This window comes from Cupriavidus sp. 01L43 (assembly GCF_056399925.1).
In genome coordinates this window covers 226,223-340,257 of record NZ_JBFTSH010000005.1, presented here as the reverse complement: position 1 = coordinate 340,257, position 114,035 = coordinate 226,223, and the positions used below count along the sequence as shown (strand labels likewise).

Sequence of the window (114,035 nt, the reverse complement as noted above, 5' to 3'; positions counted from 1 at the left end):
GGCGCCGTGACCTGGGTGAGTACCCACCAGCTCGATCCCTACCGCCCCCTCACCTTCATCGACGGCAAACGCGCCGTCACGCCTGACACCAAGCCGCTGGTCGTGGAAGTGGTGGCGATGGACTGGAAATGGCTGTTCCTCTACCCCGAGCAGGGCATCGCCACGGTCAACGAGATGGCCGCGCCGGTGGACCGGCCCATCGCGTTCAAGATCACGGCCACCTCGGTGATGAACACGTTCTTCGTGCCCTCGCTGGCGGGCATGGTCTATGCGATGCCCGGCATGGAAACCAAGCTGCACGCCGTCATCAACAAGGCCGGCGTCTATGATGGACTCTCGGGCAACTACAGCGGCGAAGGGTTCTCGCACATGCGCTTCAAGTTCCACGGGCTGTCAGACGGCGATTTCGACAAATGGGTGCAGCAGGTGAAGTCGGGCGGCACCGCGCTCTCCAAAGATGCCTACGTGAAGCTGGCCGAGCCGAGCGAGCGCGTGCCGGTGCAGCGCTATGCCAGCGTCGAGCCCGATTTGTACAAGCAGATTCTGAACCGCTGCGTGCTAGGGGGAACCTGCATGGCGGACACGATGGCGCTGGACCGCAGCCGCGGCAAGTTCGACCCGTCCACCTATGTCTGCACGGCCGGCAATACGGCTGGCGGCGCGGCGGGCGAGGCGTCCATGTTCGCCTCGGAACCCGCGCTGAACGACGGCAGGCGCTTGCTGCGGTAGACGAAGCGCCGCCGGACTCGTAATCTTTCGCCAATACTCAGCGGCCTGCTGGCCCAGGTGACACAACATGCCCGAGCGCTCTGATCTCGCTTCGCCGATCTTTGGCCGCCTCTCCTGGGAGGCCATTCCGCTCCATGAACCGATCCTGCTGGCGACGTTCGCCGTGGTGGCGCTCGGGGGCCTCGCCCTCGTCGGCGCGCTGACCTACTACCGGGTCTGGGGCTACCTGTGGCGCGAGTGGTTCACCAGCATCGACCACAAGAAGATCGGCATCATGTACGTGATCCTGGGCATCGTGATGCTGCTGCGCGGCTTTGCCGACGCGATCATGATGCGCATCCAGCAGGCCGTCGCGTTCGGCGACAACCTCGGCTACCTGCCCCCGCACCACTACGACCAGATCTTCACCGCGCACGGCGTGATCATGATCTTCTTCGTGGCGATGCCACTGGTCACCGGGCTGATGAACTTCGTCGTGCCGCTGCAGATCGGCGCGCGCGACGTGGCGTTCCCGTTCCTGAACAACTTCAGCTTCTGGATGACCGTGGGCGGCGCGATACTGGTGATGATGTCGCTGTTCGTGGGCGAGTTCGCGCGCACCGGCTGGCTGGCCTATCCACCGCTGTCCGGCATCCTGCACAGTCCGGACGTGGGCGTGGACTACTACATATGGTCCCTGGAGGTGGCCGGGGTCGGCACATTGTTATCGGGGATCAACCTGCTCGTCACCATCGTCAAGATGCGCGCGCCGGGCATGACGCTGATGCGCATGCCGATCTTCACCTGGACCTCGCTGTGCACCAACGTGCTGATCATCGCCGCGTTCCCCGTGCTGACCGCCGCCATCACCATGCTGGCGCTGGACCGCTACGTCGGCACGAACTTCTTCACGGCGGACCAGGGCGGCAGCGCCATGATGTACGTGAACCTGATCTGGATCTGGGGCCACCCCGAGGTCTACATCCTGGTCCTGCCCGTGTTCGGCGTGTATTCCGAGGTGGTAGCCACCTTCGCGCGCAAGCGGCTGTTCGGCTATGCGTCGATGGTGTACGCCACGGTGGTGATCACGGTGCTCTCCTACCTGGTGTGGCTGCACCACTTCTTCACGATGGGATCGGGCGCCAGCGTCAATTCGTTCTTCGGGATCACGACGATGATCATCTCGATCCCAACCGGCGCCAAGATCTTCAACTGGCTGTTCACGATGTACCACGGGCGCATCAAGTTCGAGGTGCCGATGCTGTGGACCGTCGGCTTCATGGTCACCTTCGTGATCGGCGGCATGACCGGCGTGCTGCTGGCGGTGCCGCCCGCTGACTTCCTGCTCCACAACAGCCTGTTCCTGATTGCCCACTTCCACAACGTGATCATCGGCGGCGTGCTGTTCGGGCTGATGGCCGGCATCACCTACTGGTTCCCGAAGGCCTTTGGCTACAAGCTCGACCCGTTCTGGGGCAAGTGCTCGTTCTGGTTCTGGCTGGTCGGGTTCTACGTGGCGTTCATGCCGCTGTACTGGCTGGGCTTCCTCGGCGTGACGCGCCGCATGAACCATTTCGACGATCCGTCGCTGCAGCCGTGGTTCCAGATCGCCGCGCTGGGTGCGCTGCTGATCGCGCTCGGCATCGGCTGCTTCATCATCCAGCTGGTGGTCAGCTTCATGCGCCGCGAGCAGCTGCGCGACACCACGGGCGACCCGTGGAACGGCCGCACGCTCGAATGGTCCACTTCGTCGCCGCCGCCGCAGTACAACTTCGCGTTCACGCCGATGGTCCACGACGCCGACGCCTGGTGGCAGATGAAGCAGCTGGGCTACCAGCGCCCCGACCAGGGCTTCATCCCCATTCACATGCCGAAGAACACCGCCGCCGGGATCGTGCTGGCGGGCCTGAGCACCCTGTGCGGCTTCGCCCTGATCTGGCACATCTGGTGGCTCGTGGTGGTGTCCTTCGCGGCGACGATCATCTCCGCCATCGTCCATACCTTCAACTACAAGCGCGATTACTACATTCCGGCCGATGACGTGGTCCGGACCGAAGCGACGCGCACCCAACTGCTCGCGACCCATGGTTGAATCGACGATGCCCCTCTCGCACGGTGGCCCGGGCACCCACCCGGCCGCGCCGCTCGACCACAACTACCAGTTCTACGTCAAGGAAGAGGTCCACGCGGAGAACGGCACGCTGCTCGGGTTCTGGCTCTACCTGATGAGCGACTGCCTGGTCTTCGCGTGCCTGTTCGCCTGCTACGGCGTGCTCGGGCGGGAATACGCGGGCGGCCCCACCGGGGCGGAGCTGTTCGAGCTGCCGCTGGTGGCCCTGAACACCACCTTCCTGCTGCTGTCGTCGATCACCTACGGCTTCGCCATGCTGCAGATGCAGGTGCGGCGCAAGGCCGGCACGCTGATCTGGCTGGCCATCACGGGCGTATTCGGCCTGGCCTTCCTGTTCGTGGAGCTGTACGAGTTCGCGCACCTGATCCATGAAGGCGCGGGGCCGCAGCGCAGCGCTTTCCTGACGTCGTTCTTCGCACTGGTCGGCACGCACGGGCTGCACGTGACGTTCGGCATCATCTGGCTGGTCGTGCTGATGTTCCAGGTCAGCCGGCACGGGCTGATCACCGCCAACAAGCGTCGGCTGATGTGCCTGTCGATGTTCTGGCACTTTCTGGACGTCGTGTGGATCGGCGTCTTTACCTTCGTCTACCTGATGGGAACGCTGCAATGAGCGTGCACGACAACACCCTCGGCGACCACGCGGACGCGCATGGTCATGGTCACGAAGAAGAGATCGGGCCGCACGCCACGCTGGGCGGCTACCTGACCGGCTTCGTGCTGTCGGTCTTCCTGACCGCGATTCCGTTCTGGCTGGTGATGGGCGATGTGTTCGACAAGACTTCGACCACGGCCGTGGTGATCCTGCTGCTCGGCGCAGTGCAGATCGTCGTCCACATGATTTTCTTCCTGCACATGAACGCGCACTCGGAAGGCGGCTGGAACATGCTGTCCCTGATCTTCACGCTGGTGCTCGTGGTCATCACGCTCACCGGCTCGCTCTGGGTGATGTTCCACCTGAACAGCAACATGATGCCGTCGATGCAGCATTCGGAGAAGCTGCCGGGCCCGGGCGGCATCACGCCGCCCAAGGCCCCTTGATACTTCTGATACCCCTGCTGCCGCTCAGGTGTCCACTTAGGCGGCCAGGCGGAAGGTAGACACGGCTTCCTTCAGGCGCTGGGCCTGCTCTTCGAGCGAGCCCGCCGCCGCAGCGGCCTGCTCCACCAGCGCCGCGTTCTGCTGCGTCACGGTGTCCATCTGCGTGACCGCCAGGTTCACCTGCTCGATACCGGCGCTCTGCTCGGCCGAGGCCGCGCTGATTTCCCCCATGATGTCCGTCACACGCTTCACGGCGCTGACGATCTGCTCCATGGTCTCGCCGGCGCGCGCCACCAGTTGCGAGCCGCGCTCCACACGATCCGCCGAATCCCCGATCAGCGACTTGATTTCCTTGGCCGCCGTGGCCGAACGCTGCGCCAGGCTGCGCACCTCGCCCGCCACCACCGCAAAGCCGCGGCCCTGCTCGCCGGCACGGGCCGCTTCCACGGCCGCGTTCAGCGCCAGGATGTTGGTCTGGAAGGCGATGCCCTCGATGACCGAGATGATGTCCACCACCTTGCGCGAGGACACGTTGATCTCGTCCATCGTGTGGACCACCTGCCCCACCACGTCGCCACCCTGCGTCGCCACTTCCGACGCATTCACGGCCAGCGCGCTGGCCTGCTTGGCGCTGTCGGCGTTCTGGCGGACGATGCTGGTCAGCTCCTCCATGCTGGAGGCCGTTTCCTGCAGCGACGACGCCTGCTCCTCGGTACGCTGCGAGAGGTCCGTGTTGCCGGCCGCGATCTGGCTCGTGCCCGTGGCAATCGCCTCGGTGCCGTAGCGCACTTCGGTGACGATGCCGAGGATGTTGTCGTTCATCTCGCGCAGCGCTTCGAGCAGCTGGCCGGTCTCGTCGTGGCTATCCACCTCGATCTGGCTGGTCAGGTCGCCCGCCGCCACGGTGCGCGCAAAGCCCACCGCACGGTGCAGCGGGCGCGTGATGCCGATGGTCAGCCACCACGCAAACGCCACGCCAATACCCAGCGCCACCACGCCCAGCGTGATCAGGCCGTTACGCGCGCTGCGGTAGATGCCGTTGATTTCCTCGGCCGTGCTGTCGATGGCCGCGCGCTGGATGTCCAGCAACTTCTGGATCTCGCCCAGGTAGGCATCGCCGGCCGGCACGAATTCGGTCTCGAGGACCTTGTTCGCCTCGTCGGTCTGCCCGTCCTTCTTGAGCTTGGTGATCTTGTCGCGCGAGTCGTTGTACGGGTTGCGCACAACAAGTATGCGCTGGAACGCCGCCTTCTCGGCCTCGGACGTCATGACCGGGTCGAGCTTCTCGCGCAGCTTGGCGATCGCCTCGACCGAATACTTGGTCTCGGCCGCGAAGAAGGTGCCGAGCGAGGGGTCGGCGCTACGCGCCACGGCGGTCGTGCGGCGCACGCTCGCGTACATCAGCCGGTACCAGTCACTGACCAGCCGTTCCTTGGCCAGCGGCTGCTGCATCATTTCGTGCGTGCGGCCGGCCACTTCCTGGAGGCGCAGCACGCCCACCACGGTCATGAGGGTGGATAGCATCAAGACCACGCCAAAGCCAATGCCAAGGCGAACACCAATACCAAGATTCTTCATTTCTTCTACCTGATTGCACACTGGTGGGTGACCGTGCGCGCCCGCATGGCGCCCGGCCGCTCTCTCTCCGGTGCCCCGTCGCGCGAATGAACGCACGACCGGACATTGGATGGCTTAACGGCATCGGGTAGCAGAAGCTTGAGAAATTTCTCAGGGAAAACGCGCATTGCGGACGTTGCCCGCCCGTGGACAGAGGACATCCCACATCGCGGAACGCAGCGCGGTCCTGTCGGGTTCTAGCGCGGCTGGGCCGCGACCGAGGTCCGGCTGAAGGCGTACGGCACCAGCGCCAGCGCTACCAGTACGGCCGCCGTGAGAAAAATCGCGCCGTAGGTATCGCCTTCCGCCCATTGGCGCGTGTGGCCGACATTGGCGATCAGCCCGAAGCCCCAAGAGGTCAGCGCGGAACCAAGGAAGACAAAGGTATTGAGCACGCCCAGCCCGCGCCCGCGCGACGGCGCCGGAATCAGCGCGCGGCCCTGGGCCATAACCAGCGGATGCAACATGCCGATGGTCGACACCAGCGCCATCAGGCCCACGCCGGACACGATCCCGCTGTCCGGCCAGGCCCACAGCAGCAGCCCGCCCACCATCGACAGGGCGCCCCAGCCGAAGATGGTCGCCTTCAGGGACGTGCCGCGCACCAGCACCGGCAGCAGGAAGGCGGTCAGGAAGCCCGCCAGGCTCAACAGCGTCAGCGCCACGCCGCGCGTGCCCGCGTTGAGATGGTAGACATCGGCCAGATACGGCCCGCTCCAGGCATTCCGGAACGCCGTGCCGGCGGCCATCGCCACGCACATCGGAATCAGCAGCCACAGCGAGCCCATGCCGAGCAGCCGCGCGCTATCGGTCAGCATCGCGCCCATCGGCACATTGCGTGCCTCGGCGTGGCCTTCGTCGCGCACCACGCGCCAGACGCCGTAGCAGACGGCCGCCATGCAAATGGCCGAGAGCCCCATCGCCGGCCGCCAGCCCACATGCTGCGAGGCCCAGCCCAGCGGGGCCGTGGCGCACAGCGCGCCAACCATCCCCAGCGCGTTGGATCGGCTGACCACGCGCATGTACTGTTTTTCCGAGAGTTGCTCGGACGCGTAGTGGAGCAACCCCATGAAGACCGGCGCGCAGGCCAGACCGAGGCCCATCTGGGCGAGCATGGCGACCGTGGCGTTGGGCGCCGCCGCGAACGCGACGCCGGACACCGCGCCCACGCCGAGCAGCCACGCCGTGGGGCGGCCCACGCCGAAACGGTCGAACGCCAGCCCGACCGGAATCTGCGCCACCGCGAAAGCCAGGAAAAAGCACGACGACAGGGCCCCGTAGCCCGCGGGCGACAGTTGGAAGTCGTGCTGGAGTTCAGGCGCGATCACCGCGAGGCAGCTGCGATAGAACTGGCTCAGGATGAAGGCGAACGTGAGAAACGTGATGCCGCGCCGGGTCGTGGCGTCGGGGGTCGTGCTGGGGCTTTCCTCGGGGAAAGTCGAAATATGAGGGCGATGCAACGCGATGACTCGTGGCTGTCGGGGGGCAGCCGGCCATTTTACGCGCGCGGTTCGCTCGGTATTCGCAGGAATGCAATAAATCGTGCGAACTACGGCACGCCATTCCGCCTGGCGAAACCTGGAGAGCAGCCTAAGGCTTCGGCGCCCTGGACATCAGCGGGCCGAGCGGCCGCCGTAGAACGTTCCCGTGCGCGGATTGGAGATGTGGTACGCCTGGCTGATCGCCCAGCGTTGCGCGGCCAGAAAGGCTTCCGGCTCACGTTGTGTCCAGGCGCTGACCATCAGCGGCGAGGCGTCTTCCTCGGTGTTAGGGTAGACGGCCGCCCGGTGCACCGCCGCCCTGTCGGGCGATCCGGGAATCGTCGTGGTTCGAATCGTGACTTGCATCAACGCAGTTCCTAGAGCCCAGATGCCGAAAATTATGCGCGGATCGGCGTGACATTGCCATGACCACGTGATGACAGCCACGCGCACATGTATGGTGCACGCCCCATTGATGGGGACTGCCGCGCCGGCGCTGGCTTTGCGGGTGGTGTGGCGCCGTGTTGACGTGGTGCGCGCGCCACGCCGACGCCATCCTGGTGTGGCCCGGGCGGCTACAATGCGCCTGCGCCGCATCCGGGCCCATTCGGCCCGCTCATCCCGCCTCCACCGCTTTATGCCGTTTTATGCCAATTCCTGACCGGGTTTTCCTGCTCGGCCCGCTGCTGAAGGGGGTGTCCCGCTCGTTCTACCTGACGCTGCGCATCCTGCCCGCCGGCATGCGCGACCCCGTGGGGCTCGCCTACCTGCTGGCCCGCGCGGCGGACACCATCGCCGATACCGCGCTGATTCCCCCGCCGCAGCGGCTGGACCTGCTGCTGGGGCTGCGCGCCCGCGTGAACGGTGCCGATGACGGGGGCGAACTGGTCCGCCGGCTGGCCGCCGAGGTCGCCAGCCAGCAAAGCCTGTCGGACGAAAAGGTGCTGCTGGAGTCGATCGGCCCGGCGCTGGACGTGCTCGACCAGTTGCCCGAGGCCGACCGCACCGCCGTGCGCGGCATCGTGACCACGCTGACCGAAGGCATGGAATTCGACCTGCGCACCTTCCCGGACGAAGGCTCCGGGCAGGTCGCGGCACTGGCCACCATGGCCGATCTCGACCGGTATACCTATCTGGTGGCCGGCTGCGTGGGCGAGTTCTGGACCACGATGACCTACCGGCATCAGCCGGGCACGCTGCAGGCGCCGGCCGAACTGATGCTGCGCCGGGGCGTGCGCTTCGGCAAGGCGCTGCAGATGGTCAACGTGCTGCGCGACTGCGGCAAGGACCTGCGCATCGGGCGCTGCTACCTGCCGACTGAGTTGCTGGGCCGGCACGGGCTGTCGCCGGCGGATCTGCTGGACCCGGCCAACAGCCGCCGTGCCCGGCCGATGCTGGCGGAGGGCGTGCGCGTGGCGCTCGACCATTTCCGCGAAGCCATCGCCTACACGCTGGCCATCCCGCGCACGGCCGTGCGGCTGCGGCTGGCCTGCATCTGGCCGATCCTGATCGGGCTGGAAACGCTGCTGTTGCTGGTGGACAACGACGCCTGGCTCGATCCGGCGCGCGTCTCCAAAGTCCCGCGCGGCAAGGTCTACCAGGTGCTGGCGGGCAGTCTTCCGTGCGTGATGATCGATACTGCGCTGCGGGGCTGGATGGAAGGGCTGGTCTCGCGCATCGAGGCTCGGCTGGCCTGAGGATCGACGTCCCGCCAAAAAACAAACGGCCCGCACTCGGCGGGCCGTTTTCATCTGACGTGCAAGCCGTTACTTCGCGGCTTCGGCCGGCGCCTTCTTGGGCGCCTTGGTGGACTTCTTCGTGGTGCTCTTGGTGTCGGTCAGCGCCGACCCCGTGCTCTTGGCACCCTGGGTGTACGGATCGAACTTGTCGCCAGCGCGCGCGGTATCAGGTACGTAGCCATCCTTGTTGGTGGCACGAGCCGGATCCGGCACATAGCCGTCCTTGTTCGTGGTCCGCATGTTGTAGTCGTAGCGATCGGCGGGATTCGCCGGACCTGCCGCGAGCACGACGCCCGGAACCAACGTTGCAATGGCCAATACCATGGTGATCGACTTCATCGATGCCTCCTGACGGAATGTGGAAGATCGCGCGTCCAGGACGCACGTGCCAAGGTTAAGCCTATCCCGATGGGCGCCAAAGCGCCATGGCATTCGCACGTGAATTGTTGTAAAGCACTGGCGCGGCGCAGCAAGGGCGCGAGCGCCCTCACGGCCACCGCCGCCCGCTTTTTGACCGCTTTTTGCCCCCTTATTGGGCAGTCCAGCCGCCGTCCGCCGCCCAGGCGGCGCCACGCACTTCGTCGCCCAGCGGCGAGCACAGCATCGTCACGATCCCGCCCAACTGGCGCGGCGTGACGAACTGCCCGGACGGCTGCTTGTCCGCCAGCAGCCGGGCCTGCGCCGCCTCGGCCGAGATGCCATCCCGCGCCGCGATATCCGCAATCTGCTGCGCCACCAGCGGCGTCAGCACGAAGCCCGGGCAGATCGCATTGCACGTGACGCCGGTACCGGCCGTCTCGAGCGCGGTGACCTTGGTCAGGCCCACCAGCCCGTGCTTGGCCGCCACGTAGGCCGACTTGCCCGCCGAGCCCACCAGCCCGTGCACGGACGCGATATTGACGATGCGACCCCAGTTCCGTGCACGCATGCCGGGCAGCGCGTGGCGAATCGTATGGAAGCTGGAAGTCAGGTTGATGGCGAGGATGTCGTCCCACTTCTCCGCCGGGAACGCCTCCACTGGTGCCACGTGCTGGATGCCAGCGTTGTTCACCAGCACATCCACGCCGCCAAAGCGCGCCTGCGCCGCGGCCACCATCGCCGCGATCTCGTCGGGCTTGCGCATGTCGGCCGGATGGTGGATGGCCTGCACGCCGGTCGCCGCGAGGCTGGCCAGCGCGGCGTCCACTTCGCCGAAACCGTTCAGGACGATATTGGCGCCAGCCTCGGCCAGCGCCTGTGCAATGCCCAGCCCGATGCCGCTCGTCGAGCCGGTCACCAGGGCGGTCTTGCCTTGCAAATGGGTCAGATTGTTCATGATCGCGCCTCGCTCAGACCAGGCCGGTCATGTAGTACACCGCGATGACGAAGAACACCGCCAGCGTCTTGATCACGGTGATGGCGAAGATATCGCGGTACGACTCGCGGTGCGTGAGGCCCGTAACCGCCAGTAGCGTGATCACGGCGCCGTTGTGCGGCAGCGTGTCCATGCCGCCGCTGGCCATCGACACCACGCGGTGCAGCACTTCCAGCGGAATCTGGGCGGCCTGCGCACCATGGATGAAGGCGTCGGACATTGCAGCCAGCGCGATGCTCATGCCGCCCGAGGCCGAGCCGGTGATACCGGCCAGTGTGCTGACCGAGATGGCCGCGTTGACCAGCGGGTTGGGAATGCTGCGCAGCGCATCGCTAACCACGAGGAAACCCGGCAGCGCGGCGATCACACCGCCGAAGCCGTACTCCGATGCCGTGTTCATCGATGCCAGCAGCGCGCCCCCGACGGCGCCCTTGGTGCCTTCGGCAAAACGCTCCCGCACGGCGCCGAACGCGGTGACGAGCACCACCACGATGCCCAGCAGCAGCGCGCCCTCGACCGCCCAGATGGCCGTGACGCTCGCCACCTTGGTCTCGATCGGCTTGGCCAGGCCCGGCAGCGACACGCTGTTGGCCGGCCCATACCAGAGCGGGATCATCCGCGTCAGCCAGAAATTCGACACACCCACCACGAGCAGCGGCAGGATGGCCAGCAGCGGCGGCGGCAGCTTGCCGCCTTCCACGCGCTGCGGCTCGTTGAGCAGGTTGGTGCCGTAGCCCTCCCCCCGCGCAGCAGCCGAACGGCGGCGCCACTCGAGGTAGCTCAGGCCCACCGCGATGATGAACAGCGAGCCGATCACGCCGAGGATCGGGGCGGCCCACGCCGTGGTGTTGAAGAAGTTCGACGGGATGATGTTCTGGATCTGCGGCGTGCCCGGCAGCGAATCCATCGTGAACGAGAACGCGCCCAGCGCGATCGCCCCCGGCATCAGCCGCTTGGGGATGTTGCTCTGGCGATAGAGTTCGGCCGCGAACGGGTAGACGGCGAAGACCACCACGAACAGCGACACGCCGCCATAGGTCAGCAACGCGCAGACCGCCACGATCACTGCATTGGCCCGCGAGCGCCCGATATAGCGGATGGCCGCGGCGACGATGGACTCGGAAAAGCCGGACAGTTCGATCACCTTGCCGAACACCGCGCCGAGCAGGAACACCGGGAAATAGAGCTTCACGAACCCGACCATCTTCTCCATGAAGATGCCCGTGAACACCGGCGCCACGGCGGACGGATCGGTCAACAGTACGGCGCCAAGCGCCGCCAGGGGTGCAAACAGGATGACGCTGTAGCCGCGATAGGCGGCAAACATCAGGAACGCCAGGGCGGCGATCACCACGACAAAAGACATGAGGTCTCCAGAATTTGTTCTTGAACCGACGCTGCTGAGCGGCCATGGAAGAGCCGTCGCGCGCGGATTGCCCCTGGCTTGTCAGGCATGGGGGGCGGCTTGAGTTCGCAGGATGTGTGCCATACGCCATACGAGGCGAATACATCACTTATTGGCGTTTTTGTCTCGATTCATGGATTCAAACCTGCTATCGACGCATGCAAATCTCGCTTGTGAGACACTCGCCGTCTCCCCATCGAGACAACGACATCGGCAGCATGCAGAAAATAGCGGAGCCGGGCGGTGCCCTGCTGCTGGACTACGACTACGTGGCGCGTCGCGCCATGGCCTCGCTGTTCCGCACGTTCGAGAATTTCAGCGAAGGCACGTTCGTCGTGGACGACCACGCGCGCGTGGTCTGGATCAACAAGCGCTACGCGGCGCGCTTCGGGTTTTCGAACCCGCAGGAGGCCATCGGCCGCGACTGCGAGCAGGTGATTCCCAACAGCCTGATGCGCGAGGTGGTGACCACCGGCAAGCCGATCCTGCTCGACATCCTGGAGACGGACAGCGACACGATGATCGTCACGCGCCTGCCGATCAAGGACGACGATGGGCGCACGATCGGCGCGGTGGGCTTCGCGCTGTTCGACGAACTGAAGTCGCTGACGCCGCTGTTCGCGCACTACTCGCGCGTACAGGCCGAGCTGGCCGCAGCGCGCCGCTCGCTCGACCAGGCCCGCCGCGCGAAGTACACCTTCGCCAGCTTCATCGGCACCAGCCCGGCGGCGCAGGAGGTCAAGCGCCAGGCCCGGCGCGCGGCGCGCGTGGAGTCGCCGGTGCTGCTGCTTGGCGAGACGGGCACTGGCAAGGAGTTGCTCGCGCATGGTATCCACGCCGGCTCTACGCGCGCCGAGCAGCCTCTTGTCACCGTGAACGTGGCGGCCATTCCCGAGACGCTGCTGGAGGTCGAGTTCTTCGGCGCGGCGCCGGGCGCCTACACGGGCGTGGACCGCAAGGGCCGCATCGGCAAGTTCGAACTGGCGGACGGCGGCACGCTGCTGCTCGACGAGGTGGGGGACATGCCGCTGATGCTCCAGAGCAAGCTGCTCCGGGCGTTGCAGGACAAGGAATTCGAGCCGCTCGGCTCCAACCGCATCGTGCGCGCCGATGTGCGGATCATCGCGGCCACGTCGGCCGACCTGCCGGCGCTGGTCGCGGCGGGCAAGTTCCGCGCCGATCTCTACTACCGGCTCAACGTCCTGACGATCGAACTGCCGCCACTGCGCGAGCGGCGGGCCGACCTGCTGCTGCTGGCCAACGCGATCATCGAGGAACTGTGCATCAAGGCCGATCGCAACCCGCCCGGGCTGCGCCAGGACGCGTTGCAACTGCTTGGGGAATATGACTGGCCCGGCAACGTGCGCGAGTTGCACAACGTGCTGGAGCGTGTCGTGATGCTGTGCGACGAGGATTCGATCGACGCGACCACTCTCGCCCCGCTGCTGGACCGCCGCTTGCCGGCGACCCTGCCGTCAAGCGTACCAGCGAGCCTGGAAGCCCCCGTCGCGCCGGCGAAGGTGACGACGGTTGTGCCGACGGCACCCGAACCCCCGCCGCAAACCTACGCGGCGGCGATGGCCGGCTTCGAGGCCGCCTTCCTGCAACAGGCGCTGGACGCCTGCGGCGGCCGGGTGGCCGACGCCGCCACGCGGATCGGCATCAGCCGCGCCGCGTTCTACAAAAAGCTCGCGGCGCTGAAACCGGCTTCGGTGACCTGATCAGGCGACCTGATCAGCCGCCGATGCCGAGCAGTTCCACTTCGAAGTTCAGCGTGGCGTTCGGCGGGATCGTACCCGGCACGCCGCGTGCGCCATAGGCGCTGGCCGACGGGCAGGTCAGCTTGGCCTTGCCGCCCACTTGCATCTTCTGCACGCCCTCGGTCCAGCACGGAATCACGCGATTCAGCGGGAACGAGATCGGCTGGCCGCGCTTGTACGAGCTGTCGAATTCCGTGCCATCGGTCAGCGTGCCACGGTAGTGGACCTTGACGGTATCGGAAGCCTTGGGCGAGGCGCCCGTGCCCTTGGTCACGTGCTGGATCACCACGCCGGACGGCAGCGTCTCGGAAGCTGGTGCGGCGGCCTGGGCAACGCCTGCGCCAGCGAGCGTGACGGCGGCAAGAATCAGGGAAAGAGTCTTCATGGGAATCTGTCGTGTCAGTGTGTTTGGAAATTGGCGCCGGCAGCGCGCGCGAGGCCAGCCGGCAGTGTACCCGAGGCATCATCCGACCACGAACAGCCCGACGATGAAGTGCGCGAGCGAGAGCGACAGCGCCAGCGCAACGAGCACCACGGCAATTCCTCGCCATGGCATCGTGCGGCGGCGCCGCTCCGGGTCGGCGACCGAAGCCGGCATCGTCTCCTCCGCCTCTGCCGGTACGAGCGCCGGCCGGACGCGCGGCGCGGTGTCTGGCAATGGCGCGCCGTGCTCGTCCCGCAGCCCCCGGGCGACCAGCGCCGCGATCACCGCCAGTGCGTGCGTGCCCATGTCCGGCGCTTCACGCAAGCGCAGGATCCACGTCCGGCATTGCTGCCCGGTATCGGCGCTGCCGTAGTACTCGCGCAGCAGGCTGTCCTGCAGCCATACGCCCCGGCAACTGCCCGATGCGCCCTGCACACGACTGCCCGCCTGATCCAGCGCGGTGCAGAAGCAGTAGTGCACCGCCTGCACAGCGTCGACCGGCAGGTCCACCGCGTTGCCCGCCCGCCGCAGGTGGACGAGCTGTTTGCGGGACTCGCGCTTGAGCCATTCCATCCGCGCCATCGACTTCAGCTCCGGCGACAGTTCATCGAGGATGCGAAACAGCGGCTGGGCGAGATGGAGCAGGAGATTGCCTCCCCAATAGTGGGTCATCCCCAGTCCTTCTCCGCGCCGGAGGCGATCATGGCGTGCCGCCGCGCGGTATCCGCCACGGTCCAGTAGTCGTCCGCCATGGCCGGCCCTTGCGCGTGCGGCGCTGGCGCCGGCTTCGCCGTGGGTGCCCGGTACGCATAGGGGTTGACGCCATCGCCGCCGCGACGGTCCGGGCTCAGGTAGCGGCCGATGTCGGGGTCATAGACACGCCGGCCGTGCCAATGCAGCCCGGTTTCGTCATCGGCGAACTGGCCCGCGAGCCGCAGCGGCTGCCCGCCGGCGACTGCCGGGCCATCTTGGGCCAGCAGCCGGCCCAGCGCCGTGTAGCGGCCAGACCAGACCTCCGCGCCCGCCTCGTCGGTCAACGCCACGGCGGTGCCGGCGACGTCGGTCTGGTAATGCAGGAACCGCATGGCCCCGGGCTGGCCGGCAGCATCGAGCGGCTGGTCGATGCAGGTCAAGGGCACGTCGCCGCCAGAGCCTTGCCCCGCCGGCACATAGAGATAGGTCCGTACGCGGTCTGCCTCGAGTATCTGCCGCAAGGTGTCGTCGTGCCAGACGAAGCGCGTGATGCGCGGCGGCGTGGCTGGCAACGCGCGGCCCGGCGCCTGCCGGACCGTCACAGTCCGCTCGATGCAACGGCCCAGCGCGTCGTACTGGTAGCGCACGAGCCGGTCGCGCACGCGCACGGCAATCAGGTGGCCTTCGGCGTCCCATTCCAGTGCCATTGCGTCGCGATTGCCTGACTTCGCTATGACCTGCCCCCACGCGTCGTACTCATACCGCCAGCCCGCAAATTCGGTCAGCCGGTGATTGTCACGCCGCACCGGACCCACCAGGCTCCGCGATGGGTCTAACTGCGTGCCCGCGCCGTCCCAGCTGAAGCGTTCAATGCCGAGATCGTCGGTCACGCGCCGCAGCAGGTTGCCGCTGCGGTCATAGTCGAGGTGGGTGGTGCCATATCGGTGATCGACGGTCTGTACTACCTTGCCGCCAGCGCCGTAACTGACCGCGCGCCAGAGCCGAAGATCTTCCGGCACGATCTCGCGCTCGGCGGTCTCGCTGTGCAGCACCGCGCGCCACCACAGCGGCGCGCCGATGGCGTCGTAGCCCGTATAGGTCAGCAGGTCGCCCTGCATGCGAACCACTTCGCGCTGCATGGGGTCGAAAGCAAACTCCGCGACGTGCTGGCCGTCGATCCCGATCAACGTCACCACCCCCGTGTCGTCGCGCGTGATCTGCACGGTCTGCTGTTGGGGCAGCAGCACCCCAATCAGGCGACCGGCGTCATCGTAGCCAAAGCGGAGCTTGCTGTGCGGGCCTTCCTCGGACAAGGGCTTGCCCATCTCGTCATGCGTGTAGCGGACGGCTGCCTCGACGATCCCCAGCGCCTCGCCCTCAGCGGTGGGCGTGCGCGACACGGCCTGGAGATGACCGTCGGCGGCATAGTCGAACCGATACCGACTGTGCGTGGTGTCGCGCCCCACGAGACGGCCAAGGGGATCGTACGAGTACACCTCGCGCCGCACCTGCCCGCCGGCACTCGCTGTCAGCGTGGCGAGCGCGCCGCTGTCCGTGTAGGTGAAGTCCTGCGTTACGCCGTTCTCGTCGGTCGACCGGCTCGGACGGCCCACGGCATCCCATTCGAACGTCTGGACCGCCCCATTGCCGCTCGTGGTGCGCACGCGCCGGCCGTGCGCGTCGTAGGCATGCGCGATTGCGTGCCCCTCTTCGTTGATCTCGCGCAGGACACGACCGCGCCCATCGCGCTCCCACGCCCGGCCCTGGCCGTCGGCGCCGACATACTGGGTGCGCTGACCGAGCGCATTCCAGTCATGACGCTCATCGCTGCCATCGGCGCGCGTCAGCTGGAGCGGCCAACCGTGGCCGTTGCATGCGAAGCGTGTGATGCCGCCCGCCGCGTCGCACAGCGCGGTGACTCGGTTGTCCGCGCCATAGGTCAGGTCGAAGGTACGGCCCTCCGCATCGGTCTGCCGGAGCACCCGACCGGCGGCGTCCCGCTCGAATTGAACCGTTGCACCGTCGGCGCCGGTGCGACGGACGATCCAGCCGTGCGCGTCGTACACCGTGGCCACTTTGCCTTCCGGCGTATTGTGCTGCGTCGGCTGGAGGCTGTCATCGCGAATCCACGACCAGTTCTGGCCGGCGGAATCTTTCACCATCAGCGGCTCGAGCGTGCTGAAGGTGTAGTGGGTCTGGCGCCATCGGCCGGCGGAATCGGTCTCCTTGACCACGCGCGAGAGGTTGTCCAGTGTGAGCACGATCCGACGCTCACCCGGCAGTTCCAGCGCGACTGGCCAGTGCGAGCGGCTGTACTGGAACGCATACTGCCGGCGATCGAAGTCACGGAAGCCGACCACGCAACCGCGCGCGTCGTAGCGCCAGCGCGCCGTGTGCCCGAACACATCGGTGACGTCGCAGGTGCGCGATGCAGTGTCGTATGTGAACTGTTCGCGTGCCCCGGCATCGGTGCTGCGCTCGACCACACGCGCGCGGTCTCCATCGGCCTCCCATACGTAGCGTGTCACGCCGCCGAGAGCGCCGACTTGCTCGACCATGCGCCCGCCGCGGTAGCCGTAACGCCGGGTCGTGGCACCCGTGCGGTCCTCGACCCGCGCGAGCCGTTCGTCATCATCGTAGTGATAGTGCACGAGCATGCCGGCAGGCCCTGTCCCTACACGCTCGATGGCGGACAGGCGCCGGCTGTCGCCGGCATAGTGCATCTGCAAGACGTCACCGCACGTGCTGCCAAGCCGGTCCAAGCGTCCCGAGGCATCCCGGATGCAGCCGATGCGTTCGCCGGCATAGTCCTCGATGTACTTCAGCCGCGCGATGCCTTGCGCGTCGAACTTCTCGAAGACGCGATAGCACGGCGTGAAATCGGCCACGACCATCGTGCCGTCCGACAGGCACGCCAGGTGCAGCCGTTCGGACAGCACTGTCACGCGCGTGCCAGGCTGCGGATCGGGCACGTCGATCGTGCGCCCGTGCTCATCGGCGTAGATCAGCCGATCGCCCTGCCGGTGCAGCGTCGCCTCCCAACGCACGCGCCAGCCGACGCCCAGCGCCCCTTCCGCGGCCAGTGCGCCGGAATAGAAGCGCGACCAGCGCAGCGGCAGGCGCGCCGGCAGCGTGAAATCCGTCTCGTGCGCCGGGAGGCAGATCTTGTCGCCAGACAGGACATCGATCTCGCCCCACAGCAGGCCGGACAGCGCGCGACGAACACCGTACCGCGCCGCCATCTCCGCTTCGTGACCATGGAATCGCCCGGCAAAAGGACGCGTTGCCACGGCATCGAGTTCCTTCGCCCGGAGCAGGTCGAGCAGGCTGCCCAGTTCACTGATGGCCGACATGTCCGCCCTCAACCCCCGACGAATACGTTAGGGGAGCCATTCGCGACTGGCGCGCCGCAGCCGGACACGCCGCCGACCATGGAGGCCGGCATGTTATTGATGAATACCGTGGACGAGCCTTTCGCCAATGATCCGCCTCCGTGCAGCGAGCACGAACAACTGCTCCCGCACGCGATAGCGGCGGGCACCCCGTTGATAAAGACATTGCCGGATCCCGACGTGATCGACCCTCCGTGGCCGATCGCGTCACCCAATCGCGCAGCTGGCGTTCCCATATGTGCTTCCTTTCAGAATCGAGTGATGGCCCGGTGACGGATGTCACCGGGGCGAGCAGGTTCTCGCCTTCCGCCGTTATGGCTCTGGCGTCGTTGGCGTCGGCGTCGGAATCGGCGGCGTCGGCGTCGGCGTCGGTGGGGGCGGGGTGGGCGTCGGCGACGGTGGCGTCGGTCCGGTTGGCCCAGTCGGCCCGGTTGGCCCTGTCGATCCGGTTGGTCCAGTCGCGCCAGTTGGCCCTGTCGACCCGGTTGGCCCTGTCGACCCCGTTAGCCCTGTCGACCCGGTTGGCCCTGTCGACCCGGTTGGCCCTGTCGACCCGGTTGGCCCTGTCGACCCCGTTGGCCCGGTTGGCCCGGTTGGCCCGGTTGGCCCGGTTGGCCCGGTTGGCCCTGTTGCCCCGGTTACGCCGGTTGCCCCAGTTACGCCAGTTCCCCCCGTTGCTCCAGTCGCCCCCGTTGCGCCACTCGGCCCCGGCGGTCCCGGTATCTGCTTGGCATTGGCGCGGGCGCCAACGCCAAGCATGGGCACGACGATCGGCATCGAAGGTGCGGCCAGCCCGATTGCGAAGAAGCCACCGCCATCGCCTCCGCCGCCGCTCTTCTTCTTGCCGTCGCCCGGGTTCAAGTCCAGTTGCGTGCCCTGGATGACAATCTTGTTGCCCACGAGCTTGATCGTTCCGTCGCTGGCCATCGACAGCGACGATTCCCCGCAGGTCAGCGACAAGGCCGAACCGGCACTGACGGCCATCGCCTTGCCGATGCTCACCAGATAGGCGCCGCCCACCGAATAGGTCGATGCCAAGGCCACGTTGACCGCCGATATGCCACCGATGCTCATGGAATAGGCAGCGCCGACGGTATGGACCGATCCGCCCGCCACGTTGGTGGCATACAGTGCGCCAACGCCAAGGTTGAAGTTGGCACCCACGCCCATCGCCAGGTCCATACCGACGGTTTTCGTCTCGTTCCGCTTCGTCAGGCTGACCATGTCGCGCTCGGCCTGCTGGTAGAACTCCTCCATGCCGGCCTTGTCCTCGAACCGGACGCCGTTGTAGTTGTCCGGCCCGCCACCTGGCGTCTGGCTTTTGAAGCCGCTCTTGGTGGCGCTGGCGGGCAGGTCCCAGGGCGGCTGCGTCGCATTGTTATAGAGACTGCCAGTGACCAGCGGCCGATCCGGGTCGCCATTCATGAAATTGATAATCACCTCATGGCCGACGCGCGGGATATAGATGCTGCCGAACTTGGCGCCGGCCCAGGCCTGCACCACGCGCACCCAGCATGAGTCCGACTCGTCGTTGCGCGCGTAGCGGTCCCAAAGGAAACGCACCTTGATGCGGCCGAATTCGTCAGTCCAGACCGTGGAGCCCGGCGGGCCGACCACGATGGCCGATTGCGGACCGTGGGTATTGGGTTTGGCCGTCGTGCGGGGCATGCGGAACACCTCGCTGGTGGGCTGCACCTCAAGCTCGTTCCGGCATTGGTACTGATAACCGGCGCCCGACTCGTCGGCAACCTCCGTCAGCATCATTGTCGATTCCACCACGAGATACTCGCGGTTCGCCCCACGGTGCGCATGACGGGCGAGCACGAAGGTCTCGCCGCAAGCCACGCCACGAACGTTCCCATGGCCGAACGCGCGCACACCTTCCGCGCGGGCCTCTTCCATGCGGACACGACTGATCATGTCGCCATGACGCGCGTCAGTAAAGTCACTCGGCCATTCGAACACGTCCCGGTCGGCCCATGTCGTGCGGCGAGGCTGCTGATTGGCTTGCAGCAGCCTCGCCCGCGAGCGTGTGAAGTCGTAGTCGTCCACTTCCACGCGGCCGGTACGCAGCGCCTCATGCACGGAGAACGCCGCGATGTGTTCGATGTCGATCTTGTCGTCGTTCGGGTGGTATTCGATCTGGTGATAGGACTCGCTGCGCACGCGGCGGTGCGCACCGATGTGGTCGCACAGCACAAGCCGGTGTTTGCCGTCCGAATGCTCGAAGAACCAGTAGATGCCCCATTCCTCCATCAGCCGCTGGATGAAGTTGAAGTCCGTCTCGCCATACTGGACCTGGAACTTGCGCGGGTCGTTGCGCTCGGATTCGCTCGTCAGCGCGTATTTGCCCACGTCGAGCCGCTTATCCACCGGGTAGGGATAGTCAGCCAGAACGTCGTCGATGATCTCGAGTACGGTCTTGTCCTGATATATCTTGAAGTCGTTGGTCAGCGTGGCCAGCCACAGCCAGGGCCGCAACACCACGCGATAAACGTTGTAGCGTCCCTCCTGGCGCAGGTAACCGGCCGAGACCACGAGCCCGCTGATCTCGCGCGTGCCGCGCCCCGCCTGCTCGCTGGGCGCCTTCCCGCTTCCGTCGATCTGGATCGAGAGCGTCATCTCCTTGCCGACCAATGCCTTCAGGTCAAGGTTCGCGCTCGCCGCCAGCGGCAGCTGGTAGTCGTCCGGCGTGCGCAACTGCACCTCGTACTCAAACAATCGGCCAAGCCGCTCCGTGCCATGGACCTGCAGGAACTCGAGGGCCGGCAAGCCGGCCACCTTGGGCATGGCGGCGCTGCGGATCGCCACGGTACGATTCTGCGAGGCAACGCCGTTCAAGAATTCAGTAGCCATTTCTTCCCTATTGCAATCACCAGTCTGTTTCCATCGTCGTCGGCACGGCCGGCGCTACGCGCCTTTCGGGCAGGCGAAACCCCTGAGAAGCTGGCCGGACAACGCATTCGCGTGCCCGCCCGTCACGAGTTCCAGTGCGGCATGGCGGTCGTCGAATGTAAAATCCACGACCATGCGGCTGGCCGAGGCCGTGCCAACTGGCCGCCCTCGGTCGATCAGCCGGAACAGCGCCCACGGACCCGATGTCACGATCGTCGACGTGTCGGGCCGGATCTTCGGGCTGGCCGACATGCCGGCCACCGCCCCGCCGCGTGGGCCCGGCCATCCGAGCTGGAATGTCACGACCGGGCCATGTGCATAGCGAATCTGCTGGCCGTCGATGTCGAGCGAGAGTTCCAGAATCTCGGGGTCGAGATTGGCCACCCGGGCGTCGACCTTCCACGCCATGCGCTTCCCGCCCGATTCGCGGAAGAACGTCTCGCGGATGGCCGCAGCCCGTTCGAACGGCTCCAGGCTCGGCCCGTGGACGGGCGGCATGCCCGGGCTGAGCGCCTTGTAGCGCCAGGGCCGCGAACTGGTATCCACGTTCGGCGCGAGCGTCCGGGTGAAGAAGGCATCCAGCAGGCCATCGGCCGCGAAGATGTGGTGGAAGTCTTCAATGTCCACATCCTGGCTCGCCCCTGCCACGAACGGATACTTGCCCGCAATCGCCCGGCGGCACGCCGCACCGACCGATGATTCGAGTTGGGATGCCAGCAGCGTGCCAACGCCCGCGTTGACCTTCTGCGTCACCTGGACCGATATGCCGGCCAGCACGGCGCGGAATGGCGCGGGGAGCTTCTCGGCTTCCAGTTGCAGCATCGTGCCGATGTCGACCGCCGGCGGCATACTGTTCGCCGCAAGCGCGGCGCCCGCCACGGAAAGCCGGGTGTACTGCTCACCCAGCAGCGCCATGATGCCGCCCAGCTGGAGCGCATTGCCACCGGAACCGGCCGCCGCCACTGGCGCGCTGGCGGGTGTCGTGCCGGCACCCGAATCGGCGTGCCCGGTCACCACTTCGCGCAGCGCTGCAAAACGGTTGTCGACCAGATCGCGCTCCACGCGGCGCAGCCGGTTCGTGCCGCCAAGCGCGGACGCAGCACTGGCAGCCCGTGTCACCGTATGGAGCCGCGCGGACATGCCAGAGGCCGTGACGACCTTCTGCGCGGTATTGACGCCATCATCCTCGTCATCCGCGACCGACAGCGATGTCTCGCGTATTGCCGTACGGGCCAGTCGTGCCAGCGGGGAATCCGCTGAAGACAGAATGCGCAGGATCTGAAGATCGAGCACCGTTGAACCACCCTGCTCCGCCGCGTCCGGCATCGCGGGCCGCACGCTTTCCAGGAAACGCTGCCAGTAGTTGGCGTAGTCAATCAGGTATTGACGGCGGATGTCCTCCGCCAGCGGCGAACTGGCCATCAGCGTGGCGACGTCCTGGCCGTAGCCAGCCTTCGCCTGCAACTCAGTACGCCCCATGATCCAGGCATCCGCAGGCTGAGCCTTGACAAGGAAGTGCGCCAGCCGCCGCGCGAATACCTTGTGGTAACCATCGTATGTGTAGAGGCCGGGCACGCCCTGCTCGAGCAGCGCGCTGTCCGCGAGCGTCAGCACCGAACCGGCCTGCAACCCCGCAGCGCGCGCCAGGGTGATCGGCTCGGGCGCCTCCTTGGCCATCTCCGCCATGGCTCGTTCATAGAGCCGTCGCGGCGCCGGGTTGCTGCTCAGGTAGCGACGCGCGCGGTCCACGAGCAACGCGTTTTGTGGCGTGCTCGGCGACAGGTCGTCGCCATCGAACAGCGCCTGAAGGTGCTGGCGCATCCGATGGGGCTCGCCGAACGCTGCGCTGCTGTCCGACTGCTCCCAGTCCTTGAGCACCCACGCCTTGAACACTGCGGCGTCGAAGTGTTTCCTGTCGTACAGCATCAGGTAGGCCGTCAGGGCGCTATAGACGCCATCGGGGTCACCAGCCTCCATTCGCGCATCGAGCGAATCCTCCAGACGCCGTACGACATGCGGCAGCAGCATCTGGCGCAACAGGATGGCGTAGGTGCTCCCCGAGGCATCCATGACGGGGGGTGCGGCGTAGAGCCCGTACCGATAGTCCAAGCCAGGATTGGCGAGATCGAGCTGCCCGAGGTGCGGCAAATCTGCCGACGCATTCAGCATGCCGGGCAAGGCCGTCGGCTCGCGCCGCTTGCGATAGCCCTTGACCCGTTCGTCAAGCGCGGTCACCTTCGCCTCGATGGCTGTCAGATAAGCGTGATTATTCTCAAAACTCGTGGTGAGCGCATAGACCAGCCAACCACACACCACGACTGACGCCAGATAGCTCGCTGCGCGCATCGCCCGGAAGCGGAGTTCCCAGCGCTGGTTCGGCCGAACCAGGTGTGCTTCCGGCACGATCACCTGCTGGAACAGGTTGTGCAGGAAGTAGCTGCGATAGCCGGAAATCTCGGCGCCCGCGGCACGCGAGGCCTCCGCCTCCGCTCCGGTTTCACTGGGCACCGAGCGGACCCCGCCGCCGCGCAGCCGCTGGAGCAGCGTGGTCTTGTCGGCGGCAATCGCTACGTCCGACTGCATTGCGCTCGAGAAGTACACGCCGCGCAGGGCACTGTCGATCTGCGTGCTGTCGTAGCGTGAGTCCATGAATACGAGCGACACCACATCGAGCACCACACCGGCCAGGCAGCCGAATTCCGCCGGCAGCGCGTAGAGACGCTTGCGACGTTCGGTCTCGTACTCCTCGATCAGTCGATTGTTGACGCCCGCCTCCAGGCGGTCGACAAGCACCCCGACTTCCTCGACGCACCGTTCGCGCAGATCATTGACACGACGTGCCGCACCGTCTTCCGGAGCGGAGACCGCGATGCCCCATACCTGGGCACGCCCTTCCGCCGTCAGTGACTGGAAGTACTCGCTGAAGCCTGGCAGCACATCGACCTTGGTCACGAGCACATACACCGGGAAGCGAATCCCGAGTTCCTTGCGTAGCTCGGTCAGCCGGGTGCGCAGCGTGGCCGCGAGAGCGATCCGCTCATCGGCCGACTTACCCAACAACTCCGAGGCGCTGAGTGCCAGCACCACGCCATTGACGGGCGCGCGCGGCCGGTGCTTGCGCAGCAGGCCCAGGAAGCCCATCCACTCCGTCTTGTTGCGCTCGGGGTCCTCCGTCTCACCGGCGCGATGATCGGCATACCGGCCGGCCGTATCAATCAGAACCGCCTCATTGGTAAACCACCAGTCGCAGTAGGTCGTCCCTTCCGGCGCCTTCAGCGAGACGGCATTCATCTGGTCCGCCTCCGGGAACTCGAGCCCGGAATTCAGGGCGGCAATGGTCTTGCCCGCCTCCGGGGTGCCCAGCATCATGAACCACGGCAGGTCGTAGAGCTGGCGGTCACTTTCGAAGTACCGCTTCAGGCCAAGCCCGTGCCCGTGAATACGCCGGATATGCTGGACAGCCTTGCCGACAATGGCGCCAAGCACGTGCAGTTCATCGCGCGGCCGCGCGGCCGCGTCATCGGACGAGCCGAAGATGCGCTTGACTAGGGCCTCGTTGTTGCGCAATGCGCCCCACAGACGCCAGGCGCCGTAAACCCCATAGGCAATGACGATCAGCACGATGCAGATTGTGCGCGTGCCGTAGGAGGCCAGTGGACGAACCTCGCCGAATGCGAGGAGCGGGCCGAGATGCCACAGCAGCACGCACAGGGCGGCCACGGCGAGCGGGCTATACGGCCAGCTACGCAGCCAGCATACGTACAGCGCGACCAGCATTACGATGGCCGTCACCCGTAATGACAGATCGCCAAGAGGATGATGGGCACCGAACGCGAGCCAGGGGCCGAGGAACCAGACGGCGAGCCCCAGCGCCACGATGGCGAGGAATGCCAGCATCGCCTTCGAGAACAGGGGAGAGAAGAAGGTCTTCAAGTTATGCATGCTGCTTCCGCGCTACTGCGTCACCATGACTTCCACGCGCCGGTTGCGGGAACGTCCTTCCGCCGTGCCATTGCTGGCCACGGGTTGCGCATCGCCACGGCCATGCACCGCGATACGATTCGCGGGCGTACCGCCCGACTCCAGAATCTTCGCGACAAAGGCCGCGCGCTTCTCGGACAACTGCTCGTTGCTCGCAAAGTCCCGCGAACGGATCGGCAGGCTGTCGGTATGGCCGGTGACGACGACCTGGCCGCCCACGCGGGCCACCTCTTTCGCCACCTTCTCGAGGGTCGGGTACATGTCTGCACGAACTTCGTTCTTGCCGGAGGCAAACATCGAATCGCCCTTGAAGATGACCAGGCTGCGTCGCTCGTCCTCATCCACGCTCACGAGGCCGCGCGTGACCTCGTCCTTGAGCAGGATCGAGAGGCGGAGCCGCGCCGGAGCCTGCACTGATCCACGCGGAATGCTATGGATGCGCGCATTTAGCGCGCTGCCGGCCGTGAGCAACTGATATTTGTACCAGGCGAACAAGCCGAACACGATCACCGCGGCCACTGCGGCCAGGCTCCATGGCGGAACGCCGCGCAATGCGCGCAGGCGCCCCGCCTCGGCGGGCTTCCAGCGTGGGGAGAGTTCGACCGGCACTGCGTCGCGGGCGCCGGCGACCAGCGCGGCAAGGCGATGCCGCACCTGCTCCAGATGACGCCGGCCATCCTCGATCACGCTGTACCGGCCCTCGAAACCCAGGCCAAGGATGCGGTACAGGATCTCCAGCACGTCGATGTAGGTTTGCGGATCAGCAGCCATCCGGCCGATCAGCAGGAATACCTTCTCACCACCGTCGTTCTCGCCTTCGAACGCAATCAGCAGGCTGTTACGCGCCCAGGCACCGCCGCCGCCCCATCGTGTACGGTTTGCGGCTTCGTCGAGCGCCGTGCACAGGCAGTAGCGCACCGCCGCCATATGCGTCCAGTGGAGGTTGGCACGCTCACAGAGGGTCTGGAAATGGTCCACTTCGCGCGCGAGCAGCAGGCGCAGCGCGCGGATCTCTTCCTGCGATGCCATCGTCGCTGGCATGTCGGCCAGCAACCGCAGTAACGGGCTCGCCGCTTCCATGAGCGGATTCCTGGCTAGCTGCACCGTCTCGAGCCGCCGTTCGGCGTCCACCGGCGGATCGAACGCGAACAGCACTTCGGCCTCCACCGGCGACGTACCATCGCGCGGCACCGCCACTTTTGCGCCCGATGCCGTCTGCACGTCAGTCACGCCACCCTCCGTGAGAAACGCGAAGTCGTCCGACGATTCAAGATTTCCGGCGCTCACTTATGACGCACTCCCCACAGTTCCAGCTTCAGCTCGGGGAAACTGCCGGCGATATGCATCGCCAGGGCACCCTGCTGAGCGATCTGGTCCCAGAACACGCCGGTTCGGGACAGCTCGAAGTAGACGTAATTCGCATTGAACGGAATCTGGCGCGGCGGCACGGGAAGCGCCAGCATCTGGAGCCCCGGCAGGTGCGAACGGATCAGTTCCGGCAGGCGCTGAGGCTGGCTGATCTTGGCCTGTGCGGCGAACTGTTGTTGCAGGACGTCTGGCGACATCTGCGCACCCACGGCAAGCACAAGCGTCTCGAAACTGGCCAACTCAGCGGGCAGCATTGTCGCAAGGCGAATGCCATGCGGCTGCTCCACGAGCGGAATCGGTTGCGCGCCACGTATCAGCACCTGGTTCAGCAGGTGATGGACCTCGGTTACTAGCGGATACAGGCTCTCAAAGAGTCGCGCATGGTCGTAGCCCGGCGCAAGCTCGGGCCGCCGCGTCTGCGGACGCACAAAGGTCGCGAGGTCGCCGGACAGCAAGAGCAGCGCGCGGTAGAGCTCGACGGGCGAGGTCTCGCCGATCTGCCCGATGTGTTCGAGCAACGGCTCATGGCGGTTGAGCACCTGCAACAGCAGATAGTCGGCGACTTCGGCTACGGCACCCGTGCGCCCATGGCTGCCTGACAGCCGGTTCGCCAACGCATCGGCGCGTAGCTTCGCCAGGCCATGCAGCTGCGTCACCCATTCTCGCAACAAGGCGTTGGCGCCAAAGTGCACAACGGGCGGGATATGGTCGCGCTCATGGAGGATGACCGAACCGTCGGGCTGCAAGCTCTGGATGCGCGCTACGGCGATGCCGATCCAGGACTGGCTCAGTTCCTTCTCAGGCAACAGCCGCAGCCGCAGGTTAGCCATCTGGACCGGCTTCGGACCTTGGCCGATCGCATTTGCATCGCGTAGCGCTTCGTCAAAGGCAAGATACCGCGCCAGCGACCCCGCCTGCTCCTCGAAGATCGTCTCCTCGGTGTTGGCAAGGCGTAGCGGCACGGCGAGGTAGATCAACTGGCCGAGATGCTCGGGAGTGATCGTCAGCGGCGGTGGCGGTGGCGCCTCCGTTGGCGTGTCGAACGGTGTGCCATCGGGAAAGATTCCCGATCCGCGTTTGATCGCCAGCTTGCCGAAGGACAATGCACTCTGATCGATCTCATACTGGCTGAATCCCCATGAGAACGGACTAAGCGTTGTCACACACCGCTGTGCGACATACTCGAGATAGCGCTCTTGCTGCTGAAACAGCTGAGGGCGCAGGAATAGTCCTTCACTCCAGACGATCTTATTGTGATAGCTCATGGCAATCAGTTGACCTCAGTAATCGAAACAGCTTGACCGCGTGCCTCGATCTTCAGGGCGACAGTCCTGTCGGGCACCACCGCGCGGTACCAGGCTGCATCGGGTGCCTCGGGCAGGCGCCACGTGGCGCGCCATACGGACTTGCCTAGTTCGCGGTAACCAACCAGCACGCCAATCGCTGTTGTGGCCGGATTGGATTTGCGTTCGATACGCTCGTCGGTGCCGGGCCGCATGATGAACTCGTCGACAGCAAGCAGGTCGGCGGCAAGCACCTTCTTGTCTTCGTTCTGAAGCGTAAAGAAGTCGGCGCTATCGAACGCCGCAGCGGACTTCAGTTCGTAGACGCGCACCATCACCGGCGCAGCGCGGCCTTGTTCATCGCTATTCAGGTTCCCGCTCGTCTCGATCAGGAGCTTCAACTGCAACGGCTCTTTCCGCGTCGGTGCAGTGCTGCATCCTTGCAAGACCAGGCACACCATCAGCAACAACCACCCGATCGCCATCCACCGAGTGGCGCGGGTGCCGGCCAATCCGGTGGGGGTCAGATCAAAGCGCATGGACATGTTCGATTCGGTTTGGCTGCACGCAGTGCAATCCGGCCGCCGAATCGCAACCGGATTGCACGACAACCAGGAGGGTCAGGCCGTGTTCTTCTTGACGTCGAACGTTGCGGTGATCACGCCGCCGCTGCCGCCCTGCGCGTTCTGCACCACGTATTCCTGCTTCAGGCGGGAGAACGACAGACGCACGATCTCGCGCGGACGAGCTTCGTCGGAGCTAAGGCCAGAAGGGCTCACCTGCGTCACCAGCAGGTCGTTCATCGTGAACTTGATGTACTCGAGCGGGCTGCCGCCGGCCTTGCGCACCACCAGACGAGCCTCGTCGATATGCTTGCCCAGCAGGCAGTACTGCACGAGATTCGGGCTGGCACGGTCGATATAGTGCTCGAACTGCAGGTCATCGACAGTGGCCTTGCCAGCGCCACCGCCAGAGCCGGCGTGCATGTTCGATTGCTGGCTGACGCTCCACGACCAGCTCAACACCTCGATCTCGCTCTTGTGGACGCTATCCTCGGACTCGCCATCGATGCCGTTGATCTTCAGGAAGATGTCTTGTGCCATAGTGAGAATTTCCTTGTTCAGTAGATATGACTTACCCATGGCGGGCTTGTTTGACGAGCCCCCGCCCTGACTCGGAGTAGCGTTCGCAGGCGCGACGTACGCCGCGCCACGATGCTCAGGCGGCAGCCTTCACCAGCGGCAGTTTCGCGACGAGTCGCAGCGATACCGTCAGGCCCTCGAGCTGGAAATGCGGACGCAGGAAGAACTTGGCCTGGTAGTAACCGGGATTGCCCTCGACATCCTCGACCACCACCTCCGCAGCGGCCAGCGGACGGCGCGCCTTGGTTTCCTGGCTCGAATTTGTCGGGTCGGCGTCAACGTAGTTCATGATCCATTCGTTGAGCCATTGCTCCATTTCCTCGCGCTCCTTGAACGAGCCGACCTTGTCGCGCACGATGCACTTGAGGTAATGGGCAAAGCGCGAGCAAGCGAACAGGTAGGGCAGGCGCGCCGACAGGTTGGCGTTGGCCGTGGCGTCCGGGTCGTAGTACTCGGCAGGCTTCTGCAGCGACTGCGCGCCGATGAACGCCGCGTAATCGGTATTCTTGCGGTGAATCAGCGGCATGAAGCCGTTCTTCGACAACTCGGCTTCACGGCGATCCGAAATAGCGATCTCGGTCGGGCACTTCATGTCCACGCCGCCATCGTCGGTCGGGAAGGTATGGCAGGGCAGGTTCTCGACCACGCCACCGCTTTCCACGCCGCGAATCAGGGTGCACCAACCGTAGCGCTTGAACGAGCGGTTGATATTCACTGCCATCGCGTAGGCGGCGTTCGACCACGCGTACTTCTGGTGATCGGAACCGTCGGTTTCTTCCTCGAAATTGAATTCATCTACCGGATTGGTGCGCACACCGTACGGCAGACGGGACAGGAAGCGCGGCATGGCCAGGCCGATGTAGCGCGAATCCTCCGAGGACCGCAGCGAATTCCACGGTGCATATTCGAGGTTTTGCGTGAAGATCTTGGTCAGGTCGCGCGGGTTGGCGAGCTCCTGCCACGAATCCATTTGGAGCACTGACGGCGAGGCACCGCTGATGAATGGCGCATGCGCGGCCGCAGCCACCTTTGCCATCGAGCCGAGCAGGTCGACGTCGGCTGGCGTGTGGTCGAAGTAGTAGTCAGCCACCAGGCAGCCGTAAGGCTCGCCGCCGAGCTGCCCGTACTCTTCCTCGTAAATCTGCTTGAACAGGGAGCTCTGATCCCACGCCACGCCCTTGAACCGCTTCATCGTGCGGCGCAGCTCTTCCTTCGAGATATCCATGAAGCGGATGCGGAGCTTCTCGTCGGTCTCGGTATTGGTAACCAGGTGGTGGAGCCCGCGCCAGGCGCTTTCCAGCTTCTGGAAGTCCTCGTGGTGCAGGATGAGGTTGATCTGCTCGGACAGCTTGCGGTCAATCTCGCCGATGATGGCCTCAATGCTCTTGTAAGCATCGTCAGACATCGTCACGGCATTGGCCAGCGCCTGCTCCGCAAGGGTCTTGACCGCGTTCTCGACGGCCTCGCGCGCCTGCTCGGTCTTCGGCTTGAATTCCTTCGTCAGCAGCGCATTGAAGTCGGATTGCCGGTCGAGCGTCTGCGCCGTCGCGGCCTTGTATTGCGTGTCACGTGTTGCCATGTCTTGTACTCGGTTGCGGTTGCGGTCCTTACTGCGCCTGGGCCTTGTCGTCGGCCTCGTTCGCCGCTTCGGGGCGCGGTGCCTTGGCCAGCGCGTTCAGCAGCGCGGGATCCTTGAGCACCTGTGCAACCAGGCCCTCGGCGCCGGACTTGCCGTCCATGTAGGTCTGGAGGTTGGCAAGCTGCGTGCGAGCCTCGAGCAGCTTGGCCAGGACATCGACCTTGCGGGCGATGGCAGCAGGCGAGAAGTCATCGATGCTCTCGAAGGTCATGTCCACCATCAACTGGCCCTGATCCGACAGCGTGTTCGCCACCGGGAAGGCTACACGCGGCTTCATCGCCTTCATGCGCTCGTCGAAGTTGTCGACATCGATGTTGAAGAACTTGCGGTCCGCCACTGGCGGCAGTGGATCCACCTGCGTGCCGGACAAATCGGCAAGCACGCCCATCACGAATGGCAACTCGATCTTCTTTTCCGAGCCGTAGATCTCGACGTCGTACTCGATCTGCACGCGCGGCGCGCGGTTCCTCGCAATGAACTTCTGTGAACTGTTGGATGCTGACATGGAATACTCCGTCGAATGCATGATGATGTGGGACTTGCCGTGAGAACCGCGGCCCCCTTTCCGGCCACAGGGCCTGCGAGAAGCATGTTAGGTCTCGGGGCAGGCGCGGGATATAGGAAACGTTCGAAAGTTCCGAGTCTTGTCAGAAGTTTCTGAGCTAGCGTCAGCGCACCTCAATGAAGTACCAGGTGCCGGCCGTCACCGACCCCGGAGTTGTGGCTCCCGTCGCGTAGTACCGCGCAATGAATGAGAGCGACATCAACCCTGTCGAGGACATCGGAAACATCGGAGTCGTGGAGTCATCGCCTACCGCGATCGGCGTCCCGTCCGCCTTGAGCAGTTGCACCTGGACGTTCTGCGCGGTGCCACTGGATATCAGTCGCCCATCGATCTTCCTAAAGGTGACGAACGAGACTGCCACGGGCTCTTGGCCGCCCTCGCATACCAGGTTGATCGTGAACGCGGTGTCGCCCGCTGTGTCTCCGGCTTTTTTTAAAGCAGCGGTGGGGATGCTTGGCAGCGTGACGCTTTGCCGCACTGCCCCTGTGTGGCGGCAGGTTTGCGTAACGTACTTCCCCGTGAAATTCAACGCGACCGATGGTTTTGTGCCATCCGCGAAGGCAGGGAAACACAGCACGGTCAGGCTCGCAGCCAACGACGTCCGCAGCTTCCGTGGTGAGCACCTCAGCGTCTGCTGTGTGACGGGCAACTTCGCGTGCATCTTCATTCTCGGGGATCTCCACTCACATCGATTCCGCTTCAGCTCGCCGCTGCCACGCAGCGCAGTATCAGGCGCGTGGCCGAGTCACCGCCCCCGCCCGCACCCGCGCCAGCAGGCATCTCGTACGGGAGGTCGCATGACTCGTTCGTCAATTCGCCCCACCGCGCACGCAGTGCGCCCCTGCCCGCCAGACCGCGCAGGAACGCCAAACCACCCTGCCCCACGATCCCCATCGACTTTCCGTCGGCGGCGAACAAGGCGGTGCCCAGCGGCAGGGCCTTGCCGGCCGCGTCATGCATGGCCACCAGCGCCGCTTTGCCTGTGACGGTTGGCATCTTCACGAGCACAAGGGCGTTGAGGCGCGGTACGACCTCGTCACTGGAAGTCTCCAGTTCCACGTCATCTGGCAGGTCAGTCGGGTCGATCGCCACCCGGTTCACGCGGTAGGGCGTCAAGGACGGCAGCAAGGCATAGCCATTGCCGTCTATGCGCGCGCCTTGACCGTTGACAATCCGCCCGCCTTCCGCGCCCTTGGCTTCGACCAGTGCGGCAGCCTGGCCAAGCGGCGGCCCCAATGTGACGCCGCCAGCGTGCGCGACCATGCTGCCGTCCGCGTTCAGGCCGAACTGGCGGCCCTGGTTCCCGATGGAGGCGTTCGCGGCGTATGTGCCATAGCGCGAGCGATAGGTGGCGTTGCCACCGAGCAGATTCGTTTTGTCGCCAGCGCTCGATGTCCGTTGGGCGTTGATGCCGTACGAAATGGGCGCTTCCCCCGCAGTGGACCCATTGAGGCTGGCCTGGAAGGCGCTGTCGCCGTTGGTGTCCACTGTCAAATTCGTCGACACGGAATCGAACGGACCGCGATCCACCGCGGAGTTGCGGCCGAGGGAGATCGTCAGGTTCACGCCGAACAGGGTATGTCTGGCGCGGTTTTGGTCGAACGACTGCTGCGCGTAGATCGTGTATCCAACCCGGCCGCGCCCGCCGCTGAACCCAGCCTGATACTGGGTATCTCGTCCGCGACGGCCATCCCAGTAGTCCTGCGTGCTGCCTGAGAGATACACGGAGCCCATCGTGCCGAGCGGCTGATTGATGCTGAGCTGCAAGCGGTTGCGCGTGCGATAGCTCATCAGGTTGCCGGCGGGATTCCGCACGTTCCGCGCGTAGATGGCGTCGCGCAGGCTGTAGAAGCCATTTGTCGAATATCGATAGGCACCTAGCAAGACATTCGTATCAATGCCGGGAATGCGTTTGCTGTAGCTGACGCGCCAGCTGCTGCCCGTATGCGAACTGCTCGGTAGTTCCGTACGCGCCATCGTCACATCCGCTGAGACTGCCCCGATCGGCGTGTTGACGGCGAGGCCGAGCAAGCCTGAGTTGTAACCCTCGGAGCCCAGGACACCCGTATAGCCGGTCAGCATATTGTTCAGGCCGCGCTGGATGGTTGCTTGCACCACCCATGGCTCATCCTGAACGAGCTGGTCGCGGTACTGGCCTGCGGACACGTTGAACTTCGTGAAACCGGGGCGCAGCAGGTTAGGGACGGCGGCAAAGGGCACCAGAAAGGTCTGTCGCCGCCCATCCGCTTCTTCCACCGTAACGCGCAGATCTCCGCAGTAGCCGATCGCCGGTAGGTCGGCGAGTTCGAACGGCCCTGGCGGGACGCTCGTCTCGTAGAGAATGTCGTTGTTCTGGCGGACGATCACGCGCGCATTGCTTTCCGCCACGCCACGTACGATGGGCGCGTAGGCACGCATCGAGTCGGGCAGCATCCGGTCTTCACTGGATACCTGAACGCCCCGCACACTGAACGAATCGAAAACTTCACCGGTCGTGAAGCTGTCGCCGAGCGTCAGGCGGCTGCGCCAGGACGTGATGTCTCGCTCGACGTAGGTCGCCAGGTTATTCCAGCGCATACCGCCCTGGCTGCTGTTCCAGTCAAGCGTGGAGCGCTGGCGAAAGCGCCATTGGCCCAGATTCAAGCCCAGTTGCAGGCCAAGATACGCACTGCTCATGTCGGCGCCAGATTGATTGGCGCTGTATGTACTGAAGTTGTACTGGAGAAGCCCCGCCTTGATGCCGGCGTCCCACAGGGCGGGGCTCACGTACCCGTATGGCGTCTGCACCATGCTCGCCTGGGGCACGGTGATACCGAGTTGCAGTTCCGCGATGTCGAGTTCGACCTGTGCGTCAGGAACAAGGTCCGTCAGTCGGATGCATTGGTCCGCTTCGCTGAAGGCAGCGTCTTCTGCTGCGTGATGGGATTGGGCGCCAGCGTCGTCCGCGCTAGATCGAAGCGCCTTGTCAACATCGACGCCCAGACCGCGCAGCGCCGCGATGGTGAAGCAAGGCTCCGCCACGTCACTGTCTGCCACGGCGACAAACTGGACTTCGCGCTGCCCCTGCGATTTTCCATTGAGCGACAGATCCACGTCGTATACGCCGGGCGGCACGGGGTTGCCATTCGTGAAGCGGGAAATGCTCACGACCTGGCCGTTCAGGAACGCTGGATTGAACTGCACCGAGGCGAGCTTGGGCCGATGACGCCGCTTGCTTCGCTCCCGCGGTCCCGCCTTGAGCGTTTCAATTTCCTCGATCGGTACGCCACCTGGCTTCGATTGCACTGCTTCTGCATCCGGCCCGTAGCACACAAATGCACCAAGGACCATCATCGTCCGTGCCCACGGACGCACAGCCAAACGATGCCTGGTGCTCATAGAAACATTTCGCCTTGCTTTGATGTGATCACGCCTACTCAGCGGCAGCATCAGCGGCTGACGGCGACTACGAGAAGCGCCCTGGGTTGCCTGCTGGCGTTACTGGACTGCGGCGACGTCTTCGACCGTCGCGCCGAAGTCGTTGATTAGGGAATAGGTGATTGCCGTACCGCTTGGTGGGGAGACATTGCGGTCCCCAACTTGGGAAAGCTCGACACTGCCAAATGGAGGGACCATCTGGGGCTGGTAGCTGATGTCGGCGGTGCCGGCTTTGGCCGACACGCTGTCGAGTGACACGTGGTAGCCGGTTGGATTCCCAACCCGCAGCACCTGCTTGCCTTCGGCATTGCGCGCGGCCGTCCAGGTCAACCCAGCACGCCCGGCGGATGGGTCGTCGCGCAACGCGGCAGGCCGATAGAAGAGCTTGATGCGCGTGCCGAACGCAAGCTGAAGCATGTTCCTGCTATCGGCATCCACTGGCTTGGGCGGAATTTCGAGGATGTTGAGCCAGTAGACCGTCTCACGGTCCGCGGGCATCGCCTTGCCGGTGAACTTCACCCGCAGCGTCTGGCCCTTGCCGCCTTCTGCACGGAATACCGGCGGCGTGATGATGAACGGTACGTCGAGCTTCTCAACTGGAACGGACGTATCGCCATCGTCGATCCATGCCTGCACCAGTACCGGCGTGTCCTCGACATTGTTGAGCCGCACGGAGACTTGGCGACTCTTTTCCGGGTAGATCACCCGGGTACCGGTAATGACAATCGCGGCTTGGGCCGGTATCGACACCAGTCCCACTGTGGCCGCAATCAGGAAGGAGAGCCATCGCCAGACATGCATCATTGATCTCCACGCGCTTGAGCGGCTGGCCCGCGAGCGGGCCAGCCAATCTGCCGCATGCCTTAGTTGTAAGCCAGGGTAAAGTTCGCAGTGGTCGAAACCATGCCCGCAGACGTTGCACCGGTCGCGTAGTAGCGGCCGCCGTAGTGCAGCGTTGCGGTACCGACGGCGTCTGCGGCCGTCCGCGCCACCTGAATGGGCTTGCCGCTGTCGCCCAGACGCAGCACCGCGCCGTCGTGATCGAGCAACTGCACTTCAACGTTGCCTGCGGGCGTGGCGGTGGCGAGATTGCGGGCGTTCCCGGTTTCAGGATTGAGGTTCGTGATCTCCCAGTGCGCCGATACGCTGTTCACCCCGACCGGGCAGTTCTCGACATTGATGCTGAACGGCCTCGAGCCGGCGGTATGACCCTTTGTTGTCAAGCTGGCAATCGAGATGGCTGGCAACGTCACGGTCTTGTTGCGATCACCGGCGGTGATCGAGCAGGTCTGCCCCGTCAGCCGGCCAGCGAAATTCACCTGACCCTGCGCGACAACGGCCTGCGCCACAGCGCTCGATGCGGCGCCCATCGCGAGCAATGCTGCGACGGCAACCTGGAGTACTTGCTTATTCATGAAACGTCCTTCCAATTGAGATGCGGATTCAGTCCTTCCGCTGTTGCTGCAAACCGGCGTCGACCAACCTCGGATCCCGCCTCACTTCACGACGAACGCATCGTACAAGCCAGCATTTCCGGCGCATATATGACTCGTACGAAAGTTCCTGTCAGTTCTGCGACAGACCTTCGGCCGCACGCGCGTTCAGGCAAAGCGCCTTCGCCGGCGCCAGCTCGGCGTCGACGATATCGACTTCGATATGCGTCAGCACGGACCGCGATGCGACCGATTCCAGCCAGAGCGCAGACAATCTCGGCAGGATGTGCTGGTCGATGAAGCCGATCAACGCACGCGCGCCCGTCTCCTGTACGAGGCAACGCGCGATGACGTAGTCGACGACCGTTGGGCTGTAGTGCACCGCGATGTCGTGATGGTCCTGCATGCGCTGCACGACGCGGTCGAGGTGCAGGCGGACGATGTTCGACAGCGACGCATGCGCCAGCGGGCGATACGGCACCACGGTCACGCGGCCCAGGAAGGCGGCCGGGAAGGCGCTCAGCAGCGCGGGCATCAGCGCGTCGCGCAGCGCATCGGGTTCGGGCACGTCAGAGGCATCGGCATGAAGATGCGAGATCAGTTCGGCGCCGACATTGCTTGTCAGCAGGATCGCCGTGTTCTTGAAGTCGATGTAGCGGCCATCGCCATCCTCCATGTATCCCTTGTCGAAAACCTGGAAGAACATTTCGTGGACGTCGCGATGCGCCTTCTCCACTTCATCAAGCAGGACCACCGCGTAAGGCCGCCGCCGCACCGCCTCGGTCAGCACGCCACCCTCGCCATAGCCGACATATCCAGGCGGCGCACCCTTGAGCCCGGAGACGGTGTGCGCCTCCTGGTACTCGCTCATATTGATCGTGATCAGGTTTTGCTCGCCGCCGTAGAGCGCTTCCGCCAGCGCCAGCGCCGTTTCGGTCTTGCCGACGCCGGACGGGCCCACCAGCAGGAACACGCCGAGCGGCTTGCCGGGGTCGGTCAGCCCGGCGCGTGCGGTCTGCACCCGTTCGCTGATCCGATGCAATGCGCTCTCCTGCCCCATCACCCGATTGGCGAGTGTGGCCGGGAGGGCCTGTACGGCGGCGACCTGGTTAGTCACCATGCGTCCGGCGGGGATGCCGGTCCAGTCGGAGACGACCTCGGCGACAATCGCCTCGTTGACCTCGGCAAACACGAGTGGCGCCTCGCCCTGGAGTGCTGCCATGGTTGCTTCGCGTTCGCGCAGCACCTCCATCGAAGGCAGCGGCTCCCACTCGCCATCGATGCCTGCCTCCGCTTCCGCGCCGCGTTCGATCCGTTCGCGCGCGGACAGCAACGCCTGCGCGGCCTCCCGCTGTGCATCCCACCTTGCAGTAATGGCGGCTTCCTCGGTTTCCAATCCGCCGATGCGAGCCCGTACGTCGTCCAGATTCCCGTCGACTTCGAGCCCGATGCGCGCTTCGCTCTCCAGCAGGTCAAGTTCGGCGCGCGCAGCCAGCAACTGCTGCTGCACGTCCTGCAACTCCCGTGGTCGCGTTTGTTGGGAAAGACCAACCCGCGCACACGCCGTGTCGAGCAGGCTGATGGCCTTGTCGGGCAGTTGGCGGGACGGAATGTAGCGGTGCGACAACGCCACCGCGGCGCGGATCGCGGCATCGAGTACCACCACGCCGTGGTGCCGCGAGAACGTCTTCACCAGCCCGCGCACCATGTCGATGGCCGCCGGCTCCTGCGGCTCGTGGACCTGCAGCACCTGGAAACGCCGCGTCAGCGCTGGGTCTTTCTCGATATGGCGCTTGTACTCGGCCCACGTCGTCGCCCCAATCGTCCGGATCGTGCCGCGCGCGAGTGCCGGCTTGAGCAAGTTCGCGGCATCGCCAGTGCCAGCCTGCCCGCCCGCGCCGATCAGCGTGTGGATCTCGTCCACAAACAGGATCACGGTCCCGGCACTCGTCTCCGCCGCGGCCAGTACGCCTTTGAGGCGTGCCTCGAACTCGCCCTTCATGCTCGCGCCAGCCAGCAGTGCGCCCACATCCAGGCTCAGGACCCGCGCGTCGGCCAGCTTCGACGGCACATCGGCCCTAACGATGGCCAGCGCCAGCCCCTCCACGACAGCGGTCTTGCCGACACCGGCCTCACCCGTCAACAGGGGATTGTTCTGCCGGCGGCGGACCAACACGTCGATCATCGTGCGGATCTCCAGTTCCCGCCCGATCACCGGATCCACCTCCCCGGCGCGCGCGCGGGCAGTCAGGTCCACGCAGTACTGCTCCAGGGGGGAGCCGGCCACCGAGGCGTCTCCGATGGCGCCGGACGCGACGCCAGGCATCGCCGCCGGGAAGTCGGAGCTTTCGTAGGCCGAGTCCCCTTCCTCTGGCGAGTCGATGATCCAGGCCGGCAGCATGGCATTCAGATCGGTCACACCGATCTTCGCGAACTCGGGGGAAATCGACAGCAGTACGCGCCGCAACTCCGGCGACTTCAGTAGCGCCGCCATGAGCCAGGCGCCGCGCACGCGCAGGTCACGGAACTCGAGTGTCGCAACCACCCACGCGCGCTCGATGGCGATGTCGATATGGTTCGAGAAATCGCTGATCGAGCTGGCGCCGGAAGGCAAGCCGGCGAGTGTTCGGACCAGATCCGCGTCGAGCCTCTCGCGGTCCACGCCGGCGTGACGGCAGATGCGGTGCATGTCACTGTCCGGCAGCGCGAGGATCTGGTGCAGCCAATGCGCCAGTTCGACGTAAGGGTTGCCGCGGAGCTTGCAAAACGTTGTGGCCGACTCGATGCCGCGAAACATCGTTTCGCCGAGCTTGCCGAACAGGGTCTTTCTGGATGTGGTCATGGTCTAACGGCAGATGCCGGGAAGGGAATGGGTCCGCCGATGGGCGGTGTTCAGGTCGAGGCGGGGGCGCCGTAGGGCGGCACGTCGCACGCCAGCTCGTGCACGGTGACGTCGTCTGCATTGACGAATCTGGCGATGTAGCGGACCGGGGTGCCGTCGGCGCCGGACTGGAAGAGGAGTCGCCGGGATAGCCAGCCGTTGTGCTCGGCGAGGAGCTGCGGTAATCCCGTGGCGGGCTGGAGGTCGTCGTGGAGCGTTCCGCCATCCGCCGCGAGCACCGTGAACGCGATGTGCTTCAGGCCAGACAGGCTGTCGAGGTCGCCGAGATAGAGTTCGACGGCCACGTCATGGGAGCAGCGCAGGAGTGCGAGGTCAGTTTCAGGATGTGCCGCACCGGGCGAGGGAGGATCGCCACGCAACGCTTCCGGCGTGGCGGCGCGCCGATCGAAGCTGACGCCCGCATAGGCCTCGTACTCAGCCAGTGTTCGTACTTGTCCGAATCCATACGGACCGAAATCGGTGCCCTCAGCGCTCGCGCCGTCCACGCCGAGCAGGGCGCGATTGCGCGCCTGTGAGAGTCTGTCACGCTCGAACCACGCAGTCTTCACCAGCCCAAGCGCCTGGTTCTCGGGCGTGTGGTCATCCCACATCTTGGCGCGATAGTCGCGCGTGTACTCATGCCAGGCGAGCACACGATGCGGGTGATACAGGTCATACCCATGGGTGAAGGCCCGCGCGGCAATCGAGATCTCCTCGCCGTGAAAGAAGTACTCGGGATCATGCTGGACAGTCGTCGAGAAATGCCCGTCGGCAAAGGCAAAGTGCGCGCTATAGAAGCGAGCCTTGAGCGGTTTGGTCTGCGCCTGCCAGTCCGGCATCCGGCGCGACGCCACAAGCAGCGCCCCGGCCGCGACGAAGCGGTCGAAAATGAGAGAGGTGGGACGCTGGCCGCGGCGCGACGGGTCATCGTCCGCCGGCTCGAAAGCTGGCAGATAGGCCGTCAGCACCGGTTTCTCGCTTTCATCGCGCAGCGACTCGAGCATGTCGATGGCCATCCTGTCCCATCCCTGGACGAAACGATGGTGAGAGTCGATCTGCAAGGTATAGGCTTCGCCGGCGTACTGCTGCTGGATCAGGTTCCGCGCCCAGCAGGCGCCCTGGCTTTCCATGGCGGGCACATCGATCAGTTCAACCGTTGCCTCCGCAAGCACAAGCCGATGCACGGTGAGCCCTTCATGCATCACCACTTGCCAATGCGAGAAGCCATGCGCGAAGAACTTGCCGATCATCTCGTCGAGGCCGTGCTGCCAGCACACCACCACGCGCAGGCGTTCCGGCCGCGACGCCTGCCTGATCAGGCTGTGCAAGGTCGGGATCAGTTGCGGATCCCGATAGCTCGCCACCTGCACGAAAATGCTCTCCTCCATCACGTTGCCGCCCTCACCGTCGCCTTCAGTTGACCGCCATGGTGAACACGGCAGTGGCATTGATCAGACCAGCGGTTGGCGTCTGCGTCCCGGTTCGCAGCACGGTGGCATCGAGGTTGTATGTGAAGAGCTTCGTGTTACCTGGCTTGTTGATGACGCTGGCGTTGTCGTTGGGCCTGAGCACGGTATCGCTATCGCGATCCTTGATCCGGATGCCGAGGTGCTGCGCGCCGGTATTCCTGAGCAGCGAATGATTTTCCGTGTCCGGGGTGCCGGTGAGCTTGGCCGTGATCGATCTGGGCGACGCGGGGCCGATGCATGTCACTTCAAAGTTGATCGGTCGTGTGGGCCCCGTTATCTGCGAGACACTGTTGGCACCAAATGTACCGAAATCGACATTTCGGCTGGGTGTACTTGGGCTGCAACTGGGCAACACGTTGATCCGCGTACTACCGTTGGATACCCGGATAACCGGCCCGCCCGAACCATCGCCGGCGACCGTGGCGATGTTCGCGGCGCTGAACGTCGACGAGGCGTCCATCTCTCCTGTCTTCACAAAATCGACCACCATCCGCAGCCCTGAACGGAAGCCCGGGAAATACGGCTGATTGGGTTCCGCCGGCCCAAAGTTCACGATGAAGGGAAAGGTGCTGACTGTCCCCGAGCTTCGGACGTAGCTGAGGCGAATGCCAATCCCCTTGAGACCGGATTCCACCACCCCCGGAACGGCGGTTGGCTGCTTCGCGCTCACGAATGCATAGCGAACCTGTCCGCCCGAGCGCCAATCGCAATTCAATAGCGCCGTGCTGCGTCCCAAACTCTCGGACGCCCCGCTGCCGAACGTCTCGCCAACTGCAAGATCTGGCCTGACCTCAATCGCCGAGGGAAACGTCACATGGAAGCTGACTTCCCTCTGGATGACATCGATGTTCGGCAGTCCCTTCGCGGTCCACTCATCGATGTCCGCCTGTGTCACCTGACTACATGCCGCCATTGCGCCACCCGCCGGCAGCAGGAGCCCAAGCCCCAACAACGCGGCGAAGCCCTTGGTATAGCCTTTCATCACAGTACCTGTCGAGATTGCGGGCGACACCGCCGGCTGACCGGCTTGTCGTCCGATGCGTTAATGGGAGTGCCCGTTGGGGCCATTTCAGTTGTCCACGGCGTCCCACTTCGACAGCAGGTCGAGGGGAATGCTTTGAGCGAGCTCGGAGAACCGCTTGCCGACCATGCGCTCCGCCTCGCGCAGCATCACGGTCACGGGGCTGCTTGGCTCGTTGTCTTCGAACCACTCCCGCACTTGCCGTATGGTGGCGAGTGCGGTCCATCGGTCCATTGCCGGGGCGGTGGGGACGGTGGTGGCGGTGGGTGCGGCGTGTGGCGGCGGCGTCGTGGCACGCGGAACGGGGTTGGGAAGGTCGGGCGCGCTCGCGCGCCCAGCCTGCATCTCAGCCACGGGTGCCGGCGGCTGTGCCGCTGGCGCGGGCTCGACCAGCCGATCGATCTCGCTGAATGGCTGCAGCAGTCGGGAAAGCGGGGCGAGGTTGGGCGCGTCGGCCTTCAGTCCGCTCGTGGCCCATGCAGCAATCTGCGCCAACCGGCCGTGGGCTTCGCCAAGCGCCAGCACGACCGCTTCGCCGCGTGCGGCCAGCTCCTTGAGCATGCGCGTCACGCTTTCGGGCGCCAGTGCGTCCTTCTGGCGCGGCATCGCCAGTGCTTTCTCGATATCGCGCAGCTGCAACTGCGCGCCGGCCGCCTTGGGTAGCGGAATCTCCCGCACATCGGCCAGCGCACCTTCCGCGTCCGCCAGCGCGGCGAGCGCATTGGCGAACGTGATGGGATCCCACTCGCCGTCGAAGTACGGTAACGGATGCAGACGGCTGCCATATCGTTCCAGCAGGGCCTGGAGGAAGACCATCCCATCGCGCAGACCTGCCGCGCCGCGCAGCCGCACGGCAGCGCGCAGCAGGATGATGGCCACGCGGAGATCCTTGGTTCGGGCCAGCAGCACTTCGCACTCGCGCTCGGCCTCGGCCCAGTTGACCGACGCTGGCGTCTCGACGAAGTCACCGTATTGCACGGGCGCCGACGGCGCCACAGCGGCCTGTAGCATGATGAAGGCCGGATCGTATTCCAGGTCATCACCACAGGCGGCTGCGTCCGAGACCGGTTCAAGCAGGTCGTCGTAGCGCGACGTCGCGGCGGGTGCCAGGTTCTGCATTGTCATGGGGAAGTTCTCGGTCATGCCGCGTAGGCCTCCGGCTCGAAGACCATGCCGGACACGGGTTGCGCCGGGTCGCACTCGCCCAGCCAGATCGAGTGCCCAAGCCGCTGACGCCCGTCCACGTGCGGCGCTGGCACCTCTTCTGGCTTGATCAGCAACTGGATCTCCCAGTCGTACTCGTAGCCGATGAAGGCACGCACCCATTCGACCAGTGTGCGCAAGTCTTCGCCACGCGGCGCAAGCCGCTGGTAGTGGAGGAAGTCGAGCGGGCCGATCACAAGCCGGAACTTGTGCTGCCGGTCAGCAATCTGCTCGCCGAGCATCGCCGCCTCGCCCATGAAGGACGAAGCGCCCGGGAGCCCCAACCGGCAATGGCCGGACGCGTCGACGCGAATCCAATGCGGCACGTACTCCTCGACCGCAATCGGCACATCGAAGTACTGCGACAGCGTGGCCGCGATGCCCTCAGGGTTCCGGGCCTCGCGCACAATGTGCGCCGACGCGCCGTAACGGGCGTGGGTAGGCAGGCAGCTCTGGCGCGCTTCGTCCTGATCCGTTCCCATCAGGCTGGCGACGTAGAACGAGAACCGCTCCTCGTCAGGCCGGTCGAGTGCGGCGGTGGACTGGCCCGCAGCCCAGGCGCGATAGAACAGCGACAGTGCGCGATGGTGGAACAGGTCGGCGAAGTGCTCGAGAGTCCGGTCCTGGAGCGCGACGGACCGGTGATACGCCAACTCGGTGACATGCAGCGGCAGCGGACCCTGCGGGCCCCAGATGCCCAGGCCGAATAGGCGGATGTCGAGCCGTCCGTGCCGCGTGTCGAGCGACGCGACTTCCCGCGGCGGGAAGGCGAGCACCGGGCGCTGGCCGATGCGGTAGGTCTCCTGAGACGGCAGGTCGGCAGACCCCGGCGCAGGGCGGTTGCGGTCGCGCGCGGCAATCGCGCGCATCAGGCTCATGAAGCCCGACTTCCACGGACGGCCCTGGTCGAACCATGCGCGCAGGGCATCCGGCTGCAACGCCGCATTCGGAGACGCTTCCACGGCCCTATACCGCACCGCGACCTCCCATCCGGGGCGCCCAGCGCGTGATCAGGCCCCGCTGCATGGAGTGCAGTTCGGTTTCCGAAAAGACGTTGATCGCCACGTGGCGCGCGAGATAGTGCTCCAGGATCAGGCCGAACAGGTACGGGCTGGCGCCGGAGAAGCCGTTCTCGTCCACCGTCAGCTCGCAGCGTACGCCGCGCCCGTACACCAGCAGGCCATGGCCCGGCAGGCGGCTCACCACGGGTTGGGTCTTCGCGCCGACCAGACTCTCGACTTGCGCGATCTGCTCGCGCTCGCTGCTGGTCACGAAGAGGCGCAACATGTTGCGCAGCGCCTGCGCGCCTTCGCCGTGATCGAGTTCCGACAGCGGCATGTAGTTGAAGCTGAGCTGGCGGATCAGCCGCCACGCGGCTTCGTCGCTCGCGTAGGGTGCGCGCGGAGCGCTCGGCGCATGGACGAGGCTGACGGCCTCGAGCGGCACCGCATCAGGCATGGTCAGATGGCCGCCCACGCCGCGCGGCATCAGGCGCGGCAGGTCGCGGTTAGTCACCCACGCCTCCACGGACAGGTAGCGGATATCGTCGGCATATGGCGCTTCGGCCTGGTCCACCAGCGACAGGAACACCTCCGTGCCGATATAGGCCGTGCGCGTGCCGTACTTGCGGGCATCGCCGGACAGCATGCGCTGCTCTCGCCGCACCGAGAAGTACCGGCCATAGTTGCCAAGGTCGCTGTGGAGGGTCTGGTACAGCGGATTGAACTGGATCTCCGTCGAGGTCTCCGCCCTCTGCCCAAACACGCGCGAAACCGAGTAGACCTCGTAGTCACGCGGACGTGCGCGATCGACCACTAGATGGAAATCCGTCAGGCTGCGGTCGACCTCCACACGGTCCGTGCGTCGGGGGAACAAGTTGACGATTGGCGTACAGAACAGCAGGAAGCGGCTGCCATCGACATGCACGCCCAGTTCGTCCGGCATGCGGTCCAGCAGCAGCACGATCTCCGCTTCCTTGCCATCCACGCGCGACAGGCCCTTCGCCAGATCCGTCAGCACGAAGAAGTAGAAGCGTTGCCGGCAAGAGAAGTACTCCTGGAGCAGGTTATGCCCGCTGAACTTGTTCCAGCGCAGCGGCAGCAGGCTCTGGTCCGGCTCGAAGCCTTCGAACGCGACCGGTGCCCTGGACACGACATGGCATCGCACATGATCGGTGACGCCCTCCGGCCGCACCACGGACGCGACCGCGCCCGCATGGATCAGCTCGAACAAGTGCGAAGCAATGCGTTCGTCGCCGTCGATATAGAGCGGAAGCCGATCCAGCCCCTTGATCTCGTTGAATCGAATGTCGCCAACCGTACGCAACCGCAGTCGCAGCGCGCCGCGCAACTGGCGGTGCCGGAGCAGATGCCCCGTTTCCGGGAGATCTGGCGGTACGGCGGTCAGCCGCGCATCGACGATCTCGATCGGCCAGAGCGTGACGTCCTGCCCGGTGCGGAACTCGCACGCAGTCTGCTCGCCGGGCGGGACTGCGGAGCGCATGACGCTATGGCGTGCCACCTTGAATCCCTGGCTGAACTCGCCCTCGCGCAGGCTCGGATGCAGCCGCGCCACCGCCATCGAAGGCGTGGGCGCCACGTAGTTCGGGTAGACGACTTCAAGCAGCCGCTGGGTGAAGCGCGGGAACTCCGCATCCAGTTTCAGGTGCGTGCGGGCGGACATGAAGCAGAACGCCTCGATCATCCGCTCGACATAGGGGTCGGCGACTTCGATGCCCTCCATGCCCAGCCGGCGCGCAATCTTCGGATGCTGTGCGGCGAACTCGCCTGCCGATTCGCGCAGGTAGGTCAGCTCGCGGTTGTAGTACTCGAGAAACTTCGGATCCATGTCAGCCTGCCGATCCCGGGGTATGGCCCGACTGGAACGAGACCTTGCTCAGTTCCAGGTCGAACACGCTCTGGATGCGGAATTCGAGCGGATAGGGCGTCCACTGCATCAGCGCCTCGATTTCAAACATCATCTTGTTGTAGCGCCGTGCGGAAGTGTCGCGCAGCGGGCGTAGCCGTACCGTGTCCGGAATCAGCCGGGGCTCGAAGCGGGCGATCGCGGTACGCACCCGCTCCTCAAGCCGCTCCCAGGTCATTTCCGTGGCGAACCCGCCGGAGAGCGGCGGAATGCCGTAGTTGACGACCGAGTTCGCCACCTCGGGGTAGGCCTCGGCGTCGAGTTCCTCGTTCAGGTTGGTGGTATTCAGCAACAGGCCCAGATCGCGCTGGATGATGCGACGCATGCCGCGCTCGTCCGGGGCGTAGGCCTCGGCCGGCTCGCTGCGTTGCTGCGGGGCATCGTCCTGCAGGCGATCCAGCAGGGAGGGGAGGTACGCGTTGCGGAACCCGCCATCACGTGGTGGCATGGCGTTCTCCCGTGTCGTCGGACGTGTCGGCCGCGATATCCGGCATGGCGAGGCAGCTATCCATGCTCGATGCATGGTGCTCCTGGCGTGCCAGCAGCGCGAACTGGCCTGTGCGGCGTGTCTGTTGATGGCGGGCGGCGAAGAGTCTCAGGATCTCGTGCCGGGGCGGCGGCGAAAACAGTTGCTGCGCGCCGAAGCTGTCAAGGCTGTCCAGCACGCGGTCGATGCGGCGCGGCCCAAGCAGATCGTCGAACAGGCAGACGGCGGAGGTCGCCTTCGTATTCAGACGAAGCGGATCGGGGGGAAGCGGACCGGACGCGCACCCGGCTCCCAGGCGCTTGAGCCGCTTCGGCACCTGCCCAACGGACATCAGCGCCTCGCGGTACTCGACAGCAAGCTGCCCGAGCACGTCGGAGGCGTCGAGGTCGGCGAGTGGCAGGCTGGCGTCGGAAGCGTGCCGTACCAGCGCGGTATCCGGCAGCGGCGGCACATCCTGCGCGCCGCCCATGGCCAACGCGACCAAGTCGCTGTAATCGGAGGACATGGACACCGCGCCCTCCTCGCGTGCTGCATCTGTTTCGTTCATGGCGCCGTTCGAGGCTGGAAAGAGTTTTCCAGAGAACGAAGACTAGCAAGCCGGCGCCGGGCAATCTATTGAACTAGTCCGATTTTTCCAATGCGTTCGCGCGCCTTTCGACGCCACGCCAGTGACGCATGGGGCGTATCAGGAGAAGTGGTCGCATTTCTCGGAGAATTCCGATGTGCGAGCGCGTCGCGGCCCTCTACAATCCGGCCGTTTCAGACCTTCCATATCGGGCACACATCGCCATGCATCAACTGAACTTCGCGTCAGGTCAGCGCATCCGGGTCGTGTTTGCGGGCGACCGGCCCTTGGCCAGACTCGGCGTGGAGCACATCACCAGCACGTCTCCGCAGCTGGAACTCGTGGGCATTCACGCGACTGCCGAGGAGTTCGAACGGTCGTCGCGTGCATTCGAATGCGACGTGGTGCTCGTCGATTACTCGATGCGCGGCCGGGATGACATGGATGGCATGGCGTTATTGCGATACCTGCGGCGCACGTATCCGAGCATTGCCGCCGTCGTGCTGCTGGCGCAGGAGAACCCGGTGCTAGTCCGCGCCATTCTTGCGCGCGGCATGACGGGCATCGTCAGCAAGTTCGACGAAGTGGGGCATATCGTCACGGCGATACGCGAAGCCCGGCGCGGTGTGGCGTACCTTTCGCCAGCCATCGGCCGGTTGCTCGCTGCGCCGGGCGGCGGGCTATCGGCGCGGGAGATGGAGGTGGTGCGGCTCTATGTGTCCGGGATGACGATCAGCGAGATCGCCGCCAGGACGCACAAGGCGAAGCAGACGGTGAGCACCCAGAAGAACCGCGCCATGCAGAAACTGGGGCTCCGGAACGACATGGAGTTGATCCGCTGTGCCGCCTCGCTCGCGTTGCTTGACGACGTTAGCCACTAGGCCGCGCCCGACACGCTCGCCACCAGCCCGACCTCGTTCGCGTATCGGTACAGGTCGCCGTCACGGTCGATGCCGAGCTTGCGCATCGCGTTGAGCTTTTGCGTGCTGATGGTCTGCTTGGTCCGCCGCAGGACGGCCGCGATCTCGGAGACGGTCATGCCGGAGACGAACAGGCGCACCACCTCGAGTTCCCGCTGGCTGAGTGCCCGCAGCCGTGCGTCGTCGCCGCTGCCTTCGGTGACCGGCCAGGCCTCCAGCAGCGATTCCACGCGCGGCGAGGCATAGCGATCCCCACGGAATGCGGCATGGATGGCCGGCACCACGTGGCCCGGGTCGTCGGACTTGCTGACGACGCAGTGGATGCGCTGGCTGAACAGCGAGCGCAGCACCATCGGGTTGTCCATCATGGTCATGACCACGAGCTTGAGCGCCGGATAGCGGCGCGTGAGGAACGAGATCAGCGTTCGCCCGTCGCCGTATTCGCCGCCGGGCATGGCGTAGTCCGTGACCAGCACGTCGCAGGGCGTACGCTGTAGCAGATCGACGAGTTCGGTCGAATTGCGCGCGTCGCCCACACAGGCAATGGTGGGAACGGCGGCGACGACATGGCGGTTTGCAAGCGTGAGCACAGGATGGTCATCGGCAAAGATGACCCGGATACCGTAGCGACTCATAACAGGCCTGATGTATTGCAATCCCCCGCTGGGCCGGCGGTGGGCTTCCTGTGGCCCTCGGCATGCTCGCGCCATTCTTCCACGATGCGCTGCCGGATCTTCGGGGAGGCCAGCAGGAATTCGTTCATCTGCGAGATGAAGACCTTGCGCTCTGCCTCACGCAGGAGTGCGAACGATACGAGCGTGCGCATCAGGTTAGCCCTGTCTCCCATTGCCGAATCCCCAAAGTAAATCCATCCTGCTTCATATTGATTGCGACGAGCAAATGCGAATGGCATGCCTGGCAGGCACGTATCGCGTCACATTACCAACCAATGCGGCTTAGCGATATAGGACGAGTCCGAGAATCCTTGGGGAAAGCCTGCTTCAGCCGAGCGCCGCAGCCGCGCGCGCGTCGTGCCGTGCCAGACGCACCAGCAGATGGTCGACCTCCGACCTGGCGGTGGGCGTCATCGCCGCCGCCGGCTTGCGCTGGGCGGCCGAGGTCAGCAAGCCGCGCCGCATCATCACGTACTTGCGCACCGCCAGCCCCGCGCCGGGCTGCTGCTCGTAGCGCAGCAGCGGCAGGTGGGCGTCGAACAGGTCGTGCGCGGCCTCGCGCTGGCCGGCGGCGGAGAGGCGCACCACGTCGCAGAGCATGTCCGGGAAGCAGTAGCCCGTGTTGGCGCCGTCGGCGCCGCGCTCCATCTCGTAGTCGAGGAACAGGCCGTTGTTGCCGCAGAGGATGGAGATATGGCGCATCGAGCCGTCTTTCTCGAAGCCGCGCAGCGTCGAGATCTTCTCCAGCCCGGGCCAGTCCTCGTGCTTGAGCATCACGCAGGAGGGCAGTTCCTGCACGATGCGGCGGATCACGCCGGGCGTCATCTGCACCGAGAAGGTCAGCGGGTAGTCCTGGATCACGAACGGCACGTCGGCGCCGATGGCCTCCACGGCCTGGCGGTAATAGCCGACGATCTGGTCATCGGTGCGCAGCGTGTTGGGCGGGGCGATCATCACGCCGGCCGCGCCGCGCTCCATCACCTCGCGGGTCAGCGCGCGCATGGCGGCAAACCCGGGCGCCGACACCCCCACCACCACCGGCAGCCGGCCCGCCCGGCGGATCATCTGCGCGGCCACCTCCACGGATTCCGCGTGCTCCAGCTTGGGCGCCTCGCCCAGCTGGCCCAGCACGGTGATGCCGGTGGCGCCGCAGGCCAGGTAGAAGTCGGTCAGGCGGTCGATCGAGGCGATGTCGATCGTGCCATCGTCGAAGAACGGCGTCGGGGCGATGGGGAAGACGCCGCGTGCGTCAGCGGTCAGCGCGGTGAAAGCGGGGGAAGGCATGGTGGCTCCTGGGGGGGTAGTCAGGGAAAGCGATCGTCAGGGTAGCCCCAAGCGGCGTCCCCTTCAAGGTCATGGGATTTGTTAGCATCACGGCATGGATGTCAGATTTCTCCAAAGCTTCGTGACGGTGGTGGATGTCGGCTCGCTCGCGGAAGCGGCGCGCCGGCTCGACCTGACGCCGGCCGCCATCGCGGCCCGGCTGCATGCGCTCGAGGAGGAGATTGGCGTGCCGCTGGTGCGGCGCGCCGGGCGTTCTGTGGTGCCGACCGAAGCCGGCATCCGCATTCTCGAGCGTGCACGGCAGGTGATTCGCGATGTGCGCGACATGAGCACGGTAGCCAGCGGCGACGCCTCGCTGGGCGAATTCCGGCTCGGCTCGTTCGTGACGGCGATGGGCAGCATCGTGCCGCCGCTGCTGGGCCAGCTCTACCGGCGGCATCCGGACGTCAACCTGTTCGTCAAGCCGGGCCGGTCGATCGAATTGTGCGAAAGCCTCGTGCGCGGCGAACTCGATGCCGCCATCGTGGTGGAGCCGCAGTTCGCGGTGGCCAAGGGCTACCAGTGGGCCGAATTCATCGCCGAACCGCTGGTGGTGGTCGCACCCGCCGCGCTGGCCGGGCAGGACCCGCACGCGCTGCTGGCCACGCAGCCGTTTATCCGCTACGACCGCTCCGTACTGGGCGGACAGCTCGCGGACCGCTACCTGCGCGACCACGATATCCGGCCGCACCAGCGGCTCGAGGTCGATGGCCTGATGGTCATCGCCGCGCTGGTGAGCGAAGGGCTCGGCGTGGCGCTGGTGCCGGATTGGGCGCCGATGTGGGACGGCCCGCTCAAGATCGCCCGCCTGCCGCTGCCGGACCGCGCGCCGGTGCGCCGCGTGGGCCTGATATGGGCCACGCACGGGCCCCGCGCCTCGCTGGCCGAAGCCCTGCTCGACGAGGCCCGCGCGCTGTTCCGGACCACCCGGACCTGACATCCCCCTGACACCCCCCTACTCCGGCGTCTTGCCACGGGTCTCCGCCGCGCGCAGGAAGTCGAAATCCACCCCTTGGTCGGCCTGCGTCACCGTCTGCAGGAACAGCTTCAGGTAGCCGCGCGGCGCGCTCGGTTCGATCCAGTCCGATGCCGCGCGCCGCTGCGCCAGTTCCTCGTCCGATACCAGCAGGCTCAGCTCACGCCGGCTCACGCTCAGGCGGATACGATCGCCGGTGCGCACCAGCGCCAGCGGGCCGCCCACGGCAGCCTCGGGCGTCACATGGAGCACCACCGTGCCGAACGCGGTGCCGCTCATGCGGCCGTCCGAAATCCGCACCATGTCCTTCACGCCGGCGCGGGCCAGCTTGCGCGGAATCGGGATATAGCCGGCCTCGGGCATGCCGGGGGCGCCTTTCGGGCCGATGTTGCGCAGGACGAGGATGTCGTCGGCCGTCACGTCGAGGTCATCCGAGTCGATCCGCTCGACGAGGTCCTGCGAGTCCTGGAACACCACCACACGGCCTTCGTGCTCCATCAGGCGGGCATCGGCGGCCGACTGCTTGATGATGGCGCCGCCCGGCGCCAGGTTGCCGGCCAGCACGGCGATGCCGCCCTGTGGATAGATCGGCGCGGCCATCGTGCGCACCACGTCCTGGGCGAAGCCGGGGCCGGCGGCCTCGATCTCCTCGCCCAGCGTGCGGCCGGTGACTGTCAGCGCGTCCAGCCGCAGCAGCGGCTTCAGCTCGCGCAGCAGCGTGGCCATGCCGCCGGCCTTGTGGAAGTCCTCCATATAGTGCTGGCCGCTCGGCTTCAGGTCGAGCAGCACCGGGGTCTCGCGGCCCATGCGGTCCAGCGCCTGCATGTCGATGTCCAGCCCCACGCGCCCGGCGATGGCCGCCAGATGGACGATGCCGTTGGTCGACCCGCCGATGGCCAGCAGCACCCGCATCGCGTTCTCGAATGCCGCCGGGGTCAGGATGCGGTCGATGGTCAGCCGCTCGCGCGCCATCTGCACCGCGCGCGCGCCGGTCAGCTCGGCAATGCGGATGCGGTCTGCCGTCACGGCGGGCGGCGTGGCCGCGCCGGGCAGGCTCATGCCCATCGCCTCGGTCAGGCAGGCCATGGTGCTGGCCGTGCCCATCACCGAGCAGGTGCCGACGCTGGCCACCAGCTGGTTGTTGACGTCGGCGGTCTCCTCGGCGTCGATCTCGCCCGCGCGGAACTTGCCCCAGTAGCGGCGGCAGTCCGTGCACGCGCCCACGCGCTCGCTGCGGTGCGAGCCGGTCAGCATCGCCCCGGTCACTAGCTGGATGGCCGGCACGCCGGCCGAGGCGGCGCCCATCAGCTGGGCCGGCACGGTCTTGTCGCAGCCGCCGATCAGCACCACCGCGTCCATCGGCTGGGCGCGGATCATCTCCTCGGTGTCCATCGACATCAGGTTGCGCAGGTACATGCTGGTCGGCGCGGCAAAGCTCTCGTGCACGGAGATGGTCGGGAAGGCCATCGGCAGCCCGCCCGCGAGCATGATCCCGCGCTTCACGGCCTCCAGCAGCTGCGGCATGTTGCCGTGGCACGGGTTGTACGCGCTCCCGGTGTCGGCAATGCCGATGACCGGTCGATCAAGCGCGCTGTCCGTATAGCCCGAGCCCTTGATAAACGCCTTGCGCAGGAACAGCGAGAAGCCCTGGTCGCCATAGTTGGTCAGGCCCTTGCGCAAGCCGGTGGCGCCGGGCTGGCCCTGGGTCGAATCCGTCGATGGGGTCGATTCCGTCGATTCGGGGGAGGAGGAGTCCTTGGGTTTCTGAGTCATAAATGCGGCGTGTGCGAACAACAATCAAAAAGAATTCGGAAATCGGCGATGGCGGTCAACCATCGGATTTGATCTGGGCATCGGTAATCACCTTCTCCCAGCGCGATACCTCGGTGCGCAGGCGGTCGGCGGCCTTGTCCGGGGAGGTCGGCGCCAGCGCGTAGACGCCCTGTTTCAGGAACTGCTCCTTGACGTCCGGCGCCTCGAGCATCTTGGCCAGCGCGGCGTTGAGCCGATCGACCACGGCCGGCGGGGTGCCGGTGGGCGCCAGCACGCCGAACGTGGAACTGACGTCGAGCGCGGGCATCCCGGCCTCGGTGGCCGAGGGCACGTCCGGCAGCATCGAGATGCGGGCCGGCGCGGCCACGGCCAGCGCGCGCAGTTGTCCGGACTTGATGAACGGCAGTGAGGCCGGCGCGGTTTCCACCATCATGTTCACCTGCCCCGCCACGAGGTCGGTCATGGCCGGGCCGCTGCCTTTATACGGCACGTGCACCATGTCGATCCCGGCCTCCTTGCGGAAGATCTCGGCGGCCATGCGCTGCGGCGCGCCGGCGCCCGACGACGCATAGTTCAGCTTGCCCGGATGCGCCTTGCCGTACTGGATCAGCTCCTGCAGCGTGTGCACCGGCAGCTTGGGGTTCACCACCACCACCAGCGGCACCGAGCCCACCACCATCACCGGTGCGAAATCCTTCACCAGATCGTAGCGCAGCCGGCCCTTTTCGAGCGTGGCCATGGTCGAGTGCGAGGTCAGCGCGCCCATCAGCAGGGTGTAGCCATCGGGCGCGGCCTTGGCGACGGCCTCGGCGCCGATATTGCCGCCCGCCCCGCCCCGGTTGTCCACCACCACCTGCTGGCCCAGCGCCTCGGTGAGCTTGCTGGCGATGATGCGGCCAATCACATCGGTCGCCCCACCCGGCGGATAGGGCACCACCAGGCGGATCGGCTTGTCCGGCCACGCAGCCAGCGCGCTACGCATCGAGACGGCCAGCGGCGCGGCAAGGCCGGCCAGCAGCAGGCGGCGCCGGACGGCGCGGTAGGTGGGGGTCATGTTGTCTCCGGTGTCTTCTTATATAGGTAGGGGACAGCGCGGAGGGGCGAGGCCTCGGGCAATACGGTGGGGGACGCGCTGCTGCCGACAGTCTGGCGGCTGTCGAAAGCAGAAAAAAGCGCTTTTCAGACCGATGAACGCAAAAATTCTTATGGTTCGACCGGTCTGCCCCCAGGGCCTGCGGTCAGGTCGACTGTTTGACGAAGGCCAGCAGGTCGGCGTTGATCACATCGGCATTGACCACGCACATGCCGTGCGAGAAGCCGGGATACGTCTTCAGCACCGCCCCCTTGACGATCTTCGCCGACAGCCGCCCGGCGGCGTCGATCGGCACGATCTGGTCGTCCTCGCCGTGCAGGATCAGCGTGGGCACGTCGAACTTCTTCAGGTCCTCGGTGTAATCCACCTCCGAGAACTGCTTGATGCACTCGTACTGGCCCTTGATGCCGCCCGCCATGCCCTGCGCCCAGAAACTGTCGATGGTGCCCTGCGACGGCTTGGCGCCCTCGCGGTTATACCCGTGGAACGGCACCGCCAGGTCCTTGTAGAACTGCGAGCGGTTATCGGCCACGCCCTTGCGGATGCCGTCGAACACGTCGATGGGCAGCCCGCCCGGGTTGGCGGCGGTCTTCAGCATGATCGGCGGCACCGCCCCGATCAGCACCGCCTGCGCCACGCGCCGCGTGCCGTGGCGGCCGATGTAGTGCGCCACCTCGCCGCCGCCCGTGGAATGGCCGACCAGCGTGGCCTGTCCGACATCGGCCTTCTCCAGCACGGCCGCCAGGTCGTCGGCATAGGTGTCCATGTCGTTGCCACCGGACGGCTGCCCGGAGCGGCCATGGCCCCGGCGGTCATGGGCGATCACGCGGAAGCCCTGCTGCACGAAGAACAGCATCTGGGCGTCCCAGGCGTCGCCGCAGAGCGGCCAGCCGTGCGAGAACACGATGGGGCGGCCGTGCCCCCAGTCCTTGTAATAGATCTCCGTGCCGTCCTGCGCGATTGCGAAAGCCATGATGCGTGCTCCTTGAAGGGGGTGGGACAGGGGGGTGAGCGTGAACTGCCAGGCGGGAACGTTTCATCAAAGGCGATGGCAGCGGCAAACGCAAGCCGTGGGACGCGCGCTTCACAACATTTCACGCCACATGAACGATGAGCGTTTGCTAAGCTTCGCGGACCTATCCCCCCACGACCACCGGAGACAACCATGGGCCAGCGCATCACCCTTTCCGTACCGGACGGCAGTTTCGCCGCCTACCTCGCCACGCCGGACGCCGCCAACGCGCGCGGCACGGCCATCGTGGTCATCCAGGAAATCTTCGGCATCAACGCCGACATGCGCGAGACCTGCGACAACTTCGCGCGCGAAGGCTTCGTGGCGATCTGCCCCGACCTGTACTGGCGCCAGGAACCCAATGTCGAGCTGACCGACAAGACCGAGGCCGAGTGGAAGCGCGCGCTGGAGTTGTACAACGGCTTCAACGTGGACAAGGGCGTGGCGGACATCGACGCGGCCATCCAGGCCGTGCGCCAGCAGCCGGGCGTGACCGGCGGCGTGGGCACGGTCGGCTTCTGCCTGGGCGGGCTGCTGGCCTACCTGACGGCCGCGCGCACCGGGGCCGATGCGGCGGTGTCGTACTACGGCGTCGGCATCGACAAGCACCTGGACGAGGCGCCCCGTATCGCCAAGCCGCTGCTGATGCATATCGCCGAGGAAGACGAATTCGTGCCGGCCGAGGCCCGCGCCAAGATCATCGAGACGCTGGAAGACAGCCCGCACGTGGAGATCCACACCTACCCGGGCTGCCAGCATGCCTTCGCCCGCAATGACGGCGTGCACTACGTGGCGGATGCAGCACAGGAGGCCAACGCCCGGACGCTGAAATTCTTCCAGGCGATGACGTAACGGGATGGTTTCTCCCCGCAGCCGCCAGCCGGAGCGGGGAGAAAAAAGGGCGTTTCGTACTAGTCCGATTTGCGGCGACGCAACATCCCCCCGCTTGATCCATGCCAAAATGCCGGCTGGTCCAACGCGGAAACGGAGCTTCGGGGATGTATCGCGGCGAACGGTTCAACGGCTACAGCCACCTCGCGGGGGCGGTCCTGGCGGCCGCCGGCATGGCAGTGCTCGTCACTTCCTCGGCCCTGCACCACGATGCCTGGAAGGTGGTCAGCTCGGTGGTCTACGGCACCACGCTGGTCCTGCTCTACACCATCTCCACGGTCTACCACAGCATCCGCGGCCCGGCGAAGGACATCTTCCGCCGGCTCGACTACTGCGCCATCTACCTGCTCATCGCCGGCAGCTACACACCGTTCGCGCTGGTCACGCTGCGCGGCCCCTGGGGCTGGACGCTGTTCGGCGTCAACTGGGGCCTCGCGGTCATCGGCATCATCCAGGAACTGTGGATCGGCCACCGCACGCGCATCCTGTCCCTGTCGATCTACGTGATCATGGGCTGGCTGGTAGTCTTCGCGTTCGACCCGCTCACCGCCGCCCTGCCGCGCGCCGGCCTGTACTGGCTGGTGGCCGGCGGCGCCACCTATACCGCCGGCATCGGCTTCTTCCTGTTCGACGAACGCGTGCGCCACTTCCACGGCATCTGGCACCTTTTCGTCCTGGCGGGCAGCTTCTGCCAGTTCGTCAGCATCCTCTACTACGTCGGCTGACGATGTTGGCCGATCAAGTCGGCTGCACCTTCCGGCGCCGGCCCTTTTCCACCAGCCCGCCGATCACCGGCCACACCAGCACCGCCACGGCCAGCGCCATGATCGTGCCGACCAGGCCGTTGGACCAGAACACGTCCATCTGGCCCTGGGACATCAGCATGGTCTGGCGGAACGAATCCTCGGCGCGGTCGCCCAGTACCAGCGCCAGCACCAGCGGCGCCAGCGGGTAGTCGAGCTTCTTCAGCACGTAGCCGATCACGCCGAAAATCAGCATCAGCCAGACGTCGAACATGGCGTTGTGCACCGTGAAGGCGCCGATGGCGCACACCACGAGGATCAGCGGCGCGATGATCGCGAACGGAATGCGCAGGATGGCGGCGAACAGCGGCACCGTGGAAAGCACCACGATCAGCCCGGCGATGTTGCCCAGGTACATGCTGGCGATCAGCCCCCAGACGAAGGTCTTCTGCTCGGTGAACAGCAGCGGCCCCGGCTGCAGGCCCCAGATCATCAGGCCGCCCAGCAGCACGGCGGCCGTGGCGGAGCCGGGAATGCCCAGCGCCAGCATCGGCAGCAGTGCGCTGGTGCCGGCCGCGTGCGCCGCGCATTCCGGCGCGATCACCCCTTCCACATTGCCGCGCCCGAAGCTCTCGCGGTTGCGCGAGAAGCGCTTGGCCACGCCGTAGCCCATGAATGACGCCGCCGTGGCGCCGCCCGGCGTCACGCCCAGCCAGCAGCCAATCACCGACGAGCGGATCAGCGTCATCCAGTAACGCGGCAGCTCGGCCCAGGTCTTGAGCACCACCTTGAGGTCGATGCTGGCGCGCTTGCCGCGGAAGGCCACGCCCTCCTCCATCGTGATCAGGATCTCGCTGATGCCGAACAGGCCGATCACGGCAACCAGGAAGTCGAACCCGCGCAGCAGCTCGGTGGAGCCGAAGGTCATGCGCAGCGTGCCCGAGACGGTATCCATGCCCACCGCCGCCAGCGCAAAGCCCATGCACATCGCGATCACGATCTTGGCCTTGGCTTCCTTGCCCATGCCGACGAAGCTGCAGAACGTGAGGAAGTACACCGCGAAGAATTCCGGTGGCCCGAAGCGCAGCGCGAACTTCGCCACCAGCGGCGCCAGGAAGGTGATCAACAGGACGCCGGCCAGTGCGCCGAGGAACGAGCCCGTGAAGGCCGAGGTCAGCGCCCGCCCGGCCTCGCCCTGCTGGGCCATCGGGTAGCCGTCGAAGGTGGTCGCCACGGACCAGGCTTCGCCGGGGATGTTGAACAGGATCGAGGTGATCGCCCCGCCGAACAGCGCGCCCCAGTAGATGCAGGACAGCATGATGATGGCCGAGGTCGGCTCCATCGAAAACGTCAGCGGCAGCAGGATCGCCACGCCGTTGGGGCCGCCCAGCCCCGGCAACACGCCCACGACGATGCCGAGCAGGATGCCGACCAGCATCAGCCCCACGTTGTGCCACGACATGGCGACCGCGAAGCCGCCCATCAGTGAGTTGAGTTCTTCCACGCCCGTCCCCTCAGAAACCGAACGCCGCTTCGAGCGGGCCCTTCGGCAGTGGCACGCGGAACTGCATCTCGAAGATCCAGAACAGCGCGGCGTTGATGGCAACGCCGGTCAGCACGGCACGCCACCAGGCAAACTTGCCGATGACCCGCATGAAGCCGGCGATGAAGATGGCGCTGGCCACATAGATGCCGAGGAACTTGATCAGCGCGATGTAGATCGTCAGCGGCACCAGGATCACCGCCACCTGGCGCAGCTGCGGCCAGGTGACGAAGGTGGCGTCGGACGCGGTGCGCCACGCCTGCCACAACACGGCCAGGCAGGCCACGAAGATGATGGCCCCGATGCGCAGCGGGAAGTAGCCGGCCTGCGGGCCGTCCGGCGCCCAGCCCGCGCCGATCTGGTAATTGCTGACCATGACTACGACCGCGCCGGCGGCGATCAGCAGCGCCACGGCGATCTCCGCCGTGCGCACCGTGATGGCCGCCGGCGCGGCCGTGGCGTCGGTATGCTCGCTCATTAGAACCTCCCAATTGAAAGGGCGACGCCATCAGCGACGCCCAAGTGGATCATTCCGTGCCGCGGTTTCTCCCTCTCCCCTCAGTGGGAGAGGGGAGCAACCCGCCCCCCCGAACCGCACTTTCTCGCGGGAGAGGGGAGCAAACCATCACCGTGCTGCCACGAAGCCCGCTTCCTTGATGATGTCCTTGTGGCGGGTCTCGTCCGCCTGGAGGAACTCGGTCAGCTTGGTGCCGGTCAGGAACTCGTTCTTGAGCGCGTTCTTTTCGAGGTACTCCTTCCACTCGGGCGTGGCGGCCACCTTCTGCATCAGCTCGACGTAGTACTTCTGCTGGTCCGGCGTGACGCCGCCCGGCAGCATGAACACGCGCAGCATCTGGTATTGCACGTCCAGCCCGGCTTCCTTGCAGGTGGGGATATCGCCCCAGCTCTGCGTGGCCGTGACCTTGCCCGTGTACTGCATGCGCGACGGCGCGAACACGCACAGCGCGCGGTGCTCGCCGGCGCGCCACTGGCCGATCGATTCGGACGGGTTGTTCACGTTGGAGTCGATGTGCTTGCCCGAAAGCTGCGTAGCGGCCTCGCCGCCGCCCTTGTACGGGATGTAGATGAAGCGCACGCCGGCCTTGCGCTCCATCTGCGCGGTAATGATCTGGTCCTCGCGCTTGGAGCTGGTGCCGCCCATCTTGAGCTTGCCGGGCTGCTTCTTGGCCTCGGCGATGTAGTCGGTCGGGGTCTTGTAGGGCGCTTCGGCGTTGGTCCACAGCACGAATTCGTCCATCGCCACCATGGCCACCGGGGTCAGGTCGCGCCAGTTGAACGGCAACTGGCTGACCATCGGCACGGTATAGAGCGCGGACGAGGTCACCAGCAGCTTGTGCGGGTCGCCCTTGGACGCCTTGGTGTCCATCAGGCCCTCGGCGCCGCTGGCGCCAGCCTTGTTCACCACGATGACCGGCTGGCCCATCAGCTTGTGCTTGGCGATGATGCCCTGGATCGAGCGCGCCATCTGGTCGGAGGCGCCGCCGGCACTGAACGGGACCACGATCTCGACGGGCTTGGTGGGCTCCCAGGCAAACGCGGGAGCGGCAAATGAAACACTGAGGGCAATACCGAGCAGCGAAGCACGCGCGGCGGCGCGTGCGGGGGAACGCAACGTCATGGTCTGTCTCCTTTGGTGTGATCCGTGCGCTCTGCTGGCGCATCGGCGGTACGGCCGGGCCGTCCCGGGAATCCCGGGCGGCCCGTCTTTTTCTTCTACGTCGTTGGTGACCGGATCAAGCGGCGCGCAGCGCCGGCTTCAGCGCGGCCGCGCGCAGGCTTTCCATCGCCGCCAGTACGCCGCCCGCATGGTGCGGCACGCCGGCCAGCGCCAGGCCCATCTCCACGCCGGCGAGGGTGCCCATCAGCGTCAGGTCGTTGAAATCGCCCAGATGGCCGATGCGGAAGACCTTGCCGGAGAGCTTGGACAGCCCCTGCCCCAGCGACATATTGAAGTTCTCCAGCACCACCTTGCGCAGCGTGTCGGCGTTGTGGCCGTCCGGCATGACCACGGCGGTCAGCGCCGGGCTGTACTCGGCCGGGTTCTGGCACAGGATCTCCAGCCCCCAGGCGTTCACGCAGGCGCGCGTGGCCTCGGCATGGCGGCGATGGCGCGCGAACACGTTCTGCAGGCCCTCTTCCTGGAGCATGTCGCACGCCTCGGACAGCCCGTAGAGCAGGTTCGTGGCCGGGGTGTACGGCCAGAAGCCATTCTTGTTGGCTTCGATGATCTCTTCCCAGCCCCAGAACGCCTTCGGCAGCTTGGACTTGGCCGACGCCGCCACGGCCTTGGCGCTGACCGCGTTGAACGACAGGCCCGGCGGCAGCATCAGCCCCTTCTGCGAGCCGGAGACGGTCACGTCCACGCCCCACTCGTCGTGGCGATAGTCGATCGAGCCCAGCGAGGAGATGGTGTCCACCAGCAGCAGCGCGGGGTGGCCGGCCGCGTCGATGGCGCGGCGCACGGCGGCGATGTCGGAGGTCACGCCGGTGGAGGTCTCGTTATGGACCACGCAGACCGCCTTGATCTCGTGGCTGCGGTCCTCGGCCAGCCGCGCGCCGATGGCGGCGGCGTCCACGCCGTGGCGCCAGTCGCCCACCAGGAATTCCGGATTCAGGCCGAGCTTGTCGGCCATCTTCTTCCACAGCGAGGCGAAGTGGCCGGTCTCGAACATCAGCACGCGGTCGCCGGCGGAGAGCGTATTCACCAGCGCCGCTTCCCATGCGCCCGTACCGGATGCCGGATAGATCACAACCGGCTGGGCGGTCTGGAAGATCTTGCGGATGTCCGCCAGCACCTTCTTGCCGAGTTGCTGGAACTCGGGGCCGCGGTGGTCGATGGTCGGGTAGTCCATTGCGCGCAGCACGCGGTCGGGCACGTTGGTCGGACCCGGGATCTGCAGGAAGTGCCGGCCGCTGGGATGGGAGTTCAGTCGGATCATGTCGCCTCGTGTTCTTCGGTTTGAATTTTGTATTCAAAAATCGGGGATGCACTGCGCGTCCGGCATGCGGGATAATGTTGCCCGGCGCAAGCGCCTCGCATTCCGCAAAAAGTCCTTATAAATCAGTACTTATCAGGATTTCACACCGTTCGTCGCGCTGTTCCGGGCGTGGCCAACGACACCGGAATGCAGTTCGTGCTTGCCCCAGAGTAGGTTTTGAATACAATACTGTCAAGCCACACGATCCCTGATGACCGCCAATCCGACCACTCCCTCGCAAGCCGTAGACCGCCAGATCCTGCATGTGGCGGTGGCCCAGCGCCTGCGCACCATGATCATGGAAGGCGAGCTGGCGCCGGGCACCCGGCTCAATGAGCGCGTGCTGTGCGACCTGCTCCAGGTTTCGCGCACGCCGCTGCGGGAAGCCTTCAAGGTGCTCGCGGGTGACGGTCTGGTCACACTGCTGCCAAACCGGGGCGCCGAGGTGGTGGTGCTGTCCAAGGAAGCGATCGACCACCTGTTCGAGATGATGGGCGCGCTGGAAGCCACCAGCGGCGAGCTGGCCTGCCAGCGCATCACCGACGCCGAGCTGGTGGAGATCCGTGCCATGCACTACGAGATGCTGGCGTGCCACGCGCGCCGGGACCTCCCTAATTACTACGCGCTGAACCGGCGCATCCACGACGCCATCAACGCCGCGGCGCGCAATCCGATCCTCGAGGAGACCTATCGACGCATCAACCTGCGTATCCAGGCGCTGCGCTTCCGCTCCAACTTCGACCAGGACAAATGGGATCTGGCCGTGCGCGAGCACGGCGCCATGCTCGATGCCCTGGCGAAGCGCGACGGCGCCGCCCTGCGAGACATCCTGCGCGCGCACCTGCAACACAAGCACGACGCGCTGATCGCCGAACTAGAACGCGCACAGGACGCCGCCGCCTGATCCCCCAGACGCGCCGCCCACGCGGGCAGGCGCGCCACGGGCCAGGGCGACGGCGTCTCCAGTGCATGCACACGGAGACATCCCCGCTCATGGCCCTGCCTACCACCCCCACGCCGCCCGGCGTGCAGCCGCTGCGCTTCATGCCCGGCGCCGCATCGTCACCCGCCACGCAGTCGCCGCTGTACCGGCGGCTCGCCGCCGAGCTGCGCGGCGACGTGCTGTTCGACACCGCCAGCCGTGGCCGCTACGCCACAGACGCCTCGATCTATCAGGTCATGCCGATTGGCGTGGTCGTGCCGCGCGACGAAGCCGACGCCCGGCTGGCGCTGGACATCGCCCGCGACTTCAAGGCGCCCCTGCTGCCGCGTGGCGGCGGCACCAGCCAGTGCGGCCAAACCGTGGGCGAGGCGCTGGTCATCGACAACAGCAAGTTCCTGAACCAGGTGATCGACTTCGACCCGGTGGCGCGCACGGTGACTGTGCAGCCCGGCATCGTGCTCGACCACCTCAACGCCTGGCTCAAGCCGCACGGGCTCTGGTTCCCGGTGGACGTCTCCACGGCGGCGCAGTGCACGATCGGCGGCATGGCCGGCAACAACTCGTGCGGGTCGCGCTCGATCCAGTACGGCAACATGGTGCACAACGTGCTGGGCATCCAGGCGATCCTGGCCGGCGGCGAGGACGTGCGCTTCGACGCCGGCTGGCCGGCGGACGGCGCCCCGCACCGCGCCATCGCCGATGGCGTGCGGCGCATCGCCGAGCGGGAGCGCGACGCCATCGCCGAGATGTACCCGCACGTACTGCGGCGCGTGGGCGGCTACAACCTCGACCTGTTCCATCCCCAGAACGAACGCCCCTACACTGCCGACGGCAGCGTCAACCTCGCCCACCTGCTGGTCGGCTCGGAGGGCACGCTGGCCTATTTCCGGCACCTGACGCTGCAACTGGCGCCGCTGCCCACGCACAAGACGCTCGGCGTGGTGAATTTCCCGACCTTCTACCAGTCGATGGACCTCACCCGCCATATCGTCGGCCTGCAGCCGGCGGCGGTGGAGCTGGTCGACCGGACCATGATCGACCTCGCGCGCCACAACCCGGCCTTCCGCCCGGTGATCGAGCGCGCGCTGGTGGGCGAGCCCGAGGCCATCCTGCTGGTGGAGTTCGCCGGCGAAGACCGCGAGACCACGGTGCGCGGCCTGGCCCGGCTGGTAGAGCTGATGGCCGATCTCGGCCTGCCCGGCTCGGTGGTCGAAATGCCCGACGCCGGCCCGCAAAAGGCGCTGTGGGAAGTGCGCAAGGCCGGCCTGAACATCATGATGAGCATGAAGGGCGACGGCAAGCCGGTGTCCTTCATCGAGGACTGCGCGGTGCCGCTGGAGCATCTGGCCGCGTACACCTCCCGGCTGACCGAGGTCTTCCACAAGCACGGCACGCGCGGCACGTGGTATGCCCACGCCAGCGTCGGCACGCTGCATGTGCGCCCCATCCTCGACATGCGCCGCGACGGCGCCACCAAGATGCGGGCGATTGCCGAGGAAGCCGCCGCGATGGTCCGCGAATACAAGGGCGCCTATTCGGGCGAGCATGGCGACGGCATCTGCCGGGGCGAATGGGTGGCGTGGCAGTTCGGCCCGGCGCTGAACCAGGCCTTCGCCGAGGTCAAGGCGCTGTTCGACCCCGAAAACCGCTGCAACCCCGGCAAGATCGTGGGCACGCCGAAGATGGACGACACCGCGCTGTTCCGCTTCCCGCCCAGCTATACGGTCAAGCCGATCACGCCGGCGCTCGACTGGTCGGCGTGGAACGTCACGCGCGACCCGGTGACCGAGGCCGAGAGCACGCCCGGCACCGGCCTGGACCCCGCGCGCGGGCTGGCGGCGGCCGTGGAGATGTGCAACAACAACGGCCACTGCCGCAAGTTCGACGCCGGCACGATGTGCCCGAGCTACCGCGTCACGCGAGACGAGCAGCACCTGACCCGTGGCCGCGCCAACACGCTGCGGCTGGCGCTGTCCGGCCAGCTCGGCCCGGAGGGGCTGCTGGAGCCAGCGGTCAAGGAAACCCTCGACCTCTGCGTCTCCTGCAAGGGCTGCAAGCGCGACTGCCCCACCGGCATCGACATGGCCAAGATGAAGATCGAAGTCCGCGCCGCCCACGCCAAGGCCGGCAAGCTGCGCGCGCGCGACCGCATGGTGGCCTTCCTGCCGCGCTACGCCGGGCTGGCCAGCCGCCTGCCGTGGCTGTTCAACCTGCGTGACCGCGTGCCGGGGCTGCCGGCGCTGAGCGAGCGGCTGTTCGGCCTGTCCGCCCGCCGCTCGCTGCCGCGCTGGCAGGCGGCTTTCCTTGGGGGCGACTACACGCCGAAGGCGGCGGGCGGCAAGGAGGTGGTGCTGTTCGTCGATACCTTCAACAACCATATGGAGCCCGAGAACGCCCGCGCGGCCCAGCGCGTGCTCGAAGGGGCCGGCTACACCGTGCACCTGTCGGCGGTGCCGGGCGAGCGCCCGCTGTGCTGTGGCCGGACCTTCCTGGCGGCAGGTCTGGTCGATGAAGCCAAGGCCGAGGCCCGGCGCGCGCTCGACGCGCTGCTGCCCTTCGTCGCGCGCGGCGTGGCCGTGGTGGGGCTCGAACCGTCTTGCTTACTGTCGATGCGCGACGAATTCCTCCAGTACGGCTACGGCGACGCCGCGCGCCAACTGGCGGACAACGCGTTCCTGTTCGAGGAATTCCTGGTCCGCGAGCACGCCGCCGGCCGCTTCGCCCCATCGCTCCAGCCCATCGGCACGGCCCGGGCGCTGCTGCACGGCCACTGCCACCAGAAGGCGTTCGATGCCGTACGCCCCGTGGAGCAGGTGCTCGGCTGGATTCCGGGCCTGAAGACCGAGCTGGTGGAGTCGTCGTGCTGCGGCATGGCCGGCAGCTTCGGCTACGAGGCCGAGCATCACGAAGCCTCGATGAAGATGGCGGAGCTGTCGCTGCTGCCGGCGGTGCGCAAGGCCGATGGCGACACTCTCGTGGTGGCCGATGGGACGAGTTGCCGACATCAGATCCACGATGGTGCAGGCCGGGAGGCGCTGCACGTGGCGCGGGTGCTGGAGCGGGCCATGGCGACGGCGGCAACGGCAGCCGGATAGCGCACACCCAACGCCCACGCAACAGATTCTCCGTCCAAATCCGCCAAGTTCCCGGTCCTGGCGGACAAAGCGGCCGGCCCGGGCCAGCGCAGCGCCTATGATGCAACGGCGAACCAGCGGTCTGGACGGAGAGTGGACGGAGAACCAAAGCCATGGGCACTATCGCAATCGAGTTGGAGGTCTCGCCTGATGCCCCGGCAGGCCGGGCGACATGACGGGGCGCCAGCGCAAGGGCGCTGCGGCCAGCGTACTGACAGCGGTGGCGCTGGCGGCGCTCGTGCTGTGGCTTGGCAGCCGCAAGGCGCCGGGCGGCTCGATCGACGCGGTCGGCGCCACAACCGATGTGGCGGTCCAGCCGATAGCCGGCGGGGCCGACCAGGCCGCTGCCCTGCAAGCGGCCCTGGATAGCCTGCAGCCGGGCCAGCGCCTCGTGCTGGCGCCGGGCAACTATCGCGTGGGGAACGTGCTGGCCATCCGTGGCGAGCAGGTCGTGGTGTCCGGCTACGGCGCCACGCTCACCGCCACCAGCCCGGACGCGCAGGCGGTGGAGATCACCGGCCGCAACGCCACGCTGGTCGGCGTCACGCTGGTCGGCACCGGCACGCAGCGGCTCGAATCGTCCACCTCCGCCAAGGTCTCCGTGGACGGCTACGGCATCCAGGTGCTCGACGTCACCATCCGTGGCGGGGCGAGCGCCGGCATCTTCGTCTCGCGCGGCAACAGCATCGCGCTGGTCGGCAACAAGGTCAATGGCACGCTGGCCGATGGCATCCACATCACCGGCGGCTCGCGCGACGTGCTCGTGCAGGACAACTCCGTCACCGCCACCGGCGACGACATGATCGGCATCGTCAGCTACCAGCGCGACGGCACGATCAACCAGAACATCCTCGTCAGCGCCAACTACCTCGCCGGCAACGCCTGGGGGCGCGGCGCGTCCATCGTCGGCGGCACCGACGTGACCCTGGCCAACAACTGGATCGAAGGGGTGCAGAAGGCGGCGGCGGTGCTCATCGCGCAGGAGGACGGCTACCGCACGGCAGGCGTGACCAATGTGCAGGTGACGGACAACATGATCTCGGATATCGAGAACGCCACGCAGCCGGGCAACAACCGGCTGGCGGCGGGCCATGCGGCCATCGACATCAATACGGGGACGGGCAGCGTCGCGCGGGTGCTGGTGGCGGGCAACCAGGTCACGCGCGCCACTTACGATGGCTTCCGGGCGGTCGGCAATGTGTGCAACGTGCGGGTCTCGCGCAACCGGTTCGTGACGATTGGCGGCGCAGCGCTGTCGCTCCAGGTGCGCAACTGCCCGACGGACGCCTGGACCTGCGACGGCAACACGCTGGACGGCACTGGCATCGCCCTGACCGGCTGCAACGGGACCGGCGCCCCGCAGGTGTCGGGCGCGGACCGGACCCGGCTGCCGCAGGTGCGCACGGCCCTGCGGCAGCAATGAGCCCTCCTCGGACGTAGCGGACTCACCGCACGCGCGGCGTCTCGGCGATCAGCCGTTGGAGGTACTTGCCATAGTGGCTCTTGCCCAGCGGCTTGGCCAGCCGGCCGAGCTGCTCGGCATCGATCCAGCGGCGCCGGTAGGCGATTTCCTCCGGGCAGGCCACCATCAGGCCCTGCCGCTTCTGAAGCGTCGAGACCAGCAGCGCCGCCTCCACCAGCGAGTCGTGCGTGCCGGTGTCCAGCCACGCGTAGCCGCGCCCCATGATGTCCACGGCGAGCTTCCCGGCTTCCAGGTATCGCGAGTTGACATCGGTGATCTCCAGCTCGCCGCGCGCCGAGGGCCGGATGTCCGCCGCGATGTCGCACACCGCGTTGTCATAGAAGTACAGCCCGGTCACCGCGTAGCTGGAGCGCGGGGCGGCCGGCTTTTCCTCGATCGACAGCGCGCGGAAGTCCTCGTCGAACTCCACCACGCCGTAGCGCTCCGGGTCGTCCACGTGATAGGCGAACACGGTGGCGCCTTCCTCGCGCCGGTTGGTGCGCGCCAGCAGCCGGGCGAGATCGTTGCCGTGGAAGATGTTGTCCCCGAGGATCAGCGCCGAGGGGTGCTTGCCGACGAAGCCCCGGCCGATGATGAAGGCCTGCGCCAGCCCGTCCGGCGAGGGCTGCTCCGCGTACTGGATGTCCAGCCCCCACTGGCTGCCGTCGCCCAGCATGGTGGCGAAGCGCGGCAGGTCCTGCGGCGTGGAGATGACCAGGATCTCGCGGATGCCCGCCGTCATCAACGTGGAGAGCGGGTAGTAGATCATCGGCTTGTCATAGACCGGCAGCAGTTGCTTGGACACGCACTGCGTGATCGGGTACAGCCGCGTGCCGGACCCACCGGCCAGGATGATGCCTTTGCGGTTCATGTCTGAATCTCCCAGGTCGATGGTGGTGAAGTCTGTTCAGGTCGCTCTTTCAAGCGGTGCGGGAATGGGCGCCACAGGGTCCACGCCCCGGGCCGTGGCGCGGGCAGTCGCCTCGCGCCGGTAGCAGATGAAGAAGGCCAGCGCGCCGAACACCTCGGTCAGGATGATCGAGATCACCGTGCCCCGGGCGCCCATCAGCATCACCAGCGGCACCACGTAGAGCAGGTGGAGCACGGTCACGGCGGCGTAGATGTTCTGCACCAGCCGGTGGCGGCCCAGCGCCAGCAGGCCGAGGTTGCCGAAGACGAAGGCCACGCTGGTCACCGGCAGCAGCACGCCTTCGAGGCGTAGCAGCAGGATGGCGTCGTGGAACGGCTCGCCCAGCCACATGCGGATGCCGACATCGGCAAACAGCTCGATGCCGATGGCCAGCGCGCCGGCGCAGGCAAACACCGCCAGCATCGCCTTGCGCAGCAGCGCGCGCGCCGCCTCGGGGTCCGTGACGTTGTACTGGCTGATGCGTGGGAAGAAGGCCGTGCCCACCACCGTGAAGATGGTCTGGGCCGCCACGCGGATCTTGTCCGCCATGGAGAACTGCCCCACCGCCACCGGCCCGTGGAAGTAGTTGAGCAGGATGGCGTTGAAGGTGACGTAGAAGCTCACCAGCACCAGCGAGAGAAACACCGGGAAGCCTTCGCGGAACGAGATGGCCACCTCGCGCACCGACACGGCCACCAGCGACGCCAGCCGCTGCCGGTGGATGCCCCACAGCGCCGCCACCGCCAGCAGCACCGTGCCAACGCTAATGCCCAGTGCCGCCAGTGCGGCGTCCCCCGGCCCGCGCACCCACATCAGCACGCACCCCAGGCTGACCGCGCGGGCGATGCAATTCGGCACCACCAGCACCTTCATGCGCTCCAGCCCCTGGTACAGCCAGATCGGCGTGAAGGCGTTGGCCACCACGCCGACGAAGGCCGCCGCGAGGATGGTCCAGTGCTCGCGCAGGCTCGGCACCAGCCCGAGCGTGCCGGCCATCAGCAGCGCGGCGGCCAGCGTCAGGGTCAGCTTGGCGGCCATCGTGGCCGAGAACACGCGGTCGACCACCGTGCGGTCGTCCCGCCCCAGCGACACCAGCCGCGTGGCGGTGAGATTGTGGCCGTAGTCGGTCAGCAGGATCAGGTACTGCGCCAGCGCCTGGCAGTAGGCCAGCACGCCGAACTCCTTCACCCCGAGCACCCTTCCGAGCAGCGGCAGCAGGAGCAGCGGGAACAGGTAGTTGCCGGCCTGGATCAGCAGGAGATAGGTCGCGGTGGCGCGGATGGAGGTCGGCATGGCGGCGTAGCGTCAGCGGGGACCGGGACGGATCACACCACGCGGCACCGGCGGCAGCCGTCGTCGCACCGGCTGGCCGGCCATCTGGAAGATCAGCCACAGCAGCGCCAGCGGCACGAAGTTGCGCCCGCTGAACAGGTTGGGCACGCGCAGAATCTCCAGCAGCGACACCAGCAGCACAGCGTGCGCGCAGCACCAGAAGCCATCGCCCGCGCGCCAGCCCGCGTAGCTGCGGGACAGCAGCCAGCCCATGCCCGCCGCCAGCAGCAGCGCGAACCATCCCCACTCGTGGAAGTGCACGTAGATACCGGACGGATTGTTGAACTCCGGGTCGCCGAAGTCGCTCAGGAACATCGTGTAGCTGTCGCCATTGCCGACCAGCGGGCGCATGAACTCGCCCACCACCGGGAACTTGACCAGCCAGTCGAAGGTGAACACCGCGTCGCCGGCGCCCCAGCCCATGATCGCCAGCAGCCCGGCGCCGTTGTTCAGCGAGGTGGAGTAGTACATGCCGAGCCGTTCCAGCGCGAACTCGAAGATGTTGTCGTAGAGATTGACGTAGTGCGTCTCCCACGACCGGTTGTACTCGTTGGCGATAAAGAAGCCGATCAGCGGGCCGATGGCCGCGAACGGCCCGAGCCGCAGCAGCCAGTTGCGCCGGGGGACATTCCGGAACCGCATCACCATCAGCACCCACGGCAGCACCAGTTCCACCAGCGCCAGCCGCTCGGCGAAGATGAAGCTGCGCAGCACCGTCAGCACCAGCAGCACGGCCAGGAAGACCTTGTAGCGGTTCAGGCCGCGCACCGGCTGGCGGAAGATGTAGAAGTAGAGCGGCACATAGGCCACGCCGGCCTGCGTGAGCGTGCTGATGCCGGCGATGCGGCCCTTCAGTTCGAGGACGTCGTAGGTGCTGGCGGAGCCGGTCAGGAAGGAGATCAGCACGGCGGGCCGGGCGATCACGCCGCCCATCATCACCAGATAGCCGATCAGGGCGAGCCAGAACAGCGCGTCGAGGATGTGCACGGGCATCTCGGCGCGCGGCCGGGGCGCCAGCGGGGACAGCGAATCGCCCGCGTAGGACGCCACCGTCAGCACCACCAGGAACAGCCCGCCGGCCAGCGCGTAGAAGCTGGTGAAGTAGACCCGCTCGATGGCCTTCTGGTCGCCCAGCAGCGACACCGAGATCAGTACATAGAGCGGCAGGATGAAATACAGCAGCAGCCGGGTGGGGTCTTCCCACCAGTAGCCGTCATGGAAGTCGCGGGGCGGGGTTGGAGGGGGCATCGGCATCTATCTGGGGACGACCGCGAGGTCATCGGTGTGGAACGGTTCCGTGGGCGGCGGGGGTTCCGGCTCGGGCGACGCGGTGCGGGGCCGGCCGCCCTGCCCGGCCATGGCCTGCCGCACCACGGCCAGGAACTCGCTGCGGAAACGCTCCGGCGTGAAGCGCAGCGCGTTCTCACGGCAGACAGCCGGGTCGAACCAGCCGCTGTCCTCGAAGCGGCAGACCGCGCGCACGATGTCCTCCACGGTCTGGCGCGGGAAGAACACGCCGGTACGGGTGCCGGCGTTGCCGGCGTCGACCACCGTCTCGCTGGCACCGCCCCGCCCCAGCGCGATCACCGGCGTGCCGCAAGCCTGCGCCTCCACGGCCACAATGCCGAAATCCTCCTCGGCCGCGAACACGAAGGCGCGTGCGCGCTGCATGTGGTCAATGAGTATCTCGGTCGACTGGTAGCCCAGCATCTTCACGTTGGGGGGCAACATGGCCTGGATGCGCGCGAAGTCCGGCCCATCGCCAATCACGACCAACCGCTTGTCCGGCATGGCCGCGAAGGCTTCCACGATCAGCGCGACCTTCTTGTACGGCACCAACCGGGAAGCGGTCAGGTAGAAGTCCTCGCGGCACTGGCCGAGGCCGAAACGCTCCACATCGACCGGCGGGAACACCACCGTGGCCGGGCAGCCGTAGACCTTGCGGATGCGCCGCGCCACGTAGGCCGAGTTGGCCACGAGCAGGTCCACGCCATGGGCGGTGCGATGGTCCCAGATCCGCATGTAATGGAGGATGGCCCGTGCGATCCAGCTCTTGAGCCCGCGCGTCAGGCGCGATTCGTCGAGGTACTGGTGCTGGAGGTCCCAGGCGTAGCGGATCGGCGAATGGATGTAGCTGACGTGCAGCTGCTCCGGCCCGGTGATGACGCCCTTCGCCACGGCATGGCTGGACGAGATCACGAGGTCGTAGTCGGACAGGTCGAACTGTTCCACCGCCAGCGGCATCAGCGGCAGGTAGTTGCGGAACGACTTCCGGGCGCGCGGCAGGCGCTGGATGAACGACGTCTTGGCGTGCTTGCCCTGCAGCACGTGGCGCTGGTCGTCCGGGAAGAAATCGACCACGCTGAACAGGTCGGCGTCGGGCCAGATCTTGAGAATCTGCTCCAGCACGCGCTCGGAGCCGGCGTAGGTGGTCAGCCAGTCGTGCACCACGGCCACCCTGCCGAACTCGCCGGGAAAGGGAGTCGGGGCGAAATTCGGGGCGGGGGTCATCGCTGGGGCAGCCATGGGGAAATCTCGGTGAGAAGCCGGTCGGCGGTCAGGCGCCACGAGCGGCGCTGCACGTTGGCGAAGCCCTGCGTGCGCAGGCGGTCACGCAGGGCGCTGTCGTGCATCACGTGCATCATGGCTTCGCCGCACTCCGCCGCGCTGGTCGGGCGGAAGTAGATCGCCGCATCGCCGCAGGCCTCGCGCACCGAGGGCAGGTTGGACGCGATGACCGGGCAGCCCAGCGTCATCGCCTCCACCGGCGGCAGCCCGAAGCCCTCGTACAGCGACGGAAACACGAAGCAGGCGGCCTGGCGGAACAGGGCCTTGAGATCGCCATCGTCGACATAGCCCACCCGTTTCACGAAGTCTGGCGACACCTGTTGCACCGCCTTCAGCATCGGCATGCCGCCGCCGACGATCACCACGTCGTAGTCGGTGGCCTTGAGCAGCTCGATGGCCTCCACCACGAGCCGGAAATTCTTGTGATGGCTGGCGCTGCTGACGGCGAGGATGTACGGCCGGCCAGACAAGTGGAACTTCTCGCGGACGTCCGCCTCCTCCGGCAGCCGCAGCATGTGGTCGCCGCTCATCGGCAGCACGCCGATCTTGCGGCCCGGGATGTGATACGCCTGGATCAGCTCGCCGCGCGAGAACTCGGACACCGTCAGCACGCGCCGGGCGATGCGGCCGATCCACGGCGCCATCATCCGATACCAGGCCCGGAAGGCCCGCGTGTACGCCTGCGGCACGCGCATCGGCGCGGCGTCGTGCATGACCGTCACCTGATTCCGATAGAGCAGCGGCCCGGCGTTGCACAGGTTCAGCAGCAAGGTGCCGCGCGCCGCCAGCGGCAGGCAGACCTGCTCCCAGTACTGGCCGTTGCCGCCCGGCACGGTGCGGATGCGGAGGTTGGGAAAGCGTTCCGGCTCGACCTGCACCGACGGCGGGATCAGCAGCTCGAACGACAGCCCCGCCACGGCGGGTGCCTGCGTGGCGACCAGTTCGTCGATGCTGCGGATCACCTCGTTCGCAAAGCGGTCCACCCCGGTCGGGCGCCGGCCCAGATAGCGGCCATTGATCGACACGATGGTCGGGTCACCGCCCGCTGGCGCCACCGGCCGCACCGGCGCCCCGCTGCGCGCGAGCGGGTTGGCGATATAGCGGATCGCGCGGTCGCCAACCGCCGCCACCGGCACCAGCGCGAGCGCCGTCAGGCCGGACACCGCCAGCTTCTTGCGCAGGCTCCAGTACGGGTTCGCGGTGACGGTGTGGAAGTAGCGGCCGGACTCGCGCAGGAACCAGCGCCAGCGCTGCCCGAGCGGCGCCCCGTACAGCGCGGTGGCGAACAGCGCCTTCTCCAGCGCGAAGTCGAGCGGCGCCGCCGGCAGCGTAATGCCGAGCCGCTGGCGCGCGATTTCGCGCAGCAGCGTCCAGCGCCGGGTGGACTGCCGGGCGCCCGCCAGCGCGTCTTCCGCATTGGCCAGCGACAGCCCGCCGTTGTCCTGCCGGTGCACCCGGTAGCGGCCAAGCGGCCGATCGATGGCGAACACGTCGCCGACCAGCGCGGTGCCATAGATCGCATAGAAATCGGCGCCGTGGATGTTCTCGGCGGTGACGGGCACGGGAAAGATGCGGCGCAGGGCTTCCACGCGATAGGCGTTGCCGGAGCCTGGCGGCGACGGATAGAGCCAGCCCTGCCGCAGCAGCGCGCCACAGTCGGCCACGGCGTTCGATTGCGGCACCTGCACGCCGGTCAGCGTGCCATCGCCGGTCATCACTTCCAGCCGGAACTGCACCTTGGCGTAGTCGCCGGCGGCGAAGGCGGCCAGCACCGTCGCGGCGGCGTCCGGCTCCAGCAGATCGTCGGCGTCGAGAAAGATCACGTAGGGCGTGGTCACGCGGCGCAGCGCGTGGTTGTAGGCCGAGACCTGTCCGCCGTTCGCCTGGCAGATGGCCTCGATGCGGTCGCCGTAGCCGTGCAGGATCTCGCGCGAGCCGTCCGTCGAGCCATCGTCGATCACCATGACCTTCACCGCCGGCGCGGTCTGGGCCAGCGCGGAGTCGATCGCCCCACCCAGAAACCGCGCGTAGTTGTAGTTGCAGATGACGATGGTCAGGCTCGCGGATTCCGGGTGGGACGGCATGGGGGTCTCGGTGGGGGAGCGACTACAGGGAATAATCGGCATGAAAGCCCAGGCGGTTCGCCTCGCCATCGGCAATGGCGCGTTCGAGCAGGCTGAGGCGCGCCGCCGCGCTGCGGCGCTTGCCGTAGAACCGCAGCAGGATCAGGAACACCAGCCGGTTCAGCCGATAGGTGAAGCCGGACGTGGACCAGTAGTTCTTGTCGAACCACGCCTGATTGCGGCTGCTGTAGTACGCGCGGAAGTCCGAGCCGCTCAGCAGCAGGCACTCGAAGTGGTTCTTCCAGTGGCGCTTGACGTTCCAGGAGCCCTCCAGATCCTCCAATTGCGCGCCGGTGACCAGCGCGATGCGCCCGCCCCGGGCGGTCAGCCGCCAGGTGTATTCGATGTCGTCCGCGTAGAGCACCAGATTCGGGTCCGGCAGGCCGAGGTCGGTGTAGACGTCCCGGTGAGCCAGGAAGCCGCCATACGGCGCGAACGGCATCGACACCACCGCAGGCAGCGCGCGCGGACGCGGTTTTCCCCACGGCGTGCGGCGCCAGATCTTGTAGGGGATGCGGGCGACGTGGAAGCCGAAGTAGCTCGAACGCGGCGGCGAGGCCAGCGCGCCCGGCACGCCCATGGCGATGTCGCCCTGATGGTCGGGCCGGAAGCCGAGCACCGCCGCGCGGCCCCGGCCGGTTTCGCGGGTCAGCACGTCCAGCTGATGGCAGAGCACGCCCAGCGCGCCGGGGCACGGCGCGTTGTCGTCATCCATCAGCCAGAGGTAGTCGGTATCGCCGCGCAGCGCGGTCTCGATGCCGACCGCGTAGCCATTGGCCGAGCCGGTGTTGGTCGGCAGGTGCACCACGGTGATGCGGCGCCCCCAGCGGGCTTCGAGCAGGCTCAGGTCCGATGCCGAGTTGTTGCTGACCACCACGGCGTGCCGCACGCCCTCTTCGTCGAAGGCGCGGCGCAGCAGTTCCACGCAGTAGTGGAGCCGGTCCCCGTAGGTGACAGTGACCAGTGTGACGCGCTTGTTGTGGGAGAAAGTCATGACGGCTCGCTTGGGGAGGAGCCCGGCGTGGCCGGGCGGGGCGCTTGGGGCTCTGCGTTGGTGCCATAGGCATAGCTGTAGCGATGCAGGGTGCCGGTGAAGTCGTTGAAGATCACGCCCTGCACGGCGACGTTGGCCTGGGCCAGCCGGCGCGTGCTTTCGTCGATCTGGTCGACCGTGGTCACGCGGTGGCGCGCCACCATCAGCACGGTGCCGGCCAAGCGGCCCAGCACCAGCGCGTCCGCCACGGGCAGCAGCGGCGGGCCGTCAAGCACCACCATGTCGTACTGGGCCGCCACGCGCTCGATCAGCGCGGCCAGCTCCGGCTGGAGCAGCAGCTCGCTCGGGCCCGCCATGTGCAGGCCGGTGGACAGCAGGTCCAGCCCATACGAGACATCGCGGCGCACCACGTCCTCCAGCCGGTGCGTGCCGGCCACCACCTCGGACAGGCCGGGCCCCCGGTCGACGTGAAAGCGCCGGTGCAGCGCGCCGTTGCGCAGGTCCGCGTCGATCAGCAGCACGCGGCGCTTGGACGCCCCCGCCAGCGTCGCCAGGTTCGCGGCGACGAAGGACTTGCCGATGCCGGCGGTCGGCCCGGTAATCAGCACCACGCGGTTGGGCGCCTCGCTCAGGGCGAAGTGCAGCGTGGTGCGGATGGTGCGCAGGCTTTCGATGGCGGCATCGGGCAGCACGGCGCGCTCCGCCGGGCTGGCCAGCCGGAGCGGCCAGTTGGCCCGGCCGGGCTTGGTCTCGCTGGTCAGCCGGCTGCGCGGCACGGTGGCGTACACGGGCAGGCCCGTGGCGATCTCGATCTCCTCGCGGTCCTGCACGGCGCCGGCCATGCGGCGCCGGAACGTGGCCAGCACCAGCCCGGCGAACAGGCCCGCCAGCAGCGAGCCACCCACGGCCACGCCCCGGCGCGGCATGAACGGCGTCTCGGGCGGCGTGGCGGGGTCGATCAGCCGCACGTTCGCCACCTTGCCGGCGCGCACCAGCGCCAGTTGCTGACGGGCGTTCAGGCGATTGGTGTACAGCTCGGTGTCCACCTTCATCTTGCGCTGGCGCTGCAACAGCGTCTGCTCGATCAGCGGCAGGTTGCGCGTGCGCGCCTGGTTGATCGCCAGCGCGGCGGCGCCCTCCTGCAGCTGGGCGTCCAGCGCGCGCACGTAGCGGTGCTCGTCCGTGTAGCGCGTGATCAGCTCCCGGCGCTTCTCCTTCAGGTCGAGCTGGCGCGTTTCCATGGCGACGGCCTGCTCCAGCAGCGTGCGGGCCTCCTCGCTGGTATCGACGGCGCCTTCCTTGGCCCGATAGGCGTTGTAGGCGCTCTCCGATTCCTCCACCTGCTGCTTGAGCTGCGGCAGCTGCTCGTCCAGGAAGCGGATCGACTTGTCCGCCTCCTCGGAGCGCCGCCGCACGTTCTGCTCGACATACTCGGTACCCACCACGTTCAGGATCTGGCTGGCGCGCACCGGATCGACGCTATCGAGCGCCACGCCGATGATGCTCGACTGCTTGCCGCGCTCCGAGATCGACAGCGAGCGTTGCAGCCATTCCGTGGTGGCGATCTCCGAGTAGCGCTTGATCGTGAAGGTGGCGCCGGGCTCCCCGTCGGCGGTCTTCACCAGCAGGTCCACCGGCCCGCGCGCGGTGTCCGCGTGCAGCGGCACGCCGACCTTGCCGCGCAGCGTCAGCAGCGGCTCGCCCCACATCTGCGACAGCGTGAGCACGTAGGACCCGTTCCTCCCCAGCGTCATCACGAAGGTCTTGCCCTGCCAGCCGGCCGGCACATCGAAGCGGGCCACGTCGATGCGCTCCGCGCCATGCACGTAGCCACCCGGCAGCGGCTGGGACGGCCCGTCCGTGCGCGCGGCCAGCCACCAGCCGATCACCGGCACGTAGCGCGGCGCGGCATCGATATACAGCTTCAGCGTCTCCACCGCCCGCGACACGACCATGCGCGAGTTCAGCACCTGGATCTCCGAGGTGGTGTCCGGCTTCAGCTCCTGCATCGGCCGCACGTCGCCGGAGGGGGAGCGCGACTCGGAGGCGCTCGGCTCCACCTGGATCAACAGGTCCGAGCGGTACACCGGCCGGGTAAACAGCGCGTAGGCCACGCCCCCGAGCAGGCACAGCGCGGTGGTGCCGGCGATCAGCCAGCGCGAGGCCAGGATCGTCGTGCGGATGTTCATCGAGCGGGCAAAGTGCCGCCCCGGCATGTCGTGGCCTGCGTGAAAGATCTGAGGCGAATTCATGCCGTTCTCCCGTATCGCCCCCGCCCGCGCGGGCGAGGGTCGTTTTTGTGTATGTCAGTACGCGCCACGGCCATGCAGGACGACTCCGACGGTCTTGAACAGGATCACGATGTCCCCCACGAACGACCAGTTGCGCACGTAGGCCACGTCGAGCGAGATGCGCGTGCCGTAGTCGGTTTCATTGCGACCGCTGACCTGCCACGGGCCGGTGATGCCGGGCAGCACGCGCAGGTAGTAGGCCGCTGCGTCGCCGTAGCGCTCCAGCTCCTTCTCCACCACGGGGCGCGGGCCGACCAGGCTCATGTCCCCGCGCACCACGTTCCATAGCTGCGGCAGTTCGTCGATGCTGGTGCGGCGGATAAAGCGGCCCAGCCGGGTAATGCGCACGTCGTCTCGCAGCTTGAAATCGCGCTCCCACTCGGCACGCGCCACGGGGTCCGAGGCCAGCAGCTCCTTCAGCACCACGTCGGCGTTCATCACCATCGAACGGAACTTCAGGCACTTGAACTTGCGACCGTTGGCGCCGATGCGCGTATGGCCGAACAGGCACGGGCCGCCATCCTTCATCACGATCAGCGCCACCGTCAGCATCAGCGGCGAGAGCAGCAGCAACAGGGTGAGCGCGGCCGCCGCGTCGAAGGCGCGCTTGACGCCCAGCCCCAGCGCGGGCGGCAGCCGCATCGACATGTCCGCCGGGCCATCGAGCGCGGGCGGCACAAAGGTCGCCATGGCGCCGGGCAACTCGCCCGTCCTCCCGGCACTGCCCGCGCCGCCGGGCACGGGGGGCGTCAGGCGGCGGGTGGCGACGCCGGACTCGGTGAACAGCGATTTGAAAGCTTGGAACATGGCGACTCTCCCGTGGCCAGGGTTAACTTGCGATCGATGTCTCCAGGAGGCGCGCGTCGGCCGGCTGGGCGGCCGCGCGGCGACTGTTTTCAGGTGGTCAGGGGGTCTAGGCGCAGCGCCCGTAGGTGTCCTCGATGCGCACGATGTCGTCTTCGCCGAGATAGGCGCCGGACTGCACTTCGATGATCTCGAGCGGCAGCTTTCCGGGGTTCTCGAGCCGATGCGTGGTGCCGATCGGGATGTAGGTGGATTCGTTTTCGCTGAGCAGGAACTGCTCTTCGCCACGGGTGACGAGCGCGGTGCCGCGCACCACGGTCCAGTGTTCGGCGCGATGGTGGTGCAGTTGCAGCGAGAGCTTGGCGCCCGGGCGCACGACGATGTGCTTGACCTGGAAGCGCTCGCCGGTGTCGAGCGAGTCGTAGCAACCCCAGGGCCGCTGCACCTTGCGGTGGGAGTCCGCCTCGGTGCCCCGCTGGCGCGCGATCCGCTCGACCAGCCCCTTCACGCCCTGCACATGGGAGCGGTCCACCACGAGCACGGCGTCGGCGGTCTCCACCACGATCACGTTGGTGGTGCCCACGCACGCGACCAAGCGGCCCTCGGAATGGGCGTAGCAGGAGGTGGCGCCCTCGAACAGCACGCGGCCCCGGGCGGCATTGCCTTCGCCATCCTTGTCGATGGCGTCCCACACGGCATCCCAGGAGCCGAGGTCGGACCAGCCGGCGTCCAGCGGCACGACCACGCCCGGCACGCCATCGGCGCGCGCGAGTTGCTCCATCACCGCGTAGTCGATGGAGTCCGACGGCACCGCCGCGAACGCCGCTGCATGGGGATGGAACACCGCGCCGTCGCTGCGGCCGGTGGCGAAGGCATCCGCGCAGGCCGCGTGCATGGCCGGCTGGAGCTGTTGCAGCGTGCGCAGCCAGGTGCTGGCGCGCACCACGAAGATGCCGCTGTTCCACCAATACTCGCCCGAGGCCACGTACTGCGCCGCCAGTTCGGCGGCAGGCTTTTCCACGAAGGCGTCGATCCGGCGCGCGGCATCGTCGAGCGACGCGCCCAGTCGGATGTAGCCAAACCCGGTATCGGCGCGCGTCGGCGGCACGCCGAGCGTGACCATCGCGCCCTGCTCGGCAAACCCCGCTGCGCGCAGCACGGCCTGCTGGAAGGCGGCGTTGTCCGCGATCACATGGTCGGCCGGCATGGCCACGAGAATGCAGTCGTCGCCCTCCGCGCAGGCAAGCAGCGCGGCCAGGGTCAGGGCCGGAGCGGTGTTGCGCCCGGTCGGCTCCACCACGATGCGCGCCACCACGCCGGCTTCGGTCAGCTGCTGGGCGGTCATGAAGCGGTGCGCTTCGCCACAGACGATGATCGGCGCCATCTCACCCATCGCACCGCCCCCCTCCACCAGCCCGGCCAGCCGGCGCGCAGTGGTCTGGAGCAGCGTGTCACCGCCAAGGACGTCGATCAGTTGCTTGGGAAAGTGCTTGCGCGAGAGGGGCCAGAGCCGGGTGCCCGAGCCGCCGGCGAGCACCACTGCGGCGAGCCGCGTGCGTACGGCGGGCGCCGCTATCGCGATATCCGCGGTGTCCGTGATGAGATCCGTGGATTCGATCGTGGTGTCCGTAGTACGCATGTCTGCTCCTGTCCGGGGGGCTGCAACTGGCGAAAGGCCGTTTGTTGCAGCGAAGCATAGATGCCCGAAAAAGCAGATCTGACCGCGCGGCGGAAAATGCAGAATCTTTGTCCGAATAATGAAGGCGTAACACTTTTGAAAGTAATTAAGCCTCCACTTTGATCAGACAAAACACTGGCCGAATATCAAAATGATGAATCGGCACGGCATATTTACAATATCCCGCACCAATATGCGGCGATGCATGTATTTAGTTCATTGCAATGCCCTAAGCCCGTGCACACAAGGGATTGCGGCTATTCGGCGACAGCGCTTCGTGCGTTTCCGCGCATTCAAATGAAAATAGTGATTCACCTTGGAAACAGCGGATGGCGGCGGCGCCGCTTATTCTCCTTTATGCGACGGCGTACACGTCATGTTCCGCCAACATCGCGCAGTTATCGGCCAGCCGGATTTTCCCGCCAGGTTATATTCGTTATGATGCAACGCAGCAGATGCGGTTTTCTTATTCGACATCAGGGGAGCAAGTGGCTATGGAATACCTTGTCGAGTCGCCAACGCCGATGCGCACCCTCGGCCCGATCCCGATGACCGGCCAGCGCGAGATCCTGCGCATCGGCCTGATGCTGTTCGATGGCTGCTCCCTGCTGACCGCCGGCATCATTGCCGAGGCGTTCCGCATGGCGAACGAAATCGCCCTGCAGCGCACCGGCCGACCCGCCTACCAGTTGTCCCTGCTGTCCCACCGGGGCGGCATCGTCGCCTGCTCCTCCTCGGTACGGGTCTGGACGCAGGGGCTGGACGTGCTGGGCCAGCGTGGCTTCAACGCCATCTTCATCGGCTGCAGCGAGCGCGAGCCGTCCGGCGAGCGCGATGCCCGCCTGATGAACGCCATGATCGAGGTGAGCGCCTCGGTACTGGAGCGCAGCCCCCGGAGCGGCCAGCGCACCCAGCCCGCCCAGCCCCGCGTATCGCGCGCCATTCCCCAGAAGATTGTCGAAGTGGACGAGGTAGCCGGGATCAGCCACGTCACCTCGTCCGTGTTCTGGTGCCGCGATGGCGCCGTCTCCGCGCCGGACGTGATGCCCTCCGCGGCCGACATGGCGCTGGCACAGATCGAGTTCGACCTCGGTTTCGTGATGGCGACCGAAGTGGCCCGCCGCCTGGCCCCGCAGCGCGACACCTCCATGGCCCGCCAGGAAACCCCCGAACCCGACGACGTCCCCGACATCGCCGCCTCCTCCGAAGCGCTGGAGAAAGTGCGCGCCTCGGCCCGCTGGATCACCGCGCACTACGCGGAAGAGATCTCCGTGGCCGACGCCGCCCGCATCGCCGCCATGAGCGAGCGCAACTACCTGCGCCGCTTCAAGTGCGCGCTGGGCATGACCCCCTCCGAATACCTGATCCGCGCCCGGCTGGAGATGATCTGCCGGCTCCTCAAGGAAACCGACCTGCCGGTGGACAAGATTGCCCGCCGCTGCGGCATGGGCAACGGCGACCGCCTGGCCAAGATCTTCCGAAAACGCTTCGAGCTGTCCCCCACCGCGTACCGCAATCTCGACAAGACCGCGCTGCCAGACGCAGCCTAGCCACAGGAGGAGGCAAGAGTCATGCACCAAGATCTGCTGGATGTTGCAAAGCTGGACTGGATCTCGCGCGAGCTTTCTGAGTCGTACAGTGCCGCCGCGCCGTTTCCGCATGTCTGCATCGATAACTTCCTGGACGACGGCATCTACCGCGAGGCCAGCGCCGCCTTCCCCAGCGCCGACGAGAAGGTGTGGTTCACCTTCCGCTCCGCCGCCGAGAACCTGAAGCTCCAGATCCAGGACTTCTACGCGATTCCGCCCGCGCTGCGGTCCCTGATCGTCGAGTTCAACAGTCCCGGCTTCATCCGCTTCCTGGAGCAGCTTTCGGGCATCCAGGGGCTGGTGCCGGACCCCCACCTGCACGGCGGCGGGCTGCACCAGACGCTGCCGGGCGGCCGCCTCGGGCTCCATATCGACTACAACTACCACCTCGAATGGAAGCTGGACCGGCGCCTCAACGTGCTGCTGTACCTGAATGACGAGTGGGACGACAACTGGGCCGGCCATCTCCAGCTATGGGACGAGGAAGTCCAGCACTGCGTGCAGAACATCTCGCCCATCGGCAACCGGCTGGTGGTCTTCAGCACCAACGAGTGCTCGTGGCACGGCCACCCGGTGCCGCTAGCCTGCCCGCCCGGGGTCACGCGGCGCTCGATCGCGCTCTATTACTACACCAACGGCCGCCCGGACCAGGCCTCCGAGGAACACACCACGCGCTTCCACGCCCGGCCGGGCGAGCGCTTCACCATCACCGCGCGAGACATCCTGCATGGCATGACGCCCCCGTACGCCAAGGCGCTGGCCAAGCGGATCGTCGGGCGATAGCAGACAGGCGAACTACGATGGCAACCCTCCTCGTTACCGGCGGCGCCGGCTTCATCGGCAGCAACTTCGTGCTCGACTGGCTGCGCCGGCATGGCGCCGACCGCATCGTCAACGTCGACAAGCTGACGTACGCGGGCAACCGGCGCAGCCTGGCCGCCGTTGACGTCGAGGGGGGCCAGTCCCGCCACGTCTTCTCCCAGACCGATATCTGCGACCGGGCCGCGCTGGACGCGCTGCTGGCCACCCACCGGCCCCAGGCCGTGGTGCACTTCGCGGCGGAGAGCCACGTGGACCGCTCCATCGCCGACCCGGGCGCCTTCATCCAGACCAATGTGGTCGGCACCTTCACGCTGCTGGAAGCCGCCCGGGCCTATTGGGGGCGCCTGAATGCGGCCGATGCCGACCACTTCCGCTTCCTGCACGTCTCCACCGACGAGGTGTTCGGCTCGCTCGGCGCCGACGACCCGCCGTTCTCGGAGACCACGGCCTACCAGCCCAATAGCCCCTACTCGGCCTCCAAGGCGGCGTCGGACCACCTCGTCCGGTCCTACCACCACACCTACGGGCTGCCGGTGCTGACCACGAACTGCTCGAACAACTACGGCCCCTACCACTTCCCCGAGAAGCTGATCCCGCTGATGATCACCAACGCGCTGTCCGGCCGTGCCCTGCCGGTCTACGGCGACGGCCTCAACGTGCGCGACTGGCTCTACGTGGGTGACCACTGCACCGCCATCCGCACGGTACTGGCCCGCGGCAAGGTCGGCGAGACCTACAACATCGGCGGCTGGAACGAGAAGACCAATCTGGACGTGGTGCACACGCTCTGCGACCTGCTCGACGCGCTGGGCCCGAAGGCGAGCGGCTCCTACCGCCAGCAGATCACCTTCATCGGCGACCGCCCCGGCCACGACCGCCGCTACGCCATCGACGCCCGCAAGCTGGAGCGCGAACTGGGCTGGCGGCCCGCCGAGACCTTCGAGACCGGCCTGCGCAAGACCGTGCAGTGGTATCTGGACAACCCCGGCTGGGTCAAGGACGTGACCTCTGGCGAGTACCGCAACTGGGTGGCGAGGCAATATGCCGCCTGACGCCCCCAATGATCGGGAGATCCCCACCCTGCTGGTCACCGGCAGCAACGGCCAGGTCGGCTTCGAGCTGCGCCGCAGCCTGGCGCCGCTGGGCCGCGTGGTGGCGCTGGACCGCGCCGGCTGCGACCTGTCGGACCTCGACCAACTCCGGCGCGTGGTGCGCGAAGTCCGCCCCGACGTGATCGTCAACGCCGCCGCCTACACCGCCGTGGACCGGGCGGAGGCGGAGACCGAGCGCGACACCGCCTTCCTGATCAACGGCAAGGCCGTCGGCGTGCTGGCGGAAGCGGCCCGCGCGCACGGCAGCCTGCTGGTGCACTACTCGACCGACTATGTGTTCGATGGGGCAAAAGCCGATGCTTACTATATAGAGAGCGACCCGACCGGCCCGCTGTCGGTCTACGGCCGGAGCAAGCTCGCCGGGGAGCAGGCCATCGCTGCCGTGGACGCGCCGGCGCTGATCCTGCGGACCTGCTGGGTGGCCGGTGCGCATGGCGCCAATTTCGCCCGCACCATGCTGCGGCTCGGCGCCGAGCGCGACAGCCTGCGCGTGGTGGCGGACCAGTTCGGCGCCCCGACCACCGCCGCGCTCGTCGCCGATGTCACCGCGCAGGTCGTGGCCCGCCACTGGCTGGCCGGCAACCGTGCGGCGTTCCCGGCCGGCATCTACCATCTGGCCGCCGCCGGGGAAACCAGCTGGCACGGCTACGCCACGGAAGTGATCCGCTACGCCGCCGCGCATGGCTTCCCGCTGAAGGCGGACCCGGCACGCATCGCCCCCATTCCCGCCACCGACTATCCGCTGCCGGCGCCGCGCCCGGCAAATTCGCGCCTCGATACCAGCAAGCTGCGCCGCACGTTCGGCATCCACCTGCCGGACTGGCAGGAGGGGCTGCACCTGCTGCTGGACCAACTGCGCCCGTAAGCCTTTCCGCCTGTGAGCCTTTCCGCCTGTCAGCCTGGAGCCCCCCATGACCATGAACGTGACCCGAACCGATATTCCCGACGTGCTGGTCATCGAACCAAAAGTGTTCGGCGACGATCGCGGTTTCTTCTACGAGAGCTTCAACGGCCCCGAGTTCGAGGCCCTGACCGGGGTGAAGACCAACTTCGTCCAGGACAACCATTCGCGCTCGGCACGCAACGTCCTGCGGGGGCTGCACTACCAGGTGCGCCATCCGCAGGGCAAGCTGGTACGCGTGGTGATGGGGGAGGTATTCGATGTGGCGGTGGACCTGCGCCGCAGCTCGCCCACCTTCGGCAAGTGGGTGGGCGTGACGCTCTCGGCCACCAACAAGCGCCAGCTCTGGGTGCCCGAAGGCTTCGCGCACGGCTTCGTGGTCACCTCGGACTATGCCGAGTTCCTCTACAAGACCACGGACACCTGGTACCCCGAGCACGAGCGCTCCCTGCTCTGGCGCGACAGCACGCTCCACATCGACTGGCCGCTCCAGGGCGAGCCACTGCTCGCGGCGAAGGACGCGGGCGGCAAGGCGCTGCGGGAGGCGGAGGTTTTTGCCTGAGGGGGATGCGGTCATACAATGGAGCGAGGCCAACGGCGCCCGTGCTGCGGCGCGCACCGAGGTGTTGGTCGAACCCCAAAGGAGACCCGCATGAGCAGCAAGAACACCATTTGCCTGTGGTACAACCGCGACGCGCTCGATGCCGCCAATTTCTATGCCAAGACCTTCCCCGACAGCGCGGTGGGCGCCGTCCACCGCTCGCCGGGCGACTATCCGGACGGCAAGGAGGGCGATGTCCTCACCGTCGAGTTCACCGTCGCCGGCATTCCCTGCGTCGGCCTGAACGGCGGCCCGCACTTCCAGCACAACGAGTCCTTCTCCTTCCAGATCGCCACGGACGACCAGGCCGAAACCGACCGCCTGTGGAACGCCATCGTCGGCAATGGCGGGCAGGAGAGCGCCTGTGGCTGGTGCAAGGACAAATGGGGCCTCTCGTGGCAGATCTCGCCGCGCGTGCTGGTCGAGGCCGTCACCAGCCCGGACAAGGCGCTGGCCAAACGGGCGTTTAACGCGATGATGACGATGAAGAAGATCGACATCGCCAAGATCGAGGCGGCCATCCGCGGGGACGGCAAGTGATGCCGGGTTGAATCCCCCCGGCGGGCATGGCAGCATGGCCCGATGCCCGCCGCCGCCAATATTCCCTCCGATACCACTCTCCGGGACCTCGCCCGCCTGCGCCGCGTACGCGACCGCATCGACCGCGAGTATGCCCAGCCGCTGGACGTCGAGGCGCTCGCGCAGGGTGTCCACATGTCGGCGGGCCACCTCAGCCGCCAGTTCCGGCTGGCCTATGGCGAATCCGTCTATGCCTACCTGATGACGCGGCGCATCGAACGCGCGATGGCGCTGCTGCGCCGGGGCGACCTCAGCGTCACCGAGGTCTGCTTCGAGGTGGGATGTTCATCGCTGGGCACCTTCAGCACCCGGTTCACCGAACTTGTCGGGGTCTCGCCGAGCCGCTACCGGCGCGAGGCCGCCGGCGAGGCCGAGGGCATGCCGCCCTGCGTCGCCCGGCAGGTCACGCGACCGATCAGGAATCGAGAAGCGCCGAAAAAGCAGCCGGCCTAGACTGCCTGGACCCCAACACGGAAACGGAAACCCCTCATGGACCTCAGCATTCACTCGGCCTTCCTGCCCCACACCGACCCGGAAACCTCGCTGGCCTTCTACCGGGACGCGCTCGACTTCGAAATCCGCAAGGACGTCGCCTTCGGCGGCAACCGCTGGATCACGGTCGGCCCGCGGGGCAAACCCGAGACCTCCATCGTCCTGTTTCCGCCCAACGCCACGCCGGGCGTCACCGGCGACGAAAAGCGCACCATCGCCGAGATGATGGCCAAGGGCACCTACGCCATGCTGCTGCTTGGCGCGACGGACCTCGACGCCGCCTTCCAGCGCCTGCAGGACTGGGACGCCGAGATCGTCCAGGAACCGACCGACCAGCCCTACGGCGTGCGCGACCTGGGCGTGCGCGACCCGGCCGGCAACATGATCCGCATCCAGCAGCTGAAGTAAGACCGGGCGGGCCCGCTCCGCCTCACAGCATCGACTTGCCCTGCGCGAGGATCTTGTCGCAGACCTGCTTCTTGACCTCGGCCTTCATGGCGGCCGTGTTGCTGAGGTCGAGTTGCCGGCCGTTGCTGGTGGAAAGCACGCCGCGCGAGCCGTCGCTGTAGCCGGCGTCCTTGGTGCCGCCCGGCACGGAGCCCAGCAGCTTGTCCTTTACCGCCGAGGTCGCCGAGTCGGCGTTGAGGTAGTTGTTCTTCATGCAATATTCGATCACCCCGGCGGCGTTGCCGGCGCTGCCGGCGGTGAGCGATGACATCGACATCCCGCTGATGTCGCCGATCGCCCCGGTGGGGGCCGACTTCATCATGTCGCCGAGCTGCGCGTGGGCCACGCCCGAGAGGGCGGAGAGCACGACGCAGCACGCGGGAAGGGTCAGCCACGCGGCGCGGCGCAGCGTAGCGGGGACGGAAAATTTGGCCATGCGAGACTCCTTGTCCGGTCATGCCGGGAGTGGCCTCACCACTATATGCCGCCGTCCGCCGGATCCGATCTGAACGTTTTTGAGATCCCGTGTGGCTTATGCGTCATGCGACGCATGTCCCCGGAACATCGACATCCCATCCGTGATCTGCGCCAGTAGCGCCAGCGCCGCGCCCGGCAGCGGCCTGCCGGCCTTGACCAGCACCCGGGCCTGCGTGCCCCGGAACAGCGGATGGTCGATGGGCACCACGGCCAGTTGCCCGGCCGCGATCTCCCGGTAGGCCGCGAACTCGCCGATCAGCGTCATGAAGTTCTCGTACGCCACGATCTGCTTGAGCGCCGGCAGCGAGTTGGTGGTCAGCGTGGCGTGGATCGAGATGTTCTCGGCGAACTCCAGCATCTTGGCCGCATGGCCGATGCCGAACGACGGCGGCATCAGCGCCAGCGGGTAGGCCTGCATGTCGGCGATGCTCGCCGGGCCGCCACGCAGCGCCAGCGGGTGATCGCGCCGCACCAGCAGCACCACCGGCTGGGCCACGCTGGCGCGGTATTCCACGCGCGGGTGCGGCGGCGGGTTGTAGGCCAGGCCGATATGGGCGCGGCTCTCGGCCACCTCGTTCAGCACGTCGTCCACGGGCAGGCTGACCATGTGGATCTCGAGCTTCGGATAGCGCGCGCAGAACGGCGCCAGCACCTCGTTGACCAGCGCATCGGCAAACCCCTCGCTGATGACCAGCCGCACCTCGCCCTGCTGGAGCCCCTGCAAGGCGTGGAGCTGATCCTCCAGCTTCTCCTGGTGCGAGCGATAGCCGCGCCAGAACTCGAGCAGATGCGCCGCCGCCTCCGTGGGCCGCAGCCCGCGCGGCTGGCGCTCGAACAGCGTGGATCCCAGTTCGTCCTCCAGCAGCCGGATCTGCCGGGTGATAACCGACGGTGACGTGTTGAGGTGCTCCGCCGCACCCCGGATCGTCCCGTGCGCCATCACCTCCCGGAAGTACCGCAACCGCTGCTGATTGATCTCGCGCATCTCGCCGTATCCCTTGCGTTGCCTGAGGGGCAACGATACGTGAACTTTGTTGCTGTTGGTAGGTKGGTGCGGCGCTGCCACTATCGAGAGACCCCACGCAGGGCACCCCGCAGAGAGAACAGAGACAGACTGGAGACAAGCAATGCTAGCCATCCCCCAAGAAAGTGCAGTCGACGACACGTCCGCGCTGTACAGCAAGATCAACTGGCGATTGCTGCCCTTTCTGCTGATCTGCTACCTGTTCGCCTACCTGGACCGCGTCAATATCGGCTTCGCCAAGCTCCAGATGCAGAGCGACCTCGGCTTCTCGGACGCGGCCTACGGCGTGGGCGCCGGCATCTTCTTCATCGGCTACGTGCTGTTCGAGATCCCGAGCAACCTGATGCTGCCGCGCATCGGCGCGCGCAAGACCTTCAGCCGCATCCTGGTGCTGTGGGGCATTACCTCGGCCTGCATGCTGTTCGTGCGCGATGTGCCGATGTTCTACGCCATGCGCTTCCTGCTCGGCATCTTCGAGGCGGGCTTCGCGCCGGGGATGATCTATTACCTGTCGTGCTGGTACGGGCCGCAGCGCATGGCGCGGGCCATCGCCATCGTCTTCCTGGCCGGGCCGATCGGCGGCATTCTCGGCGCGCCGGCCTCGGCGTGGCTGATGACCTCGCTTGCCGGCGCCGGCAACCTCGCCGGCTGGCAGTGGATGTTCCTGGTGGAGGGCCTGCCCTGCGTGCTGCTGGGCCTGCTGGCGCTGAAGCTGGTGCCGAACAAGCCGTCCGAGGCCACCTGGCTGACCGACCAGGAGCGGCGCATGCTGGAGGCCGACCTCGGCCACGGCGGCGGCGCCGCCCACAGCCACTCGTTCCGGGCCGTGGCGCGCGACAAGCGCATCTACGTGCTGGCCTTCGCCTACTTCTGCATCATCGCGGCGATCTACGCCATCAGCTTCTGGCTGCCCACCCTGATCAAGGCGCAGGGCGTGACGGATACCGTGCAGCTCGGCTGGTACGCGGCGGTGCCCTATATCGGCGCGGCCTTCGGGATGTATTACATGGGCCGGCGCTCGGACCGCAAGAACGAGCGGCGCTTCCACTGCGCGGTGCCCGCGCTGGCCGGCGGCGTGCTGCTGGCCGCCTCGACGCTGGCGGACGGCCACCTGTTCCTGACGCTGGCGCTGCTGACGCTGGGCACCACGGCGCTGTGGATGACCTACACGGTCTTCTGGGCGATTCCGCCCGCCTATCTCAAGGGGCCGGCGGCCGCGGGCGGCATCGCGCTGATCAACACCATCGGGCTGTCCGGCGGCTTCTGGGGCCCGGCCATCATCGGCTGGGCCAAGACCGCCACCGGCAACCTGCACCTCGGCGTGCTGGTCATGGCTTCGCTGCCTGTCCTTGCCGCCCTGATCGTCATCACCAACAAGCTGCCGGCCCACCGGTAGCCACCCATAAGAGGATTCCCATGCAACTGCACATGTCCACCTGGGCGGAAATCGAATCGTTCCTCCAGCGCAGCCGCACCATCGTCGTGCCGATCGGCTCCAACGAGCAGCACGGCCCGACCGGCCTGCTGGGCACCGACTGGCTGTGTCCCGAGATCATCGCGCGGGAGGCGGAGAAATCGGCCGACATCCTGATCGCCCCGACCTTCAATATCGGCATGGCCCAGCATCACCTGGCCTTTGCGGGCACGATCTCGCTGCGCCCGTCGACGTTCATCGCCGCGATTGGCGACTGGGTACGCTCCCTCGCCCTGCACGGTTTCGAGAAGATCCTGTTCCTGAACGGGCACGGCGGGAATGTGGCCTCGATCGAGGCGGCGTTCTCGGAGCTGTACGCGGAAGCCAGCTTCGCGCGGCGCCCGGCCGGCTTCGCGCTGAAACTCGCCAACTGGTGGGATCTGGAAGGCGTGGGCGAACTGGCGCGCGACCAGTTCCCGACCGGGCACGGCGCGCACGCCACGCCCTCCGAGATCGCCATCACGCAATGGGCCTTCCCGGAGTCGGTGAAGACGGCGGACTACGCGCCGCCCATCGCCCCGTCCGGCCCGATCCGCGATGCGCTGGACTTCCGCGCCCGCTTTCCTGACGGCCGGCTGGGCTCCAACCCGGGGCTGGCCACGCGCGAACGGGGCCGCGCGCTGGTCGAACTCGCAGCGCAGAGCCTGGCGCGCGAGCTGGCGGCATTCAGCCAGGAACGGCCGCCGGCCTGAGGTTGTCGTCAGGTTGGCCCGAGGTTGCCCCTCGGGCCGCCCGCCGCTCAGCGCGGCACCAGTTCCACGCGCTCGGTGGTCGCCTTTTCCACCGCCTTGCGCGTGTAGACCAGCGGGAAGTATTCCCCCTTGGCCCACAGCGGCGCCAGATCGCGGTAGTGGGGGCTGGCCGGATTGCCCGACTGCCCCGGCGTGTTCACCGCGCGCGAGGCGTCCCAGTTGCCCACGTCCAGCACCATCCGGAACGAGGCCCCGGCGGTCAGCTGGAAGTCATTGTTGCGATAGCTGGTGTTCATCGGCGTGAACGACGATCCACCGATCGGCCCCGCGTTCACGTCGTACTGCTGGCGCTGGGCGGGGTCGAGAATGGCGTTGAGCGGATGGTTGAACACGGCGGTGTGCAGCTTGCCCCACTGCCACGCCGCCGGGTCCGGCCCGAGCGCCTTCTCCACCTCGGCCATGGCCGACTTCAGCGAGGTGAGCATGATTTCGTTGCGGCGCTCGACGGTCATCCAGGTGTCGGGCTGCTCCATCACCGCGATCACCCGGGTGGCATCGCCCGCGCCCACCAGCTTGGCCGCTTCCGGCGACAGCGCCCCGCGCACGATGGCCGTGCGCAGGTGCTTGCTGAACCAGACCTCGAACAGCGCCGCCGCCGCGCTGTTGGCGCGCTCGTTGCCGTCCCAGTTGCGCAGCAGGTCCAGCCCGCGCTGGACCTGCGCGTCCGGGCTGTTGAGCGGCTTGAGCAGCGCCACCACGCGCTGGGCCGGCAGGGACACCGTGTCGTTCTGCCACGCCATCGAGTCCGCCACCGAACTGCGCGACTTGGCCCCCACCACCGCCTTGAGCCGCTGGGCGCGCGAACTGTCGCTCCACTCATAGCCCACGCCGATCTTCGCGGCCGGATGGTTGGCCGGGATGTTGTTCTCGTTGGCGGTGACCACGTAGCCCGGCGTCGGGTTATACGCCCACGGCAGTTCGTCCATGTTGCGATAGCCGGCCCACTCGTAGCGGCCATCGCCGGGCACCGGCGTCAGGCCGTCCCAGTTCGGCCGGTTCACGGTCAACCCGCCCGGAATCCAGCCGATATTGCCCGAGGTGTCCGCGTAGACCTGATTCTCGCCCGGCGCACCCCAGCGGTTCATCGCCGCACGGAACTGGTCCCAGTTGCGCGCGCGCATGTAGTCCATCGACCCGAAATACGGCGCCATGCCGTAGTCCAGCCACGCGGCGCGCAGCACCCAGGCGCGCTGGGTCTTGGCGTCGGCGTAGAGCACCGGGCCGTGGCGCGTGTAGTCGATGGTCACCGTGCGCGGCGTGGCCTCCCCGCGCACCGCGATCTGCTCGGTGACGGTTTCCATCGGCTCCCAGCGGCCCTTGTAGCGATACTCGCGCGCCTGGCCCGGGTTGGTCTCGTAGACGTAGAGGTCTTCCTGGTCCATGTAGAACCGGGTCAGGCCGAAGGCGATGGTGCCGTTATGGCCGATCGAGATGCCCGGCAGGAACGGCTCGCCGGCGCCGATCACGGACAGGCCCGGCGCGTTCAGGTGGCTGATGTAGCGCAGGCTCGGGGCGCCGTGCGCGCGGTGCGGGTCATTGGCGAGGATCGGCCGGCCCGTGGTGGTGCGGCTGCCGGCGATCACCCAGTTGTTCGAGCCCAGGCTGCGCCCGGTGTCACTCGACGCATCGACCATCGCATAGAGCTGGTCGACCGGCACGTTCCCGGCCCCCGCGGCCGCAGCCTTGCTGGCGCCCGGTGTCCACCACTCCTTCGGAAAGCGCGGCGCGGCCGTGGCCAGCGCGTAGGCCTGCTTCAGCTCGGCCACGGGCAGCGCGCAGGGGTCCAGCCCCTCGGGCAGCTTCGGCTCGACCGGCGGGTCGAGTTCGCGGCGCACCCAGTCGGCGCGCACCCCGTTGGCCTTGCCCTCGCAGAACACCGCTGCGCGGTCGATCTCGCCCGTGAAATTGAGCGTCAGGCCGTGGTGGCGAATCCGCACGATGTCTTCGGCACGCCACAGCGCCGGCTTGTAGTTCAGCACGCGGAACTCGGGCGGCAGCAGCGCCGCGTTGGCTTCCGTCTGCGCCACGTAGGCGTTCACGCCGGCCACGAAGGCCTCGGCCACGCGCTTGGCGTCGGAGCCGTAGGCGAGCCACTCCCGGTACATATCCCCCCGGAACAGCACCGCGCGCGCCATGCGGTCGCCTTCGACATAGGCCGGCCCGAAGTCCTTGGCCATCTCGCCCAGCCCGCGCTTGCGCCAGAGGTCGATCTGCCAGAGGCGGTCGCGCGCGGCCATGAAGCCCTGCGCGTAGAAGGCGTCGTAGAGCGTGCCGGCGTAGATGTGGGGCACGCCCCATTTATCGATCAGGATGCTGGCCGGCTTCTCCAGCCCCGGCACCGCGAAACGGTCGGGGCCGGCGGCGAGGGCGGCGGTGGTCGTGGAGAGCGTGGCAAGACAAGCGAGCGCGACGGCAGCGCGCCGCAGCGGACGGGAATGGTGAAGCATTGTGTCTCCTCTTCGGGGCCTGTTAAATCAGGACCCATGAGGATAGACGAATGTGGCGCCGATGTGGCCGATACGGCGATCGTGCGCTGCCGCAATACAGGCGTTTCAGGTTCAGTAAACGTCCCGACGGTAGCGCCCGTCCTCGGTCATCGCCTGCAGCGCGTCTTCGCCGACGATCTCGACGAGCGCCGCGTGCACGCCACCCGCCATGCCCTGCAGGCTGCCGCAGACATAGATCACCGCGCCCTCGGCCAGCCACGCGCGGAGGGCGTCGGCCTGCGCCGTCACGGCGTCCTGCACGTAGTGCGGCACGCCGCCATCGCGCGACCACGCGCGGTCGATGCGCTGCAACACACCTTGTTCCAGCCACGCGCGCAATTCTGCCCCGTGGAAGTCGTCATGGGCGGCGGAGCGCTCGCCAAACAGCAGCCAGTTGCGCCGATGCCCGGCCGCCGCGCGGGCCTTCAGCAGCGCGCGCAGGCCGGCGAGGCCCGTGCCGTTGCCGATCAGGATCAGCGGGCGGTCATCGGCAGGCGGATAAAACGCGCGATTGGCGCGCACGCGCAGCGCGATATGCGCGCCCTCGGGGGCATGGACGGTCAGCCAGCCGGACGCCAGCCCCAACCGGCCATCGTCATGACGGGTCTCGCGTACGAGCAGTTCGAGCCGGCCATCGGCGGGCAGCGAGGCAATCGAGTATTCGCGGTGCGGCAGGGCCGGCAGGGCGTCGATCAGCGCCTGCGGGGCCAGGCCGGCCATGGTGTCGAGATGGGCATCGGGCAGCGGCAGGCGCGTGGCCAGCGCCTCGGTCAGCGTCATCGGGCGGCTGTCGCAGCGCACCGGGGTGGCGCCATCGAGGGAGAGACGGACCAGCAGCTTCGCCACGACGTCCGGTGGCTGGCAGGGGCCGACTTCGGCGATATCGCCGGCCGTCCACGCCAGGTCGCTCGGATCTTCGGGCACCAGCGCGAGGTGCCAGGCCGGCGCACCGTGACTGCCGGGGTTGAGCAGGCGGCGCTCCACCAGTTGCCAGCGGCCATAGCGCGGGCGCTCCCAGTCGGCAATCTCCGCGCCGCCGCCGAGCGCCGACAGATGGTTCTGCCAGTGGCGCAGCGCGCCGGGGTCGCCGTTGTCGACCTCGACCATGTCGAATAGCGGCTGGGCGTGATGGCGCTGCAACCAGCCGGACAGCGTGTGCCCGAAGGCGCAGAAGCGCGCGTAGCTGCTATCGCCCAGCGCGAGAATGCCGAAGCGGAGCTGCCGCAGCGACTCCGGCGCGGCGCCGGACACCAGCTTGCGCGTGAAGCCGGAGGCGGTATCGGGCGCATCGCCCTCGCCCGTGGTGCTGACCAGGAACAGCGCCTGCCCGCACGCGGCCAGCCGCGCACCGTCCAGTTCGGCGAAGGACAGCAGTTGCACCGGCACGCCGGCGCCTCGCAGCGCGCGGGCGGTCTGCGTCGCCAGTTGCTCGGCGAAGCCGGTCTGGCTGGCGTAGGCGATCAGCGTGGGGCGCCCGGCGCCGTTGTCATCCGGCACAAGCGCTGCCCGCGCGGCGCGGCGGCGGCGATGCTGGGCGAGGATGGCGGCGCAGAAGCCCGCATAGGCCGCCACCACGCCGGCCGCCATCGTCATCCGGCTGGGAGACAGCGCGGCCAGCGCAACGCCGGCGAGGCAAACAACCCAGGGCCACAGGCGAGCGACGGTCATGACAGCATGGCGGCGAATGCCGGCGAAGTGAGTTCATCGAAGCCGCGCGGCGTGCGAACGAGGAAGCGCGCCGCCAGCGCATGGCGCTGCGCGAAGTCCATGCCCGCCTGGGGCCCAAGCACGGTCAGCGCCGTGGACAAGGCATCGGCCAGCATGCAGTCCCGGTGGATCACCGTCACCGAAGCCAGCGCGTGCGCCGCCGGGTAGCCGGTGCGCGGGTCGATGGTGTGGGCAAAGCGTCGGCCGTCCTGCTCGAAGTAGCGGCGATAGTCGCCGGACGTGGCGATGGACAGCCCGAGCAGCGCCACCAGCGTGCGGGCGGCACCGGGGGCGTTCGCCTCGGGCGATTCCAGTTCCACCCACCACGGCATGCCGTCGGGCTTGAGGCCCTGACCGCGCAGTTCGCCGCCGATCTCGACCAGATGATGGGTGACGCCGCGGGCGTCCAGATGGCGGGAGACTGCATCGACAGCAAACCCCTTGGCGATGGCGCAGAAGTCCAGCGCGAGCCCGCCCGGCTGGCGCGCCCGGCGGTTCGGCACATCAACCTCGATGCGCTGCCAGCCGCAGGGCTGGCGCACGCGCGCCACGTCGTCCGGTGTGGGCGCGGTCTGGCGCGCATGCGCCAGACCTGCGGGGCCGAAGCCCCACAGGTCCACCAGCGGACCGGCGCTCGGATCGTAGGCGCCGCCGCTGTCGCGCGCCACCTGCAGCGCGGCCTGGAGCACCGCGAAGCAATCCTCGGGCAGCGTGACCCAGGCATCGGCGGCAGCGCGGTTGAAGCGGCTCAGGTCCGAGGTCTCGGACCAGTTGCTCATCTGGGCGATGACGTTGGCCAGGACCGCCTCGATCGCCGCCTCGATGCCATCCCCGATGCTTGCATCCTCCCCGCCCGCCAGCACCGCCGACACCGACCACGTGGTACCCATGGTCTGGCCGGCCCACTGCCGCACGCGCCCGCCCGCCGCCGGGGTGGGCGGCGGCGCGGAGAGCGAGGTGGGAATCAGCACGCGCGGCATCGATCGGTCTTACTGGGGCAGCACTTCCACGGTCACCGCGTAGGCCGCGCGGCGGGCCTTGGCCTGCTTGACCGAGGTCTTGTCGTCGCGGACATCGGCTTCCATCCAGTACATGCCCGGGGCCGGCCACTTGATGCTGAACTTGCCGTCCGCGTCGGTGGTCACGCTCAGGTCGTTGAGCTTGTCGCGATAGCGGATGCCGCCCGGCACGATCTCCACCTTCAGGTTGCTGGCGGGCTTGCCGTCCAGCAGCAGGCGGAAGCTGGCCGTATCGCCCGCCACGAGGTCGTTCGGGTGGGTGATCGGGGCCAGCTCCAGGCCGCGGCCCGTGGTCGACAGCGCCTGCTTGGACGGCTTGCCGGCGGTCACGAAGGCTTCCACGCGGCCGGCGTTCTCGGTCACCTGCAGGTCCTGCGCGTTGGCCGGCACGTTGCTGGCCAGCGCCTCGGCGGTGCCGCGCCAGCGCTTGGTCTGGCCGCCTTCCTTCCACGAGGCGAACACACCCTGGTTGATCACGGCCACGCGGTAGGTGCCCGGCTGCGTCAGGTGCAGGTCGAAGGTGCTGCGGTACTTGCCGGTGGAGGCGTTCTCGGCCTTCACGGCGGCGCCATCCGGGCCGGTGACGACGAGGTTATCGAGCCGCATCGGCACGTGTTCGAAGTAGAACAGGTCGTTGGAGACGGCGGCGTCCACAGTCACCCAGGCGTCGTTGCCGGACAGCACGGTGGCCGACGGCAGCAGCCACTGGCGGTGGGCGTGGGCGGCCAGCGGGGCCAGGGCGGCCAGCGCCAGCACGGCGGCGCGCATGGCAAGGCGTTGCGGGAAGCGGGCAGGCTTGTTCATCGTCAGGCTCCAGTCAATCCAGTGATTCGGGGTGAGAACGGATGGGGTGCGGGTCAGGGCTTCAGTTCGACGGTGACGCCGCCGAGTTCGTGTTCGCCCTTGGCACGGGCCGTCTGCGCGGATTGCGGCGGCCACGTGAACGGCACGCGCACCAGTTCGCGGCCCCCGACTTCGCGCGCGGCCTCCACCACCAGTTGGTAGTCGCCGGCGGGCAGCTTGCCGAGTGGCGACTTGCCGGCGGAGAACGACACCGCCTGCTCGCCCGGCGCACGCGTGGCGCCGGAGATCCCATCGGCCGGCATCTGCATGTCCCGGCCCGCCTTGCGCCACCACTGGCGCATGTCCTTGAGCCACTTGGTGCCCTCCCCGTCCTTGTTCTTGCCGTCGTACCAGACCGCCAGCGTGGAAACGGGGCTCTGATCGGCGCGCTCCACCCACATCGCCACGTAGGGGCGGTGGTACTCGGCCACGGTGAGGCGGGGAATATCCACCTTGACGTTCAGGTCGGCGGCCATGGCGGGCGCAAGCGGGGCGGCGGCCAGGCCGGTCATGGTCACGGTAAGGAGTCGGCGCATCGGAACTACCTTTTCTGGTTGGATGGAATGCAAATCAGTGAATGAACACGATGGCGAGCAGCAGCGGCACCACCAGCCCCGCCCCCACCAGCGGCCAGGTGGCCATGCGGCCACCGGCGTGCAGCTTCAGCAGGAACAGCCCGGTGAGGCTGAAGACGAGGCACGCGAAGGCGAACACATCGAGGAACAGGCTCCACGCATGGCCCGTGTTGCGGCCCTTGTGCAGATCGTTGAAATAGGAGATCCAGCCGCGCGAGGTGGCTTCGAACTGCACCTCGCCGCTGTCCAGCGCCACGCTGACCCAGGCGTCGCCGCCGGGGCGTGGCAGGGCCACGTAGAGTTCATCGGCGGACCATTCGGCCTCGCGGCCTTCGGCATCCACATGGAGGGATTCCGACAGCCATTGGGCCAGCACGGGCGGCACGGGCGCTTTTTCGTTCTTCTGGGCGGCGCCGGCCGGGGCCGCGCGTCGGAGGGCGGCCAGCACGTCACGCGGTGCGGTTTCGCTGCGCGTGACCACGCTGGGCCGGGCCTCGATCTGGCCGGCATGGTTCAGCGTGAAGCCGGTGATGGCGAACAGCATCATCCCGATCAGGCAGATCGCGGAACTGATCCAGTGCCATTGATGAAGATGCTTGAGCCAAAAGGCGCGGCGCTGCTGGCCGGAGGCCGGCGGGTTGTCTGTCATGCGGGTGAGAAAGGGGGCGCGCGGGGCGCGCGCGGGGGGCGCGGCGGCATGTCGATTAGCCGCAACACCTAGATGGTAATGGTTCTCATTTGTTGAGGCAATCTGCCATGACGTAGTCGACACGCTGTCATGGTTACGGTGCGTTACACCCCGTGCGCCTCTTGCATCACCTTACCCTATCAGTGTTTCCCCCCGATCAAGATCCTTGATGACCGCGCCGTTATGGCACCCATAGAGGGCGAAAAATCGATCGCCCCGAGCGGGTTCAGACAAGGAAAAGGAGGAAAACGAATGCTGCAAAATCTCAGCCTGAGAAAAAAGCTCATGCTGCCGCTGGTGCTGAGCTGGATCTGCCTGCTGGCCATCACCCTCTGGAATGCCTGGGAAATGCGCGCGCTGCGGTTCGAGGACCGCAAGCTGTCACTCGAACATGTCACCGATGTCGCCAACTCCATCGTCACCGAATACGAAGCGATGGCGCGGGCCGGCAAGCTGCCGGTGGAAGAAGCCCAGAAGCAGGCGCTGGACCGCGTGCGCGCGCTGCGCTTTGGCGCGGACGGCTATTTCACCGTGATGCGTTCGGATCACGTGGTGCTCATGCATGCCATCAAGAAGGAGCTGGATGGCAAGAACATGGGCGACATGAAGGACCCCAACGGGGTCTACCTGTTCCGCGAGATCGCCGCGCTGGGCAAGAACCCGGGCCACGGCTTCGTCGAATATCTCTGGCCCAAGCCGGGCGCCGAGGCCCCCCAGCCCAAGCTGAGCTACGTGCTGAACTTCAAGCCGTGGGACTGGGACTTCATCGCCGGGCTCTATCTCGATGACATCCACGCCGAATTCCGCCGGTCGCTCTGGGAAGCGCTGGGCTGGCTGCTGGGCGTGGGCGCGCTGATGAGCGTGGTGATGGTGCGGGTGTCCGTCAGCCTGCAGAAGCAGCTGGGCGGTGAGCCCGCGCTGACGTCGCAGATCGCGGCGCGCATCGCTGAGGGCGACCTCGCCTCGCATGTGCAAACCAAGCCCAACGACCGCGAAAGCGTGCTCTACAACATGCAGCAGATGCAGGCGCGCCTGACCGGGGCCATCGGACAAATCCGAGGCTCGGCCGATTCGATCGCCGGCGCGGCACGCCAGATCGCGGCGGGCAACGTGGATCTGTCGCGCCGCAGCGAGGAGCAGGCCGCCTCGCTCGAGGAAACCGCCGCAAGCATGGAGGAGCTGACGAGCACGGTCCGCCAGAGCGCCGACAACGCCCGGCAGGCGTCGCGGCTGGCCGAAGGCGCCTCGGACATCGCCGTGCGCGGGGGCCAGATCGTGCACCAGGTGGTGGGCACGATGGGCGAGATCAAGGCGGCGTCCGGCAAGGTGGTGGACATCATCGGCGTGATCGAGGGCATCGCCTTCCAGACCAACATCCTGGCGCTGAACGCGGCAGTGGAAGCCGCTCGCGCGGGCGAACAGGGCCGCGGCTTCGCCGTGGTGGCCGGCGAGGTGCGCAGCCTGGCCCAGCGCTCGGCCACGGCGGCGAAGGAGATCAAGGCCCTGATCGACAACTCGGCCCAGCGCGTGGAAGACGGCTCGGTGCTGGTGGAAGGCGCCGGCCGCGCCATGGAAGAGATCGTCGAAGCGGTGAAGCGCGTGACCGACCTGATGGGCGAAATGCGCGCCGCCACCGAAGAACAGACGGGCGGCATCGAGCAGGTGAACCAGGCGGTGTCGCAAATGGACCAGATGGCGCAGCAGAACGCGGCGCTGGTGGAGGAAGCCACGGCCGCAGCGGCGTCGCTGGAAGATCAGGCAGACGCCCTGCACCGGGCCGTGGGGCAGTTCAGGTTGGCAGGGGCAATCTGAAGCAGGTGTTTCGACAAGGGTGTTGAAGCCCGCAGGCCGGTCTGGCTGCGGGCTTTTTTTGTGGGTTGTCGTGGAATCGCCGGAACGCCCGGTTCTGGTGAACTGGGAGAGACCGGGAACAGCGTATGATCGACGGCATGCTGCCGATGGCTGCCGAAGCGCCCCCGATGACCAACGATCCTCACCTGTCTCCCAAGCTGCATCTGACTGCGAAGCATGGATTCGCGCTGCATGACAGCCGCCAGCCCGTTTTTCACCGGGGATGGCATATCCACGACTGCGGCATGCTGCTGTGGCCGCGCATGGGGAGACTCAAGACGACATGGAACGATGTGTCCGGCGAGCCGGACTCGCCGCATGCCGTTTCGCTGGTGCGCGGCACCGCAGTCCTGCTGCCGGCGTCGATCTCGCATCTGACGGCATCCGAGCGCGGGCGCCAACAGCATGGGGAGCTATACCTGCCGCCCGACCGCCTGCCCGCCGGTCGACCGTTTGGCGCCATGCATCTGGACGCCGCGACCATCGCAATGCTCGAGGCGCTGCTGGCGCCGGGGATCTCGGCGACGAGCGCTTCCTGGCTGGTGCGCGCCATCGTGGAGCAACTGATGAGCAGCCGGCCGCTGGCGATACCCGAAGAGCCGGCATCCGTGGCACTGCGCATGGTCCGGCGCTTCCATCAGGCGCTCGAACGCGACCTGCCCTTGCCTTCGATCGATACCGTGGCCAGCGAGCTGGGCGTCTCGATCCGGCATTTGCAGCGCGCTTGCCAGATCGAGTTCGACGTGACGCCCGTGGCACTCAGGCGTCGCATCCTGGCTACGCATGCACGCGCCCTGATCGCGCAAGGTCAATCCGTCGCCAGCGTCAGCCTGGACCTCGGCTTTTCATCCAGCGGACATCTGCACCGCTTGCTGCGCGAGGCCGCCGATCCGTCATAGGCGCGGCGGACTGGCGACCTCATCCCGCCATCACGACAGCATCGATCTCGATCTCCGTCCACGCCCCATCCGGCAGGCTCGACACACCCAGCGCGCTGCGAGCGGGCAGGGGCTGATCGGGGAATGCCGTACGCAGGACGGCCGAGGCCGCATCGAGCACGGCCGGATGATGGGTGAAGTCCGACGCCGCGCGGATGAAGCCGCGCAGGCGGACGATCTGGATGACGCGTGACAACTCGCCGTCGCAAGCCACCCGAAGCGCCGCCAGCGCGTTCAGCATCGATACTTCGGCAGCACGGCGGGCGGGTTCCACATCGGCTTCGCTCTGGCATTGGCCTGCCATGGCCACGCCTTGCTGCCGGCATACCTGCCCGGCGATCGACACCCAACGCGATGGCCCCACCTCCACCGCGCGATACGGCGCATAGCTACCACGCGGACTGGACACCGCGGGCATGGCAAATCCTGCGGCAGCAAGCAAGGCTTCGGGAGAACTGACCGTCATGCGTCGCTCCATGCCACGCCGCCACTGAGCCAGCAGCCGTCGGGCTCGCCTGAGTCCCCATGGCGTGGAGCCACGAGGATTTCCGAAGGGCTGCCCATGGCATCGCCCTGCCGGACTGCGATGGACGACACCGTTCGACCCTGACCACGCAGTGGGTCCGCCTGGTTCAGATACCCCCACAACGCCGCCGCAGCGATGCCGGTGGCGGCGTCTTCGGGATAGCCCGACGACTTCGGAAACTGCCGCGCATGGACGACGGGCTGCCCGTCCGCTTTAGGCGCCCCGAACGCATAGGGATAGAGGCCAGTCGAGCCGATCGACGCGCATAGCGGCTCCATGGTCGAGAAATCCGGCTGCAAGCCGTCGAGCATCGCCACGGATGGCAGGCAGACAAGCGTCTTCACGCGGCTGGTCGCGGCATTGATGGCCGCATAGCTGCCGGCAGGCAGGCCGAGCTGCATGGCCACGCGGTCCGACGCCCCGGCATCCAGCACCTCGGTACGCACTGCCGGCTGCGAAATCCAGACGCGCTGCGATGCGTCGTCCCAATACGCCAGCACGATGCCACTCAGCGTTTCGATGCGCGCCGTCGGCGTGGTCCATCGCCCCCACTGGCGCAGCGCCCAGAGGGTACCCACCGTGGCATGACCACACATCTCCATCTCGTGCTGCGGCACGAAGAAGCGAAAGCGCCAATCGCAGCCGATCTCGCTCGGCAATACGAATGCCGACTCGTGTCCATGCGTTGCGGCAACGCTTTGCATTGCCGGCGCGCTCATGCCACGCGCGTCGGCGACCAACGGCACCGGATTGCCGCCTTGCCCATCGCGCACGAACACCCGGATCAGATTGACGTCACTCACCTGTGGCTCCCACGGACTTGGCAATCTTGCCCCAGTATGGGATGTCTTGCTGGACGGCAGCCTGCAGCGCGGACGGCGTCCCGGGGCGCGCGGTCACGCCTTTGCCGGCAAGATCGTCGGCGACCGCCTTGTCGGCGAGCACCTTATTCAACGCGGCATTGAAGCGATCGACGATCGCAGCGGGCGTCCCCTTCGGAAAGGCGATGCCGTACCACAGCTGCTGCTCGAAGCCGGGCACACCCTGGCTGGCGAACGTCGGCACGTCCGGCAACAACGGCGTGGAGGCCGTCACGGCGATGGCGGCAATCTTCCCAGCCTTGATGTATGGCGCCAATCCGACCGGGTTGTCGAACATGATCTGCACCTGACCGCCAATCAGATCGGTGTAGGCCGGTGCCGCGCCACGATACGGGACGTGGACCATCGGCACACCAACGAACTTCTGGAACTGTTCGCCCATCAGGTGCGACACGGTGCCAACGCCTACCGACGCAAAGCTGTGCTGCGACTTGTCCGCCTTCAACCGGGCGACGAGCGTCCTGGCATCGGCCACGCGCATGGCGTTGTTGACGGCCAGCACATAAGGCGATGTGCCGATGAAGCCCGCATAGGCGAAGTCCTTCGCCGGGTTGTAGGGCAGCTTCGGATAGAGCGCGACGCTTACCGCATGCGTGCTCGTCGTGACCACGCCCACCGTGTAGCCATCGGCGGCGGCCCGCGCCACGAAGCCCGAACCGATCGTGCCGCCAGCCCCGCTGCGATTGTCGATCACGACAGGCTGCCCGAGTTCGCGCTGCAGCAGCGGCTGGATCGAGCGAACCACGAGGTCGGTACCGCCACCAGCCGGAAATGGCACCACCATGGTGATGGGCTTCGCCGGCCAGGTTTCCGCATGGGCGGCGACGGAACACGCTGCGACAGCGCCCGCCAGCAGGGCGCACCGGGCCCTGCGCGTTGATATGGACAGGATGGACATGTGCACTCCCCTTGTTGGAATGCATGCAGTCTAGAAACGCGTCGACCCGCCCTCAAACCGGAATGCGACGTTCAGCGATCCGAAATGCGCACGCGGCAGATCCGGCGTCCAAAGCGCCCGACAGATCAATCGGCCGGTGCCGGTACATGCCCCCTGGCGCGTGCTGCGCTGGCTGCCACGGCGGCAGTGCGCGTTTCCACGCCGAGCTTCTCGAAGATGTGCTCCAGGTGCTTGTTGACGGTTCGCGGGCTCATGCCGAGGATGTCGGCGATATCGCGGTTGGTCTTGCCACGGGCTACCCACGACATGACTTCGGCCTCACGCCGCGTGAGTGCCGCCGTGGACGCGAGCATGTCGGCGCTGCCTTCCGCTTCGCCATGGCCGCGCAGGATGGCCTCGCGCAGCGCGCGCGCCTGCCGCGCCTTGCCGACGTGGGACCGCACGCGGGCCACCACCTCGGCGATGGCCACCGGCTTGGTGACGTAATCGCACGCGCCTACCTCGAAGCCCCGTACGATGTGCACCGTATCGCCCAGGCCGGTCATGAAGATGACCGGGAGGTCTGCGTGGCGGTCCATCAACGCGGCACAGGTGGAAAAACCGTCCATCCCGGGCATATCCACGTCCAACAGCACCGCATCCGGGGAAAAGTGGGCCAGCGCGCCGAGCGCAGCGTTGCCGCTGGCAGCGGTGTGCACCAGCATGGCTTCGCCGCCCAGCGCGCGGGTCAGGAAGCTGCGCGCGTCGGCGTTGTCGTCCACCACGAGCACACGTGTTTCGGATGCAGAAGATTCAGGTTCGGGATGCACGGAGCGCCTCGCCAAGTCGATCATTCAATGCAGCGCCATCGGCACGCGCCAGCGTCAGCATCTTGCGCGCCCACGCACCGATGCCGCCGCCGCTGGCGGCAAGTTCCGCCAGTTGCGCCTCCAGCGCGCGCAGCCGGCCGGTGGCGCCCAGTTGCAGCATCTCGCGCAGCAGCTCGGCGTGGGGCGGCGCCTCGGGCTCGGCGGGCTCGGCGGGCTGGGCGGGCAGCGTCAGCGCGTGCCGGACAATGTCGATCAGCTCCGATTCGCGCACCGGCTTGCTGACGAAGCCGAGGTAGCCATGCTGAAGCCTGGCCTCCTCGGTGTTCTCGTGAGCGTTGGCGGAGACGATGACCACCTGCGGCGCGCCCGGCTCCGCGCGGATCTCGCGGCACAGGTCCCAGCCCGATGCATCCGGCAGGTTCAGGTCCAGCAGCACCAGATGCGGATGCCACGCCCGCAGTTGCGGGAGCACAGCGGCCCCCTCCCCGACTTCCTGCACCGCCAGCCCCAACGGTGACAGGAAGCCGCGCAGCACCGCCCGGTGCGACTGCCGGTCATCGACGATCAACACCCTTGCATTCGCCGGCAGCGGCGCCTCCGGGACCCTCCGTGGCCGTGTTACCGGTACGGACAGTGCGGGTAGATAGAGCCGCACCGAGAACTCGCTGCCCATGCCCGGTGCACTGCGCACCCTGACCTCGCCGCCCATCAGGTCCACCAGCAGCCGCACGATGGCGAGTCCCAGTCCGATGCCCTCTCGGTCGTCATGGGCCGTGGCGCGCTCGAACGGATCGAAGATGCGCACCTGGTCTTCCGGCGCGATGCCGGGGCCCGTGTCGCTGACCGTGATCGTCGCCAGTTCACGCTGATGGCGTACCGCCAGCGTGACCGCGCCGTGCTCCGTGAATTTGATGGCATTGCTGACCAGGTTGATGACAATCTGCCGCAATCGCTTGGAATCGCCATGCACATGGGCCGGCAAGGCGCCGGATACGCGATAGTGAAACGTCAGCCCGCGTGCCGCGGCCAGCGGGCGGAACATGCGTACCAGGTCGTCGAACACGCCCTCCAGCGCCACGGCGTCGTGCTCGAGCCGCAGTTTGCCGGCCTCGATCCGTGACAGCTCCAGCAGGCCATCGACCAGGCTGGACAGGTGTTCGCCGGCGCGGCCAATGGTCTGCACATCCTCGCGGCATGCCGCCGGCAACGCCGGTGCCCGCAGCAGCAGCTGCGAGTATCCCAGGATGGAGTTGAGCCCCGCGCGCATCTCATGGCTCATGCCGGTGATGAACCGGCTCTTGGCGGCATTGGCCTGCTCCGCGACTTCCTTGGCATGCTGAAGCGCCGCATCGGTACGACGGTGCGCATCGATCTCCTTTTGCAGCAGCCCGTTCTGGCGTTCCGATTCTTCCTGGGCGACGGTCCGGCTTTCGTTGGCCAGTACCAGCCACCAGGAAGCGACCGCGGCAAACAGCACCAGCCCGGCACCAATCTTGAGAAACAGGTCGGTGCGCGGCGCGGTGCTGTGCACCAATGGGCCCGATAACTGCTCCTGCGTATAGAGCAGCCACAGCAACGTGCCGAACGCGAACACCATCCCGGCCAACACAAGACTGAACTGACCGATGCGGCGTGCCATGACCAGCGGCGTGCCGGCGGGCAGCACGCGCGTGAGCGCGAAGGCGATCTGCTCCTGCGCGCTGGCCCCCGGCTTGCACCGGTCTCCGCAGCGCGCATCCAGCGTGCAGCACAGCGAGCAAATCGGGCCGCGATAGGCCGGGCACGCGGCCACGTCCTCCTGCTCGAACGGGTTACGGCAGATCGCGCAACGGATGACCGCGTGCCGCGCGCCGAAGTGGACCGGTGCCCGCGCGATGAAATAGCGGCTCTGCGTGAGGTAGGCAATCGCCGGCGGCAACAGGACCGCCAGCGCGAGACCCACCCCTACCGAGGCGGGACGCAGCGTGTCGCCGAACACGCCGAGATGCACCAGCATCGACAACGCCGAGGCCAGCACCATGGCGCCGAAGCCTGCCGGATTGATGTCGAACAGGTAGGCGCGGCGGAATTCGATATCGCGCGGCGACAGTCGAAGCGGCTTGCTGATGACAAGGTCGCCAAAGATGGCGCCGACCCACGCCACCGCCAGGTGGGCGTAGAGCGCCAGCACTTGCTCCAATGCCTCGAACACGCCCATCGCCATCAGCATCACCGCGATCAGCACGTTGAACGCGAGCCATACCACGCGGCCCGGATGGCTGTGCGTGAGCCGTGCGAACACGTTCGACCACGCCAGCGAGCCCGCGTAGGCATTGGTAATGTTGATCTTGGTCTGGGAGACCAGCACCAGCAGTCCTGTCAGGAGCACGGCCACCCAGCCGGGCCAACCGTTGCCGAGCCCGAGTGCGAAGCCTGCCAGGTACATCTGCGTCGGCTCCAGCGCGTGGGCGATCGGCAATTCCGCCTGCAGTACGACGAAGGCGAGAAACGCTCCGCCAACCATCTTGGCCGCACCAAGGATGATCCAGCCCGGTCCGGCCGCAATCAACGCCCCCCACCATCGCACGCGGTTGTCCCGCGTGAGCGGCGGCATGAAGCGCAGGAAATCCACCTGTTCGCCGATCTGCGCGATCAGCGCGGCGGCCACCGTGGCGGCGGCGCCGAACGCTTCCCATGAGAAGCCGTCGCCATCGGCCAGGCGCCCGTTGAGCGAGAGAAACTCGGTATAGCGCTGCGGCTCGCGCCACAGGATCAGCCCATAGGGCAGGATCAGCAGCACGAGCCACAACGGCTGGGTCCAGAGCTGGATACGCGACAGCAGCGTCACGCCATGGGTGACCAGCGGGATGACCACGATGGCGGACAGCAGGTAGCCGATGGACCTCGGCAGACCGAACAGCAGCTCGAATGCCTGCGCCATGATGGCCGCCTCGAGCGCGAAGAAGATAAAGGTGAAGCTGGCGTAGATCAGCGAGGTGACGGTGGAGCCGAGGTAGCCGAACCCCGCACCCCGTGCCAGCAGGTCCATGTCCACGCCATGACGCGCGGCGTAGTAGGAGATCGGCAGGCCGGTCAGGAAGATGACAAGGCTGACCACGCCGATGGCCCACATCGCGTTGGTGAAGCCATAGCTGAGCGTGATGGCAGCACCGATGGCTTCCAGCGCGAGGAACGCGACTGCACCAAAAGCGGTATTTCCGACCCGAAACGCGCTCCATTTTCGGAACGACCTTGGTGCAAACCGCAGCGCGTAGTCCTCAAGGGTCTCGTCGGCCACCCAGCGGTTGTAGTCGCGCCGGATCTTGCTGATGCGCTGGACGGGCTGGGAAACGCTCGACATGGAGAGGGGTGCATGGTCGCACTGGCAATGGGTCGTGCGCTGCGGATGCAAGAGATGTGCCGTGCGCCGGTGGCCGGCCCGACTACGTTGAATGACGTATGGCTGGGCGTCCCCCACCCGCAGCATGATCGCTCCGCAGCATTCCTCTTCCCCAACGGAGCGTCGATCATGCGTGACAACGAAAGCGATAACGAACAGAACGGGTCCCCGCCTTCCCAATCCCGCCGCCGGCTGATGCAGGGCCTTGCCGCCCTGCCCGCGCTGCCGCTGGCCGGCATGGCCGCGCAGGCCCACGGTGCCAATCTGCCTACCGGCACCGTGAACACCACCCGGCTCGCCGTCACCGATACCGAGGTCACCGTGGGCCAGCTGCATTCGGCCACCGGCACCATGGCGATCTCGGAAACCGGGTCGATCCAGGCCGAACAGCTCGCCATCGACCAGATCAACGCCGCTGGCGGCATCCTCGGCCGCAAGATCAAGGTCATCAAGGAAGACGGTGCCTCGGACTGGCCGACCTTCGCCGAGAAGTCCCGCAAGCTGCTGGTCAACGACCGTGTGGCGGCCGTGTTCGGCTGCTGGACCTCCGCCTCGCGGAAGGCCGTGCTGCCCGTCTTCGAGAAAGAGAATGGCCTGCTCTACTACCCGACGTTCTACGAGGGTCTCGAGCAGTCCAAGAACGTGATTTATACCGGACAGGAAGCGACCCAGCAGATCATCTGGGGCCTCGACTGGGCCGCCAAGCAGAAGAACGCCAAGAGCTTCTTCCTGATTGGCTCCGACTACATCTGGCCGCGGACGTCCAACAAGATCGCGCGCAAGCACATCGAAAACTTCCTCAAGCTCAAGGTCGTGGGCGAGGAGTACTACCCGCTCGGCCACACCAATTTCAACTCGCTGATCAACAAGATCAAGGTCGCCAAGCCCGACTGCATCTACGCGATCGTCGTGGGCGGCTCGAACGTTGCCTTCTACAAGCAGCTCAAGGCGGCCGGGATTACCGCCGACAAGCAGTTCCTGCTGACCATCTCGGTCACCGAGGACGAAGTGCTCGGCATCGGCGGCGAGAACATCGCCGGCTACTACGCGGCCATGAAGTACTTCCAGTCGCTCGACAACCCCAACAACAAGCAGTTCGTCGATGCCTTCAAGAGCAAGTTCGGCAGCAAGGCCGTGATCGGCGATGTCACGCAGGCCGCCTACCTCGGCCCCTGGCTGTGGAAGGCCGCGGTGGAGAAGGCCGGCAGCTTCGATATCGACAAGGTCGTCGCGGCCTCGCCGGGCATCGAATTGAAGTCCGCCCCCGAGGGTTACGTCAAGGTGGATACGAATCATCACCTGTGGAGCAAGACGCGCGTCGGGCTGGCGCAGCTCGATGGCCAGTTCAAGGTGGTGGCCGAGTCGCCGCAACTGATTCCGCCCAATCCGTTCCCGAAGGGCTATCAGTAAGCCCGCCGCCGTCCCATCGATCCACGGAGTAAGAGTCATGAACGTGTCGGACATGCTGAACATCGGCCTGATGCAGGGCTTTGCAGGGCTGAGCCTGTTCTCGGTGCTGCTCCTGATGGCGCTCGGGCTGGCCATCATCTTCGGCCAGATGGGCGTCATCAACATGGCGCACGGCGAGTTCATGACCATCGGCGCCTATGTCATCTTCCTGGCCTCCACCACGGTGGAGCGCCTGGCGCCGACGTGGATGCCCTACTACTTTCCCATCGCCATCTGCGCCGCGTTCGTCATCGCGTTCGGCGCGGGTTGGCTGGCCGAATGGGCGCTGATCCGGCATCTCTACAAGCGGCCCCTCGATACGCTGCTCGCCACCTGGGGCCTGTCGCTCGGCATGCAGCAGGCGTTCCGCTCCACCTTCGGCCCCAAGGAAGTCAGCCCCACGCTGCCCGACTGGCTGATGGGTTCATGGTCACCCGCACCCGGGCTCGACATCCCCATCAACGGTCTGTTCGTGATGGCGCTCACGCTCTGTGTAGCGGGGCTTGTCTGGCTCGCGCTGTACCGGTCGCGCTGGGGGCTGCGCGTACGCGCCACCACGCTGAACCGGCCGATGGCGAATGCAGCCGGCATCAATACCCGGCGCACCGACCGCCTGACGTTTGCCATCGGCTGCGGCATCGCGGGCGTGGCCGGCGCGGCATTCACGACGATCGGCTCCACGGGCCCCACCAGCGGCGCGCTGTACATCGTCGATTCGTTCCTCGTGGTCACGTTCGGCGGGGCAGCGAGCCTCGCCGGCACGGTGGCGTCGGCGTTCGGCATCGCGCAGATGCAGTCCATCACCGAGTTCTTCATGACCGGGTCGATGGCACGGGTGCTGACCCTGCTGCTGATCGTGACCATCCTGATGATTCGTCCGCTGGGCCTGTTCGCCCCGGCGGTACGGCGCTGACATGCCAGGAGCACAAACGATGTCCAACTCTTCCCGACTGCAACGGCTGCGCGGCATAGGCGGCGCATGGGCCGGCTACGCGCTGCTGGCGCTCGTGCTGGTGGTGATCATGCCGCTTGCGCTGGATGTGTTCCGCCTGAACCTGATCGGCAAATACCTGAGCTACGCCTTCGTGGCCGTGGGGCTGGTGATGCTGTGGGGCTACGGCGGCGTCCTGAGCCTGGGCCAGGGCGTGTTTTTCGGCCTCGGCGGCTATGCCATGGCGATGTTCCTCAAGCTGGAGGCATCGGATGCCAAAAGTACCGCCATCCAGTCCACGCCGGGCATTCCCGACTTCATGGACTGGAACCAGCTCACGGCGCTGCCATGGTGGTGGGAGCCGTTCCGCCATCTGCCGGTCGCGCTGATCGGGGTGGTGGTGGTGCCGGCCCTGCTGGCATTCGTCATCAGCGTGGCGATGTTCCGGCGGCGCGTGGGTGGCGTCTACTTCGCCATCATCACGCAGGCGGTGGCGCTCATTCTGTCAGTGCTGATCATCGGGCAACAGGGCTATACCGGCGGCGTGAACGGCATCACCGACCTCAAGACGCTGCTCGGCTGGGATATCCGCACCGACAGCGCTCGGCTGATTCTCTACTTCGTCACCGTGGCGCTGCTGTTCGGGGCCATCGCACTGTGCCGCTGGATCCAGCGGAGCAAGCTCGGCGTGCTGCTGCTGGCGATGCGCGACAAGGAAGACCGCGTGCGGTTCTCGGGCTACGACGTGTCGATGTTCAAGGTGTTCGTGTTTTGCCTGGCGGCCGCGCTGGCGGCCATCGGCGGCGCCATGTTCACCTTGCAAGTCGGGTTCATGTCGCCGTCGTTCGTCGGCATCGTACCGTCCATCGAGATGGTGATCTTCGCCGCGGTGGGCGGCCGCATGAGCCTGGTGGGTGCGGTGTGGGGCACGCTGCTGGTGAATGCCGGCAAGACCTACTTCTCGGAGAGCTTTCCGGATCTGTGGCTGTTCCTGATGGCGGCGCTGTTCATCGGCGTGGTGGTGGCGTTTCCCGACGGGCTGGCAGGGCTCTACGCCAAGTACATCGGCCGTCGCCGCCGCGCCACCGAGCCGCCCAAGCCGGAAACCCTGCCGGCCAAGACGGCCTGACCGGGAGACATCATGAGCAATACCGACTTCATGCTGGCGGTTGAGGACCTGACCGTGTCGTTCGACGGCTTCAAGGCCATCGACAATCTCACGCTATACGTGGATCGCGACGAGCTCCGCGTGATCATCGGCCCGAACGGCGCCGGCAAGACCACGCTGCTCGACTTGATCTGCGGCAAGACGCGCGCCGGCGGCGGCAGCGTCAAGTTTCGCAACCGCGAGATGACGGGCCTGCCCGAATACCAGATCGTGCGCGCCGGGGTCGGCCGCAAGTTTCAGACGCCCTCGATCTACGAGAACCTCACCGTGTTCCAGAACCTGGCCGTCTCGTTCCCCCGCGGCCGCAGCGTGCTGGGCGCACTGACCTTTCGCACCACCGAGGCGGAACGCCAGCGCGTGGCCGAGGTGGCTGCGGAGATCGCGCTCGACGATGTCCTGGAGCGCGAGGCGGCCCAGCTCTCGCACGGCCAGAAACAATGGCTGGAGATCGGCATGTTGCTGATGCAGGACCCGAAACTGCTGATGCTGGATGAACCGATCGCAGGCATGAGCGTACGCGAGCGCGAATTGACCGCCGACCTGCTCAAGCGCATCAGCAAGGGCCGCGCGGTGATCGTGATCGAGCACGACATGGACTTCGTGCAGCGTATTGCCGACAAGGTCACCGTGATGCACCAGGGCCGCATCCTGGCCGAAGGCTCGATGGCCCAGGTGCAGAACGACCCCCGCGTGATCGACGTCTACCTCGGCCACTGACGCGGCCAACTCGCCAAAGGAGAATCCCGCATGCTTTCCGTGGACAACGTGGTGGTGAACTATGGCCAGAGTGAGGCGCTGCATGGTGTGTCTTTCTCCGCAGCGCAAGGCGAAACCGTGGCCATCATGGGCCGCAACGGCATGGGCAAGACCACGCTGTTCAAGGCGATGATCGGCATGCTCCCGGTACGCTCGGGCCAGGTTACCGTGGATGGCCGCGACGTGGCGCACGACGAAAGCTATCGTCGCGTGCGCGCCGGCCTCGGCTATGTGCCGCAGGGCCGCATGGTCTTCTCGCACCTGACCGTGGAGGAGAACATCCTCACCGGCATGGAGCAAAGCCGCGTGCGGCGGATTCCGGACGAGATCTTCGCGATGTTCCCGGTGCTGTTCGACATGCGGCGCCGCAAGGGCGGCAACCTGTCCGGTGGCCAGCAACAGCAGCTTGCCATCGCCCGCGCGCTGGTGAGCAACCCGAAGGTGCTGCTGCTGGATGAGCCCACCGAGGGCATTCAGCCTTCGATCATCAAGGACATCGCGCGCGCGCTGAATGAGATTCGGCGCACGCGCGACATCACTATCGTGTTCTCCGAACAGGTGCTGAGCTTCGCGATGGACGTGGCCGATCGGCTGCTGGTCATCGAAGGCGGCCGCTTCGTGCACGAGACCCAGCGCCACAGCACGGATGTGGCGCACATCCGGCAACTGCTGTCGGTCTGAACGCAATCCCGCATCTTCACCGCATCTTCCCCACTACCAGGAGGCAAACGTCATGACGGATACCCTGATCAAGGTCGATCTGGCCGAATCGCCGTACGAGAACCCCAACGTCCACAACCGCTGGCATCCGGATATCCCGATGGCCTGCTGGGTCAAGCCCGGCGAGGATTTCATCCTGGAGACCTACGACTGGACCGGCGGCTTCATCAAGAACAACGACTCGGCCGACGATGTGCGTGACATCGATCTCTCCATCGTCCATTTCCTGACCGGCCCGGTGGGCGTGGAAGGCGCGGAGCCGGGCGACCTCCTCGTGGTGGATCTGCTCGACATCGGCGCGAAGCCTGACAGCCAGTGGGGCTTCAACGGATTCTTCTCGAAGCAGAACGGCGGCGGCTTCCTGACCGATCATTTTCCGCAGGCGCAGAAGTCGATCTGGGATTTCCACGGCCTGTACACCTCGTCGCGGCATATCCCCGGTGTGAACTTCGCCGGGCTGATCCATCCGGGGCTGATTGGCTGCCTGCCGGACCCGGCCATGCTCGAGACATGGAACAAGCGGGAGATGGACTTTATCGCCACGCAACCGGACCGCGTGCCACCGCTGGCGAATCCGCCCTTCGCGGCGACGGCGCACATGGGCAAGCTGCAGGGCGATGCGCGCGACCAGGCCGCCGCCACGGGTGCACGCACGGTGCCACCGCGCGAGCATGGCGGCAACTGCGACATCAAGGACCTGTCGCGCGGCGCCAAGGTGTACTTCCCGGTCTATGTGGATGGTGCCGGGCTTTCCGTGGGCGACCTGCATTTCTCACAGGGCGACGGCGAGATCACGTTCTGCGGCGCGATCGAGATGGCGGGCTGGGTGCATATGCGCGTGTCGCTGATCAAGGGCGGCATGGCCAAGTACGGCATCCGCAATCCGATCTTCAAGCCGAGCCCCATCACGCCGAACTACAACGACTACCTGATCTTTGAAGGGATCTCCGTCGACGAAGCGGGCAAGCAGCACTATCTGGACGTACAGGTCGCCTACCGGCAGGCGTGCCTGAATGCGATCGAGTACATGACCAAGTTCGGATACTCGCGGGCGCAGGCGTACTCCATCCTCGGAACCGCCCCGGTGCAGGGGCATATCAGTGGCGTGGTGGACATTCCCAATGCCTGCGCCACACTGTGGTTGCCCACCCAGATCTTCGACTTCGACATCCGTCCCAGCGCCAGCGGGCCGACGCGGATGATCGCGGGGGACGTGGATCTGCCACTGTCGCCAGACGTGGTCTAAGCCGGCACCATGTTGCAATCCACCCAGCGGAGCGGCGATGCCTACCTATGACTACCGGTGTAAGGACTGCGGCGAGTTTGCATTGATCCGGCCGATGGCCCGGCGCGATGCGCCTGCCATGTGCCCCGCCTGCGGCATGGGTGCGGAGCGGGCACTCGTGGCCGCGCCGGCGCTCGCCAGCATGGCGGCGTCGGCGCGGGCCGCCCATGCGGTCAACGAACGCAGCGCGGCTGCGCCGAAGGAATCATCGCGGCATGGATCCGGTTGCGGGTGCTGCGCGCAGCCGAAGCTCGCCGGCCGGCCCGACGTGGCCAAGAGCACCAGCGGCAGGCCGTGGATGATCTCGCACTGAGCAGGACAGGGACTGACCCCAGCGCGGCCAACGTGCTGGGGCGTCCAGCGCCGTTGAGGCACGGTCTCCCCGTGCCCAATATCAAATCTTCCTGCGATCGCTGACCACGACGAGCGCTTGCGCCTGGACTTTGCCCACCGAGCGCGATCGGTGGGGAATCGAGGCATTGAAGTAGAGCGAGTCACCGGCACTCATGCGCACGGTGCGGCCATCGAACAACACCTCCATTTGCCCTGATACCACGAAGATCAGCTCCTCTCCAGCGTGGCTGGCCATCGGTTGATCCTCAGCCAATGTGAAGGGCGGCAGCATGATAAACGGCTGCATGGCCTTGTCCGGTCGCTCCGCCGCAATGGCTTCATAGGTGTAGCCATGTCGCTCGGTAGACGGACTGAACGGAATGCGGTCGCCGGCCTTTACGTGAAGGATCTCGTTGGCACGCGATGACCTGGAGATGAGCTGATCGACGGTCACCGACAACGCTTCAGCCAGCTTGAGCACGGTGCCGATGGTCGGCGACGACAACCCCCGTTCCAGCTTGGACAGGTAGCTCTTGGTCAGCGATGCGCGCTGCGCCAGCTCTTCAAGCGTCAAGCCATTCAGCTTGCGTAGCTCAGCCAGGCGCTCGGCGATGCCCGGCGTCGCAGGCTCTGCGCTCACTTCTTGCTTTTTCGTCATCCCGGGGATCGAAGTTCCAAAGCGCCTGCACAGGCGCTTCCACAGACCGCAATTGTAAGGGTCGAACGTTTTCACGACAACGCGGTTGCACACGTGACACTTTAGTGTCATTCTAGACACGCTTGTTTCCGATATCCCCAAGGAGAATGCAAGTGAATCCCAGCCGCCCCCGCTGTCGCGACCTGACTTTCGTGGTCGCCCTTTCCGCTGCCGTACTGTTGAGTGCACCCCTTGCCGGTCACGCGGCAGAGTTTCCCGACAAGCCCATTACCCTGGTCGTCCCGTTTGGCGCGGGAGGCATTACAGACCTCGTGGCCCGCGCCACGGGTAAGGCCCTTTCCGAGCAACTCGGTCAATCCATCGTTGTGGAAAACCGTCCGGGCGCGGGCGGGAACATTGCGGCGGACTTTGTCCGGCGCGCACGGCCGGACGGCTACACCTTGATGTTCACCACGGTCGGCATCCTGGCCGTCAACCCTCACACGGACATCAAGGTCAACTTCGACAGCACGAAGGACTTCACCTACATCTCCCTGGTAGGCTCAACACCGCATCTGGTCGTGGTGGGTGCAGATGTCCCGGCAAATACGCTCGCCGATCTCATCAAGCTTGCCCAGCGCAAACCAGATTCCGTGAGCGTTGGAACCGCTGGCGTCGGTAGCTCGCCTTATCAAGGGATGCGCGTGCTTCAGGACGCGGCAAGAATCGAGTTTCTCCATGTGCCATTCAAGAGCGGCGCCGAGTCCGTCACCAATGTCGTATCGGGACAGGTGAACATGACCTTTGAGGCGACACCTCAAGTCATGCCGTTCGTCACCTCGGGCAAGCTTCGCGCGCTCGCCGTAGCGAACCCGCGCCGGCTGTCCACTGCACCCCAGGTTCCTTCGACTGCCGAACTGGGGTTCCCGACGCTGGTGTCAGGCTCGGTGGCAGGGCTGATCGGACCAGCGGGACTCGACCCCGCCATCGTGAAGAAGCTCAATGCGGCGGTAGGCACCGTCACCGCAAATCCGAAGTTCAAGGCCACGCTGGTCGCTCAAGGCACCGAGCCAATGGCCTCGACGCCTGAACAATTCCGAAAGCTGATCGAAGAAGAGAATCAGCGATGGTCGGCGCTGCTCGGCGCGGCCGACAAGACAAAATAAAAGCCGCTTCGTATTCACCATACTCTCCAGCACATCCCAGAAAGGACACACCATGGCTGACACAATGCAAATGAGCAAAAGCGAGATCGTCGCCGCTTCGCTCAAGACGATGCAGACGGAACTCCGGGCTGACAAGATGCCCCTGCGCGAGGCCGTCGCGGAAACCTGCCGAATCCTGTTCGCGTTCGGTCACGATTCCGGGCTCGCGGGCCAGATCACCGCGCGGGCCGAGGCGCCCGGCACGTACTACACGCAGCGCCTGGGTCTTGGCTTCGATGAAATCACCGCGGACAACCTGTTGCTCGTCAATGAGGATCTCGAAGTGCTTTCCGGAAACGGCATGCCGAACCCTGCCAACCGCTTCCATTCCTGGCTGTATCGCGCGCGGCCGGACCTGAATTGCATCGTTCATTCCCACGCGCCGCATGCCTCTGCGCTTGCCATGCTCGAGGTTCCCCTGACCATCTCCCATATGGACACCTGCGTCCTCTACGACCAGACGGCATTCCTCGAGA

95 protein-coding genes and 3 pseudogenes (2 of these 98 running past the window's edge) are annotated in these 114,035 nt (G+C 66.6%); 34 read left to right on the top strand and 64 right to left on the bottom strand.

What is annotated here, in order from left to right:
- The 4 genes from cyoA to cyoD all read left to right on the top strand — a co-directional run.
- Window positions 1-729, top strand: partial view of a ubiquinol oxidase subunit II gene (gene cyoA, locus AC1DP9_RS12130; RefSeq protein ID WP_092293754.1) — the 3' portion only. Its footprint begins 333 nt before the window's first position; only the last 729 of its 1,062 coding nucleotides appear in the window; its start codon lies beyond the left edge, outside the window; the stop codon is at window positions 727-729.
- A 67-nt stretch (window positions 730-796) separates the two neighbouring features.
- Window positions 797-2,800 (top strand): cytochrome o ubiquinol oxidase subunit I, encoded by a 2,004-nt coding sequence (cyoB, locus tag AC1DP9_RS12125; RefSeq protein WP_092293756.1) that lies wholly within the window; start codon window positions 797-799, stop codon window positions 2,798-2,800.
- Window positions 2,793-3,452 carry a cytochrome o ubiquinol oxidase subunit III gene (gene cyoC / locus AC1DP9_RS12120; RefSeq protein ID WP_092293758.1) on the top strand — a complete coding sequence of 220 codons (660 nt, stop codon included), beginning with the start codon at window positions 2,793-2,795 and terminating at the stop codon, window positions 3,450-3,452. The genes cyoB and cyoC overlap by 8 nt, the downstream gene beginning before the upstream one ends.
- A complete protein-coding gene (cyoD, locus tag AC1DP9_RS12115; protein WP_092293760.1) occupies window positions 3,449-3,880 on the top strand; it encodes a cytochrome o ubiquinol oxidase subunit IV in 432 nt (143 codons plus the stop codon). Before cyoC ends, cyoD begins: the two co-directional genes overlap by 4 nt.
- A 36-nt stretch (window positions 3,881-3,916) precedes the next feature.
- Here cyoD and AC1DP9_RS12110 read toward each other — a convergent pair whose 3' ends face one another.
- From AC1DP9_RS12110 to AC1DP9_RS12100, 3 genes are all read right to left on the bottom strand, one after another.
- The gene (locus AC1DP9_RS12110) at window positions 3,917-5,458 is read right to left on the bottom strand and encodes a methyl-accepting chemotaxis protein (RefSeq protein ID WP_092293761.1); all 1,542 of its coding nucleotides are present in this window, start codon (window positions 5,456-5,458) and stop codon (window positions 3,917-3,919) included.
- Window positions 5,459-5,694: 236 nt separating this feature from the next.
- Window positions 5,695-6,957, bottom strand: coding sequence for an MFS transporter (locus AC1DP9_RS12105; RefSeq protein WP_441644559.1), 1,263 nt, complete (start codon window positions 6,955-6,957; stop codon window positions 5,695-5,697).
- A 153-nt stretch (window positions 6,958-7,110) separates the two neighbouring features.
- Window positions 7,111-7,344, bottom strand: a complete 234-nt coding sequence (locus AC1DP9_RS12100; RefSeq protein ID WP_092293765.1) for a CDP-diacylglycerol pyrophosphatase — start codon at window positions 7,342-7,344, stop codon at window positions 7,111-7,113.
- A gap of 281 nt (window positions 7,345-7,625) precedes the next feature.
- On the opposite strand from AC1DP9_RS12100, the gene AC1DP9_RS12095 reads away from it, so the two are divergent.
- On the top strand, window positions 7,626-8,675 hold the full coding sequence (locus AC1DP9_RS12095) for a phytoene/squalene synthase family protein (protein WP_477107455.1): 1,050 nt from the start codon (window positions 7,626-7,628) through the stop codon (window positions 8,673-8,675).
- A 69-nt stretch (window positions 8,676-8,744) separates the two neighbouring features.
- Here AC1DP9_RS12095 and AC1DP9_RS12090 read toward each other — a convergent pair whose 3' ends face one another.
- The 3 genes from AC1DP9_RS12090 to AC1DP9_RS12080 all read right to left on the bottom strand — a co-directional run bounded on the left by AC1DP9_RS12090 (window position 8,745) and on the right by AC1DP9_RS12080 (window position 11,437).
- On the bottom strand, window positions 8,745-9,056 hold the full coding sequence (locus tag AC1DP9_RS12090; protein ID WP_092293769.1) for a hypothetical protein: 312 nt from the start codon (window positions 9,054-9,056) through the stop codon (window positions 8,745-8,747).
- Between the two features lie 190 nt (window positions 9,057-9,246).
- The gene (locus AC1DP9_RS12085) at window positions 9,247-10,023 is read right to left on the bottom strand and encodes a 3-hydroxybutyrate dehydrogenase (RefSeq protein WP_477107498.1); all 777 of its coding nucleotides are present in this window, start codon (window positions 10,021-10,023) and stop codon (window positions 9,247-9,249) included.
- 22 nt (window positions 10,024-10,045) lie between these two features.
- Complete coding sequence (locus AC1DP9_RS12080) at window positions 10,046-11,437, bottom strand: GntP family permease (protein ID WP_092293773.1); 1,392 nt, start codon at window positions 11,435-11,437, stop codon at window positions 10,046-10,048.
- Between the two features lie 257 nt (window positions 11,438-11,694).
- Here AC1DP9_RS12080 and AC1DP9_RS12075 point away from each other — a divergent pair, with 257 nt between their 5' ends.
- A complete protein-coding gene (locus tag AC1DP9_RS12075; RefSeq protein WP_092293775.1) occupies window positions 11,695-13,197 on the top strand; it encodes a sigma-54 interaction domain-containing protein in 1,503 nt (500 codons plus the stop codon).
- A 13-nt stretch (window positions 13,198-13,210) separates the two neighbouring features.
- On the opposite strand, the gene AC1DP9_RS12070 is transcribed toward AC1DP9_RS12075, so the two are convergent.
- The 24 genes from AC1DP9_RS12070 to AC1DP9_RS11955 all read right to left on the bottom strand — a co-directional run bounded on the left by AC1DP9_RS12070 (window position 13,211) and on the right by AC1DP9_RS11955 (window position 46,001).
- Window positions 13,211-13,621, bottom strand: coding sequence for an FKBP-type peptidyl-prolyl cis-trans isomerase (locus tag AC1DP9_RS12070; protein WP_092293777.1), 411 nt, complete (start codon window positions 13,619-13,621; stop codon window positions 13,211-13,213).
- A gap of 78 nt (window positions 13,622-13,699) precedes the next feature.
- Window positions 13,700-14,332 carry a DotU family type IV/VI secretion system protein gene (locus AC1DP9_RS12065; RefSeq protein ID WP_477107454.1) on the bottom strand — a complete coding sequence of 211 codons (633 nt, stop codon included), beginning with the start codon at window positions 14,330-14,332 and terminating at the stop codon, window positions 13,700-13,702.
- Window positions 14,329-17,706 carry a DUF6531 domain-containing protein gene (locus tag AC1DP9_RS12060; RefSeq protein ID WP_477107453.1) on the bottom strand — a complete coding sequence of 1,126 codons (3,378 nt, stop codon included), beginning with the start codon at window positions 17,704-17,706 and terminating at the stop codon, window positions 14,329-14,331. Before AC1DP9_RS12060 ends, AC1DP9_RS12065 begins: the two co-directional genes overlap by 4 nt.
- An 8-nt stretch (window positions 17,707-17,714) precedes the next feature.
- Window positions 17,715-17,981 carry a PAAR domain-containing protein gene (locus AC1DP9_RS12055; protein WP_092293783.1) on the bottom strand — a complete coding sequence of 89 codons (267 nt, stop codon included), beginning with the start codon at window positions 17,979-17,981 and terminating at the stop codon, window positions 17,715-17,717.
- 76 nt (window positions 17,982-18,057) lie between these two features.
- Window positions 18,058-20,601 carry a type VI secretion system Vgr family protein gene (locus AC1DP9_RS12050; protein WP_477107452.1) on the bottom strand — a complete coding sequence of 848 codons (2,544 nt, stop codon included), beginning with the start codon at window positions 20,599-20,601 and terminating at the stop codon, window positions 18,058-18,060.
- A gap of 54 nt (window positions 20,602-20,655) precedes the next feature.
- Window positions 20,656-24,582: a type VI secretion system membrane subunit TssM gene (gene tssM / locus AC1DP9_RS12045; RefSeq protein ID WP_477107451.1), complete on the bottom strand. Its 3,927-nt coding sequence runs from the start codon at window positions 24,580-24,582 to the stop codon at window positions 20,656-20,658.
- Between the two features lie 12 nt (window positions 24,583-24,594).
- Window positions 24,595-25,908: a type VI secretion system protein TssL, long form gene (gene tssL / locus AC1DP9_RS12040; protein ID WP_369823411.1), complete on the bottom strand. Its 1,314-nt coding sequence runs from the start codon at window positions 25,906-25,908 to the stop codon at window positions 24,595-24,597.
- Window positions 25,905-27,254 carry a type VI secretion system baseplate subunit TssK gene (gene tssK, locus AC1DP9_RS12035; protein WP_441591284.1) on the bottom strand — a complete coding sequence of 450 codons (1,350 nt, stop codon included), beginning with the start codon at window positions 27,252-27,254 and terminating at the stop codon, window positions 25,905-25,907. The genes tssL and tssK overlap by 4 nt, the downstream gene beginning before the upstream one ends.
- A 5-nt stretch (window positions 27,255-27,259) precedes the next feature.
- A complete protein-coding gene (gene tssJ, locus AC1DP9_RS12030; RefSeq protein WP_477107450.1) occupies window positions 27,260-27,817 on the bottom strand; it encodes a type VI secretion system lipoprotein TssJ in 558 nt (185 codons plus the stop codon).
- A 75-nt stretch (window positions 27,818-27,892) separates the two neighbouring features.
- Window positions 27,893-28,375, bottom strand: coding sequence for an Hcp family type VI secretion system effector (locus AC1DP9_RS12025; RefSeq protein ID WP_092293790.1), 483 nt, complete (start codon window positions 28,373-28,375; stop codon window positions 27,893-27,895).
- 115 nt (window positions 28,376-28,490) lie between these two features.
- Window positions 28,491-29,993 carry a type VI secretion system contractile sheath large subunit gene (gene tssC, locus AC1DP9_RS12020; RefSeq protein WP_092293792.1) on the bottom strand — a complete coding sequence of 501 codons (1,503 nt, stop codon included), beginning with the start codon at window positions 29,991-29,993 and terminating at the stop codon, window positions 28,491-28,493.
- A gap of 28 nt (window positions 29,994-30,021) precedes the next feature.
- Window positions 30,022-30,558: a type VI secretion system contractile sheath small subunit gene (gene tssB / locus AC1DP9_RS12015; protein WP_092293794.1), complete on the bottom strand. Its 537-nt coding sequence runs from the start codon at window positions 30,556-30,558 to the stop codon at window positions 30,022-30,024.
- 163 nt (window positions 30,559-30,721) lie between these two features.
- Window positions 30,722-31,285 (bottom strand): fimbrial protein, encoded by a 564-nt coding sequence (locus AC1DP9_RS12010; RefSeq protein WP_092293796.1) that lies wholly within the window; start codon window positions 31,283-31,285, stop codon window positions 30,722-30,724.
- Between the two features lie 32 nt (window positions 31,286-31,317).
- Entirely contained in the window at window positions 31,318-33,996 is a 2,679-nt protein-coding gene (locus AC1DP9_RS12005) for a fimbria/pilus outer membrane usher protein (RefSeq protein WP_477107449.1), read from the bottom strand.
- Window positions 33,997-34,095: 99 nt separating this feature from the next.
- On the bottom strand, window positions 34,096-34,839 hold the full coding sequence (locus tag AC1DP9_RS12000) for a fimbria/pilus periplasmic chaperone (RefSeq protein ID WP_477105159.1): 744 nt from the start codon (window positions 34,837-34,839) through the stop codon (window positions 34,096-34,098).
- A gap of 59 nt (window positions 34,840-34,898) precedes the next feature.
- Window positions 34,899-35,450, bottom strand: a complete 552-nt coding sequence (locus AC1DP9_RS11995; protein ID WP_092293800.1) for a fimbrial protein — start codon at window positions 35,448-35,450, stop codon at window positions 34,899-34,901.
- Between the two features lie 151 nt (window positions 35,451-35,601).
- Window positions 35,602-38,310 (bottom strand): type VI secretion system ATPase TssH, encoded by a 2,709-nt coding sequence (gene tssH / locus AC1DP9_RS11990; protein ID WP_477107448.1) that lies wholly within the window; start codon window positions 38,308-38,310, stop codon window positions 35,602-35,604.
- Between the two features lie 50 nt (window positions 38,311-38,360).
- Complete coding sequence (locus tag AC1DP9_RS11985; RefSeq protein ID WP_477107447.1) at window positions 38,361-39,737, bottom strand: GlcNAc-transferase family protein; 1,377 nt, start codon at window positions 39,735-39,737, stop codon at window positions 38,361-38,363.
- A 25-nt stretch (window positions 39,738-39,762) separates the two neighbouring features.
- Window positions 39,763-40,800: a fimbrial protein gene (locus AC1DP9_RS11980; protein WP_477107446.1), complete on the bottom strand. Its 1,038-nt coding sequence runs from the start codon at window positions 40,798-40,800 to the stop codon at window positions 39,763-39,765.
- Window positions 40,801-40,887: 87 nt separating this feature from the next.
- Window positions 40,888-41,958 (bottom strand): type VI secretion system protein TssA, encoded by a 1,071-nt coding sequence (locus AC1DP9_RS11975; RefSeq protein WP_477107497.1) that lies wholly within the window; start codon window positions 41,956-41,958, stop codon window positions 40,888-40,890.
- Window positions 41,959-41,978: 20 nt separating this feature from the next.
- Window positions 41,979-43,004 carry a type VI secretion system baseplate subunit TssG gene (gene tssG / locus AC1DP9_RS11970; protein ID WP_477107445.1) on the bottom strand — a complete coding sequence of 342 codons (1,026 nt, stop codon included), beginning with the start codon at window positions 43,002-43,004 and terminating at the stop codon, window positions 41,979-41,981.
- Between the two features lie 4 nt (window positions 43,005-43,008).
- The gene (tssF, locus tag AC1DP9_RS11965; protein WP_441591279.1) at window positions 43,009-44,889 is read right to left on the bottom strand and encodes a type VI secretion system baseplate subunit TssF; all 1,881 of its coding nucleotides are present in this window, start codon (window positions 44,887-44,889) and stop codon (window positions 43,009-43,011) included.
- 1 nt (window position 44,890) lies between these two features.
- Window positions 44,891-45,415: a type VI secretion system baseplate subunit TssE gene (tssE, locus tag AC1DP9_RS11960; RefSeq protein WP_477107444.1), complete on the bottom strand. Its 525-nt coding sequence runs from the start codon at window positions 45,413-45,415 to the stop codon at window positions 44,891-44,893.
- Window positions 45,402-46,001 (bottom strand): TagK domain-containing protein, encoded by a 600-nt coding sequence (locus AC1DP9_RS11955; protein ID WP_092293812.1) that lies wholly within the window; start codon window positions 45,999-46,001, stop codon window positions 45,402-45,404. The genes tssE and AC1DP9_RS11955 overlap by 14 nt, the downstream gene beginning before the upstream one ends.
- A gap of 173 nt (window positions 46,002-46,174) precedes the next feature.
- On the opposite strand from AC1DP9_RS11955, the gene AC1DP9_RS11950 reads away from it, so the two are divergent.
- Window positions 46,175-46,900: a LuxR C-terminal-related transcriptional regulator gene (locus tag AC1DP9_RS11950; protein WP_477107443.1), complete on the top strand. Its 726-nt coding sequence runs from the start codon at window positions 46,175-46,177 to the stop codon at window positions 46,898-46,900.
- Here the strand turns inward: AC1DP9_RS11950 and AC1DP9_RS11945 are convergent.
- The 3 genes from AC1DP9_RS11945 to AC1DP9_RS11935 all read right to left on the bottom strand — a co-directional run bounded on the left by AC1DP9_RS11945 (window position 46,897) and on the right by AC1DP9_RS11935 (window position 48,897).
- The gene (locus tag AC1DP9_RS11945) at window positions 46,897-47,574 is read right to left on the bottom strand and encodes a LuxR C-terminal-related transcriptional regulator (protein WP_092293814.1); all 678 of its coding nucleotides are present in this window, start codon (window positions 47,572-47,574) and stop codon (window positions 46,897-46,899) included. The two genes, AC1DP9_RS11950 and AC1DP9_RS11945, sit on opposite strands and share 4 nt — an antisense overlap.
- The gene (locus AC1DP9_RS11940; protein ID WP_143093877.1) at window positions 47,571-47,852 is read right to left on the bottom strand and encodes a hypothetical protein; all 282 of its coding nucleotides are present in this window, start codon (window positions 47,850-47,852) and stop codon (window positions 47,571-47,573) included. The genes AC1DP9_RS11945 and AC1DP9_RS11940 overlap by 4 nt, the downstream gene beginning before the upstream one ends.
- An 88-nt stretch (window positions 47,853-47,940) precedes the next feature.
- The gene (locus AC1DP9_RS11935) at window positions 47,941-48,897 is read right to left on the bottom strand and encodes a dihydrodipicolinate synthase family protein (protein WP_092293818.1); all 957 of its coding nucleotides are present in this window, start codon (window positions 48,895-48,897) and stop codon (window positions 47,941-47,943) included.
- 94 nt (window positions 48,898-48,991) lie between these two features.
- Between AC1DP9_RS11935 and AC1DP9_RS11930 the strand changes: the two genes are divergently transcribed.
- Window positions 48,992-49,873 carry a LysR family transcriptional regulator gene (locus tag AC1DP9_RS11930; RefSeq protein WP_149138440.1) on the top strand — a complete coding sequence of 294 codons (882 nt, stop codon included), beginning with the start codon at window positions 48,992-48,994 and terminating at the stop codon, window positions 49,871-49,873.
- Window positions 49,874-49,891: 18 nt separating this feature from the next.
- Here the strand turns inward: AC1DP9_RS11930 and AC1DP9_RS11925 are convergent, their stop codons facing one another.
- The 3 genes from AC1DP9_RS11925 to AC1DP9_RS11915 all read right to left on the bottom strand — a co-directional run bounded on the left by AC1DP9_RS11925 (window position 49,892) and on the right by AC1DP9_RS11915 (window position 53,751).
- On the bottom strand, window positions 49,892-51,685 hold the full coding sequence (locus tag AC1DP9_RS11925) for an IlvD/Edd family dehydratase (protein WP_255370783.1): 1,794 nt from the start codon (window positions 51,683-51,685) through the stop codon (window positions 49,892-49,894).
- Window positions 51,686-51,740: 55 nt separating this feature from the next.
- Entirely contained in the window at window positions 51,741-52,739 is a 999-nt protein-coding gene (locus AC1DP9_RS11920; RefSeq protein ID WP_092293824.1) for a Bug family tripartite tricarboxylate transporter substrate binding protein, read from the bottom strand.
- 184 nt (window positions 52,740-52,923) lie between these two features.
- Complete coding sequence (locus tag AC1DP9_RS11915) at window positions 52,924-53,751, bottom strand: alpha/beta fold hydrolase (protein WP_092293826.1); 828 nt, start codon at window positions 53,749-53,751, stop codon at window positions 52,924-52,926.
- A gap of 192 nt (window positions 53,752-53,943) precedes the next feature.
- On the opposite strand from AC1DP9_RS11915, the gene AC1DP9_RS11910 reads away from it, so the two are divergent.
- Together AC1DP9_RS11910 and trhA are read left to right on the top strand one after the other, a co-directional pair.
- On the top strand, window positions 53,944-54,642 hold the full coding sequence (locus AC1DP9_RS11910) for a dienelactone hydrolase family protein (RefSeq protein ID WP_477107442.1): 699 nt from the start codon (window positions 53,944-53,946) through the stop codon (window positions 54,640-54,642).
- Window positions 54,643-54,788: 146 nt separating this feature from the next.
- Complete coding sequence (gene trhA / locus AC1DP9_RS11905; RefSeq protein ID WP_092293830.1) at window positions 54,789-55,406, top strand: PAQR family membrane homeostasis protein TrhA; 618 nt, start codon at window positions 54,789-54,791, stop codon at window positions 55,404-55,406.
- Window positions 55,407-55,419: 13 nt separating this feature from the next.
- Here trhA and AC1DP9_RS11900 read toward each other — a convergent pair whose 3' ends face one another.
- The 4 genes from AC1DP9_RS11900 to AC1DP9_RS11885 form a co-directional block, all read right to left on the bottom strand.
- Window positions 55,420-56,928, bottom strand: a complete 1,509-nt coding sequence (locus AC1DP9_RS11900) for a tripartite tricarboxylate transporter permease (RefSeq protein ID WP_092293832.1) — start codon at window positions 56,926-56,928, stop codon at window positions 55,420-55,422.
- A 10-nt stretch (window positions 56,929-56,938) separates the two neighbouring features.
- On the bottom strand, window positions 56,939-57,445 hold the full coding sequence (locus AC1DP9_RS11895; protein ID WP_092293834.1) for a tripartite tricarboxylate transporter TctB family protein: 507 nt from the start codon (window positions 57,443-57,445) through the stop codon (window positions 56,939-56,941).
- A 147-nt stretch (window positions 57,446-57,592) separates the two neighbouring features.
- On the bottom strand, window positions 57,593-58,606 hold the full coding sequence (locus AC1DP9_RS11890) for a Bug family tripartite tricarboxylate transporter substrate binding protein (RefSeq protein ID WP_441591277.1): 1,014 nt from the start codon (window positions 58,604-58,606) through the stop codon (window positions 57,593-57,595).
- Window positions 58,607-58,721: 115 nt separating this feature from the next.
- Window positions 58,722-59,927: a pyridoxal-phosphate-dependent aminotransferase family protein gene (locus tag AC1DP9_RS11885; protein ID WP_477107441.1), complete on the bottom strand. Its 1,206-nt coding sequence runs from the start codon at window positions 59,925-59,927 to the stop codon at window positions 58,722-58,724.
- 250 nt (window positions 59,928-60,177) lie between these two features.
- On the opposite strand from AC1DP9_RS11885, the gene AC1DP9_RS11880 reads away from it, so the two are divergent.
- From AC1DP9_RS11880 to AC1DP9_RS11870, 3 genes are all read left to right on the top strand, one after another.
- The gene (locus AC1DP9_RS11880; protein ID WP_092293840.1) at window positions 60,178-60,870 is read left to right on the top strand and encodes a GntR family transcriptional regulator; all 693 of its coding nucleotides are present in this window, start codon (window positions 60,178-60,180) and stop codon (window positions 60,868-60,870) included.
- A gap of 89 nt (window positions 60,871-60,959) precedes the next feature.
- Window positions 60,960-64,004, top strand: a complete 3,045-nt coding sequence (locus AC1DP9_RS11875) for an FAD-binding and (Fe-S)-binding domain-containing protein (RefSeq protein ID WP_477107440.1) — start codon at window positions 60,960-60,962, stop codon at window positions 64,002-64,004.
- A 211-nt stretch (window positions 64,005-64,215) separates the two neighbouring features.
- The gene (locus tag AC1DP9_RS11870) at window positions 64,216-65,466 is read left to right on the top strand and encodes a right-handed parallel beta-helix repeat-containing protein (protein WP_477107439.1); all 1,251 of its coding nucleotides are present in this window, start codon (window positions 64,216-64,218) and stop codon (window positions 65,464-65,466) included.
- A gap of 22 nt (window positions 65,467-65,488) precedes the next feature.
- Here AC1DP9_RS11870 and rfbA read toward each other — a convergent pair whose 3' ends face one another.
- The 10 genes and pseudogenes from rfbA to AC1DP9_RS11820 form a co-directional block, all read right to left on the bottom strand.
- Window positions 65,489-66,376, bottom strand: coding sequence for a glucose-1-phosphate thymidylyltransferase RfbA (gene rfbA / locus AC1DP9_RS11865; RefSeq protein ID WP_477107438.1), 888 nt, complete (start codon window positions 66,374-66,376; stop codon window positions 65,489-65,491).
- 36 nt (window positions 66,377-66,412) lie between these two features.
- Entirely contained in the window at window positions 66,413-67,708 is a 1,296-nt protein-coding gene (locus tag AC1DP9_RS11860) for an oligosaccharide flippase family protein (protein ID WP_477107437.1), read from the bottom strand.
- Between the two features lie 12 nt (window positions 67,709-67,720).
- Window positions 67,721-68,995, bottom strand: coding sequence for an oligosaccharide repeat unit polymerase (locus tag AC1DP9_RS11855; RefSeq protein WP_477107436.1), 1,275 nt, complete (start codon window positions 68,993-68,995; stop codon window positions 67,721-67,723).
- A gap of 6 nt (window positions 68,996-69,001) precedes the next feature.
- Window positions 69,002-70,273 (bottom strand): glycosyltransferase family 4 protein, encoded by a 1,272-nt coding sequence (locus AC1DP9_RS11850; RefSeq protein WP_477107435.1) that lies wholly within the window; start codon window positions 70,271-70,273, stop codon window positions 69,002-69,004.
- A pseudogene (locus AC1DP9_RS11845) lies at window positions 70,255-70,785 on the bottom strand (glycosyltransferase family 4 protein); the annotation flags it as partial. The gene AC1DP9_RS11850 and the pseudogene AC1DP9_RS11845, both read right to left, overlap by 19 nt.
- Before the next feature lie 606 nt (window positions 70,786-71,391).
- Window positions 71,392-72,399 (bottom strand): annotated as a pseudogene (locus tag AC1DP9_RS11840) (glycosyltransferase family A protein); the annotation flags it as partial.
- A gap of 22 nt (window positions 72,400-72,421) precedes the next feature.
- Entirely contained in the window at window positions 72,422-73,432 is a 1,011-nt protein-coding gene (locus tag AC1DP9_RS11835; RefSeq protein ID WP_477107434.1) for a glycosyltransferase, read from the bottom strand.
- Window positions 73,429-75,684 (bottom strand): GNVR domain-containing protein, encoded by a 2,256-nt coding sequence (locus AC1DP9_RS11830; protein ID WP_477107433.1) that lies wholly within the window; start codon window positions 75,682-75,684, stop codon window positions 73,429-73,431. The genes AC1DP9_RS11835 and AC1DP9_RS11830 overlap by 4 nt, the downstream gene beginning before the upstream one ends.
- 54 nt (window positions 75,685-75,738) lie before the next feature.
- A pseudogene (locus tag AC1DP9_RS11825) lies at window positions 75,739-76,335 on the bottom strand (sugar transferase); the annotation flags it as partial.
- A 301-nt stretch (window positions 76,336-76,636) separates the two neighbouring features.
- On the bottom strand, window positions 76,637-78,166 hold the full coding sequence (locus AC1DP9_RS11820) for a mannose-1-phosphate guanylyltransferase/mannose-6-phosphate isomerase (RefSeq protein WP_477105166.1): 1,530 nt from the start codon (window positions 78,164-78,166) through the stop codon (window positions 76,637-76,639).
- 533 nt (window positions 78,167-78,699) lie between these two features.
- Between AC1DP9_RS11820 and AC1DP9_RS11815 the strand changes: the two genes are divergently transcribed.
- The 8 genes from AC1DP9_RS11815 to AC1DP9_RS11780 all read left to right on the top strand — a co-directional run bounded on the left by AC1DP9_RS11815 (window position 78,700) and on the right by AC1DP9_RS11780 (window position 84,709).
- Window positions 78,700-79,755: a GlxA family transcriptional regulator gene (locus AC1DP9_RS11815; RefSeq protein WP_477107432.1), complete on the top strand. Its 1,056-nt coding sequence runs from the start codon at window positions 78,700-78,702 to the stop codon at window positions 79,753-79,755.
- A gap of 21 nt (window positions 79,756-79,776) precedes the next feature.
- Window positions 79,777-80,577 carry a 2OG-Fe(II) oxygenase gene (locus AC1DP9_RS11810; protein WP_092293862.1) on the top strand — a complete coding sequence of 267 codons (801 nt, stop codon included), beginning with the start codon at window positions 79,777-79,779 and terminating at the stop codon, window positions 80,575-80,577.
- 17 nt (window positions 80,578-80,594) lie between these two features.
- Complete coding sequence (gene rfbB / locus AC1DP9_RS11805) at window positions 80,595-81,668, top strand: dTDP-glucose 4,6-dehydratase (RefSeq protein WP_477107431.1); 1,074 nt, start codon at window positions 80,595-80,597, stop codon at window positions 81,666-81,668.
- Entirely contained in the window at window positions 81,658-82,593 is a 936-nt protein-coding gene (gene rfbD, locus AC1DP9_RS11800; RefSeq protein ID WP_477107430.1) for a dTDP-4-dehydrorhamnose reductase, read from the top strand. The genes rfbB and rfbD overlap by 11 nt, the downstream gene beginning before the upstream one ends.
- A 46-nt stretch (window positions 82,594-82,639) precedes the next feature.
- On the top strand, window positions 82,640-83,191 hold the full coding sequence (gene rfbC, locus AC1DP9_RS11795) for a dTDP-4-dehydrorhamnose 3,5-epimerase (protein ID WP_092293868.1): 552 nt from the start codon (window positions 82,640-82,642) through the stop codon (window positions 83,189-83,191).
- Between the two features lie 90 nt (window positions 83,192-83,281).
- A complete protein-coding gene (locus AC1DP9_RS11790) occupies window positions 83,282-83,770 on the top strand; it encodes a VOC family protein (protein ID WP_092293882.1) in 489 nt (162 codons plus the stop codon).
- 42 nt (window positions 83,771-83,812) lie between these two features.
- Window positions 83,813-84,262, top strand: a complete 450-nt coding sequence (locus tag AC1DP9_RS11785; protein WP_477107429.1) for a helix-turn-helix transcriptional regulator — start codon at window positions 83,813-83,815, stop codon at window positions 84,260-84,262.
- A gap of 36 nt (window positions 84,263-84,298) precedes the next feature.
- The gene (locus tag AC1DP9_RS11780; protein WP_477107428.1) at window positions 84,299-84,709 is read left to right on the top strand and encodes a VOC family protein; all 411 of its coding nucleotides are present in this window, start codon (window positions 84,299-84,301) and stop codon (window positions 84,707-84,709) included.
- Window positions 84,710-84,731: 22 nt separating this feature from the next.
- Here the strand turns inward: AC1DP9_RS11780 and AC1DP9_RS11775 are convergent, their stop codons facing one another.
- Both AC1DP9_RS11775 and AC1DP9_RS11770 read right to left on the bottom strand, forming a co-directional pair.
- On the bottom strand, window positions 84,732-85,184 hold the full coding sequence (locus AC1DP9_RS11775; protein ID WP_477107427.1) for a DUF2501 domain-containing protein: 453 nt from the start codon (window positions 85,182-85,184) through the stop codon (window positions 84,732-84,734).
- Window positions 85,185-85,280: 96 nt separating this feature from the next.
- Entirely contained in the window at window positions 85,281-86,210 is a 930-nt protein-coding gene (locus AC1DP9_RS11770) for a LysR family transcriptional regulator (protein WP_092293890.1), read from the bottom strand.
- A 142-nt stretch (window positions 86,211-86,352) separates the two neighbouring features.
- Here AC1DP9_RS11770 and AC1DP9_RS11765 point away from each other — a divergent pair, with 142 nt between their 5' ends.
- Both AC1DP9_RS11765 and AC1DP9_RS11760 read left to right on the top strand, forming a co-directional pair.
- Window positions 86,353-87,645, top strand: a complete 1,293-nt coding sequence (locus AC1DP9_RS11765) for an MFS transporter (protein ID WP_477107426.1) — start codon at window positions 86,353-86,355, stop codon at window positions 87,643-87,645.
- 20 nt (window positions 87,646-87,665) lie between these two features.
- Window positions 87,666-88,415, top strand: coding sequence for a creatininase family protein (locus tag AC1DP9_RS11760; RefSeq protein ID WP_092293895.1), 750 nt, complete (start codon window positions 87,666-87,668; stop codon window positions 88,413-88,415).
- Between the two features lie 47 nt (window positions 88,416-88,462).
- On the opposite strand, the gene AC1DP9_RS11755 is transcribed toward AC1DP9_RS11760, so the two are convergent.
- From AC1DP9_RS11755 to AC1DP9_RS11730, 6 genes are all read right to left on the bottom strand, one after another.
- Entirely contained in the window at window positions 88,463-90,922 is a 2,460-nt protein-coding gene (locus AC1DP9_RS11755) for a penicillin acylase family protein (protein ID WP_477107425.1), read from the bottom strand.
- Window positions 90,923-91,033: 111 nt separating this feature from the next.
- Window positions 91,034-92,629 carry a sulfite reductase subunit alpha gene (locus AC1DP9_RS11750; RefSeq protein WP_477107424.1) on the bottom strand — a complete coding sequence of 532 codons (1,596 nt, stop codon included), beginning with the start codon at window positions 92,627-92,629 and terminating at the stop codon, window positions 91,034-91,036.
- Window positions 92,626-93,648 carry an FAD:protein FMN transferase gene (locus tag AC1DP9_RS11745; protein ID WP_477107423.1) on the bottom strand — a complete coding sequence of 341 codons (1,023 nt, stop codon included), beginning with the start codon at window positions 93,646-93,648 and terminating at the stop codon, window positions 92,626-92,628. The genes AC1DP9_RS11750 and AC1DP9_RS11745 overlap by 4 nt, the downstream gene beginning before the upstream one ends.
- A 9-nt stretch (window positions 93,649-93,657) precedes the next feature.
- Entirely contained in the window at window positions 93,658-94,491 is an 834-nt protein-coding gene (locus AC1DP9_RS11740) for a DUF4198 domain-containing protein (RefSeq protein WP_092293905.1), read from the bottom strand.
- Window positions 94,492-94,544: 53 nt separating this feature from the next.
- Window positions 94,545-95,066, bottom strand: coding sequence for a DUF2271 domain-containing protein (locus tag AC1DP9_RS11735; RefSeq protein WP_092293907.1), 522 nt, complete (start codon window positions 95,064-95,066; stop codon window positions 94,545-94,547).
- 34 nt (window positions 95,067-95,100) lie between these two features.
- Complete coding sequence (locus AC1DP9_RS11730; RefSeq protein WP_092293909.1) at window positions 95,101-95,754, bottom strand: PepSY-associated TM helix domain-containing protein; 654 nt, start codon at window positions 95,752-95,754, stop codon at window positions 95,101-95,103.
- 291 nt (window positions 95,755-96,045) lie between these two features.
- Here AC1DP9_RS11730 and AC1DP9_RS11725 point away from each other — a divergent pair, with 291 nt between their 5' ends.
- Together AC1DP9_RS11725 and AC1DP9_RS11720 are read left to right on the top strand one after the other, a co-directional pair.
- On the top strand, window positions 96,046-97,605 hold the full coding sequence (locus AC1DP9_RS11725; RefSeq protein ID WP_477107422.1) for a methyl-accepting chemotaxis protein: 1,560 nt from the start codon (window positions 96,046-96,048) through the stop codon (window positions 97,603-97,605).
- Window positions 97,606-97,730: 125 nt separating this feature from the next.
- Complete coding sequence (locus tag AC1DP9_RS11720; RefSeq protein ID WP_477107421.1) at window positions 97,731-98,543, top strand: helix-turn-helix transcriptional regulator; 813 nt, start codon at window positions 97,731-97,733, stop codon at window positions 98,541-98,543.
- Between the two features lie 19 nt (window positions 98,544-98,562).
- Here AC1DP9_RS11720 and AC1DP9_RS11715 read toward each other — a convergent pair whose 3' ends face one another.
- The 5 genes from AC1DP9_RS11715 to AC1DP9_RS11695 all read right to left on the bottom strand — a co-directional run bounded on the left by AC1DP9_RS11715 (window position 98,563) and on the right by AC1DP9_RS11695 (window position 105,036).
- Entirely contained in the window at window positions 98,563-99,048 is a 486-nt protein-coding gene (locus tag AC1DP9_RS11715) for a RidA family protein (protein ID WP_092293914.1), read from the bottom strand.
- Window positions 99,045-99,911 (bottom strand): PhzF family phenazine biosynthesis protein, encoded by an 867-nt coding sequence (locus AC1DP9_RS11710; protein WP_092293916.1) that lies wholly within the window; start codon window positions 99,909-99,911, stop codon window positions 99,045-99,047. Before AC1DP9_RS11710 ends, AC1DP9_RS11715 begins: the two co-directional genes overlap by 4 nt.
- Window positions 99,904-100,887 carry a Bug family tripartite tricarboxylate transporter substrate binding protein gene (locus tag AC1DP9_RS11705; protein ID WP_477107420.1) on the bottom strand — a complete coding sequence of 328 codons (984 nt, stop codon included), beginning with the start codon at window positions 100,885-100,887 and terminating at the stop codon, window positions 99,904-99,906. Before AC1DP9_RS11705 ends, AC1DP9_RS11710 begins: the two co-directional genes overlap by 8 nt.
- Before the next feature lie 125 nt (window positions 100,888-101,012).
- Window positions 101,013-101,657: a response regulator transcription factor gene (locus AC1DP9_RS11700; protein WP_441591261.1), complete on the bottom strand. Its 645-nt coding sequence runs from the start codon at window positions 101,655-101,657 to the stop codon at window positions 101,013-101,015.
- A 22-nt stretch (window positions 101,658-101,679) separates the two neighbouring features.
- Entirely contained in the window at window positions 101,680-105,036 is a 3,357-nt protein-coding gene (locus AC1DP9_RS11695) for a hybrid sensor histidine kinase/response regulator (RefSeq protein WP_477107419.1), read from the bottom strand.
- A gap of 168 nt (window positions 105,037-105,204) precedes the next feature.
- On the opposite strand from AC1DP9_RS11695, the gene urtA reads away from it, so the two are divergent.
- From urtA to AC1DP9_RS11660, 7 genes are read left to right on the top strand one after another with little or no spacing between them, the layout of a single operon-like run.
- A complete protein-coding gene (gene urtA, locus AC1DP9_RS11690; RefSeq protein ID WP_441591260.1) occupies window positions 105,205-106,485 on the top strand; it encodes an urea ABC transporter substrate-binding protein in 1,281 nt (426 codons plus the stop codon).
- A gap of 37 nt (window positions 106,486-106,522) precedes the next feature.
- Window positions 106,523-107,437, top strand: coding sequence for an urea ABC transporter permease subunit UrtB (urtB, locus tag AC1DP9_RS11685; protein WP_477107418.1), 915 nt, complete (start codon window positions 106,523-106,525; stop codon window positions 107,435-107,437).
- Window positions 107,438-107,456: 19 nt separating this feature from the next.
- A complete protein-coding gene (urtC, locus tag AC1DP9_RS11680) occupies window positions 107,457-108,584 on the top strand; it encodes an urea ABC transporter permease subunit UrtC (RefSeq protein WP_477107417.1) in 1,128 nt (375 codons plus the stop codon).
- Window positions 108,585-108,596: 12 nt separating this feature from the next.
- Window positions 108,597-109,340: an urea ABC transporter ATP-binding protein UrtD gene (gene urtD / locus AC1DP9_RS11675; protein ID WP_092293928.1), complete on the top strand. Its 744-nt coding sequence runs from the start codon at window positions 108,597-108,599 to the stop codon at window positions 109,338-109,340.
- Window positions 109,341-109,370: 30 nt separating this feature from the next.
- Window positions 109,371-110,060 carry an urea ABC transporter ATP-binding subunit UrtE gene (urtE, locus tag AC1DP9_RS11670; RefSeq protein ID WP_477107416.1) on the top strand — a complete coding sequence of 230 codons (690 nt, stop codon included), beginning with the start codon at window positions 109,371-109,373 and terminating at the stop codon, window positions 110,058-110,060.
- Between the two features lie 52 nt (window positions 110,061-110,112).
- Complete coding sequence (gene fmdA, locus AC1DP9_RS11665) at window positions 110,113-111,345, top strand: formamidase (RefSeq protein ID WP_092293932.1); 1,233 nt, start codon at window positions 110,113-110,115, stop codon at window positions 111,343-111,345.
- A 37-nt stretch (window positions 111,346-111,382) separates the two neighbouring features.
- A complete protein-coding gene (locus AC1DP9_RS11660) occupies window positions 111,383-111,697 on the top strand; it encodes a zinc ribbon domain-containing protein (RefSeq protein ID WP_092293934.1) in 315 nt (104 codons plus the stop codon).
- 81 nt (window positions 111,698-111,778) lie between these two features.
- Here AC1DP9_RS11660 and AC1DP9_RS11655 read toward each other — a convergent pair whose 3' ends face one another.
- Complete coding sequence (locus AC1DP9_RS11655; protein ID WP_477107415.1) at window positions 111,779-112,375, bottom strand: helix-turn-helix domain-containing protein; 597 nt, start codon at window positions 112,373-112,375, stop codon at window positions 111,779-111,781.
- A gap of 146 nt (window positions 112,376-112,521) precedes the next feature.
- Between AC1DP9_RS11655 and AC1DP9_RS11650 the strand changes: the two genes are divergently transcribed.
- Entirely contained in the window at window positions 112,522-113,520 is a 999-nt protein-coding gene (locus tag AC1DP9_RS11650; protein ID WP_477107414.1) for a Bug family tripartite tricarboxylate transporter substrate binding protein, read from the top strand.
- Window positions 113,521-113,572: 52 nt separating this feature from the next.
- A protein-coding gene (locus AC1DP9_RS11645; RefSeq protein ID WP_477107413.1) for an aldolase crosses the window boundary here: on the top strand, window positions 113,573-114,035 show its 5' portion. The gene runs 314 nt beyond the window's last position; the window shows 463 of its 777 coding nt (coding positions 1-463); it begins with the start codon at window positions 113,573-113,575; its stop codon lies beyond the right edge, outside the window.

What these genes read in the sequence shown, in the direction of transcription:
- AC1DP9_RS11925 (WP_255370783.1), bottom strand. Translation starts at nt 51,685, where the DNA reads ATGACTCAGAAACCCAAGGACTCCTCCTCCCCCGAATCGACGGAATCG.
- AC1DP9_RS11830 (WP_477107433.1), bottom strand. Translation starts at nt 75,684, where the DNA reads ATGAATTCGCCTCAGATCTTTCACGCAGGCCACGACATGCCGGGGCGG.
- AC1DP9_RS12075 (WP_092293775.1), top strand. Translation starts at nt 11,695, where the DNA reads ATGCAGAAAATAGCGGAGCCGGGCGGTGCCCTGCTGCTGGACTACGAC.
- AC1DP9_RS11770 (WP_092293890.1), bottom strand. Translation starts at nt 86,210, where the DNA reads ATGCGCGAGATCAATCAGCAGCGGTTGCGGTACTTCCGGGAGGTGATG.
- AC1DP9_RS12090 (WP_092293769.1), bottom strand. Translation starts at nt 9,056, where the DNA reads ATGAAGTCGATCACCATGGTATTGGCCATTGCAACGTTGGTTCCGGGC.
- AC1DP9_RS11660 (WP_092293934.1), top strand. Translation starts at nt 111,383, where the DNA reads ATGCCTACCTATGACTACCGGTGTAAGGACTGCGGCGAGTTTGCATTG.
- AC1DP9_RS11985 (WP_477107447.1), bottom strand. Translation starts at nt 39,737, where the DNA reads ATGGAGGAGAGCATTTTCGTGCAGGTGGCGAGCTATCGGGATCCGCAA.
- urtE (WP_477107416.1), top strand. Translation starts at nt 109,371, where the DNA reads ATGCTTTCCGTGGACAACGTGGTGGTGAACTATGGCCAGAGTGAGGCG.
- AC1DP9_RS11775 (WP_477107427.1), bottom strand. Translation starts at nt 85,184, where the DNA reads ATGGCCAAATTTTCCGTCCCCGCTACGCTGCGCCGCGCCGCGTGGCTG.
- rfbB (WP_477107431.1), top strand. Translation starts at nt 80,595, where the DNA reads ATGGCAACCCTCCTCGTTACCGGCGGCGCCGGCTTCATCGGCAGCAAC.
- AC1DP9_RS12095 (WP_477107455.1), top strand. Translation starts at nt 7,626, where the DNA reads ATGCCAATTCCTGACCGGGTTTTCCTGCTCGGCCCGCTGCTGAAGGGG.
- AC1DP9_RS11855 (WP_477107436.1), bottom strand. Translation starts at nt 68,995, where the DNA reads ATGCCCCCTCCAACCCCGCCCCGCGACTTCCATGACGGCTACTGGTGG.
- AC1DP9_RS12110 (WP_092293761.1), bottom strand. Translation starts at nt 5,458, where the DNA reads ATGAAGAATCTTGGTATTGGTGTTCGCCTTGGCATTGGCTTTGGCGTG.
- AC1DP9_RS11810 (WP_092293862.1), top strand. Translation starts at nt 79,777, where the DNA reads ATGCACCAAGATCTGCTGGATGTTGCAAAGCTGGACTGGATCTCGCGC.
- AC1DP9_RS11980 (WP_477107446.1), bottom strand. Translation starts at nt 40,800, where the DNA reads ATGAAAGGCTATACCAAGGGCTTCGCCGCGTTGTTGGGGCTTGGGCTC.
- AC1DP9_RS11950 (WP_477107443.1), top strand. Translation starts at nt 46,175, where the DNA reads ATGTGCGAGCGCGTCGCGGCCCTCTACAATCCGGCCGTTTCAGACCTT.
- tssC (WP_092293792.1), bottom strand. Translation starts at nt 29,993, where the DNA reads ATGGCAACACGTGACACGCAATACAAGGCCGCGACGGCGCAGACGCTC.
- AC1DP9_RS11915 (WP_092293826.1), bottom strand. Translation starts at nt 53,751, where the DNA reads ATGGCTTTCGCAATCGCGCAGGACGGCACGGAGATCTATTACAAGGAC.
- AC1DP9_RS11725 (WP_477107422.1), top strand. Translation starts at nt 96,046, where the DNA reads ATGCTGCAAAATCTCAGCCTGAGAAAAAAGCTCATGCTGCCGCTGGTG.
- AC1DP9_RS11870 (WP_477107439.1), top strand. Translation starts at nt 64,216, where the DNA reads ATGACGGGGCGCCAGCGCAAGGGCGCTGCGGCCAGCGTACTGACAGCG.
- AC1DP9_RS12050 (WP_477107452.1), bottom strand. Translation starts at nt 20,601, where the DNA reads ATGGCTACTGAATTCTTGAACGGCGTTGCCTCGCAGAATCGTACCGTG.
- AC1DP9_RS11750 (WP_477107424.1), bottom strand. Translation starts at nt 92,629, where the DNA reads ATGACCGTCGCTCGCCTGTGGCCCTGGGTTGTTTGCCTCGCCGGCGTT.
- trhA (WP_092293830.1), top strand. Translation starts at nt 54,789, where the DNA reads ATGTATCGCGGCGAACGGTTCAACGGCTACAGCCACCTCGCGGGGGCG.
- AC1DP9_RS11850 (WP_477107435.1), bottom strand. Translation starts at nt 70,273, where the DNA reads ATGGCTGCCCCAGCGATGACCCCCGCCCCGAATTTCGCCCCGACTCCC.
- tssF (WP_441591279.1), bottom strand. Translation starts at nt 44,889, where the DNA reads ATGGATCCGAAGTTTCTCGAGTACTACAACCGCGAGCTGACCTACCTG.
- fmdA (WP_092293932.1), top strand. Translation starts at nt 110,113, where the DNA reads ATGACGGATACCCTGATCAAGGTCGATCTGGCCGAATCGCCGTACGAG.
- AC1DP9_RS11910 (WP_477107442.1), top strand. Translation starts at nt 53,944, where the DNA reads ATGGGCCAGCGCATCACCCTTTCCGTACCGGACGGCAGTTTCGCCGCC.
- urtC (WP_477107417.1), top strand. Translation starts at nt 107,457, where the DNA reads ATGTCCAACTCTTCCCGACTGCAACGGCTGCGCGGCATAGGCGGCGCA.
- tssE (WP_477107444.1), bottom strand. Translation starts at nt 45,415, where the DNA reads ATGCCACCACGTGATGGCGGGTTCCGCAACGCGTACCTCCCCTCCCTG.
- AC1DP9_RS11780 (WP_477107428.1), top strand. Translation starts at nt 84,299, where the DNA reads ATGGACCTCAGCATTCACTCGGCCTTCCTGCCCCACACCGACCCGGAA.
- AC1DP9_RS11920 (WP_092293824.1), bottom strand. Translation starts at nt 52,739, where the DNA reads ATGACCCCCACCTACCGCGCCGTCCGGCGCCGCCTGCTGCTGGCCGGC.
- urtA (WP_441591260.1), top strand. Translation starts at nt 105,205, where the DNA reads ATGCGTGACAACGAAAGCGATAACGAACAGAACGGGTCCCCGCCTTCC.
- AC1DP9_RS11975 (WP_477107497.1), bottom strand. Translation starts at nt 41,958, where the DNA reads ATGCAGAACCTGGCACCCGCCGCGACGTCGCGCTACGACGACCTGCTT.
- AC1DP9_RS12000 (WP_477105159.1), bottom strand. Translation starts at nt 34,839, where the DNA reads ATGATGCATGTCTGGCGATGGCTCTCCTTCCTGATTGCGGCCACAGTG.
- tssM (WP_477107451.1), bottom strand. Translation starts at nt 24,582, where the DNA reads ATGCATAACTTGAAGACCTTCTTCTCTCCCCTGTTCTCGAAGGCGATG.
- cyoD (WP_092293760.1), top strand. Translation starts at nt 3,449, where the DNA reads ATGAGCGTGCACGACAACACCCTCGGCGACCACGCGGACGCGCATGGT.
- AC1DP9_RS11945 (WP_092293814.1), bottom strand. Translation starts at nt 47,574, where the DNA reads ATGAGTCGCTACGGTATCCGGGTCATCTTTGCCGATGACCATCCTGTG.
- AC1DP9_RS11935 (WP_092293818.1), bottom strand. Translation starts at nt 48,897, where the DNA reads ATGCCTTCCCCCGCTTTCACCGCGCTGACCGCTGACGCACGCGGCGTC.
- AC1DP9_RS11765 (WP_477107426.1), top strand. Translation starts at nt 86,353, where the DNA reads ATGCTAGCCATCCCCCAAGAAAGTGCAGTCGACGACACGTCCGCGCTG.
- AC1DP9_RS11885 (WP_477107441.1), bottom strand. Translation starts at nt 59,927, where the DNA reads ATGATCCGACTGAACTCCCATCCCAGCGGCCGGCACTTCCTGCAGATC.
- AC1DP9_RS12070 (WP_092293777.1), bottom strand. Translation starts at nt 13,621, where the DNA reads ATGAAGACTCTTTCCCTGATTCTTGCCGCCGTCACGCTCGCTGGCGCA.
- cyoC (WP_092293758.1), top strand. Translation starts at nt 2,793, where the DNA reads ATGGTTGAATCGACGATGCCCCTCTCGCACGGTGGCCCGGGCACCCAC.
- AC1DP9_RS11820 (WP_477105166.1), bottom strand. Translation starts at nt 78,166, where the DNA reads ATGCGTACTACGGACACCACGATCGAATCCACGGATCTCATCACGGAC.
- AC1DP9_RS11730 (WP_092293909.1), bottom strand. Translation starts at nt 95,754, where the DNA reads ATGACAGACAACCCGCCGGCCTCCGGCCAGCAGCGCCGCGCCTTTTGG.
- AC1DP9_RS11755 (WP_477107425.1), bottom strand. Translation starts at nt 90,922, where the DNA reads ATGCTTCACCATTCCCGTCCGCTGCGGCGCGCTGCCGTCGCGCTCGCT.
- AC1DP9_RS11785 (WP_477107429.1), top strand. Translation starts at nt 83,813, where the DNA reads ATGCCCGCCGCCGCCAATATTCCCTCCGATACCACTCTCCGGGACCTC.
- rfbA (WP_477107438.1), bottom strand. Translation starts at nt 66,376, where the DNA reads ATGAACCGCAAAGGCATCATCCTGGCCGGTGGGTCCGGCACGCGGCTG.
- tssJ (WP_477107450.1), bottom strand. Translation starts at nt 27,817, where the DNA reads ATGTCCATGCGCTTTGATCTGACCCCCACCGGATTGGCCGGCACCCGC.
- AC1DP9_RS11720 (WP_477107421.1), top strand. Translation starts at nt 97,731, where the DNA reads ATGATCGACGGCATGCTGCCGATGGCTGCCGAAGCGCCCCCGATGACC.
- AC1DP9_RS12025 (WP_092293790.1), bottom strand. Translation starts at nt 28,375, where the DNA reads ATGGCACAAGACATCTTCCTGAAGATCAACGGCATCGATGGCGAGTCC.
- rfbC (WP_092293868.1), top strand. Translation starts at nt 82,640, where the DNA reads ATGACCATGAACGTGACCCGAACCGATATTCCCGACGTGCTGGTCATC.
- AC1DP9_RS11940 (WP_143093877.1), bottom strand. Translation starts at nt 47,852, where the DNA reads ATGCCATTCGCATTTGCTCGTCGCAATCAATATGAAGCAGGATGGATT.
- AC1DP9_RS12055 (WP_092293783.1), bottom strand. Translation starts at nt 17,981, where the DNA reads ATGGGAACGCCAGCTGCGCGATTGGGTGACGCGATCGGCCACGGAGGG.
- AC1DP9_RS12100 (WP_092293765.1), bottom strand. Translation starts at nt 7,344, where the DNA reads ATGCAAGTCACGATTCGAACCACGACGATTCCCGGATCGCCCGACAGG.
- AC1DP9_RS11875 (WP_477107440.1), top strand. Translation starts at nt 60,960, where the DNA reads ATGGCCCTGCCTACCACCCCCACGCCGCCCGGCGTGCAGCCGCTGCGC.
- AC1DP9_RS11715 (WP_092293914.1), bottom strand. Translation starts at nt 99,048, where the DNA reads ATGACGGTCAGTTCTCCCGAAGCCTTGCTTGCTGCCGCAGGATTTGCC.
- AC1DP9_RS11860 (WP_477107437.1), bottom strand. Translation starts at nt 67,708, where the DNA reads ATGCCGACCTCCATCCGCGCCACCGCGACCTATCTCCTGCTGATCCAG.
- AC1DP9_RS11815 (WP_477107432.1), top strand. Translation starts at nt 78,700, where the DNA reads ATGGAATACCTTGTCGAGTCGCCAACGCCGATGCGCACCCTCGGCCCG.
- AC1DP9_RS12080 (WP_092293773.1), bottom strand. Translation starts at nt 11,437, where the DNA reads ATGTCTTTTGTCGTGGTGATCGCCGCCCTGGCGTTCCTGATGTTTGCC.
- AC1DP9_RS12010 (WP_092293796.1), bottom strand. Translation starts at nt 31,285, where the DNA reads ATGAAGATGCACGCGAAGTTGCCCGTCACACAGCAGACGCTGAGGTGC.
- AC1DP9_RS11735 (WP_092293907.1), bottom strand. Translation starts at nt 95,066, where the DNA reads ATGCGCCGACTCCTTACCGTGACCATGACCGGCCTGGCCGCCGCCCCG.
- cyoB (WP_092293756.1), top strand. Translation starts at nt 797, where the DNA reads ATGCCCGAGCGCTCTGATCTCGCTTCGCCGATCTTTGGCCGCCTCTCC.
- AC1DP9_RS11930 (WP_149138440.1), top strand. Translation starts at nt 48,992, where the DNA reads ATGGATGTCAGATTTCTCCAAAGCTTCGTGACGGTGGTGGATGTCGGC.
- AC1DP9_RS11745 (WP_477107423.1), bottom strand. Translation starts at nt 93,648, where the DNA reads ATGCCGCGCGTGCTGATTCCCACCTCGCTCTCCGCGCCGCCGCCCACC.
- AC1DP9_RS11650 (WP_477107414.1), top strand. Translation starts at nt 112,522, where the DNA reads ATGCAAGTGAATCCCAGCCGCCCCCGCTGTCGCGACCTGACTTTCGTG.
- AC1DP9_RS11890 (WP_441591277.1), bottom strand. Translation starts at nt 58,606, where the DNA reads ATGACGTTGCGTTCCCCCGCACGCGCCGCCGCGCGTGCTTCGCTGCTC.
- rfbD (WP_477107430.1), top strand. Translation starts at nt 81,658, where the DNA reads ATGCCGCCTGACGCCCCCAATGATCGGGAGATCCCCACCCTGCTGGTC.
- AC1DP9_RS11880 (WP_092293840.1), top strand. Translation starts at nt 60,178, where the DNA reads ATGACCGCCAATCCGACCACTCCCTCGCAAGCCGTAGACCGCCAGATC.
- AC1DP9_RS11695 (WP_477107419.1), bottom strand. Translation starts at nt 105,036, where the DNA reads ATGTCGAGCGTTTCCCAGCCCGTCCAGCGCATCAGCAAGATCCGGCGC.
- AC1DP9_RS11995 (WP_092293800.1), bottom strand. Translation starts at nt 35,450, where the DNA reads ATGAATAAGCAAGTACTCCAGGTTGCCGTCGCAGCATTGCTCGCGATG.
- AC1DP9_RS11655 (WP_477107415.1), bottom strand. Translation starts at nt 112,375, where the DNA reads ATGACGAAAAAGCAAGAAGTGAGCGCAGAGCCTGCGACGCCGGGCATC.
- AC1DP9_RS12065 (WP_477107454.1), bottom strand. Translation starts at nt 14,332, where the DNA reads ATGACCCACTATTGGGGAGGCAATCTCCTGCTCCATCTCGCCCAGCCG.
- AC1DP9_RS11835 (WP_477107434.1), bottom strand. Translation starts at nt 73,432, where the DNA reads ATGACTTTCTCCCACAACAAGCGCGTCACACTGGTCACTGTCACCTAC.
- urtD (WP_092293928.1), top strand. Translation starts at nt 108,597, where the DNA reads ATGAGCAATACCGACTTCATGCTGGCGGTTGAGGACCTGACCGTGTCG.
- AC1DP9_RS12005 (WP_477107449.1), bottom strand. Translation starts at nt 33,996, where the DNA reads ATGAGCACCAGGCATCGTTTGGCTGTGCGTCCGTGGGCACGGACGATG.
- AC1DP9_RS12060 (WP_477107453.1), bottom strand. Translation starts at nt 17,706, where the DNA reads ATGTCGGCCATCAGTGAACTGGGCAGCCTGCTCGACCTGCTCCGGGCG.
- AC1DP9_RS11740 (WP_092293905.1), bottom strand. Translation starts at nt 94,491, where the DNA reads ATGAACAAGCCTGCCCGCTTCCCGCAACGCCTTGCCATGCGCGCCGCC.
- tssK (WP_441591284.1), bottom strand. Translation starts at nt 27,254, where the DNA reads ATGAGCTATCACAATAAGATCGTCTGGAGTGAAGGACTATTCCTGCGC.
- AC1DP9_RS11955 (WP_092293812.1), bottom strand. Translation starts at nt 46,001, where the DNA reads ATGAACGAAACAGATGCAGCACGCGAGGAGGGCGCGGTGTCCATGTCC.
- tssH (WP_477107448.1), bottom strand. Translation starts at nt 38,310, where the DNA reads ATGACCACATCCAGAAAGACCCTGTTCGGCAAGCTCGGCGAAACGATG.
- AC1DP9_RS11760 (WP_092293895.1), top strand. Translation starts at nt 87,666, where the DNA reads ATGCAACTGCACATGTCCACCTGGGCGGAAATCGAATCGTTCCTCCAG.
- AC1DP9_RS11790 (WP_092293882.1), top strand. Translation starts at nt 83,282, where the DNA reads ATGAGCAGCAAGAACACCATTTGCCTGTGGTACAACCGCGACGCGCTC.
- AC1DP9_RS11895 (WP_092293834.1), bottom strand. Translation starts at nt 57,445, where the DNA reads ATGAGCGAGCATACCGACGCCACGGCCGCGCCGGCGGCCATCACGGTG.
- AC1DP9_RS11705 (WP_477107420.1), bottom strand. Translation starts at nt 100,887, where the DNA reads ATGTCCATCCTGTCCATATCAACGCGCAGGGCCCGGTGCGCCCTGCTG.
- urtB (WP_477107418.1), top strand. Translation starts at nt 106,523, where the DNA reads ATGAACGTGTCGGACATGCTGAACATCGGCCTGATGCAGGGCTTTGCA.
- tssB (WP_092293794.1), bottom strand. Translation starts at nt 30,558, where the DNA reads ATGTCAGCATCCAACAGTTCACAGAAGTTCATTGCGAGGAACCGCGCG.